This is a genomic window from Pseudomonas sp. HLMP (assembly GCF_046365545.1).
Lineage (GTDB): Bacteria > Pseudomonadota > Gammaproteobacteria > Pseudomonadales > Pseudomonadaceae > Aquipseudomonas > Aquipseudomonas guariconensis_B.
On record NZ_JBDLLR010000001.1, the window covers coordinates 1,748,829 to 1,862,536 of the forward strand.

Annotated in this window: 97 protein-coding genes, 1 tRNA gene and 1 pseudogene (2 of these 99 cut by a window edge); 46 read left to right on the top strand and 53 right to left on the bottom strand. The window is 65.5% G+C overall.

The features are described from left to right. On the top strand, window positions 1–309 hold the final stretch of the coding sequence (locus ABFA30_RS08270) for a carbon-nitrogen hydrolase family protein (RefSeq protein ID WP_253080358.1). It extends 564 nt beyond the left edge of the window; only the last 309 of its 873 coding nucleotides appear in the window; the start codon falls outside the window, past its left edge; the stop codon is at window positions 307–309. Window positions 310–387: 78 nt separating this feature from the next. On the opposite strand, the gene ABFA30_RS08275 is transcribed toward ABFA30_RS08270, so the two are convergent. Continuing rightward, window positions 388–1,911, bottom strand: coding sequence for a fumarate hydratase (locus tag ABFA30_RS08275; protein ID WP_225788011.1), 1,524 nt, complete (start codon window positions 1,909–1,911; stop codon window positions 388–390). A gap of 252 nt (window positions 1,912–2,163) precedes the next feature. Here ABFA30_RS08275 and ABFA30_RS08280 point away from each other — a divergent pair, with 252 nt between their 5' ends. Next, entirely contained in the window at window positions 2,164–3,096 is a 933-nt protein-coding gene (locus ABFA30_RS08280) for an iron-sulfur-binding ferredoxin reductase (protein WP_225788012.1), read from the top strand. A 148-nt stretch (window positions 3,097–3,244) separates the two neighbouring features. Here ABFA30_RS08280 and pyk read toward each other — a convergent pair whose 3' ends face one another. Next, window positions 3,245–4,696, bottom strand: a complete 1,452-nt coding sequence (gene pyk, locus ABFA30_RS08285) for a pyruvate kinase (protein ID WP_253091126.1) — start codon at window positions 4,694–4,696, stop codon at window positions 3,245–3,247. Between the two features lie 224 nt (window positions 4,697–4,920). On the opposite strand from pyk, the gene ABFA30_RS08290 reads away from it, so the two are divergent. From ABFA30_RS08290 to sbcB, 3 genes are all read left to right on the top strand, one after another. After that, entirely contained in the window at window positions 4,921–5,307 is a 387-nt protein-coding gene (locus tag ABFA30_RS08290; protein ID WP_225788014.1) for a tetratricopeptide repeat protein, read from the top strand. 113 nt (window positions 5,308–5,420) lie between these two features. Beyond that, on the top strand, window positions 5,421–5,780 hold the full coding sequence (locus ABFA30_RS08295; RefSeq protein ID WP_225788015.1) for a PilZ domain-containing protein: 360 nt from the start codon (window positions 5,421–5,423) through the stop codon (window positions 5,778–5,780). 46 nt (window positions 5,781–5,826) lie between these two features. Beyond that, window positions 5,827–7,257, top strand: coding sequence for an exodeoxyribonuclease I (gene sbcB, locus ABFA30_RS08300; protein WP_225788016.1), 1,431 nt, complete (start codon window positions 5,827–5,829; stop codon window positions 7,255–7,257). A gap of 75 nt (window positions 7,258–7,332) precedes the next feature. On the opposite strand, the gene mvaT is transcribed toward sbcB, so the two are convergent. Continuing rightward, on the bottom strand, window positions 7,333–7,710 hold the full coding sequence (gene mvaT, locus ABFA30_RS08305) for a histone-like nucleoid-structuring protein MvaT (protein ID WP_225788017.1): 378 nt from the start codon (window positions 7,708–7,710) through the stop codon (window positions 7,333–7,335). Window positions 7,711–8,011: 301 nt separating this feature from the next. Between mvaT and purU the strand changes: the two genes are divergently transcribed. After that, a complete protein-coding gene (gene purU / locus ABFA30_RS08310; RefSeq protein WP_225788018.1) occupies window positions 8,012–8,863 on the top strand; it encodes a formyltetrahydrofolate deformylase in 852 nt (283 codons plus the stop codon). Between the two features lie 179 nt (window positions 8,864–9,042). On the opposite strand, the gene ABFA30_RS08315 is transcribed toward purU, so the two are convergent. The 5 genes and pseudogenes from ABFA30_RS08315 to ABFA30_RS08335 form a co-directional block, all read right to left on the bottom strand. Continuing rightward, window positions 9,043–10,035 (bottom strand): lysylphosphatidylglycerol synthase transmembrane domain-containing protein, encoded by a 993-nt coding sequence (locus tag ABFA30_RS08315; RefSeq protein ID WP_225788019.1) that lies wholly within the window; start codon window positions 10,033–10,035, stop codon window positions 9,043–9,045. Then, the gene (locus tag ABFA30_RS08320; RefSeq protein ID WP_410045329.1) at window positions 10,032–10,793 is read right to left on the bottom strand and encodes a DUF2334 domain-containing protein; all 762 of its coding nucleotides are present in this window, start codon (window positions 10,791–10,793) and stop codon (window positions 10,032–10,034) included. Before ABFA30_RS08320 ends, ABFA30_RS08315 begins: the two co-directional genes overlap by 4 nt. Beyond that, entirely contained in the window at window positions 10,786–11,907 is a 1,122-nt protein-coding gene (locus tag ABFA30_RS08325; protein WP_410045330.1) for a glycosyltransferase family 4 protein, read from the bottom strand. The genes ABFA30_RS08320 and ABFA30_RS08325 overlap by 8 nt, the downstream gene beginning before the upstream one ends. A gap of 177 nt (window positions 11,908–12,084) precedes the next feature. Further along, on the bottom strand, window positions 12,085–12,849 hold the full coding sequence (locus ABFA30_RS08330) for a methyl-accepting chemotaxis protein (RefSeq protein WP_410046035.1): 765 nt from the start codon (window positions 12,847–12,849) through the stop codon (window positions 12,085–12,087). Window positions 12,850–12,942: 93 nt separating this feature from the next. Continuing rightward, a pseudogene (locus tag ABFA30_RS08335) lies at window positions 12,943–13,959 on the bottom strand (cache domain-containing protein); the annotation flags it as partial. A 168-nt stretch (window positions 13,960–14,127) separates the two neighbouring features. Between ABFA30_RS08335 and ABFA30_RS08340 the strand changes: the two are divergent. Beyond that, window positions 14,128–15,603, top strand: a complete 1,476-nt coding sequence (locus ABFA30_RS08340) for a helicase HerA-like domain-containing protein (protein ID WP_225788023.1) — start codon at window positions 14,128–14,130, stop codon at window positions 15,601–15,603. A gap of 118 nt (window positions 15,604–15,721) precedes the next feature. Here the strand turns inward: ABFA30_RS08340 and ABFA30_RS08345 are convergent, their stop codons facing one another. Both ABFA30_RS08345 and ABFA30_RS08350 read right to left on the bottom strand, forming a co-directional pair. Next, window positions 15,722–17,194: an inorganic phosphate transporter gene (locus ABFA30_RS08345; RefSeq protein ID WP_253080365.1), complete on the bottom strand. Its 1,473-nt coding sequence runs from the start codon at window positions 17,192–17,194 to the stop codon at window positions 15,722–15,724. 344 nt (window positions 17,195–17,538) lie between these two features. After that, on the bottom strand, window positions 17,539–17,739 hold the full coding sequence (locus tag ABFA30_RS08350) for a hypothetical protein (protein WP_225788025.1): 201 nt from the start codon (window positions 17,737–17,739) through the stop codon (window positions 17,539–17,541). A gap of 563 nt (window positions 17,740–18,302) precedes the next feature. Here ABFA30_RS08350 and pcaR point away from each other — a divergent pair. From pcaR to pcaC, 9 genes are all read left to right on the top strand, one after another. Further along, entirely contained in the window at window positions 18,303–19,178 is an 876-nt protein-coding gene (gene pcaR, locus ABFA30_RS08355; RefSeq protein ID WP_225788026.1) for a pca regulon transcriptional regulator PcaR, read from the top strand. A 343-nt stretch (window positions 19,179–19,521) separates the two neighbouring features. Further along, complete coding sequence (locus ABFA30_RS08360) at window positions 19,522–20,868, top strand: MFS transporter (RefSeq protein WP_225788027.1); 1,347 nt, start codon at window positions 19,522–19,524, stop codon at window positions 20,866–20,868. A 181-nt stretch (window positions 20,869–21,049) separates the two neighbouring features. Next, on the top strand, window positions 21,050–21,910 hold the full coding sequence (locus ABFA30_RS08365) for a CoA transferase subunit A (RefSeq protein ID WP_225788028.1): 861 nt from the start codon (window positions 21,050–21,052) through the stop codon (window positions 21,908–21,910). Beyond that, window positions 21,907–22,686: a CoA-transferase subunit beta gene (locus tag ABFA30_RS08370; RefSeq protein WP_253080366.1), complete on the top strand. Its 780-nt coding sequence runs from the start codon at window positions 21,907–21,909 to the stop codon at window positions 22,684–22,686. Before ABFA30_RS08365 ends, ABFA30_RS08370 begins: the two co-directional genes overlap by 4 nt. Next, window positions 22,683–23,888, top strand: coding sequence for a 3-oxoadipyl-CoA thiolase (gene pcaF / locus ABFA30_RS08375; protein WP_225788186.1), 1,206 nt, complete (start codon window positions 22,683–22,685; stop codon window positions 23,886–23,888). The genes ABFA30_RS08370 and pcaF overlap by 4 nt, the downstream gene beginning before the upstream one ends. Before the next feature lie 163 nt (window positions 23,889–24,051). Further along, window positions 24,052–25,341, top strand: coding sequence for an MFS family transporter (locus ABFA30_RS08380; protein WP_225788030.1), 1,290 nt, complete (start codon window positions 24,052–24,054; stop codon window positions 25,339–25,341). Between the two features lie 9 nt (window positions 25,342–25,350). Further along, on the top strand, window positions 25,351–26,703 hold the full coding sequence (locus tag ABFA30_RS08385) for a 3-carboxy-cis,cis-muconate cycloisomerase (protein WP_410045331.1): 1,353 nt from the start codon (window positions 25,351–25,353) through the stop codon (window positions 26,701–26,703). 11 nt (window positions 26,704–26,714) lie between these two features. Beyond that, complete coding sequence (gene pcaD / locus ABFA30_RS08390; RefSeq protein ID WP_225788032.1) at window positions 26,715–27,506, top strand: 3-oxoadipate enol-lactonase; 792 nt, start codon at window positions 26,715–26,717, stop codon at window positions 27,504–27,506. Window positions 27,507–27,516: 10 nt separating this feature from the next. Beyond that, entirely contained in the window at window positions 27,517–27,909 is a 393-nt protein-coding gene (pcaC, locus tag ABFA30_RS08395) for a 4-carboxymuconolactone decarboxylase (RefSeq protein ID WP_225788033.1), read from the top strand. A gap of 33 nt (window positions 27,910–27,942) precedes the next feature. On the opposite strand, the gene ABFA30_RS08400 is transcribed toward pcaC, so the two are convergent. The 6 genes from ABFA30_RS08400 to ABFA30_RS08425 form a co-directional block, all read right to left on the bottom strand. Next, complete coding sequence (locus ABFA30_RS08400) at window positions 27,943–28,467, bottom strand: DUF962 domain-containing protein (protein WP_225788034.1); 525 nt, start codon at window positions 28,465–28,467, stop codon at window positions 27,943–27,945. Between the two features lie 104 nt (window positions 28,468–28,571). Further along, window positions 28,572–29,540 (bottom strand): LysR family transcriptional regulator, encoded by a 969-nt coding sequence (locus ABFA30_RS08405; protein WP_410045332.1) that lies wholly within the window; start codon window positions 29,538–29,540, stop codon window positions 28,572–28,574. A gap of 207 nt (window positions 29,541–29,747) precedes the next feature. Further along, window positions 29,748–31,001, bottom strand: a complete 1,254-nt coding sequence (locus ABFA30_RS08410) for an OprD family porin (protein WP_225788036.1) — start codon at window positions 30,999–31,001, stop codon at window positions 29,748–29,750. 291 nt (window positions 31,002–31,292) lie between these two features. Further along, window positions 31,293–32,747 (bottom strand): AdeC/AdeK/OprM family multidrug efflux complex outer membrane factor, encoded by a 1,455-nt coding sequence (locus ABFA30_RS08415; RefSeq protein ID WP_253080370.1) that lies wholly within the window; start codon window positions 32,745–32,747, stop codon window positions 31,293–31,295. Then, the gene (ttgB, locus tag ABFA30_RS08420) at window positions 32,744–35,896 is read right to left on the bottom strand and encodes a multidrug efflux RND transporter permease subunit TtgB (RefSeq protein ID WP_225788038.1); all 3,153 of its coding nucleotides are present in this window, start codon (window positions 35,894–35,896) and stop codon (window positions 32,744–32,746) included. Before ttgB ends, ABFA30_RS08415 begins: the two co-directional genes overlap by 4 nt. A gap of 3 nt (window positions 35,897–35,899) precedes the next feature. Next, the gene (locus ABFA30_RS08425; RefSeq protein ID WP_225788039.1) at window positions 35,900–37,054 is read right to left on the bottom strand and encodes an efflux RND transporter periplasmic adaptor subunit; all 1,155 of its coding nucleotides are present in this window, start codon (window positions 37,052–37,054) and stop codon (window positions 35,900–35,902) included. 256 nt (window positions 37,055–37,310) lie between these two features. Between ABFA30_RS08425 and ABFA30_RS08430 the strand changes: the two genes are divergently transcribed. After that, window positions 37,311–37,943, top strand: a complete 633-nt coding sequence (locus tag ABFA30_RS08430) for a TetR family transcriptional regulator (protein WP_225788040.1) — start codon at window positions 37,311–37,313, stop codon at window positions 37,941–37,943. Between the two features lie 82 nt (window positions 37,944–38,025). Here the strand turns inward: ABFA30_RS08430 and ABFA30_RS08435 are convergent, their stop codons facing one another. Next, on the bottom strand, window positions 38,026–39,477 hold the full coding sequence (locus ABFA30_RS08435; protein ID WP_368815999.1) for an MDR family MFS transporter: 1,452 nt from the start codon (window positions 39,475–39,477) through the stop codon (window positions 38,026–38,028). Between the two features lie 397 nt (window positions 39,478–39,874). Here ABFA30_RS08435 and ABFA30_RS08440 point away from each other — a divergent pair, with 397 nt between their 5' ends. Continuing rightward, the gene (locus ABFA30_RS08440; RefSeq protein ID WP_253080371.1) at window positions 39,875–40,744 is read left to right on the top strand and encodes an oxaloacetate decarboxylase; all 870 of its coding nucleotides are present in this window, start codon (window positions 39,875–39,877) and stop codon (window positions 40,742–40,744) included. A gap of 19 nt (window positions 40,745–40,763) precedes the next feature. On the opposite strand, the gene ABFA30_RS08445 is transcribed toward ABFA30_RS08440, so the two are convergent. Beyond that, entirely contained in the window at window positions 40,764–40,937 is a 174-nt protein-coding gene (locus ABFA30_RS08445; protein ID WP_225788043.1) for a hypothetical protein, read from the bottom strand. A 58-nt stretch (window positions 40,938–40,995) separates the two neighbouring features. Further along, complete coding sequence (locus ABFA30_RS08450) at window positions 40,996–41,871, bottom strand: LysR substrate-binding domain-containing protein (RefSeq protein ID WP_225788044.1); 876 nt, start codon at window positions 41,869–41,871, stop codon at window positions 40,996–40,998. 113 nt (window positions 41,872–41,984) lie between these two features. Here ABFA30_RS08450 and ABFA30_RS08455 point away from each other — a divergent pair, with 113 nt between their 5' ends. Continuing rightward, complete coding sequence (locus ABFA30_RS08455; RefSeq protein WP_368816000.1) at window positions 41,985–43,622, top strand: 5-guanidino-2-oxopentanoate decarboxylase; 1,638 nt, start codon at window positions 41,985–41,987, stop codon at window positions 43,620–43,622. A gap of 65 nt (window positions 43,623–43,687) precedes the next feature. Here the strand turns inward: ABFA30_RS08455 and ABFA30_RS08460 are convergent, their stop codons facing one another. Beyond that, complete coding sequence (locus ABFA30_RS08460) at window positions 43,688–44,608, bottom strand: AraC family transcriptional regulator (RefSeq protein WP_225788046.1); 921 nt, start codon at window positions 44,606–44,608, stop codon at window positions 43,688–43,690. A gap of 201 nt (window positions 44,609–44,809) precedes the next feature. Here ABFA30_RS08460 and ABFA30_RS08465 point away from each other — a divergent pair, with 201 nt between their 5' ends. After that, window positions 44,810–45,103, top strand: coding sequence for a putative quinol monooxygenase (locus ABFA30_RS08465; RefSeq protein WP_225788047.1), 294 nt, complete (start codon window positions 44,810–44,812; stop codon window positions 45,101–45,103). An 89-nt stretch (window positions 45,104–45,192) separates the two neighbouring features. Continuing rightward, window positions 45,193–45,426 (top strand): hypothetical protein, encoded by a 234-nt coding sequence (locus ABFA30_RS08470; RefSeq protein WP_225788048.1) that lies wholly within the window; start codon window positions 45,193–45,195, stop codon window positions 45,424–45,426. On the opposite strand, the gene ABFA30_RS08475 is transcribed toward ABFA30_RS08470, so the two are convergent. From ABFA30_RS08475 to bglX, 7 genes are all read right to left on the bottom strand, one after another. Further along, window positions 45,427–46,032: a flavin reductase family protein gene (locus tag ABFA30_RS08475; RefSeq protein WP_253080373.1), complete on the bottom strand. Its 606-nt coding sequence runs from the start codon at window positions 46,030–46,032 to the stop codon at window positions 45,427–45,429. Window positions 46,033–46,151: 119 nt separating this feature from the next. Further along, window positions 46,152–46,478, bottom strand: coding sequence for a hypothetical protein (locus ABFA30_RS08480; protein WP_225788050.1), 327 nt, complete (start codon window positions 46,476–46,478; stop codon window positions 46,152–46,154). A gap of 250 nt (window positions 46,479–46,728) precedes the next feature. After that, window positions 46,729–47,874 (bottom strand): Fic family protein, encoded by a 1,146-nt coding sequence (locus tag ABFA30_RS08485; protein ID WP_225788051.1) that lies wholly within the window; start codon window positions 47,872–47,874, stop codon window positions 46,729–46,731. A 149-nt stretch (window positions 47,875–48,023) separates the two neighbouring features. After that, the gene (locus ABFA30_RS08490) at window positions 48,024–49,343 is read right to left on the bottom strand and encodes an MFS transporter (protein WP_225788052.1); all 1,320 of its coding nucleotides are present in this window, start codon (window positions 49,341–49,343) and stop codon (window positions 48,024–48,026) included. Window positions 49,344–49,632: 289 nt separating this feature from the next. Then, window positions 49,633–50,967, bottom strand: a complete 1,335-nt coding sequence (locus ABFA30_RS08495; protein ID WP_225788053.1) for a sigma-54-dependent transcriptional regulator — start codon at window positions 50,965–50,967, stop codon at window positions 49,633–49,635. Next, window positions 50,961–52,718, bottom strand: a complete 1,758-nt coding sequence (locus tag ABFA30_RS08500) for an ATP-binding protein (protein WP_225788054.1) — start codon at window positions 52,716–52,718, stop codon at window positions 50,961–50,963. Before ABFA30_RS08500 ends, ABFA30_RS08495 begins: the two co-directional genes overlap by 7 nt. 92 nt (window positions 52,719–52,810) lie before the next feature. Continuing rightward, a complete protein-coding gene (gene bglX / locus ABFA30_RS08505; RefSeq protein ID WP_410045333.1) occupies window positions 52,811–55,102 on the bottom strand; it encodes a beta-glucosidase BglX in 2,292 nt (763 codons plus the stop codon). Window positions 55,103–55,324: 222 nt separating this feature from the next. Here bglX and ABFA30_RS08510 point away from each other — a divergent pair, with 222 nt between their 5' ends. Together ABFA30_RS08510 and ABFA30_RS08515 are read left to right on the top strand one after the other, a co-directional pair. Further along, a complete protein-coding gene (locus ABFA30_RS08510) occupies window positions 55,325–55,942 on the top strand; it encodes a TPM domain-containing protein (RefSeq protein WP_225788056.1) in 618 nt (205 codons plus the stop codon). Between the two features lie 124 nt (window positions 55,943–56,066). After that, on the top strand, window positions 56,067–57,287 hold the full coding sequence (locus tag ABFA30_RS08515; protein WP_410045334.1) for a class I SAM-dependent methyltransferase: 1,221 nt from the start codon (window positions 56,067–56,069) through the stop codon (window positions 57,285–57,287). A gap of 188 nt (window positions 57,288–57,475) precedes the next feature. Here ABFA30_RS08515 and ABFA30_RS08520 read toward each other — a convergent pair whose 3' ends face one another. After that, window positions 57,476–58,492: a DUF4917 family protein gene (locus tag ABFA30_RS08520; RefSeq protein ID WP_410045335.1), complete on the bottom strand. Its 1,017-nt coding sequence runs from the start codon at window positions 58,490–58,492 to the stop codon at window positions 57,476–57,478. Window positions 58,493–58,660: 168 nt separating this feature from the next. On the opposite strand from ABFA30_RS08520, the gene ABFA30_RS08525 reads away from it, so the two are divergent. From ABFA30_RS08525 to ABFA30_RS08540, 4 genes are all read left to right on the top strand, one after another. Next, complete coding sequence (locus tag ABFA30_RS08525; RefSeq protein WP_410045336.1) at window positions 58,661–59,200, top strand: RNA polymerase sigma factor; 540 nt, start codon at window positions 58,661–58,663, stop codon at window positions 59,198–59,200. Next, window positions 59,193–60,155, top strand: a complete 963-nt coding sequence (locus ABFA30_RS08530) for a FecR family protein (RefSeq protein WP_410045337.1) — start codon at window positions 59,193–59,195, stop codon at window positions 60,153–60,155. Before ABFA30_RS08525 ends, ABFA30_RS08530 begins: the two co-directional genes overlap by 8 nt. Window positions 60,156–60,235: 80 nt before the next feature. Continuing rightward, window positions 60,236–62,617, top strand: a complete 2,382-nt coding sequence (locus tag ABFA30_RS08535; RefSeq protein ID WP_410045338.1) for a TonB-dependent receptor — start codon at window positions 60,236–60,238, stop codon at window positions 62,615–62,617. A gap of 43 nt (window positions 62,618–62,660) precedes the next feature. Beyond that, window positions 62,661–64,238 carry an alpha/beta hydrolase gene (locus ABFA30_RS08540; protein WP_410045339.1) on the top strand — a complete coding sequence of 526 codons (1,578 nt, stop codon included), beginning with the start codon at window positions 62,661–62,663 and terminating at the stop codon, window positions 64,236–64,238. Between the two features lie 26 nt (window positions 64,239–64,264). Here the strand turns inward: ABFA30_RS08540 and ABFA30_RS08545 are convergent, their stop codons facing one another. From ABFA30_RS08545 to ABFA30_RS08565, 5 genes are all read right to left on the bottom strand, one after another. Beyond that, window positions 64,265–65,965: a SulP family inorganic anion transporter gene (locus tag ABFA30_RS08545; RefSeq protein ID WP_410045340.1), complete on the bottom strand. Its 1,701-nt coding sequence runs from the start codon at window positions 65,963–65,965 to the stop codon at window positions 64,265–64,267. 206 nt (window positions 65,966–66,171) lie between these two features. After that, window positions 66,172–66,245 (bottom strand) — tRNA-Gly (locus ABFA30_RS08550). Window positions 66,246–66,359: 114 nt separating this feature from the next. Continuing rightward, window positions 66,360–67,244 (bottom strand): alpha/beta fold hydrolase, encoded by an 885-nt coding sequence (locus tag ABFA30_RS08555; RefSeq protein ID WP_410045341.1) that lies wholly within the window; start codon window positions 67,242–67,244, stop codon window positions 66,360–66,362. Window positions 67,245–67,630: 386 nt separating this feature from the next. Next, window positions 67,631–68,323, bottom strand: coding sequence for a pseudouridine synthase (locus ABFA30_RS08560; RefSeq protein WP_253080383.1), 693 nt, complete (start codon window positions 68,321–68,323; stop codon window positions 67,631–67,633). Between the two features lie 29 nt (window positions 68,324–68,352). After that, window positions 68,353–68,562, bottom strand: a complete 210-nt coding sequence (locus ABFA30_RS08565; protein WP_225788066.1) for a cysteine-rich CWC family protein — start codon at window positions 68,560–68,562, stop codon at window positions 68,353–68,355. Window positions 68,563–68,779: 217 nt separating this feature from the next. Here ABFA30_RS08565 and ABFA30_RS08570 point away from each other — a divergent pair, with 217 nt between their 5' ends. After that, complete coding sequence (locus ABFA30_RS08570; RefSeq protein ID WP_225788067.1) at window positions 68,780–69,217, top strand: hypothetical protein; 438 nt, start codon at window positions 68,780–68,782, stop codon at window positions 69,215–69,217. Window positions 69,218–69,304: 87 nt separating this feature from the next. On the opposite strand, the gene ABFA30_RS08575 is transcribed toward ABFA30_RS08570, so the two are convergent. Next, window positions 69,305–70,411: an enoyl-CoA hydratase/isomerase family protein gene (locus ABFA30_RS08575; RefSeq protein WP_225788068.1), complete on the bottom strand. Its 1,107-nt coding sequence runs from the start codon at window positions 70,409–70,411 to the stop codon at window positions 69,305–69,307. A 126-nt stretch (window positions 70,412–70,537) separates the two neighbouring features. Here ABFA30_RS08575 and ung point away from each other — a divergent pair, with 126 nt between their 5' ends. After that, a complete protein-coding gene (gene ung, locus ABFA30_RS08580) occupies window positions 70,538–71,230 on the top strand; it encodes a uracil-DNA glycosylase (protein WP_253091137.1) in 693 nt (230 codons plus the stop codon). Window positions 71,231–71,308: 78 nt separating this feature from the next. Here ung and ABFA30_RS08585 read toward each other — a convergent pair whose 3' ends face one another. The 5 genes from ABFA30_RS08585 to ABFA30_RS08605 all read right to left on the bottom strand — a co-directional run bounded on the left by ABFA30_RS08585 (window position 71,309) and on the right by ABFA30_RS08605 (window position 76,845). Next, on the bottom strand, window positions 71,309–72,334 hold the full coding sequence (locus ABFA30_RS08585; protein ID WP_410045342.1) for an AbrB family transcriptional regulator: 1,026 nt from the start codon (window positions 72,332–72,334) through the stop codon (window positions 71,309–71,311). Further along, window positions 72,327–73,841 (bottom strand): tripartite tricarboxylate transporter permease, encoded by a 1,515-nt coding sequence (locus ABFA30_RS08590; protein WP_225788071.1) that lies wholly within the window; start codon window positions 73,839–73,841, stop codon window positions 72,327–72,329. The genes ABFA30_RS08585 and ABFA30_RS08590 overlap by 8 nt, the downstream gene beginning before the upstream one ends. Before the next feature lie 3 nt (window positions 73,842–73,844). Further along, window positions 73,845–74,303 carry a tripartite tricarboxylate transporter TctB family protein gene (locus ABFA30_RS08595; protein ID WP_225788072.1) on the bottom strand — a complete coding sequence of 153 codons (459 nt, stop codon included), beginning with the start codon at window positions 74,301–74,303 and terminating at the stop codon, window positions 73,845–73,847. 237 nt (window positions 74,304–74,540) lie between these two features. Continuing rightward, window positions 74,541–75,521 (bottom strand): Bug family tripartite tricarboxylate transporter substrate binding protein, encoded by a 981-nt coding sequence (locus ABFA30_RS08600; RefSeq protein WP_225788073.1) that lies wholly within the window; start codon window positions 75,519–75,521, stop codon window positions 74,541–74,543. A 34-nt stretch (window positions 75,522–75,555) separates the two neighbouring features. Further along, window positions 75,556–76,845 carry an OprD family porin gene (locus ABFA30_RS08605; protein ID WP_225788074.1) on the bottom strand — a complete coding sequence of 430 codons (1,290 nt, stop codon included), beginning with the start codon at window positions 76,843–76,845 and terminating at the stop codon, window positions 75,556–75,558. Window positions 76,846–77,046: 201 nt separating this feature from the next. Here ABFA30_RS08605 and ABFA30_RS08610 point away from each other — a divergent pair, with 201 nt between their 5' ends. Together ABFA30_RS08610 and ABFA30_RS08615 are read left to right on the top strand one after the other, a co-directional pair. Further along, window positions 77,047–77,724, top strand: coding sequence for a response regulator (locus tag ABFA30_RS08610; protein ID WP_410045343.1), 678 nt, complete (start codon window positions 77,047–77,049; stop codon window positions 77,722–77,724). Then, a complete protein-coding gene (locus ABFA30_RS08615; RefSeq protein ID WP_253080388.1) occupies window positions 77,717–79,096 on the top strand; it encodes a sensor histidine kinase in 1,380 nt (459 codons plus the stop codon). The genes ABFA30_RS08610 and ABFA30_RS08615 overlap by 8 nt, the downstream gene beginning before the upstream one ends. A gap of 36 nt (window positions 79,097–79,132) precedes the next feature. Here the strand turns inward: ABFA30_RS08615 and ABFA30_RS08620 are convergent, their stop codons facing one another. Together ABFA30_RS08620 and ABFA30_RS08625 are read right to left on the bottom strand one after the other, a co-directional pair. Beyond that, window positions 79,133–79,939 carry an HDOD domain-containing protein gene (locus ABFA30_RS08620; RefSeq protein WP_253080389.1) on the bottom strand — a complete coding sequence of 269 codons (807 nt, stop codon included), beginning with the start codon at window positions 79,937–79,939 and terminating at the stop codon, window positions 79,133–79,135. 55 nt (window positions 79,940–79,994) lie between these two features. Beyond that, window positions 79,995–80,936: a YgfZ/GcvT domain-containing protein gene (locus ABFA30_RS08625; protein WP_225788078.1), complete on the bottom strand. Its 942-nt coding sequence runs from the start codon at window positions 80,934–80,936 to the stop codon at window positions 79,995–79,997. A 133-nt stretch (window positions 80,937–81,069) separates the two neighbouring features. On the opposite strand from ABFA30_RS08625, the gene ABFA30_RS08630 reads away from it, so the two are divergent. Then, window positions 81,070–81,324 carry a succinate dehydrogenase assembly factor 2 gene (locus ABFA30_RS08630; RefSeq protein ID WP_225788079.1) on the top strand — a complete coding sequence of 85 codons (255 nt, stop codon included), beginning with the start codon at window positions 81,070–81,072 and terminating at the stop codon, window positions 81,322–81,324. Next, window positions 81,308–81,766 carry a protein YgfX gene (locus ABFA30_RS08635; protein WP_225788080.1) on the top strand — a complete coding sequence of 153 codons (459 nt, stop codon included), beginning with the start codon at window positions 81,308–81,310 and terminating at the stop codon, window positions 81,764–81,766. Before ABFA30_RS08630 ends, ABFA30_RS08635 begins: the two co-directional genes overlap by 17 nt. Window positions 81,767–81,975: 209 nt before the next feature. Here the strand turns inward: ABFA30_RS08635 and nadB are convergent, their stop codons facing one another. Continuing rightward, window positions 81,976–83,580 (bottom strand): L-aspartate oxidase, encoded by a 1,605-nt coding sequence (gene nadB / locus ABFA30_RS08640; RefSeq protein WP_253081792.1) that lies wholly within the window; start codon window positions 83,578–83,580, stop codon window positions 81,976–81,978. A 435-nt stretch (window positions 83,581–84,015) separates the two neighbouring features. Here nadB and rpoE point away from each other — a divergent pair, with 435 nt between their 5' ends. The 10 genes from rpoE to pdxJ all read left to right on the top strand — a co-directional run bounded on the left by rpoE (window position 84,016) and on the right by pdxJ (window position 93,981). Then, window positions 84,016–84,597, top strand: coding sequence for an RNA polymerase sigma factor RpoE (rpoE, locus tag ABFA30_RS08645; protein ID WP_003252049.1), 582 nt, complete (start codon window positions 84,016–84,018; stop codon window positions 84,595–84,597). Between the two features lie 31 nt (window positions 84,598–84,628). Further along, window positions 84,629–85,219 carry a sigma-E factor negative regulatory protein gene (locus ABFA30_RS08650; protein ID WP_225788082.1) on the top strand — a complete coding sequence of 197 codons (591 nt, stop codon included), beginning with the start codon at window positions 84,629–84,631 and terminating at the stop codon, window positions 85,217–85,219. A 12-nt stretch (window positions 85,220–85,231) separates the two neighbouring features. Continuing rightward, complete coding sequence (locus ABFA30_RS08655) at window positions 85,232–86,197, top strand: MucB/RseB C-terminal domain-containing protein (protein WP_225788083.1); 966 nt, start codon at window positions 85,232–85,234, stop codon at window positions 86,195–86,197. Window positions 86,198–86,398: 201 nt separating this feature from the next. Further along, window positions 86,399–87,799 (top strand): DegQ family serine endoprotease, encoded by a 1,401-nt coding sequence (locus ABFA30_RS08660; protein ID WP_410046036.1) that lies wholly within the window; start codon window positions 86,399–86,401, stop codon window positions 87,797–87,799. Between the two features lie 252 nt (window positions 87,800–88,051). Then, complete coding sequence (lepA, locus tag ABFA30_RS08665; RefSeq protein WP_225788085.1) at window positions 88,052–89,851, top strand: translation elongation factor 4; 1,800 nt, start codon at window positions 88,052–88,054, stop codon at window positions 89,849–89,851. Between the two features lie 5 nt (window positions 89,852–89,856). Next, window positions 89,857–90,711 (top strand): signal peptidase I, encoded by an 855-nt coding sequence (gene lepB, locus ABFA30_RS08670; protein ID WP_225788086.1) that lies wholly within the window; start codon window positions 89,857–89,859, stop codon window positions 90,709–90,711. 163 nt (window positions 90,712–90,874) lie between these two features. Beyond that, window positions 90,875–91,564 carry a ribonuclease III gene (gene rnc, locus ABFA30_RS08675; RefSeq protein WP_225788087.1) on the top strand — a complete coding sequence of 230 codons (690 nt, stop codon included), beginning with the start codon at window positions 90,875–90,877 and terminating at the stop codon, window positions 91,562–91,564. Further along, window positions 91,557–92,459: a GTPase Era gene (gene era / locus ABFA30_RS08680; RefSeq protein WP_225788088.1), complete on the top strand. Its 903-nt coding sequence runs from the start codon at window positions 91,557–91,559 to the stop codon at window positions 92,457–92,459. The genes rnc and era overlap by 8 nt, the downstream gene beginning before the upstream one ends. A 51-nt stretch (window positions 92,460–92,510) precedes the next feature. Continuing rightward, window positions 92,511–93,194 (top strand): DNA repair protein RecO, encoded by a 684-nt coding sequence (recO, locus tag ABFA30_RS08685; RefSeq protein WP_225788089.1) that lies wholly within the window; start codon window positions 92,511–92,513, stop codon window positions 93,192–93,194. Between the two features lie 61 nt (window positions 93,195–93,255). After that, window positions 93,256–93,981, top strand: coding sequence for a pyridoxine 5'-phosphate synthase (pdxJ, locus tag ABFA30_RS08690; RefSeq protein ID WP_410046037.1), 726 nt, complete (start codon window positions 93,256–93,258; stop codon window positions 93,979–93,981). A gap of 38 nt (window positions 93,982–94,019) precedes the next feature. Here the strand turns inward: pdxJ and cmoB are convergent, their stop codons facing one another. The 7 genes from cmoB to ABFA30_RS08725 all read right to left on the bottom strand — a co-directional run bounded on the left by cmoB (window position 94,020) and on the right by ABFA30_RS08725 (window position 105,056). Then, on the bottom strand, window positions 94,020–94,976 hold the full coding sequence (gene cmoB / locus ABFA30_RS08695) for a tRNA 5-methoxyuridine(34)/uridine 5-oxyacetic acid(34) synthase CmoB (protein WP_225788091.1): 957 nt from the start codon (window positions 94,974–94,976) through the stop codon (window positions 94,020–94,022). Further along, window positions 94,973–95,716, bottom strand: a complete 744-nt coding sequence (cmoA, locus tag ABFA30_RS08700) for a carboxy-S-adenosyl-L-methionine synthase CmoA (RefSeq protein WP_225788092.1) — start codon at window positions 95,714–95,716, stop codon at window positions 94,973–94,975. Before cmoA ends, cmoB begins: the two co-directional genes overlap by 4 nt. An 89-nt stretch (window positions 95,717–95,805) precedes the next feature. Beyond that, window positions 95,806–96,198, bottom strand: coding sequence for a protease inhibitor I42 family protein (locus ABFA30_RS08705; RefSeq protein ID WP_225788093.1), 393 nt, complete (start codon window positions 96,196–96,198; stop codon window positions 95,806–95,808). Window positions 96,199–96,317: 119 nt separating this feature from the next. Beyond that, on the bottom strand, window positions 96,318–98,738 hold the full coding sequence (lon, locus tag ABFA30_RS08710) for an endopeptidase La (RefSeq protein ID WP_225788094.1): 2,421 nt from the start codon (window positions 98,736–98,738) through the stop codon (window positions 96,318–96,320). Window positions 98,739–98,895: 157 nt separating this feature from the next. Further along, window positions 98,896–101,307 (bottom strand): glucose/quinate/shikimate family membrane-bound PQQ-dependent dehydrogenase, encoded by a 2,412-nt coding sequence (locus ABFA30_RS08715; protein WP_253091437.1) that lies wholly within the window; start codon window positions 101,305–101,307, stop codon window positions 98,896–98,898. Window positions 101,308–101,337: 30 nt separating this feature from the next. Then, entirely contained in the window at window positions 101,338–102,684 is a 1,347-nt protein-coding gene (locus tag ABFA30_RS08720) for a carbohydrate porin (protein ID WP_410045344.1), read from the bottom strand. 317 nt (window positions 102,685–103,001) lie between these two features. Further along, window positions 103,002–105,056 carry a TonB-dependent receptor gene (locus ABFA30_RS08725; RefSeq protein WP_410045345.1) on the bottom strand — a complete coding sequence of 685 codons (2,055 nt, stop codon included), beginning with the start codon at window positions 105,054–105,056 and terminating at the stop codon, window positions 103,002–103,004. A 320-nt stretch (window positions 105,057–105,376) separates the two neighbouring features. Between ABFA30_RS08725 and ABFA30_RS08730 the strand changes: the two genes are divergently transcribed. Then, on the top strand, window positions 105,377–105,598 hold the full coding sequence (locus ABFA30_RS08730) for a VF530 family DNA-binding protein (RefSeq protein WP_225788098.1): 222 nt from the start codon (window positions 105,377–105,379) through the stop codon (window positions 105,596–105,598). Then, window positions 105,599–106,249: a Pr6Pr family membrane protein gene (locus tag ABFA30_RS08735; protein WP_410045346.1), complete on the top strand. Its 651-nt coding sequence runs from the start codon at window positions 105,599–105,601 to the stop codon at window positions 106,247–106,249. A 140-nt stretch (window positions 106,250–106,389) separates the two neighbouring features. Here the strand turns inward: ABFA30_RS08735 and ABFA30_RS08740 are convergent, their stop codons facing one another. The 3 genes from ABFA30_RS08740 to ABFA30_RS08750 form a co-directional block, all read right to left on the bottom strand. Then, on the bottom strand, window positions 106,390–107,151 hold the full coding sequence (locus tag ABFA30_RS08740) for a siderophore-interacting protein (protein ID WP_410045347.1): 762 nt from the start codon (window positions 107,149–107,151) through the stop codon (window positions 106,390–106,392). Beyond that, entirely contained in the window at window positions 107,148–107,681 is a 534-nt protein-coding gene (locus ABFA30_RS08745; RefSeq protein WP_225788101.1) for a PadR family transcriptional regulator, read from the bottom strand. Before ABFA30_RS08745 ends, ABFA30_RS08740 begins: the two co-directional genes overlap by 4 nt. Before the next feature lie 126 nt (window positions 107,682–107,807). Then, on the bottom strand, window positions 107,808–110,930 hold the full coding sequence (locus tag ABFA30_RS08750) for a biosynthetic peptidoglycan transglycosylase (protein WP_368816139.1): 3,123 nt from the start codon (window positions 110,928–110,930) through the stop codon (window positions 107,808–107,810). Window positions 110,931–111,357: 427 nt separating this feature from the next. Here ABFA30_RS08750 and ABFA30_RS08755 point away from each other — a divergent pair, with 427 nt between their 5' ends. Then, on the top strand, window positions 111,358–112,779 hold the full coding sequence (locus ABFA30_RS08755; protein WP_253168353.1) for an amino acid permease: 1,422 nt from the start codon (window positions 111,358–111,360) through the stop codon (window positions 112,777–112,779). Between the two features lie 48 nt (window positions 112,780–112,827). On the opposite strand, the gene ABFA30_RS08760 is transcribed toward ABFA30_RS08755, so the two are convergent. After that, window positions 112,828–113,708, bottom strand: the 3' portion of a protein-coding gene (locus ABFA30_RS08760) for an FMN-binding glutamate synthase family protein (protein ID WP_253168352.1). The gene runs 739 nt beyond the window's last position; only the last 881 of its 1,620 coding nucleotides appear in the window; the start codon falls outside the window, past its right edge; its stop codon occupies window positions 112,828–112,830.

Here is a 113,708-nt window from a genome sequence, read left to right on the forward strand (position 1 = left end):
CACCGCGTGCGTATCGGCGCCCAGGCGCGCGCCCTGGAGAACCAGATCGCCGTGTTGCAGAGCCCTACGGTGGGCATGGCGCCTTGGTCGCCGGCGCTGGATGAGAACATCGGGCGGGCAGGGCTGTTCGTGCCGCCGGACCATGGTATGCCGGCCAATGGCGTGATCGCCGAGAGCGCCGAATTGTGCCCTGGCGGTAGCCGTTGGTTGGTCTGTGAGGTGGATCTGGAGGAGGTGCGACGGGTACGGCGGGAAGGGCAGGTGTTCACCCGGCGGGACTGGCCGGAGCAGTTCGAGCGGGTTCTGTAGGGCTGGGTTGGCCGCTGCGCGGGTCTGGCAGAGCCTTGAAGCTTGGGGCTGCAAGGCAGCCCCAAACGGTCGGGCGTTTTACTTCACTTCGACCGCCAGGCTCTCGGCGATCTTGCTCTGCCACAGGGCAGGGCCGGTGATGTGCACCGACTCACCGTTGCTGTCCACCGCGACGGTGACCGGCATGTCCTTGACCTCGAACTCGTAGATCGCCTCCATGCCCAGCTCGGCGAACGCCAGGACCTGGGACTTGCGGATCGCCTGGGCTACCAGGTAGGCGGCGCCGCCGACGGCCATCAGGTACACGGCCTTGTTGTCCTTGATCGCCTCGATGGCGGTCGGGCCACGCTCGGACTTGCCGATCATGCCCAGCAGGCCGGTCTGCTCGAGGATCTGGCGGGTGAACTTGTCCATGCGGGTGGCGGTGGTCGGGCCGGCAGGACCTACCACTTCGTCACCGACCGGATCGACCGGGCCTACGTAGTAGATGAAACGGCCCTTGAGGTCCACCGGCAACGCTTCGCCACGGTTGAGCATCTCGACCATGCGCTTGTGCGCGGCGTCGCGGCCGGTGAGCATCTTGCCGTTGAGCAGCAGGGTCTCGCCCGGCTTCCAGCTGGCGACTTCTTCCGGGGTGATGCTGTCGAGGTCGACGCGGCGGGCGCTCGGGCCGGCTTCCCAGACGATTTCCGGGTAGGCGTCCAGCGACGGCGCTTCCAGCTCGGCCGGGCCCGTGCCGTCGAGCACGAAGTGGGCGTGGCGGGTGGCGGCGCAGTTGGGGATCATGCACACCGGCAGGGAGGCGGCATGGGTCGGGTAGTCCATGATCTTGACGTCGAGCACGGTGGTCAGGCCGCCCAGGCCCTGGGCGCCGATGCCCAGCTGGTTGACCTTCTCGAACAGCTCAAGGCGCAGTTCCTCGATGCGGTTCTGCGGGCCGCGGGCCTTGAGTTCATGGATGTCGATGGACTCCATCAGGACTTCCTTGGCCATCACCGCGGCCTTCTCGGCGGTACCGCCGATGCCGATGCCCAGCATGCCAGGCGGGCACCAGCCGGCGCCCATGGTCGGGACGGTCTTCAGGACCCAGTCGACGATCGAGTCGGACGGGTTGAGCATGGCCATCTTCGACTTGTTCTCCGAGCCGCCGCCCTTGGCGGCGACGTCGACCTCGACCTTGTCGCCGGGGACGATGGAGTAGTGGATCACCGCCGGAGTGTTGTCCTTGGTGTTCTTGCGGGCACCGGCCGGGTCGGCCAGGATCGAGGCGCGCAGGACGTTCTCAGGCAGGTTGTAGGCGCGGCGCACACCCTCGTTGATCATGTCGTCGACGCTCATGGTGGCGCCGTCCCAGCGTACGTCCATGCCCACGCGGACGAACACGGTGACGATGCCGGTGTCCTGGCAGATCGGGCGGTGGCCGGTGGCGCACATGCGCGAGTTGATCAGGATCTGGGCGATGGAGTCGCGCGCGGCGGGCGACTCTTCACGCAGGTAGGCTTCGTGCATCGCCTGGATGAAATCGACGGGGTGGTAGTACGAGATGAATTGCAGGGCGTCGGCAACGCTCTGAATCAGGTCGTCTTGCTTGATCACGGTCATGCAGCGCGCTCCTCTTAAAGACGGGAACATTCATAAAGGCCTTCCGACACCGCCGACCTGCGCGTCGAAATGCCTTGCAAGGCGCGCCGGCAGGCTGGCCGACGCAAAAGGGCGCGGCAGTATAGCGCGCATCCGCCCCCGGCACACCTGCGTGTGGTCTGGACCAAGGTCGGCAACCGACGGGCACCCTTTTTGCTGATTTACCCGCGAAGCCCTAGAGTGGGCGATGTGATTCGTGGAGACATACCGACCATGCCTGAACTCTGCGTCGGCGAGCGCTGCTGGACAGTGCCGGCCGCCAGCAACCTGCTCGATGCCCTCAATGCCGCAGGTTGTGGCGTGCCCTACAGCTGCCGCGCCGGCAGTTGCCATGCCTGCCTGGTGCGTTGCCTGGAGGGGCAGCCCGAGGACGCCATGCCCGAGGCGCTGGGCCTTGCGCAGCGCGAGCAGGGCTGGCGCCTGGCCTGCCAGTGCCGGGTGAGCGCCGACTTGCGGGTGGCGGTGTTCGATCCGTCGAGCGATGGCTTGCCTGCGCGCGTCTGCGCCCTGGCGTGGTTCGGCGACGTGCTGCGCTTGCGCCTTAGGCCCGAGCGGCCATTGCGCTACCAGGCAGGGCAGCACCTGGTGCTGTGGCTGGACGGCGTGGCGCGGCCGTATTCACTGGCGAGCCTGCCGGGGGAAGATGACTTCCTGGAGTTCCACCTGGATTGCCGGCGCCCTGGCGCCTTCTGCGACAAGGCCAGGCGGCTGGCCGAGGGCGATGAGCTGCGCCTGGGCGAGCTGCGGGGCGGCGCCTTGCACTACGACCCGGACTGGCAGGAGCGACCCTTGTGGCTGCTGGCCGCGGGAACTGGGCTTGCGCCGTTGTGGGGCATCCTGCGGGAAGCGTTGCGCCAGGGGCACCAGGGTGGGATCCGGGTGCTGCATGTGACCCATGACCGCGCCGGACAGTACCTGGCCGGGCCGTTGGCGGACCTGGCCGATCGATATCCCAGGGTGAGTGTCGAGTGGGGGTTGGCCGATCAGTTGGAGCAAGCGCTGGCGGGGTTGCGCCTGTCATCGCGGCAGACGGTGGCGCTGGCGTGCGGGGCGCCGGGGAGTGTCGAGCGCTTCGCACGGCGGCTGTTCATTGCCGGGTTGCCGAGGAACCAGCTGTTTGCCGATGTGTTTCTCGAGCATGCCTGATGGCTTGTGGGGCTCCTTGCGCGGGCAAGCCCGCTCCCACAGGGGCCGAGTCGATCACGAATGATGCGGTTGGCAGGGCCATGTGGGAGCGGGCTTGCCCGCGAAGGGGCGCGAAACGGCCCCAGGATTACGGCGTTGGAGAATCGACTCAGATCAGCGGATCACCCACGTGCAGGATCTTCATGCCATTGGTCCCGCCGATGGTGTGGTAGCTGTCGCCCTTGGTCAGGATCACCCAGTCACCCTGTTGCACCAGGCCGCGCTTGAGCAGTTCGTCGACCGCGGCCTGGCTGACTTTCTCCGGCGGCAGCGAGGCGGGGTCGAAGGCGATCGGGTAGACGCCACGGAACAGCGAGGTACGGGCCTGGGTGCCGCTGTGCGGCGACATGGCGAAGATCGGCACGTGCGAGCGCAGGCGTGACATGATCAGCGGGGTGTAGCCACTTTCGGTGAGGGCGATGATCGCCTTGACGCCGGGGAAGTGGTTGGCGGTGTACATCGCCGCCAGGGCGATGCTTTCGTCGCAGCGCTCGAAGGTGGTATGCAGGCGATGGCTGGACTTCTGGCTGGTCGGGTGCTTCTCGGCGCCCTGGCAGATACGCGCCATGGCCTGGACCGCTTCGATCGGGTAGGCGCCGGCGGCGCTCTCGGCCGACAGCATCACCGCGTCGGTGTTGTCCAGCACGGCGTTGGCCACGTCGGACACTTCGGCACGGGTCGGCATCGGGTTCTGGATCATCGACTCCATCATCTGGGTCGCGACGATCACCGCCTTGTTGTTGCGGCGGGCGTGCTGGATGATCTTCTTCTGGATGGCGATCAGCTCGGCGTCGCCGATTTCCACGCCCAGGTCGCCACGGGCGACCATCACGGCGTCGGAGGCGGCGATCAGGCCATCGAGGGTCTCGTCGTCGGCCACGGCTTCGGCGCGCTCGATCTTGGCCACCAGCCAGGCGGTGCCGCCGGCTTCGTCGCGCAGCTTGCGGGCGTATTCCATGTCGCTGGCGTCACGCGGGAAGGACACGGCCAGGTAGTCCAGGTCCATTTCCGCCGCCAGCTTGATGTCGGCCTTGTCCTTGTCGGTCAGGGCCGGGGCGGTCAGGCCGCCACCCTTGCGGTTGATGCCCTTGTGGTCGGACAGCGGGCCACCGACGATCACCACGCAGTGCAGGGCATCGGTAGTGGCGGTCTCGACACGCATGACCACGCGGCCGTCATCGAGCAGCAGTTCGTCGCCGACGCCGCAGTCCTTGACCAGGTCGGGGTAGTCGATGCCGACGATGTCCTGGGTGCCTTCGGTCAGCGGGTGGGCGGTGGAGAAGGTGAACGTGTCGCCGATCTTCAGTTCGATGCGCTTGTTGCTGAACTTGGCGATGCGGATCTTCGGACCCTGCAGGTCGCCCAGCAGCGCGACGTGACGCCCGTGCTTGGCGGCGATGTCGCGGATCAGGCGGGCGCGGGCCTTGTGCTCGTCCGGGGTGCCGTGGGAGAAGTTCAGGCGTGCCACGTCCAGGCCAGCGAGGATCAGTTGTTCGATCACTTCCGGCGAGTTGCTGGCGGGGCCGAGGGTGGCGACGATTTTGGTACGGCGGATGGTCATGCACAGACTCCTATAGTGAAGCGCAGCGAAAGGCTACCCCGGAATCTCGCTGTAGTCATTGTTCCATTGCACTACCTGGCAGCGCTTGGGCTTGGCGGTTGAACGGAGGTTCCAAGCTGCAAGCCTCTAGCTGATTCGCGCCGCATACCCGCTTGCAGCTTGCCGCTTGAAGCTGAAGAAATGCCAAACCAAGCCGATACACTGCGTAATAAAGGAGATCCCCCATGCGAGCCCTGATCGTTTTGGCCGTGGCGGCCAGTGTCGTCGGTTGCACCCGTTGGTCGATGGACCATCATCTGAACAATGCCTACCGTGCCTACGACCGCGGCGATTGCCAGCGGGTGATGCTGGAGCTGTCGCAGGTCGACCGTACCAGCCGTGCCCGGCCGTTCATTCACCCGGAAGTCTCGCTGCTGCGGGGCCAGTGCCTGGAGCGCCAGAAACTCTACGTCGATGCGGCGCAGACCTACCAGTACCTGATCCAGCGCTACCCGCAGAACGAGTACGCCTACCGCGCCCGGGCGCGGCTGCAGACACTCGAGCAACTCGGTCACTATCGGCCTGGCGAGGCGGCGGTGGCGACGCCGGTCACCCGTGCACCTTGGCGCTAACACCAAGGTGTTGTTGATTTCATGGAATTGGACAGGCGCCCTGGGCTAATCTGTCAGGCAGATGTAACGATCACCGCCAGTACCTTGTCTTCCTGGCATCAGGTACGGACAGCATGTTTATCGAACGCCATATAGAACGTCACCAGTTGCCTTGTGTCCTCAAGGTGTACAACCGATTCACCGACCAGCAGATCGGCTACCTCGGCAATGCCTCGGAGGACGGGTTGATGCTGATCAGCCAGTTGCCGGTGCTGGTCGGGCCGGATTTCGAGCTGCAGTTGCGCCTGCCGCTGGCAGGCGGCGGGTGGCAATACGTCAACCTGACTGCCAGTTGCCTATGGTGTCGCGAGGACCAGACGCCGGGGCACTACGATTCAGGCTTCATGCTGTTGCAGGCACCCCGCGAGTACGAGGAGTTCGTGCGTTCCTTGCGCAGCTACTTCAGTTTCCGGCCCATGAACGCTTCCGCCTGAGGCTGTCTCCGGTAGACTCTGGTCGACCTTGTTACAGGACGACCCCGTGAGCACCAGCATCTTCTGGCACGATTACGAAACCACCGGTATCGATCCGCGCCGCGACCGGCCCCTGCAGGTCGCAGGCGTGCGCACTGACCTCGAACTCAACGAAATCGAGGCACCGATCAGCCTTTATTGCCGGCCCAGCGACGATATCCTGCCGCACCCGGCGGCTTGCCTGGTGACCGGCATCACCCCCGAGCAACTGGCAGGCAACGGGCTGTGCGAAGCCGAGTTCATGACAAAAGTGCATGAGCAACTGGCGCGCCCCGGAACCTGTGGCGCGGGTTACAACACCCTGCGCTTCGACGATGAAGTCACCCGCTACAGCCTTTACCGCAACTTCTTCGATCCCTATGCCCGCGAATGGCAGGGTGGCAACAGCCGCTGGGACCTGATCGACGTGGTGCGCACCGCCTATGCCTTGCGCCCGGAAGGGATCGTCTGGCCGCAGCAGGATGGTCGTACCAGCCTGCGCCTGGAGCTGCTCAGCCAGGCCAACGGCATCGACCATGGCCAGGCCCACGAGGCACTTTCCGACGTGCGGGCGACCATCGCCCTGGCCCGCTTGATCCGCCAGCAGCAGCCTCGGTTGTACGACTGGTTGTTCCAGTTGCGCAGCAAGCACAAAGTGATGGAACAGGTACGCCTGCTGCAGCCGCTGGTACATGTTTCGGGGCGTTTTTCAGCAGAGCGTAACTATCTTGGCGTGGTGCTGCCGCTGGCCTGGCATCCGCGTAATCGCAATGCACTGATTGTGTGCGACCTGCACCTGGAAACACTGCCGTTATTGCAGGAAAGCGCAGAAACATTACGTCAGCGTTTGTACACGCGCCGCGATGAATTATCCGAGGGACAACTACCTGTACCTTTGAAGTTGGTGCAGGTCAATCGTTGCCCGGTGCTCGCGCCGTTGTCGGTATTACGCCCTGCTGACCAGCAGCGTTTGGGCCTGGATATGGCACTGCTGCAACGCCGTGGCGAACAACTGGCCAATCAACAAAACGTTTGGCAGGAAAAACTGGCGCACATTTACAACGCTGATGATTTCACCCCCAGCGAGGATCCGGAACAACAACTGTACGACGGGTTTATCGGCGATCGGGACCGGCGCCTGTGCGAACAAGTCCGTCGCCTGGAGCCTGCACAATTGGGCCAGGGGCACTGGATGTTCGATGATCCGCGGCTGCCGGAGCTGTTGTTCCGTTATCGCGCACGAAACTTCGCCGAGACCTTGAATACCGAGGAACGACAACGGTGGCAATCATTCTGCCAGCAACGCTTGAGCGATCCGTGCCTGGGGGCGCCGAATACCGTGGGTGACTTCGAACAGGCCTGGCAGAGCAGTTGGGCCACGGCGGACGAGGCCGGGCGGCGGGTGCTGGAGGCCTGGCAGGCGCATCTCCGGCAGTTGAAGGTGCAGTATCAGTTATAGAATGCGTGCCCCATGAAAAACGCCGGCAATGTGCCGGCGTTTTTCATGGGGGTATAAAAGGACAATACCCGGGGATCAGTCCAGCAGGGTGGCCCAGCTTTCGACCTCGTCGCTGCCCCACTTGGCTTTCCACTCTTTCAGCGTCTTGTGGTTGCCGCCCTTGGTTTCGATCACTTCACCATTGTGCGGGTTCTTGTATTGCTTGACCTTGCGAGCACGCTTGGTGCCGGTGGTTTTTACGGCACCACGTGGCGCCTTGCTCAGTTTGGAATCGGGATCGAGCAGGGCGATCACGTCGCGCAGGGACTTGGAATATTCGCCCATCAGTGCGCGCAGTTTGCCTTCGAACTCCAGCTCTTTCTTCAGCTTGTCATCTTGCGACAGGTTGGCCAGGCGGGCCTGAAGTTCCTTGATGGCTTCTTCGGTAGCGCGGTACTCGTTGATCAGGGACATGGAGTGTTCCTTAATGCGTGTTCAGGGAGACAGACAGTAGGGGGCAATAATAGACAGGCGATACTCTCAAGTAAACAATTAAAATAGCAATAAACTGTTAATTGTCCGACGACAACGTATCTGTTTGGTTAAGAAAAATTTACATATGCGGTGATGAAATCATCGTTTTCCTACGGACGCCGTGCATTCTCACCATCGACTCAAGCCGCTCGGCATTCGCTGCGGTTGTGCCGATCATTACTGCGTTTTTCCTGGCAGGCCGCTAGAATATGCGCCTTTGCGAAGTTCTGGAGTCTCATTCATGCGCACCTATCGACTGGTGATTGCCTGCCCCGACCGTGTCGGTATCGTGGCGAAAGTCAGTAATTTCCTGGCCTTGTACAATGGCTGGATCAACGAAGCCAGCCACCACTCCGACGAGCAGAGCGGCTGGTTCTTCATGCGCCATGAGATCCGCGCCGAATCCCTGCCGTTCGATATCGAGGCCTTCCGCGAGGCCTTCGCGCCGATCGCCGAAGAGTTCTCCATGACCTGGCGGATCACCGATTCGGCACAGAAGAAGCGCGTGGTGTTGATGGCTAGCCGCGAATCCCACTGCCTGGCCGACCTGTTGCACCGCTGGCACACCGACGAGCTGGACTGCGAGATCCCGTGCGTGATCTCCAACCACGACGACTTGCGCAGCATGGTCGAGTGGCATGGCATCCCGTTCTTCCATGTCCCGGTCGATCCGAAGGACAAGGCGCCAGCGTTCGCCGAAGTGTCGCGTCTGGTCGAGGCGCATGCGGCTGATGTCGTGGTGTTGGCGCGCTACATGCAGATCCTGCCGCCGCAGCTGTGCCAGGCCTATGCCGAGAAGGTGATCAACATCCACCACAGCTTCCTGCCGTCCTTCGTCGGCGCCAAGCCCTATCACCAGGCCGCCCTGCGTGGGGTCAAGCTGATCGGCGCGACCTGCCACTACGTCACCGAGGAGCTGGATGCCGGGCCGATCATCGAGCAGGACGTGGTCCGTGTCAGCCATGCCGACAGCATCGAGGACATGGTGCGTTTCGGTCGTGACGTGGAGAAGATGGTCCTGGCCCGTGGCCTGCGCTATCACCTGGAAGACCGCGTGCTGGTACACGGCAACAAGACCGTGGTGTTCGACTGAGCCTTGGGGCTGCAAAGCGCCCCCTGACGAGTATTGGATAATGGTCGAGCCACGCGACAGGGCGGCAGCCGAGACACCGCCGACGTTGGGCGAGGGCTGCCTGGCCCGCTTCGATCTCGACGCCCTGGGCGACGATGCCGGCACCGATTTCGCCGGTGCCGCCGAACTCTGGCGCCAGCTCAATCCGCCTGGCGACGCCAGCGCTCCAGCAGTGGACGCGCCAGCAGGCAGACGAACACCGGCCCACCGGCGATCAGGTAGAAGTAATAGGTGACGGCGCGCCAGATCAGGATCGCCGCCGCCGCCGTCGAACTGCCCACCAGCGGCGCCAGCAGGCTCGCCGAGGTCAGCTCGGCGGCCCCGGCGCCACCAGGCAGCAGGCTGAACTGGCCGGCGCTGAGCGACAGCATCTGCACCAGGAAGCTCGGTATCCACGACAGCTCTACGCCCAACCCCCTCAACACCAGGTACAGCACGCTGTAGCGCAGGCTCCAGTGCGCGCAGGTCAGGGTGAACACCAGGGCCAGGGTGCGCTTGGGCAGACGCCAGGTGTCGGCCAGGGCATGGCTGAAATGCAGCAGCTTGCGCGCCCAGCGCCGCCGCCGCAGGCGTGACATGCCCAGCCGGCGCAGTAGGCGGCCGTTGAGGCGCATCACCCGGCGCCGGTAGCGCAGCAGCCCGAGCACCCCAGCCAGCACCACGCACAGCAGCGACGCGCTGCCGAGCAGCATGCTTTCCTGGCTGTGCCCCAGGCTGTGGAACAGGGCGTAGCCGGCGATCGCCAGCATGGCGCAAAAGAAGAACACCAGGTCATTCAACTGGTCCATGGCGAAGACCGCGCCGCTGCGCGCCGGACCGATGCGTTCGCGGGCCAGCAGGGCCATGAGGGTGAGGGGCCCGCCGCTACCGCCTGGGGTGGTGCAGATGGCGAACTCGGTGGCCATGACTACACCCAGGCTGCGCACTCGCCCGAGCCGCGTACCTTGCTGGCCGAGCAGCAGGCGCAGACGCAGGGCGTTGATGACCCAGCACAGCAAGATCATGCCCAGCAGCATCAGCATCAGGCCGGGGGCGAAGGTTTTCAGCCGGGGCAGCAGGTCGCTGCCACCGAGCAGGGCCGGGACCAGCACCGCCAACAGCAGTGCCAGGCCCAGCCAGCCCAGGCGGTTCATGCCCTGGCCTGGCGGTCCAGCCAGGCGGACTTGGTCAGTGGCTCGCGGCCTTGCGCCCGTAGCGCCAGCAGGGTGTGCAGCCAGTAGTCGCGGGACGCGCGATGACGCATGTCCACCGGGTGCAGGCCCAGGCGCAGGGTGCTGGCCTGGCGCCAGCGCCGGCATTGCCAGTCGCAGAGCATCCTCGACAAGCCGCGGCGCCAGGGGCTGCGGGCACTCCACACCAGGCCCGGCGCCTCGATGGCGGTGAATGTCGGCAGGCGGTACAGGTGCTGCGGTGTGCTGGTATAGCGCAAGGGCAGGCGGCGCAGGGCCTGGCGTGTGCCTTCGCTCATCAGCCAGGCGGGCGCGACGAAGCCTTCCACCGGCCAACCCTGGCGGCCGAACAGCGCCAGGCCGGCCTCCAGGCGCTGCAAGGCCTCGCCTTCGTCGAGCCCGTAGAATTCACCTTCATGGGTGTAGATCCGGCGCATGAAGTACTCCCCGGGGCTGCGTGGCGGCGGGCCGTCGTCGGCATGGTAGTAGCCATGCAGGGCCAGTTCGTCGCCTTGTGCCAGGCGGCGTTCGAGCAGGCGGCAGAAGGTCGGCGAGCGGCCCAGGGCGTTGCGGTGGTGGAAGTCCGGGACCACCAGCCAGGTCATGGGCACATTGCCGAGGGCGTCGATGGCTTGGACGAAGGGCTGGTAGTCGGGCCAGGTCTCAGGCGCGACGTCGTGCAGCACCAGCATCAGGCTGCGTGGCGAGGTGGCCTCAGGCATGGGCGCGGACCTGCGGCAGGTGGCCAAGGACCGCCTGGTAGTGCTCCAGCAGGCCGTTGACCACGGTGTCCCAGGAGTAGTGCTGCTCCACGTGGCGGCGGGCCTGGGCGCCGAGCTGGCGCACGCCGGCCTCGAAGGTCTCGCGCACGGCCTGCGCCATGGCCTGGCCGTCGTTGGGGCGGCACAGCCGGCCGCACTGCTCGTTGACGATCTCGCCGAAGGCACCGGCGCGCACGGCCACCACGGGCGTGGCGCTGGCCATGGCTTCGAGGATCACCAGGCCGAAGGTCTCCTGGTCGCCGGCATGCACCAGCAGATCGGCGCTGGCGAACAGCCGCGCGACCTCCTCGGGCGGGCAGAACGCGTCGATCACGCTGACGTTGTCCGGCACATTGGTTGGCATGTTCGAGCCCGCCAGCAGCAGGTGGTAGTGGCGCCCCAGGTGGCGCATGCAGTCGAGCAGCACCGGCAGGTTCTTCTCTCGCGAGCCGCGGCCGGCGAACACCAGCAGGCGGGTGGTGTCGGGAATGCCCAGTTCGGTACGCAGGTGTGGGTCGCGATGCTCGGGGTTGAAGGTGGCCAGGTCGACGCCCAGGCGTTGCACGTGCACATCCCTGACCCCCAGCCGGCGCAGCTTGTCGGCCATCACCTGGCTCGGTGCCAGGACCCGGTCGAAATTGCCGTACAGCTTGCTGACGTAGGCCTCGACATTGGGCGTGAACCAGTTGCCCATGCGGTTGCTGACCAGCAGCGGCAGGTCGGAATGGTAGAAACCGATCACCGGCACGTCGAGCTTGCGCCGTGCTTCCAGGGCCGCCCAGGCGGTGAGGTAGGGGTCGCCCACTTCGATCAGGTTGGGCTGCAGGCGGCGCAGCACGTTGCACCAGGGGGCCAGGCGTACCGGGAAGCGGTAGCCGTTGCCAAAAGGCAGGGGAGGCGCCGGCACCTGGTAGATGCCATCGGCGTGGCTGGCGCTGGGGCCGGGGATCAAGAGGCTGTGGCGGACGCCGGTCTTGGCGTCGAGTCGGCGGTGTTTGGCATCAAGATAGGTACGTACGCCGCCGCTGGCCGGGGCGTAGAACATGGTGATGTCAGCGATGTGCACGATCAGCATCCCTCCGGGATCGTCTTCGGGTCTGTCATCCGGCCGCTATGGGCCGGCGATGACGCGCCTAAAGGTTGACCTTCCTGAAGGATAGTTTGTTCGATCGGGGGCGGCTGTGAGCAGCAAGCTTCAAGCGGCAAGAAAAAGCAGGAGTGCGCACACCCCTGCTTTTGCTTTTGCTTGCCGCTAGATCCTGAAGCTGCCGACCAGGTGCTTGAGGCGGGTGGCCTGCTGTTCGAGGTCGGCGCAGGCGCGCAGGGTGGCCTGCAGGTTCTCGACGCCTTCCTGGTTGAGCATGTTGATCTCGTTGATATCCATGTTGATCGAGTCGACCACGGCGGTCTGCTCCTCGGTGGCGGTGGCCACCGACTGGTTCATGCCGTCGATCTCGCCGATGCGCTGGGTCACGCTGCCCAGGCGCTCGCCGGCCTGGTTGGCGATCGCCATGCTGTCGTGGCTGTGGCGCTGGCTCTGGTCCATGGTCTCGACCGACTCGCGGGCACCGACCTGCAGCTCCTCGATCATGCTCTGCACCTGCTGCGCCGACTCCTGGGTGCGGTGGGCGAGGTTACGCACCTCGTCGGCGACCACGGCGAAACCACGGCCGGCCTCGCCGGCACGTGCCGCCTCGATCGCCGCATTGAGCGCCAGCAGGTTGGTCTGCTGGGAAATGCTGGTGATCACCTCGAGGATCTGGCCGATATTCACCGTCTTGTTGTTGAGCGTCTCGATGTGGGCGCTGGAGGTGACGATCAGGTCCGACAGGCGGTTCATCGCTTCGATGTTGCGTTCCACCACCTGCTGGCCTTCCTCGGCCAGCAGGCGCGCCGAGGTGGCGTGTTGCGAGGCCTGGGCGGCATTGCCGGCGATCTCCTGGGCCGCGGCGCCCAGCTCGTTGATGGCCGCGGCGACGCTGTTGGTGCGGTTGGACTGCTCGTCGGAATTGGCCATCGACGAGTTGGAGGCGCTGATCACCCGCAGGGCCACTTCGTTGACCTGCTCGGTGGCCGAGGACACTTCGCGGATCGAGCTGTGGATGCGTTCGACGAAGCGGTTGAAGGCACTGCCGAGGATGCCGAACTCGTCATGCTGGTGGATCTGCAGGCGCTTGGTCAGGTCGCCTTCGCCTTGGGCGATGTCTTCCATGGCCCGGGTCATGGCGTGCAGCGGTTGCATCAATACACGGATCAGCAGGCCGAGCAGGGCGATGATGATGACCACCGCGACCAGGGTAGCGATCACCGCCGAGGTGCGGAAGCTGCTGAGCATGGAGAAGGCCTTGTCCTTGTCCACCGACAGGCCGATGTACCAGTTGGCCGAAGGCAGGCCTTTGATCGGGGTGAAGGTCAGCAGGCGGTCCTGGCCGTCGGAGCGGACCTCGGTCAGGTCGTTGGAGAGTTTCGGCGTGTTCTGCGGGAACAGGTCCGACAGCGACTTCATCACCAGCGCCTTGTCCGGGTGGACCAGGATCTTGCCTTGGTCGTTGACCAGGAAGGCGTAGCCCATGCCGCCGAAGTCCAGCGAGTTGATGATCTCCACCAGGCCATCGAGGGTCAGGTCGCCGCCAACCACGCCGACGCTGCTGGACACCTTGCTGAGGATGCCGATGACCATCTTGTTGGTGGTCAGGTCGATGTAGGGTTCGGTGAGGATCGCGCCGCTGGCGTTCATGCCGTCCTTGTACCAGGGGCGTACGCGCGGGTCGTAGCCGTCGGGCATCGGCGCGTCGGGACGCACGCTGAAGCCGCCGTCGACCTTGCCCAGGTAGACCGTGAGGAAGCTTGAGATCAGGGCATTCTGGCCCATCAGGGTTTCGGCGTTGGCGGGATCCTGGGCAATGTTCTGGGCCAGGTTCTCCACCAGCTTGATACGGCCTTCGAAGAGGTTGCGGATGTTGGTCGAGGTGGACTCGCCCATTTCAGCCAGATAGTTCTCCAGGTCCTCGCGAATCGCATTACGCTGGAGGTAATCGTTGTAAAGGGTGAACAGGCTGAACGCGAGTATCACGATCAGCGAGGCCGCCAAGAGGATCTTGTGGCTGAAGCGAAGGCTTTTGTTCATGGCGTATCGGGTCCGCTAAGGTTTTATCGGGTCGTTCGCACGAAGGCAGCTTGGAAAACAGTGCAACAATCACCGGGGTCCTTTTCGGGTTGTTCCTGTCTTTCAGGGGGAAATCACGATGGGATATCGGCCGATAGGCGGCAAAGCTTGAGGAGAGGTAGAAAGAAGATGTCAGATTCTTCGCAAATAGTTGTAGGAGCAGGCCCGGACGGCCAGCCTGTGGGCCAGCCCATGCGCCTGGCCAACCGCCATGGCCTGGTGGCCGGTGCCACCGGTACAGGCAAGACGGTGACCCTGCAGCACCTGGCCGAGATCTTCAGCGATGCCGGTGTGGCGGTGTTCGCCGCCGACGTCAAGGGTGACCTGTGTGGCCTCGGTGCTGCCGGCACGCCACAGGGCAAGGTGGCCGAGCGCATCGCCGGGATGCCCTGGCTGGCGCATCGCCCGCAGGCTTATCCGGTCACCTTGTGGGATATCGCCGGCGAGTCCGGTCATCCGTTGCGCACCACGCTCAGCGAAATGGGCCCGCTGTTACTGGGCAATTTGCTCGAGTTGAGCGACAGCCAGCAGGCCGCGCTGTATGCCGCCTTCAAGGTGGCCGACCGCGAGGGCCTGCTGTTGCTGGACCTGAAGGACCTCAAGGCCTTGCTGGCGCACCTGAAGGACAACCCCCAATTGCTGGGCGAAGACAGCGCACTGATGACCAGCGCTTCCACCCAGGCCTTGCTGCGCCGCTTGGCGACCCTGGAGCAGCAGGGCGCCGAGGCGCTGTTCGGCGAGCCGGCCCTACAACTGGAAGACCTGTTGCGTCCGGACAGCGACGGCCGTGGGCGCATCCACCTGCTCGATGCCAGCCGCCTGGTGCACGAGGCGCCGAAGGTGTATGCCACGTTCCTGCTGTGGTTGCTGGCGGAGCTGTTCGAACAGTTGCCCGAGCGGGGCGATGCCGACAAGCCGGTGCTGGCGCTGTTCTTCGACGAGGCGCACCTGCTGTTCAACGACACCCCCAAGGCATTGCAAGACCGCCTCGAGCAGGTCGTGCGGCTGATTCGTTCCAAGGGGGTAGGCGTGTACTTCGTCACCCAGTCGCCGGGCGACCTGCCGGATGCGGTATTGGCGCAGTTGGGCTTGCGCATCCAGCATGGCCTGCGCGCCTTCACCGCCAAGGAGCAGAAGTCGCTCCGGGCCGTGGCCGATGGTTTCCGCCCCAATCCGGCGTTCGATACCTTGAGCGTGTTGACCGAACTCGGTATCGGCGAGGCGCTGGTGGGCACCTTGCAGGACAAGGGAACGCCGGAACAGGTCCAGCGGGTACTGGTGGCGCCGCCGCAGTCGCGGATCGGGCCATTGAGCGCGGCCGAACGCAGTGCCTTGGTCGCCGCCTCGCCGTTGGCCGGGCGTTACGACAAGCCGATCGATCGCGAGTCGGCCTATGAAATGCTCATGGCACGCAAGGGCGAACCGGTGGAGCCGGTGCCGCAGCCCAAGGCTGACGAGGACAGTTTCGCTGACAAGGCGGGAGAGTTTTTGCAAAGCGCGGCGGGGCAGGCGATCAAGTCGGCGGTGCGGCAGGCGGCCAACCAGCTGGGCAGGCAATTGGTGCGGGGGCTGATGGGGTCGCTGCTGGGGGGCAAGCGACGTTGAGCTAACCCCCCATCGCCGGCTTGCCGGCGATGGGGGGCGAAGCCGCCCCAAATGACAACTGAAAGTCTTAACTGACCGGCATTGCCCTTGGGGCGCTTTTCCTGCAACAGCGATCGGTTCAGCTGATCGACTTCGACGCCAGCCAGAACAAGCCCGCGGCCAGGCCCATGGAGGCCGGCAGGGTCAGTACCCAGGCCAGCAGGATGGTCTTCACCGTGCCGCCTTGCAGGCCGCTCTTGTTGGCTACCATGGTACCGGCCACGCCCGAGGACAGTACGTGGGTGGTCGATACCGGCAGGCTGAACACGTTGGCCATGCCGATGGCGCAAGCGGCGGTGATCTGTGCCGACATGCCCTGGGCATAGGTCATGCCCTGCTTGCCGATCTTCTCGCCGACGGTCAGTACCACGCGCTTCCAACCCACCATGGTACCCAGGCCCAGCGCCAGGGCGACGGCCACGATCACCCAGAACGGGGCATATTCGGTGGTGGCGGTCAGGTCCTTGCGCAGCTTGTCCAGGTCGGCCTTTTCACGGGCATCCAGGCCAGGCAGCTTGCCGACCTTCTTCGCCGTGTCGTCCAGGCAGAGCAGGTAGCGACGTACCTCGACACGCTTCTCCGCGCTCAGGGCACGGTAGTCGGTCACGCCTGCCAGCGACGATTGCAGGGCGGTAATGGTCGGTTCGGTCTGCTGCGGGTTGCAGCTGAACTGCTCTGGCAGGTCGCTCGGGATGGCCTTGCCCAGTGCCAGGTACTCGCCCAGGGTGGCGGCATTGCGCTGGTAGAACTGGCTCAGGTGCAGGGTGGCATCGCGGGTACGCTCGATCTGGTAGGTGGTGCTGTTCAGGTCGAGGACGAATTTCGCCGGGACGATACCGATCAGCACCAACATGATCAGGCCGATACCTTTCTGGCCGTCGTTGGAGCCGTGCACGAAGCTCACGCCCATGGCCGAGATCACCAGGACCAGGCGGTTCCAGAAGGGCGGGTGCTTCTTGTCGTCGAGCTTGCGGCGCTGCTCCGGGGTCTTGTGCATCTTCGACAGCGGGCGCCACCACTTCAGGCCGATCAGCACCAGGGCCGCCACGGCGAAGCCGGCCATGGGCGAGACCACCAGCGACAGGGCGATGTCGATCGCCTTCTGCCAGTTGACGCCGTCGCCCAGCGGGATCTCGTTGATCAGGGCGTTGGCCAGGCCCACGCCGAGGATCGAGCCGATCAGGGTATGGGAGCTGGACGCGGGGATGCCGAAATACCAGGTGCCCAGGTTCCAGGTGATGGCCGCGGCCAGCAAGGAGAAGACCATGGCCAGGCCGTGCCCGGTGTTCACATTGATCAGCAGCTCGACCGGTAGCAGGTGGACGATGGCATAGGCCACCCCGACACCGCCCAGCAGAACCCCGAGAAAGTTGAACACGCCGGAGAAGAATACGGCCAGGTGTGGTGGCATGGCTTTGGTATAGATGACGGTGGCTACCGCGTTGGCGGTGTCATGAAAGCCATTGATGAACTCGAATGCGAGCACGAAGGTCAGGGCGAGCAGCAGGCTCACCAGCACCCAGGCATCCAATCCGCTGAATAAATCGATCATGAAGGTTTTCTGGCGGTCTTAGGGGGGCGCGATTATGCCAGAAAACCTTGGCAATCGATGCACCTGCGACTGACCGATGGCGTCTTCGAAGCAGAGGGCGAAGTGGGCGAGGCGGGGCACCAACAAAGGTTAGCGGCGCTTAATGTGCTTGAAAGTCGTTGAAAATCATCGAAAAAGTGAAAATTTGGCGAGCGGGGAAAAAATCAAACGTCCGTATGAAATTTGTGTAATTCCATTTCATCCATGGCGTTACGGTAAAGATCGGCCTGCACCAGAGGCAGGAGGCCGCTGGTGCCGAGGCCGAGTGCGAGCTGGCCAATACAGGCCACTGGAACGGGAAGGGCTCAGGACTGCTCGCTGCGCAGTTCCTTTTCCATTTTTTCCAGTTCCTGGGCAAAGACCTGGTCTTGGACGGTGGCGCGCTTGCGCCACGGTTTGCGTTCCGGTTCCGGTTGCGCGGCATAGGTGGTGACTTCGCCACCGTAGACTTCTTGGTAACGTTCAGCCTGGCGCTCGAGTTCCGCGCGCAGTTCTTCTTTCGTCACAGTAATACCCGACTATGTTGACGTTTTTGCCCTGGCCACGTCATGCGAAGTTACGCATGCGGCTGCGTCGCCAGAGCGAACAGGCTGTTGCAGCGACAGTATCCATGCGGTGCATGACTCGTAAAATGGAAATAGGCCTTGAGCCTTGCACCTGGCTTGCTGGCGGTAACTCGATGGGGCGACGGGGTGGGCCGCGCCGAATGATCGGACCGGGCCAGCGGATTCGATTATAGCAATCGGCAAGTCAATGGCTACCGTTCTTTATCGATAACGGGCAAACAGTTGGAAGTTGCTCTTGTGACCGTCGGCATGTTCCGTTTCTGCCTCATGAAGTTGGAGGCGCAGGTCTGCCGAAAGTTCGTTCGAAATAGAAGGGGAATGAAAAACGGCCTCGCGGGTAGCGAGGCCGTGCCTGGGGACTTCTACGGTGGGTACCTGACCAGTCTCTCCAAAGAAGCCACATGTGGCAGGAGAAAGGTATAAGCAAAAGTGTCAGCGGTCAATTGCGATTATCGGCCGTTGGTTCGATAATCGCACGAACGACGGATTTTTTGAGGTTAGCCATGAGCGAAGACACCCAGGCCACGGATCGCGAAAACCAGGAACCTGCGCGCCCCACCGCCCCCGCGTTGGCCCCGCCGATCGTGGCGTCGCCGGCCAAGCGTATCCAGGCGTTCACTGGCGACCCGGACTTCATGACCTCCCTGGCCCGGGGCCTGGCGGTCATCCAGGCGTTCCAGGAGCGCAAGCGCCACCTGACCATCGCCCAGATCAGCCATCGCACCGAGATCCCCCGGGCGGCGGTACGTCGGTGCCTGCATACATTGATCAAGCTGGGCTATGCCACCACTGACGGGCGGACCTACTCGCTGTTGCCCAAGGTGCTGACCCTCGGCCACGCCTACCTGTCGTCCACGCCCCTGGCGGTGTCTGCGCAGCCGTACCTGGACCGTATCAGCGATCAATTGCACGAAGCGGCCAACATGGCGACCCTCGAGGGGGACGACATTCTCTACATTGCCCGTTCGGCCACGGTGGAGCGGTTGATCTCGGTCGATTTGTCGGTGGGGGGGCGCCTGCCGGCCTACTGCACGTCCATGGGACGGATCCTGCTGGCCGCGCTGGACGACGCCAGCCTGCGGGAATACCTGGAGCGTGCCGACCTCAAGGCCCGTACCAGCCGCACCCTGCATGACCCCGACTCGCTGTTCGCCTGCATCCAGCAGGTACGCGCCCAGGGCTGGTGCGTGGTCGATCAGGAACTGGAGCAGGGCTTGCGTTCGATCGCCGTACCGATCTACGACGCCTCGGGGCAGGTGCTGGCTGCGCTCAATGTCAGCACCCACGTCGGCCGGGTCAGCCGCAGTGAACTGGAGCAGCGCTTCCTGCCGATCCTGTTGGCGGCTAGCCGCGACCTGTGCCATCAGCTTTTTGGTTGATAGGCAGTGTTGAAGCATCTGGGGCTGCAGAGCAGCCCCATGGGTAACGCATTTCGAACAGATCCCCGTGTTTCCTGTTCGATAAACGCACAGTCTCGCCTCCAGCGAATTGCGCAGGCCCCAGGCGCTGATTAATGTCTCTCGCAGCGGTCGGCCCTGCCGACCGGACAATAACAACACCCGAGGCGCATCCATGACCACTGCCCCCTCGCTGCCGCGGCCGCACCCGCTTGCAGCATGGCCATCTTCCGGCTGATCGCCAGCCGTTCCACGTCCCATCGCCGTTCCCTGCGCCGTTCTCGCGTGCAGTGGACTGCCTGCGCCCATTTTCCGGACAAGAACAATGAACAACCCGCAAACCGCTGTCGGAAATTGCCTCGACGTCCAGTCGTTCATCAACGGCCAGCCACTGTCCCGCTACCAGTGGCGGGTAGTGATCCTGTGTTTCCTGATCGTTTTCCTCGATGGCCTGGACACCGCTGCCATGGGCTTCATCGCCCCGGCCCTGTCCCAGGAATGGGGGATCGACCGCGCCAGCCTGGGCCCGGTGATGAGCGCCGCGCTGATCGGCATGGTATTCGGCGCCCTGGGTTCCGGGCCGTTGGCCGACCGCTTCGGGCGCAAGGGCGTGCTGGTGGGGGCGGTACTGGTTTTCGGCGGCTTCAGCCTGGCCTCGGCCTACGCCAGCAATGTCGACCAACTGCTGGTGCTGCGCTTCCTGACCGGCCTGGGGCTGGGCGCCGGCATGCCCAATGCCACCACGCTGCTGTCCGAATACACCCCTGAGCGGCTCAAGTCGCTGCTGGTGACCAGCATGTTCTGCGGTTTCAACCTGGGGATGGCCGGTGGGGGCTTCATTTCCGCCAAGCTGATCCCAGCCTATGGGTGGCACAGCCTGCTGGTGATCGGTGGCGTGCTGCCGTTGCTGCTGGCCCTGGTGCTGATGGCCTGGCTGCCGGAGTCGGCGCGCTTTTTGGTGGTACGCAACCGGGGCAATGACCGGGTACGCAAGACCCTGGCGCCTATCGCGCCAGGCGTGGTGGCCCAGGCTGCCAGTTTCAGCGTGCCGGAGCAGAAGGTGGTGGCGGCGCGCAATGTCTTTGCGGTGATCTTCTCCGGTAGCTATGGCCTGGGCACCGTGCTGCTGTGGTTGACCTACTTCATGGGCCTGGTGATCGTCTACCTGCTGACCAGCTGGCTGCCGACCCTGATGCGCGACAGCGGCGCCAGCCTGGAGCAGGCGGCGTTCATCGGGGCGCTGTTCCAGTTCGGCGGGGTACTCAGCGCGGTGGCGGTGGGCTGGGCCATGGACCGCTTCGACCCGCACAAGGTCATCGGCATCTTCTACTTGCTGGCCGGGGTGTTCGCCTACGCGGTGGGGCAGAGCCTGGGCAACATCACCTTGCTTGCCACCCTGGTGCTGATCGCCGGTATGTGCGTGAACGGTGCGCAATCGGCCATGCCATCGCTGGCGGCGCGGTTCTACCCGACCCAAGGGCGAGCCACCGGGGTGTCCTGGATGCTCGGCATCGGCCGTTTCGGCGCGATCCTGGGGGCCTGGAGCGGTGCGACGCTGTTGGGGTTGGGATGGAATTTCGAGCAGGTGCTGACGGCGCTGCTGGTACCGGCGGCGCTGGCGACGGTGGGGGTGATCGTGAAAGGGAGGGTGAGTCACGCTGACGCGACCTGATTTCAGGGGCATCAGCCATCAGCTATCCGCGCCCTACGGGCTTCTGTCGATCGCGCGAATACTAAATAGTAGAGCAACAAATTGTTCGATAATCGAACGAAAGTGCGATTATCGGATTGTAAGCGACCCGCCAGCCTCCTTAATCTGAGCTCAACGTAGCACCCTGACCAGGAGTCTCCACATGGCTGCAATCCTCCCGCTTCACGACGCCGTGAAGCAATTCATCCAGGATGGCGATACCGTCGCCCTCGAAGGCTTCACCCACCTGATCCCGACCGCCGCCGGTCACGAGATCATTCGCCAGGGCAAGCGGGAGTTGACCCTGGTGCGCATGACCCCGGACTTGATCTACGACCAGCTGATCGGTGCCGGTTGCGCCCGCAAGTTGATCTTCTCCTGGGGCGGCAACCCAGGTGTCGGCTCGCTGCACCGCCTGCGCGATGCAGTGGAGAAACACTGGCCCCACGCGATCGAGATCGAGGAGCACAGTCACGCCGACCTGGCCAACGCCTACGTCGCCGGTGCCTCGGGCCTGCCGTTCGCAGTGCTGCGCGCCTACGCCGGCTCCGACCTGCCGAAGGTCAACCCCCTGATCAAGAGCGTCACCTGCCCGTTCACTGGCGAAGTGCTCGCCGCCGTGCCGTCGGTACGGCCAGACGTCACCGTGATCCACGCGCAGAAGGCCGACCGCAAGGGCAACGTGCTGCTGTGGGGCATCCTGGGCGTGCAGAAGGAAGCTGCTCTTGCAGCCAAGCGCTGCATCGTCACCGTCGAGGAGATCGTCGACGACCTGCAGGCGCCGATGAACGCCTGCGTCCTGCCGACCTGGGCGATCAGCGCGGTCTGCCTGGTGCCCGGTGGCGCCCATCCGTCCTACGCCCATGGCTACTACGAGCGCGACAACCGCTTCTACCAGGCCTGGGACCCGATCGCCCGCAACCGTGAGTCGTTCACCGCCTGGATCGATACCTACATCCGTGGCACCGCCGACTTCAACGAATTCAAGGCCAAGCTGGCCAGCACCGCGGAGGCTGCGCAATGAGCTATTCCACTTCCGAAATGATGACCGTCGCCGCTGCCCGTCGCCTGCGCAACGGCGCTGTCTGCTTCGTCGGCATCGGCCTGCCGTCCAAGGCCGCCAACCTGGCGCGCCTGACCTCGTCGCCGGATGTGGTGCTGATCTACGAATCCGGCCCGATCGGTGCCAAGCCCAGTGTGCTGCCGCTGTCCATCGGCGATGGCGAGCTGGCCGAGACCGCCGACACCGTGGTACCCACCGGCGAGATCTTCCGCTACTGGCTGCAGGGCGGGCGTATCGATGTCGGTTTCCTCGGCGCGGCCCAGGTCGACCGCTTCGGCAACATCAACACCACGGTGGTCGGTGACTACCACGCACCGAAGACCCGCCTGCCGGGCGCCGGCGGTGCGCCGGAGATCGCCGGTTCCGCCAAGCAGGTGCTGATCATCCTCAAGCAGTCGCAGCGGGCCTTCGTCGACAAGCTGGACTTCATCACCTCGGTCGGCCACGGCGAGGGCGGCGATTCGCGCAAGCGCCTGGGCCTGCCGGGTGACGGCCCGGTCGGCATCATCACCGACCTGTGCATCATGGAGCCGGAAGCCGGTACCCACGAGTTCGTGGTCACTTCGATCCACCCGGGTGTGACCCGCGAGCAGATCGTCGCCGCCACCGGCTGGCCGATCCGTTTCGCCGAGAACGTGCAGACCACCGCCGAACCTTCCGAGGTCGAGCTGTCGGCCCTGCGTGACCTGGAAGCCCGTACCGCCGCCGCCCACGGCCAGAAGGCAGGAGAAGCCTGATGCGCGACGTCTTCATCTGCGATGCCATTCGCACCCCCATCGGCCGCTTCGGCGGCGCCCTGGCCGGCGTGCGCGCCGACGACCTGGCCGCAGTGCCGCTCAAGGCGCTGGTCGAACGCAACCCGCAGGTCGATTGGTCGCAGCTCGACGAAGTATTCCTCGGCTGCGCCAACCAGGCCGGCGAGGACAACCGCAACGTGGCACGCATGGCCCTGCTGCTGGCCGGGCTGCCGCAGAGCGTCCCGGGCGTGACCCTCAATCGTTTGTGCGCCTCGGGCATGGATGCCGTCGGCACCGCCTTTCGCGCCATCGCCAGCGGCGAGATGGAGCTGGCCATCGCGGGCGGCGTCGAGTCGATGTCGCGGGCGCCGTTCGTCATGGGCAAGGCCGAGAATGCCTGGTCGCGCAACATGAAGCTCGAGGACACCACCATCGGCTGGCGCTTCGTCAACCCACTGATGAAGGCCCAGTACGGCGTGGATGCCATGCCCGAGACCGCCGACAACGTGGCCGATGACTACCAGGTGTCCCGTGCCGACCAGGACGCCTTCGCCCTGCGCAGCCAGCAGAAGGCCGCCGCGGCCCAGGCGGCGGGCTTCTTCGCCGAAGAGATCGTCCCGGTGCGTATCGTCCACCGCAAGGGCGAGACCGTCGTCGAGCAGGACGAGCACCTGCGCCCGGAAACCACCCTGGAAGCCCTGGCCAGGCTCAAGCCGGTCAACGGCCCGGACAAGACCGTCACCGCCGGCAATGCCTCGGGTGTCAACGACGGTGCCGCCGCGCTGATCCTGGCCTGCGCCGAGGCGGTGAAACAGCATGGGCTGACCCCGCGCGCGCGGGTGCTGGGCATGGCCAGTGGTGGCGTGGCGCCTCGGGTGATGGGCATCGGCCCGGTGCCGGCGGTGCGCAAGCTGACCGAGCGTCTTGGCCTGGCGGTGTCGGACTTCGATGTCATCGAACTCAACGAAGCCTTCGCCAGCCAGGGCCTGGCGGTGCTGCGCGAGCTGGGCGTGGCGGACGACGCGCCGCAGGTCAACCCCAATGGCGGCGCCATCGCTCTCGGCCACCCGCTGGGCATGAGCGGCGCCCGGCTGGTGCTGACGGCGCTGCATCAACTGGAGAAGAGCGGCGGGCGCAAGGGCCTGGCGACCATGTGCGTGGGCGTTGGCCAAGGGCTGGCGCTGGCCATCGAGCGGGTCTGACCGCGTGGTGTCGGGCCCGCTCCGATACCTGTCTGGGAGCTGCAAGGCAGCCCCCAGATTCAGCGCTCTGCCAGGCCCCACGGGTACTGCCTAGGTGATAGCGGAACGAGAGTGTTACTAAGTGTGTCTAGACTAGGCAGTGACCCTCCAGGAGTGAAACGCCATGACCTCAGCCTATTACACCGGCGAAGAGCGCAGTAAGCGGATCTTCGCCATCGTCGGTGCCTCTTCGGGCAACCTGGTGGAATGGTTCGACTTCTATGTCTACGCCTTCTGCGCGATCTACTTCGCCCCGGCCTTCTTCCCCTCCGACGACCCCACCGTGCAACTGCTCAATACCGCCGGCGTGTTCGCCGCCGGGTTCCTGATGCGGCCCATCGGTGGCTGGATCTTCGGCCGCCTGGCCGACCGCCACGGGCGCAAGAATTCGTTGATGATCTCGGTGCTGATGATGTGCGCCGGTTCGCTGCTCATCGCTTGCCTGCCGACCTATGCCAGCATCGGTACCTGGGCGCCGGCCCTGCTGCTGTTCGCGCGGCTGGTGCAGGGGCTGTCGGTGGGGGGCGAGTATGGCACCACCGCGACCTACATGAGCGAGGTGGCCTTGCGCGGGCAGCGCGGTTTCTTCGCCTCGTTCCAGTACGTGACCCTGATCGGTGGCCAGTTGCTGGCGGTGCTGGTGGTGGTGATCCTGCAGCAAATGCTCAGCGAGGACGAACTGCGTGCCTGGGGTTGGCGCATTCCCTTCGTGGTCGGCGCCGTCGCCGCGCTGATCTCGCTGATGCTGCGCCGTTCGCTGAAGGAAACCAGCAGCGCCGAAACCCGACAGGACAAGGACGCCGGGTCCATCGGCGGGCTGTTTCGCAACCACGCCGCGGCCTTCGTCACGGTGCTCGGCTACACGGCCGGTGGTTCGCTGATCTTCTACACCTTCACCACCTACATGCAGAAGTACCTGGTCAATACGGCCGGCATGCATGCCAAGAATGCCAGCTTCGTGATGACCGGTGCGCTGTTCCTGTACATGTGCATGCAGCCCTTCTTCGGCATGCTCTCCGACCGTATCGGCCGGCGTAATTCCATGCTGCTGTTCGGCGCCCTGGGTACGTTGTTCACCGTGCCGCTGCTGATGGCGCTGAAGACCGTGACCAGCCCGATCATGGCCTTCGTGCTGGTGACCCTGGCGTTGTGCATCGTCAGTTTCTATACCTCCATCAGCGGCCTGGTGAAGGCCGAGATGTTCCCGCCGCAGGTGCGTGCCCTGGGAGTGGGGCTGGCTTATGCCGTGGCCAACGCAGTGTTCGGCGGCTCGGCCGAATATGTGGCCCTGGGCTTGAAAACCCTGGGCATGGAGAACACCTTCTACTGGTACGTGACGGCCATGATGGCCGTGGCCTTCCTGTTCAGCCTGCGCCTGCCGAAGCAGGCGGCGTACCTGCACCACGATCATTGAGGACGCTTCATGAGCAACCAGCTGTTCGACGCCTACTTCACCGCGCCGGCCATGCGCGAGATCTTCTCCGACCGTGGCCGCCTGCAGGGCATGCTCGACTTCGAGGCAGCCCTGGCCCGCGCCGAAGCGGCCGTCGGGCTGGTGCCGCACAGCGCGGTGGCGGCCATCGAGGCCGCCTGCCAGGCGGAGCGCTACGATCCTCGTGCCCTGGCCGAGGCCATCGCCATCGCCGGCAACTCGGCGATCCCGCTGGTCAAGGCGTTGGGCAAGGTGGTCGCCAGTGGCGTGCCCGAGGCCGAGCGCTACGTGCACCTGGGGGCCACCAGCCAGGACGCCATGGACACGGGGCTGGTCCTGCAACTGCGTAACGCCCTGGCATTGATCGAAGCGGACCTGGCCAGGCTGGCCGACAGCCTGGCCCGCCAGGCCCTGCAGCACGCCGACACGCCGTTGGTGGGGCGCACCTGGTTGCAGCATGCCACGCCAGTGACCCTGGGCATGAAGCTGGCCGGCATGCTGGGGGCGGTGACCCGTCATCGCCAACGCCTGCAGGCGCTGCGCCCGCGCTTGCTGTGCCTGCAGTTCGGCGGTGCTTCCGGCACGCTCGCGGCATTGGGCAGCAAGGCCTTGCCGGTGGCCGAGGCATTGGCCGGGCAACTGGCGCTGGCCCTGCCCGAGCAGCCCTGGCACACCCAGCGTGACCGCCTGGTGGAGTTCGCCACGGTGCTGGGGATGGTCGCCGGCAGCCTGGGCAAGTTCGGCCGTGACGTCAGCCTCTTGATGCAGACCGAGGCTGGGGAGCTGTTCGAGCCGGCGGCACCGGGCAAGGGCGGTTCCTCGACCATGCCGCACAAGCGCAACCCGGTGGGGGCGGCGGTGCTGATCGGTGCCGCCACCCGTGTGCCGGGCCTCGTCGCCACCTTGCTGGCGGCCATGCCCCAGGAGCACGAGCGCAGCCTGGGCCTGTGGCATGCCGAGTGGGAAACCCTGCCGGAAATCTGCTGCCTGGTCTCTGGCGCCCTGCACCAGGCCCAGTCGATCGTCGAGGGCATGGAGGTGGATGCCGCGCGCATGCGCCGCAACCTCGACCTTACCCAGGGCCTGGTGCTGGCCGAGGCGGTTAGCATCGTCCTGGCCCAACGCCTGGGGCGCGACCATGCCCATCACTTGCTGGAACAATGCTGCCAGCGTGCCGTGGCCGAACAGCGCCACCTGCGCGCCGTGCTCGGCGACGATGCGCAGGTCACTGCGCAGTTGTCTGCCGAAGCGCTCGACCGTTTGCTCGACCCTGCCCATTACCTCGGCCAGGCCCGCGTCTGGGTGGCACGCGCCGTGGCTGAACACCAACGTTTCACTGCCTGAAGGAGACCGCTGTGGCGCATTTGCAACTGGCCGATGGCGTACTGCATTACCAACTCGACGGCCCGGCGCATGCCCCGGTGCTGGTGTTGTCCAACTCGCTGGGGACCGACCTGCACATGTGGGATACCCAGATCCCGGCCTGGAGCGAGCATTTTCGCGTGTTGCGCTACGACACCCGTGGCCATGGCGGTTCGCTGGTGACCGAGGGGCCGTACAGCATCGAGCAACTGGGGCGCGACGTGTTGGCCCTGCTCGATGCTCTGGACATCCACAAGGCGCATTTCGTCGGGCTGTCGATGGGCGGGCTGATCGGCCAGTGGCTGGGCATCAACGCCAGCAGCCGCCTGCTGAGCCTGACCCTGTGCAATACCGCCGCGAGGATCGCCAACGACGAGGTGTGGAACACCCGTATCGACACCGTGCTCAAGGGCGGGCGCCAGGCCATGGTCGACCTGCGCGATGCCTCCATCGCCCGTTGGTTCACGCCCGGTTTCGCCCAGGCCGAGCCGGAGCAGGCCCAGCGCATCTGCCACATGCTGGCGCAGACCGCCCCCGAAGGCTACGCGGCCAACTGCGCCGCGGTGCGTGATGCCGACTATCGCGAGCAACTGAACCGTATCCAGGTACCGACCCTGGTCGTTGCCGGTACCGAGGACGTGGTCACCACGCCAGAGCATGGCCGTTTCATGCAGGCGGGGATCCTCGGCGCCGAGTATGCCGAGTTCCCGGCCGCGCACCTGTCCAACGTCGAGATCGGCGCGCCGTTCAGCCGCCGTGTGCTCGACTTCCTGCTGGCTCGCTGAGGATCGCGGCATGGACGAGAAACAACGCTACGAAGCCGGCATGCAGGTGCGCCGTGCCGTGCTTGGCGATGCCCACGTGGACCGCAGCCTGGAGAAGCTCAACGACTTCAACGGCGAGTTCCAGGAGATGATCACCCGCCACGCCTGGGGCGATATCTGGACCCGCCCGGGCCTGGCGCGGCATACCCGCAGCCTGATCACCATCGCCATGCTGATCGGCATGAACCGCAACGAGGAACTCAAGTTGCACCTGCGTGCCGCGGCCAACAATGGCGTGACCCGGGACGAGATCAAGGAAGTGATCATGCAGAGCGCGATCTACTGCGGGATACCGGCGGCCAACGCGACCTTCCACCTGGCCGAGTCGGTGTGGGATGAGCTAGGGGTCGAATCGCGGGCCTGATCCAGGATCCAGGGGGCTGCCTTGCAGCCCCAGTCACACGGCGGCTTTCTTCTGACGCACCGCCACCGGCCCGGCATTGGCCTCCACGGCCCGCTTGAGTGCCGGGCACAATCCCAGCATGAACGCCAACTCCGCCACCACGAACAGCGGCCCGATGATCAGCCCGCTGACATCGTCGACGAACGCCGGCTTGCGACCTTCGTAATAGTGCCCGACGAACTGGATGATCCAGCCCACCACGAACGCGCCCAGCCCGGCGCTCAGCCACAGCCCGGTAGCCTGCACCGCCAGCGCCTGCCCGGCCCACAGGCACAGCCCTAGCAGCGCGCCCATGACCAGCCCGAAGCGCAGGTCCAGGCGCAGGTAGAACCATACCGACGCCGCGGCCACCAGCAATGCCGGGGAGAGCCAGACACCGGCCAGTGCCCAGCCGGGCCGTGACAGGAGGATCGTCACCGCCAGCACGATCAGCGGGATGCCGACGAAATGGGTGGCGATGTTGCGTGGGTCGCGGTGATAGGCCGCGTATTGGCTCAGGTGATCGACGAGGCTTTTCATTGTCGTTCCTCCTTGGCGCCCTGGCAGGAGCGCGACGAATCGTTATGCATGAGCATAGCGCGAGGCCTGGCCTCCCGGAACCGTGCAGCGTTGATGCGCAGGCATCAGCGCGGCGAATGATCGTGGCGCGGCTGCCGGTTGCCCTGGCGAGCGGAACTGCCTGTCGAGGAAGACTGGGTGTCGATCTGGAGCAGGGTCTCGATCATCGCACGTGCCGCCGGCGACAGGCGATAGCCGCTGCGGCTGACCACCCCGCAGCGCACGCTCAATACCTCCAGCCCCGGTGGCAGGTTGCGCCAGTGCAGGCGCACCAGGCGCCCAGTGGCCAGGTCTTCGGCCACCGCCTCCTCGCTGGCGCTGCCGATGGCATCGCTGGCCAGCACCACGCTGCGCAGCACCGCCAGGTGCTCGGTCTGCAGGTGCGGGGTGAAGTCGTTACGCCCGCTGAGGTTGGCCAGGCGCTTGCGCACGCCAGGCACGAGCAGGGCGCTGGCCAGCGGGTAAGCGAACAGGTCGTTGGTCGACAGGCTGTCCTTGGCCAGCAGTGGGTGCCCAGGGCGGCAGAAAAACAGGCCGGGGCGGGGCGTGAGCGGTTCGGTGTGGAAGTTCGGGTCGGCCTCGAACGGGCGGATGTCGTCGACGAAGAACTCGATCTGCTCGCGGCGCAGGGCCTGGCCCAGGCGTTCGGCGTTGTCCACCAGCAGCGCGGTGCGGATCCCGGGATGCGCCGCGATGAAGTGCTGCAGGGCCTCGGGCACCAGGCGCACGGCCAGGGCCGGGCCGCTGCCGAAGTGCAGCTCGCCGGCGTCGAGCTTGGTCATCTGCAGCACCTCGTTGCTCAACTGCGCTGCGCCCTGCACCAGGCGCCGGGCGTGCTGCAGGACCACCTGGCCTTCGGGCGTGGGCTGCAGGTTCTTGCTGCCACGGTCCACCAGTGCGCAACCCAGCACCTGCTCCAGGCCCTGGATGGCGCGGCTGAAGGCCGGCTGGGTGATGCCCATGGCATCGGCGGCACGGACGAAGCTGCGGTATTCGGTGAGGGCAATGAAGTAGCGCAGCTGGCGGAGGTCCATGGTGAGGCTCTACGGCGGGTGGTCAGGGTTCGTTTTTAGCCTTGGCTTTATATAGCGTCAACATATTGGTTGGCTGTTTATTATTCGTTTTTGTTATTTTCATAGAAACCCGTTCGCGGGCAAGCCCCACAGGGCCTTGCAGGCATACCCTCGATGCTGGTCAGCCAAGCGGATTGGGGCTGCAAAGCAGCCCTGATTGCTCCGATATCACAACAGCCCAAGCGGATAGCTGACGATCAGCCGGTTCTCGTCGAAGGCGTTGCTGCTGAAGTCGCGTCGCATGGTGGAGTTGCGCCATTTCAGCGACAGGTCCTTGAAGGGGCCGGCCTGTATGACGTAGGCCAGTTCCGTCTCCCGTGCCCATTCCTTGCCGTCGCTGATGCCGCCGATGTGTACGTTGTCGCCCTTGATGTAGCGATTCATCAAGGTCAGGCCGGGGAGACCGAGGGTGACGAAGTTGAAATCGTGGCGCAGCTGCCAGGAGCGTTCCTTGGCATTGTCGAAGCTCGAGTTGTAGCTGTCGTTGGCCAGGGTGCCGCCGCTGGTGCCGTTGACCCGCAGCCAGGCGTCATCGCCGCTGACCTTCTGCAAGCCCAGGTACAGGGTGTGCCCGCCATGGCGGGCCGAGAGCATGGCCGAGGCGGTACGGTTGTCCAGCGCACCGGCGCGTTCGGCGCCGTCTTCGCTGCCGATGAAGTAGCCGAGGTTGGCGCCCAGGGTCCAGTCACCCAGGGGCTGGCTGTGCACCAGGTTGATGTATTGCTGGCGGTAGATGTCCTTGAGCCGGGCGTCCCACAGGCCGACCAGGGTGCGCTTGTCGTTGAACGTGTACTCGCCGCCGGCGAAGTCGAAGCGGTCGGAGGTGAAGGCGGCGCGACCGTTGAGCGACATGTCTTCCATGCTGGCATCGTTGCGCGGGCTGTTGCCACGGAACTGGCCGGCGTACAGGGTCAGGCCGTCGATTTCCCGGGACGTGAGTTGGCCGCCACGGAAGGTCTGCGGCAGTGAGCGGCCGTCATCGGCACGCAGGATCGGCAGCACCGGCATCCACTCGCCGATCTTCAGTTCGGTCTGCGACAGCTTGGCCTTGAAGGCAACGCCTAGGCGGCCGAAATCGTCGGCCGGGCGGCCGTCGTCATGCACCGGCAGCAGATGGGTGCCGGCGGTGCCCCTGCCGCCATCGAGCTTGACCGAGTACAGCCCCAGCACATCGACACCGAAGCCGAGGGTGCCCTGGGTGAAGCCGGAGCGGGCGTCGAGGATGAAGCTCTGGGTCCATTCCTCGGCCTTGCCCTGGGGATTGGCCGGGTCGACGAAGTTGCGGTTGAGGTAGAAATTGCGCAGGTTGAGCGTCGCCGTGGCGTCTTCCAGGAAACCGCTTTCGGCGGCCAGGGCGGGCAGGGCGCAGGAGATAGCCAATAGGCCGGGCAACAACTGGCGTGCGGGTTGCAAAGTGCTCATCGGTGGTGGATCTCTTGTTTTTATCTGGGCGAGCCGGTGCACTGCGGTGCGGGTCGCAGGTTCGGCGCTGGTTCTTGATGAACTTGTGCAACGTTGCCTGGGCGATGGTGCGGGGCGGGGAGGGGCGAGGCAATTCGCTGCAAGCGGAAAGGGGCGATTATCGAACGAAATGTTCGGGCTGGTTAATTTTCGCCGTTCACCTTGGCCCTATCGTCGGCAAAGCAGCTCCAAGGTGTCATTTGACACAAAAAAGCCCACCGCAAGGGTGGGCTCGATGCCGCTGCTGGACGATCAGCCTTTGGGCGTATCCACCGAGGCCTGCTGGTTGGCCTGGCCGGTGCGCTCGTACCAGCCGCCGCCGAGGGCCTTGTACAGGTTGACCTCGCTGACCAGTTGCGAGAGCCGGTCGCTGATCAGCGCCTGCTGGGCGCTGAACAGGTTGCGCTGGGCGTCGAGGAAGGTCAGGTTGCTGTCGATGCCGATGCGGTAGCGGCGCTCGGCCAGGCGGTAGTAGTCCTGGTTGGCCGATACCAGGTCGCGCTGCGCCTGCAGCTGCTCCTCGAAGGTCTTGCGTGCGGCCAGGCCATCGGAGACTTCCTGGAAGGCGGTCTGGATGGTCTTTTCGTACTTGGCGACGTTGATGTCCTTCTGGATCTTCGAGTAGTCCAGGCTCGCCTTCAGGCTGCCGGCGGTGAAGATCGGCAGGTTGATCTGCGGCTGGAACAGCCAGGTGCCGGAGCCGCCCTTGAACAGCCCGTCCATGTCCGGGCTCAGGGTGCCGGCATTGGCGGTCAGGCTGATACTCGGGAAGAACGCCGCGCGGGCCGCGCCGATATTGGCGTTGGCCGCCTTGAGCAGGTGCTCGGCTTCCTGGATGTCCGGGCGGCGCTGCAGCAGGTCCGACGGCAGGCCGGCGGGGATCTTGGCCAGTTGGTCGGCGTCGAGCTTGAGCGGTGCCGGCAGGTCGGCCGGCACGCCGGTGCCCAGCAGCACGGTCAGGCTGTTGAGGTCCTGGGCGACCAGGCGTTGGTACTGCGACAGCTTGACCCGCGCGCCTTCCACGGCGGTGCGTGCCTGGCTCAGGTCGAGCGCGGAGGCCACGCCGACCTCGTTGCTGCGGCGGGTCAGGTTGTAGCTTTCCTCGTAGGTCTTGAGGGTTTCCTCGGTCAGCTTGAGCAGGGCCTGGTCGGCCTGCCAAGTGTAGTAGGCGTTGGCCACGCTGGCCACCAGGCTGATCTGCGTGGAGCGGCGTGCCTGCTCGCTGGACAGGTAGGTTTCCAGGGCCTGCTGGGTCAGGCTGCGCACCCGGCCGAACAGGTCCAGCTCATAGGCGCTGACACCGAGGGTGGCCGAATACTGGCTGGTGATGCCCGATTCGCCAGTCTGCGACATGTTCGCCGGAACCCGCTGGCGGCTGCCGCTGCCATTGGCCGAGACCGCCGGGAACAGGTCGGCCCGCTGGATGCGGTACTGCGCCCGGTAGGCGTCGATGTTCAGCGCCGCGACACGCAGGTCGCGGTTGTTCACCAGGGCGGTCTGGATCAGCTGCTGCAGCGCCGGGTCGTGGAAGAACTGGCGCCAGCCCTGTTCGGCGGCGGCCACCTCGGCCGACTCGGTCGGCGAGTACGCAGGGCCTTGCGGCCACTGCGCGGCCACCGGCGATTCCGGGGCCTGGTAGTCGGGGATCAGCGAGCAACCGCCGAGGATGAAGGCGGTTACCGCCAGGGACAGCAAGGACTTGGTCATTGCCCAGCCTCATAACGTGGAGTTTCAGGGGTGGCGTCGGCCTCCGGCTTCTTGCTGCCGAACAGCGACGACACGGCGACGAAGAACAGCGGTACCCAGAAGATGGCCAGCACGGTCGCACTGGTCATGCCGCCGATCACCCCGGTGCCGATGGCGTGCTGGCTGCCCGAGCCCGCGCCGCTGGCGATGGTCAACGGTACCACGCCGAGGATGAACGCCAGCGAGGTCATGATGATCGGGCGCAGACGCATGCGGCAGGCCTCGATGGTCGCGTCGTACAGGCTGTTGCCCTGCTCGTGCAGCTCCTTGGCGAACTCGACGATCAGGATCGCGTTCTTCGCCGCCAGGCCAATGGTGGTCAGCAGGCCGACCAGGAAGTACACGTCGTTGGACAGCCCGCGCATGCTGGTGGCGATCAGCGCACCGATGATACCCAGGGGCACCACCAGGACCACGGCGATCGGGATCGACCAGCTTTCGTACAGCGCTGCCAGGCAGAGGAACACGAACAGGACCGAGAGGGCGAACAGCGCCGGCATCTGCGAGCCGGAGAGTTTTTCCTCGTAGGACATACCGGTCCAGGAGTAGCCGATGCCCGAGGGCAGTTCGCCCGCGATGCGCTCGACCTCGGCCATGGCCTCACCGGTACTGTAGCCTGGGGCCGGGGCACCGAGGATCTCGACCGCCTCGACGCCGTTGTAGCGCGACAGCTTCGGCGAGCCGTAGGTCCATTGGCCGCTGGCGAAGGCGGAGAACGGCACCATCTCGCCATTGCCGTTGCGCACGTACCACTTCTGCAGGTCTTCCGGGCTCATCCGGGCGCTCGACTCGCCCTGGATGTACACCTTCTTGACCCGGCCGCGGTCGATGAAGTCGTTGACGTAGCTGCCGCCGAGGGCGATCGACAGGGTGTTGTTGATGTCGGCGATGGTCACGCCCAAGGCACTGGCGCGCTCGTCGTCGACGGTCAGCAGGTACTGCGGCTCGTCGTTCAGGCCGTTGGGGCGTACCGCGGTGAGGATCTTGCTCTGCGCGGCCTTGGCGAGGAACTCGTTGCGCGCTTCCATGAGCTTCTCGTGGCCGACGCCGGCGCGGTCCTGGAGGAACACGTCGAAGCCGGTGGCGTTACCCAGTTCGAGTACCGCCGGCGGGGCGAAGGCGAACACCATCGCATCGCGGAAGCTGAAGAAGTGCTGTTGGGCGCGGGTGGCCAGGTTGAACACGCTGTTTTCCGCCGAGCGCTCGTCCCAGGGCTTGAGCATGATGAACGCCATGCCCGAGCTCTGGCCACGGCCGGCGAAGTTGAAGCCGGTCACGGTGAACACCGACGACACGGTGTCGGCTTCGTCCGTGAGCAGGTATTCACGCATCTGGTCGACCACCACCTGGGTACGTTCGGCGCTGGAGCCGGCCGGGGTCTGTACCTGGGCGAACAGTACGCCCTGGTCTTCTTCCGGGAGGAACGCGGTGGGGATGCGCATGAACAACCAGATCATGCCGACGACGATCAGCGCATAGGCCAGCAGGAACGGCACCTTGTTGCGCAGGATGGTGCCCACGCTGCGTTCGTAGCCGCGCACGCTGCGGTCGAAGTTGCGGTTGAACCAGCCGAAGAAGCCGCGCTTGGCCACATGGTGCTCGCCCTTGGGGATGGCCTTGAGCATGGTGGCGCACAGCGCCGGGGTGAAGATCAGCGCCACCAGCACCGACAGGCCCATGGCCGAGACGATGGTGATGGAGAACTGCCGGTAGATCACGCCGGTGGAGCCGCCGAAGAACGCCATCGGCAGCAGTACCGCCGAGAGCACCAGGGCGATACCGACCAGCGCGCCCTGGATCTGCCCCATGGAGCGCTTGGTCGCCTCCTTCGGCGGCAGGCCTTCCTCGGCCATCACCCGCTCGACGTTCTCCACCACGACGATGGCGTCGTCCACCAGCAGGCCGATGGCCAGGATCATGGCGAACATGGTCAGGGTGTTGATGTTGAAGCCGGCCGCGGCAAGGATGCCGAAGGTGCCCAGCAATACCACCGGTACGGTCATGGTGGTGATGATGGTGGCGCGGAAGTTCTGCAGGAACAGGTACATCACCAGGAACACCAGCACCACGGCCTCGACCAGGGTGTGGATCACGCCGCTGATCGATTCGGTGACCACTGGGGTGGTGTCGTACGGGAACACGGCCTTCACCCCTGGCGGGAAGAAGGGCTCGAGGTCGCTGATGGTCTGGCGCAGCGCCTTGGCGGTTTCCAGGGCGTTGGCGCCGGTGGCCAGCTTGACCGCCAGGCCCGACGCCGGCATGCCGTTGTACTGGGCGCTGATGGCGTAGTTCTCGCCACCCAGGCCGACCTTGGCGACATCGCCCAGGCGCACCTGGGAGCCGTCGCGGTTGACCTTGAGCAGGATCTTCTCGAACTGCTCGGCGGTCTGCAGGCGGGTCTTGCCGATGATGGTGGCGTTGAGCTGGGTACCCGGCATGGCCGGCAGGCCGCCGAGCTGGCCGGAGGACACCTGCACGTTCTGCGCGGCGACGGCGGTGCGCACGTCCACCGGGGTCAGCTGGTACTTGTTCAGCTTGGCCGGGTCGAGCCAGATACGCATGGCGTACTGGGCACCGAACACCTGGAAGTCACCCACGCCGGCGGTCCGCGAGATCGGGTCCTGCATGTTGGAGACGATGTAGTTGGCCAGGTCGTCCTTGGTCATGCTGCCGTCTTCGGACACCAGGCCGATCACCAGCAGGAAGTTCTTCACTGCCTTGGTCACGCGGATACCTTGCTGCTGCACTTCCTGCGGCAGCAGTGGGGTGGCCAGGTTCAGCTTGTTCTGTACCTGGACCTGCGCGGTGTCGGGGTTGGTACCCTGCTCGAAGGTGGCGGTGATGGTCATGCTGCCGTCGGAGTTGCTCTCCGAGGACACATAACGCAAGTTGTCGATACCGTTGAGCTGCTGCTCGATCACCTGCACCACGGTGTCCTGCACGGTCTGCGCCGAGGCGCCCGGGTAGGTCACGGCGATGGCGATGGCCGGCGGCGCGATGTTGGGATACTGGCTGATCGGCAGGCGCAGGATCGACAACGCGCCCACCAGCATGATCACCAATGCGATCACCCAGGCGAAGATCGGGCGATCGATAAAGAACTTCGACATGTCTTACTCCCCTTTGCCGCCTGCGCTTGCCGCATTGGCCTGGGCTGGATTGACCGCTTTCTTGACGTTGGTGGCCTCGCTGACCTTGACCTCGACGCCCGGGCGGACGAACTGCAGGCCTTCGGTGATCAGGCGGTCGCCCGGGTTGAGGCCTTCCTCGATGAGCCAGTCGTTACCCAGGGTGCGGTTGGCCTTGAGGTTACGCAGCTCGACCTTGTTCTCCTGGTTGACCACCAGCGCGGTCGGGTTGCCCTTGAGGTCCCGGGTCACGCCCTGCTGCGGGGCCAGGATGGCGTTGGCGTTGACCCCGGCCTGCAGGCGGGCATGCACGAACATGCCGGGCAGCAGGGTGTGCTCGGGGTTGGGGAAGATCGCCCGCAGGGTCACTGAGCCGGTGGTCTCGTCGACCGCGACTTCGGAGAACTCCAGGCGGCCTTCCTGACCGAACAGGCTGCCGTCTTCCAGCACCAGCTGGACCTTGGCGGCATTCTCGCCGGCCTTCTGCAACTGGCCGCTTTCCAGGTCGCGGCGCAGCTTGAGCAGCTCGGCGGTGGACTGGGTGACGTCGACGTAGATCGGGTCGAGCTGCTGGATGGTGGCCATGGCGTTGCTCTGGCCGTTGTTCACCAGCGCGCCTTCGGTGACCGACGAGCGACCGATGCGGCCGCTGATCGGGGCCAGGACCTTGGTGTAGCGCAGGTCGATCTGGGCGCTCTTGAGCGAGGCTTCAGCCTGCAATCGTTTGGCATTGGCGTCGTCGTATTCCTGCTTGGAGACAGCCTGCTCGTCGATCAGCTGCTTGTAGCGCTCGGCCAGCGAGCGGGTGGCTTGCAGGTTGGCCTGGGCATTGGCCAGGTTGGCTTCGTAGATGGCCGGGTCGATCTGGTACAGCTGTTGGCCGGCCTTGACGTCGCTGCCTTCCTTGAACAGGCGCTTGAGAATGATGCCGTTGACCTGTGGACGAACCTCGGCGACCCGGTAGGCGCTGGTGCGTCCCGGCAGTTCGCTGGTCAGGGTGTAGGCCTGTGGCTGGAGGGTAACGACGCCGACCAGAGGAGCCTGCGCCGCGGGCGCTGCTTCTTCTTTGTTACAGCCACTTAGCAAGGTTGCCAGGGCGACGGCGGAAACCAGGGCGGTGACGGCTGGCTTGAATTGCATGAGGATCCTCGGGTCGCTAGAGCTGGGAGACGCTCAAGAATAGTGGAAGTGTCCTATCGGAAAAATACTTATCCAGTGGATAAATAGCTTACTAACGAATATACTTACATTCATGCTTGTTTGTAAATACCGCAGAGGGGTGTGAATCCCCCCGCGGACTGGACACATACACCGGGTGAGGCCCTGAAAGAGGCGACCCCGGCCTGATGACCGCACGCCATGCGAGCGTGCGGGCCGTGATAGAGGTTGAGCTGCCATGGTCCGTCGAACCAAAGAGGAAGCCCAGGAAACCCGCGCCCAGATCATCGAGGCGGCGGAAAAGGCCTTCTACAAGCGCGGGGTTGCGCGAACCACCCTGGCCGACATCGCCGAGCTGGCGGGCGTGACCCGCGGGGCGATCTACTGGCATTTCAGCAACAAGGCCGACCTGATCCAGGCATTGCTCGACAGCCTGCACGAGACCCATGACCACCTGGCCCGCGCCAGCGAGAGCGAGGACGAGGTCGACCCGCTCGGCTGCATGCGCACGCTGTTGCTGCAGGTGCTCAACGAGCTGGCGCTCGACGCGCGCACCCGGCGTATCAATGAAATCCTGCATCACAAGTGCGAGTTCACCGACGACATGTGTGAAATCCGCCAGCAGCGCCAGGGAGCGGTCCTGGATTGCCATGAGGGCATCACCCTGGCCATGACCAATGCCGTGCGCCGCGAGCAATTGCCCGCCGACCTGGACGTGCAACGTGCGGCCATCGCCCTGTTCGCCTATGTCGATGGCTTGATCGGGCGTTGGTTGCTGTTGCCGGACAGCTTCGACCTGTTGGGCGATGCTGAAAAATGGGTCGACACGGGGCTGGATATGCTGCGCTTGAGTCCCTCCCTGCGCAAATGACACTTTGTGAAGGATTGTGATGAAGTGTTTCCCCTCTGTATTAAGGGGAGGTTAATGCGGCGCCCGAGCGGCCCCAGCATCCTCAATGCCCCCGCAGTTGGCGGTCGGGCATCGCCAGTGCAGCCCCCAGCCCGATCAGCGATACCCCGGCGCTGGCCAGCAGCAGATGACGAAACGTCTCCAGCAACCGTGCCTGGGTCACCGGGTCCGCTTCACCCGCCTTCAGGCTGCCCAGCAGCGGATTGCCCAACAACTCGAAACCACCCTGGTGCAGCAGCGCCAGCAGCAGGCTGGACATGCACGCCACCCCCATGGCACCGCCGAGGGAGCGGAACAAGTTGGTGGTGCTGGTGGAAACGCCGATGTCCTTCATCTCGACCGCGCTCTGCGCGCCCACCAGCGAGGTGGGGAACTGCAGGCCGCAGGCGATGCCGGCCAGCGACATGAATACGGCGCTGAGCACGCCCGCTTGCGGCGGCGTCAGGGCCATGGCGGCGATGGCCACGGGCATCAGCACGGCGCCGGCGAGGATCTGCGGCCGGTAGCGGCCGGTGAGGCTGGTCATGCGCCCACCACAGAAGGCGCCCAAGGGCAGGCCCATGGCCAGCGGCAGCAGGTGTAGGGCGGCGCTGTCGGCGCCGGCGCCGGTGATGCCCTGGTAGCGCAGGGGCATGAGCATGGTCAGGGCGATCGACTGGAAGCTGGCGAAGAACACCGTGCACCAGCACAGGACCGCCGCGCGGTTGCCGAACAGTTGCAGGGGCAGGAGCGGCTCGGCGCAGCGCCGCTCATGCCCGACGAACAGCAGCAGCCCCAGCAGGGCCGTGGCGAACAGCGCCAGTACCGGTGGCGCCAGCCAGGCATGGCCCTGGCCGACCAGGGTGATGCCCAGCAGCAGGCTGCCCAGCCCGAGGATCAGCAGCAGCGCGCCGAGATAGTCCACCTGCGCGTCGCGCCGTTGGCCGGGCATGTTGCCCAGGGCACGGTGGATCGCCCATAGGGCGAACAGGCCCAGCGGCAGGTTGATCCAGAACACCCAGCGCCATGACAGGTATTCGGTCAGCCAGCCGCCGAGCACCGGCCCGGCCACGCTGGCCAGGGCGTACATGCTGCTGAAGTAGCCCTGGTAGCGACCGCGTTCCCGAGGCGGGACGAAGTCGCCGATGATCGCCTGGCTCACCGACACCATGCCGCCGGCCCCGATGCCCTGGACCACCCGTGCCAGCACCAGTTGCTGCATGTCCTGGGCCAGGGCGCAGGCTACCGAGGCCAGGGTGAACACGGCGGTGCCGGTGAGGATCATGCGTCGGCGTCCGTAGAGGTCGCCGAGCTTGCCATAGATCGGCACGGCCACGGTCATGGCCACCATGTAGCCGGAGATGACCCAGGCCAGCAGGCCGACATCGTTGAACTGTGCGGAGATCGCGGGCATGGACACGGCGACGATGGTCTGGTCCAGGGCGCCGAGGAAGATCGCCAGCATCAGGGCGGTGAGGACGCTGCGCAGCACGGCAGGGGGGAGGGCGGCGGTCACGGGCATACCTTGTCGGGGAATGGGGTGTATCAGGGCGGTTCGAGTCGTGGTATCTCACCAGGGTCGCTTCGCGCCCCCTGAATAGCTCACCTCGCTATCGCGCCAACCGCCGGATTGTAACCTGAGTTAGGTAGCTTCCTATGTACTACGTGCATCCCCTATGCAAGATCGGCATTGGCGCATTCATCCAGTGCTGCATGGCTGCGTGATATCGTGACCTGGCCGCAGTCGCTGAAATCCGCGGTCTGCACCAGCATGGTGCAACGCATTGCCGCAGGATTTCCCAGCGCTGTTTCCCACACCTTCTATTCCTCTGCCTGCATGTCGAGCATGACCGCCCAGATGGCGACGGTTGGAACAGGTCAGGTTCAATTTTCACCTTACAAGCGGAGTGATCATGTCCAAGGCTTCCCACCACGATCTGCGTTTTGCCTTCCGCGAACTGCTGGCTTCAGGTTCGTGCTTTCACACCGCGTCGGTGTTCGACCCCATGTCGGCCCGCATCGCCGCCGACCTGGGCTTCGAGGTCGGCATCCTCGGTGGTTCGGTGGCCTCGCTTCAGGTGCTGGCCGCGCCCGATTTCGCCCTGATCACCCTGAGCGAGTTCGTCGAGCAGGCCACTCGCATCGGCCGGGTGGCCCAGTTGCCGGTGATCGCCGATGCCGACCACGGCTACGGCAACGCCCTCAACGTGATGCGCACGGTGATCGAGCTGGAGCGCGCCGGCGTGGCCGCGCTGACCATCGAGGATACCCTGCTGCCGGCGCAGTTCGGCCGCAAGTCCACCGACCTGATCCCGGTGGAGGAAGGGGTCGGCAAGATCCGCGCGGCCCTCGAGGCGCGGGTCGACTCGGCGCTGTCGATCATCGCCCGGACCAACGCCGGCGTGCTGAGCACCGAGGAAATCATCGTCCGCACCCAGAGCTACCAGAAGGCCGGGGCCGATGGTATCTGCATGGTGGGTGTGAGGGATTTCGACCATCTGGAGCAGATCGCCGAGCACCTGACGGTGCCGCTGATGCTGGTCAGCTACGGCAACCCGAACCTGCGTGACGACGAGCGCCTGGCGCGCCTGGGCGTGCGGGTGGTGGTCGACGGCCATGCCGCCTACTTCGCCGCGATCAAGGCCACCTACGACTGCCTGCGTCTGCAACGCGGGCAGCAGAACAAGTCCGAGAGCCTCAGCGCCACCGAGCTGTCGCATACCTACACCCAGCCCGAGGACTACATTCGCTGGGCCAAGGAGTACATGAGCGTCGAGGAGTGATCGGCGCGGTGCAGTCGGTTCAGCGCACGGCGCTCAAGGTCGCGGTGTGCGGCACGCAATGCTCCTGGGCGCAGCTTGCCGCGGCGTTGGGTTGGTTGCGCAGCAATTCGACTCGCCAGCAGGCCGAACCATAGAGCCCCGCGACGGCGATCACGATGAGGGCAAGGGTCCAGCGTCTGGATCTGATGCTCATGGTGCGTACCTCCTGTTGCTGCAACAGGTGATACCTACAAGCATAGGTCAACCTGGGATCACTGCCTGGCGCGATCCTCGAGCCAATCCATCAGCTCGACCAGCCCCGGCGGCAGCGGCTTGGCAGGGCAGACCAGGTAGTAGCCCTTGCCGGTTGCCACCTTCAGCCCGAAAGGCATGCACAGCCGGCCGCTGAGCAGGTCGTCGCCAATCAGCGCCCAGTCGCCGATCGCCACGCCGGTACCCTGGGCAGCCATGGCCATCGCCATGTCCAGGGTCTGGAAATGCTGCCTGGGCCCCTGCGGCTCGAACGCCGCTCCCGCCGCCTGTAGCCACAGCCGCCAGTCATGCTCGTCCGACGAGGGGTGCAGCAGCATGTGCCGGGACAGGTCCTCCAGGCACGCCAACGACGCGGCGCCCTGCAGCAACGACGGGGCGCAGACCGGCGTCAGTTGCTCGTCGAATAGCTTGCGCACCTGCAGGCCCGGGCTCGGTGGCCCGCCATAGACTACGGCGGCATCGAAGCCTTCGCGGCGCAGGTCCACGCCGTGCTGCACGGTGGTGGTCAGCTCCACCGGCACGTCCGGGCGCAGGGCCTGCCATTCCATCAGCCGTGGCAGCAGCCAGCGCATCACGCAGGTGGGCGCCTTGAGCTGCAGGACGGCGCTGCGCCCGCCGACTTCGCGCACGCCCTGCTCGATGAGGGCGAACACCTGCTGCACCCGGGGCAACCAGTCCTGGCCCTCGCGGGTCAGTGCCAGGCCACGGGCCTGGCGCTGGAACAGGGCATAGCCCAGGTGTTCCTCGAGCCCGGCGATCTGCCGGCTGACCGCGCCCTGGGTGATGTGCAGCTGCTGCGCCGCGCGAGTGAAATTGCAATGTTGGGCGGTGACCAGAAAGGTGTGCAGGGCCGGTAGAGGAGGCAGACGTTTCATTGCGCTGAGCCATGATCACAAGACATGACTAGTATGTGTTTTTTTGCATTGTGGCGATAGCCATGCCTTGGTTCCATGGTCACTGATCTCAACAAGAATCAGGTAAAAGACAGATGGCAACCTGTGGCGAAGTACTGGTCGAACTCCTCGAAGGCTATGGCGTGGAGCATGTCTTCGGCATTCCTGGCGTGCATACCGTGGAGCTGTATCGCGGCCTGGCGGGATCGTCGATCCGGCACATCACCCCACGCCACGAGCAGGGGGCCGGGTTCATGGCCGACGGCTATGCGCGCACCCGTGGCAAGCCGGGGGTGTGTTTCATCATCACCGGCCCTGGCATGACCAACATCACCACGGCCATGGGCCAAGCCTATGCCGACTCGATCCCGATGCTGGTGATTTCCAGCGTGCAGGCCCGCGACCAACTCGGCGGCGGTCGCGGCAAGTTGCACGAGCTGCCCAGCCAGGCAGGGTTGGTCGCCGGTGTGGCGGCGTTCTCCCATACCTTGATGAGTGCCGACGACCTGCCCCAGGTGCTGGCCCGTGCCTTTGCCGTGTTCGACGGTGCCCGGCCAAGGCCGGTGCATATCGAGATCCCCCTGGATGTGCTGGTCGAGCCGGCCGGCCACCTGCTGCCGGGTCGCCCCGTGCGCACCGGCCGGGCGGGCGCGGCGCCACGGGGTGTGGCGCTCATGGCCGAACGCCTGGCCTCGGCGCGGCGGCCGTTGATCCTCGCCGGTGGCGGCGCCCTGGCGGCGGGCACGGCCCTGGCCCGCCTGGCGGAGCACTTGCAGGCACCGGTGGCCCTGACCATCAATGCCAAGGGCTTGCTGCCGTCCGGGCATCCGTTGCAGATCGGTTCGACCCAGTCGCTGCCGGCCACTCGCGCGCTGGTCGCCGAGGCCGACGTGGTGCTGGCCATCGGCACCGAGCTTGCCGAGACCGACTACGACGTGACCTTCAAAGGCGGCTTCGAGATTCCCGGCAGCCTGCTGCGCATAGACATCGACCCGGACCAGACCGTGCGCAACTACCTGCCGGAACTGGCGCTGGTGGCAGATGCCGAGCAGGCGGCCGAGGCCTTGCTCGATGCCTTGCAGACTCAGATGCAACCGGTGCGTGACCCCGCCTGGGGCGCCGTGCGTGCCGCTCGCCTGCGCCAGGACTTGTCGACCACTTGGGACCCGCCGACCCTGAGCCAGACACGCCTGCTCACCAGCGTGCTGGAAACCCTGCCCGACGCCATCCTGGTGGGCGACTCGACCCAGCCGGTGTACACCGGCAACCTGACCTTGGACATGGACCAGCCACGGCGCTGGTTCAACGCCTCGACCGGCTACGGCACCCTTGGCTACGCCCTACCGGCGGCCATGGGCGCCTGGCTCGGCAGCGGCGGGCAGGTGGACGAGCGTTCACCAGCCATCTGCCTGATCGGCGATGGCGGCTTGCAGTTCACCCTGCCTGAACTGGCCAGCGCGGTGGAGGCCCAGGTGCCGTTGATCGTGCTGCTGTGGAACAACCAGGGTTACGAGGAAATCAAGAAATACATGGTCAACCGGGCCATCGAACCGGTGGGCGTGGACATCCATACGCCGGACTTCATCGGTGTCGCCCGGGCCCTGGGCGCCGCGGCGCAGCAGGTGGAGGACGTGGGCCAGTTGCAGGCCGCGCTGCGCCAGGCTGTGGAGCGCCAGGGGCCGACCTTGATCCAGATCGACCAAGCCCAGTGGCAGACGGCGGTGGGGGGCTGACAGGTACGGCGAAGCGGCTGCATCGGGGCCGCTGCGCGCCCCATCATGGCAGCGCAACCCGGCCTTCAATCGGCAGCGGTACGCAGCCGCGCCACGTCACGGATCGGCGGTGCGCCATACAGCCTGCTGTACTCCCGGCTGAACTGAGACGGGCTTTCGTAGCCCACCCGGTACCCCGCCACCGCGGCTTCGAGCCCCTCATTGAGCATCAACCGCCGCGCTTCCTGCAGGCGCAACTGCTTCTGGTACTGCAGGGGGCTCATCGAGGTCACTGCCTTGAATCGATGGTGCAAGGTCGAGGTACTGAGGTTGACCTCGCGCGCCAGATCTTCGATGCGCAGCGGTCGCTGGAAGTGCTGGTTGAGCCAGGCGATGGCCTGGCTGACCCGGTGGGTCTGGCTGTTGGCCAGGGCGATCTCGTACAGGCGGTAGCCCTGTGGCCCGCGTAGCAGGCGATAGAGGATTTCCCGGCGGATCAGTGGCGCCAGCATGGGGATATCCCGGGGGGAGTCGAGCAGGCGCACCAGACGTAGCAAGGCATCGAGCAACTGCGGATCGGTCTTTTCCACATACAGGCCACGGCCAGAAGGAAGGTTGGGCACCAGCATCGGCCCGCTTTCGGCGATCAGTTGGCTGATATGTGCCGGGTCGATGTCCAGGCGCAGGCCCAGGCTGGGCGTCTCGGGGCTGGCGTCCAGGCGCACCCGGCTGATCGGCAGGGTTACCGACACCACCATGTAGTGCAATGGGTCGTAGGTGTATTGCTCGTCGCCCAGGAACAGGCTCTTGCTGCCCTGGGCCAGGACACACAGGGCAGGTTGCGCCAGGCTCGGCACCGAACGCACGTTTTCCCGGTAGGCCACCAGGTAAAGGTCGTCGACCGCTGAGGCCGTGCCGTAGGGCTCGCCGGCATGGCGCAGGATCAGGTCGGCCAGCTCCTGGCGTTGTAGCTCCAGGGACGGGGCGGGGGGCGTGGGCGTGGTCATGGCGGGTTTCCTCTACTGACCGACGCAGGATAGGTTCGGGCAAGGGTGGGCGCTAGTCGAAAGCTGCTCCTCGCTTGCCTGATCCTGCACGGTTGCAGGATCAGGCAAGCGGCCGGCAGTAATGGCCTAACGGCGCGCGCGGGCGAGGGCCTAACCTTGCCAGCCTGGCCTTTCCGTCCGTCTGCTTCAAGGAGAACGTTCATGACCCAGCCTCAACCGGTCACTCACCTGGCTTTCATCCGGGCCAGCAGCGGTCGTTCGGCGGAGTTGGGCGCGCGCCTGCGTGACCTGCTCGAACCCTCGTTGCAGACGCCCGGCTGCCTGAGTTTCACCGTGCAGCGCTCCCAGGCCGATACGGACCTCTGGCTGCTCAGTGGCAGCTGGCGCGACCAGCAGGCCATGAGCGGCTACTTCGCCTCGCCGACCCTGGACCTGTTCGGCGAGCTGGTGCAGGCGCAGGTGGTCGCGAGCCTCGACCTGCATACCTTTGCATGATGCCTGGGCCCGAATAGGCAGCACCGATGGTGCCCGGCACTCGCCAGGTTAGAATGCCGCCCTTCGATCAACACGTGGATACAGGCACGATGGCACGTAGAGAATTCCCCCGCTTCGAAGCGGTTTCGGCAATGGTTCCGGCAGAGGGCGGCGGCTACCACGCCGCGATCGCCGTGAAGGCCCTGGGCATGGGCGGCGCGCCGCGTTTCCACAAGGTGCTGGACGGGCAACTGTTCAAGACGGCGATGGCCGCCGACGAAGCCGCCTGCGCCGAGCTCGGGCGCCTGCAAGGCGTCAGCGAAGACGGCGAGCTGGTCTGGTGATCAGGCCCGTGGCCGGGGCATCTTGAAGCAGTTGCCCAGCTCGAAGTAATCCGCAGGCCCGCCGCCGCGCAGGATGGGCTCGGCGGCGGCAGTGTCGTAGATGCCGTCCTTGAGCAGATGCTCGGCGATATGCACGGCCACCACTTCGCCAAGGATCAGCCAACTGGGCACCAGCGCCTGGTCGGCGCGCTGGAGCTGGACGATCTGGCTCACCTTGCACTCGAAGGCCACCGGGCTTTCCCCCACGCGCGGTACCCTGACGATGCGCGATGCCGTGGGCGTCAGTTCGCTCAACTGGAATTCATCCACCTCGGCCGCCACCGCCACGCAGCTCTGGTTCATCTGCTCGGCCAGCGGGCGGGTGGCCAGGTTCCAGACGAATTCACCGGTCTGTTCGATGTTGTTCAGGCTGTCTTTGCGGCCGATGCTGCAGAAACCGATGATCGGCGGCACGTAGTTGAAGGCGTTGAAAAAACTGTAGGGCGCCAGGTTCAGGCGACCTTCGCGGTCCTGGGTGGAGATCCAGCCGATGGGCCGGGGGCCGACGATGGCGTTGAACGGGTCATGAGGCAGGCCGTGGCCTTTGGCGGGTTCGTAGTAGTACATCTGCGCAGGGCCTGTGGCCCTTCCTCTTGGCGGGACGAGGCGCCTAGTGTGCCAAGGCTGGGCCCGGCTGGAAACGATCAAGCCCGGCCGAAGCCGGGCTGGGCGCTCGCATCGCGGGATCAGCCGATGCGGTGGGCGTGGGTGCGGTCGAAGCCGTCTTCGGCGAAGCGTTGTGCGCCAGTGCGGTCGAAGCCATCTTCGGCGAAGCGTTGTGCGCCAGTGCGGTCGAAGCCATCTTCGGCGAAGCGTTGTGCGCCAGTGCGGTCGAAGCCATCTTCAGCGAAGCGTTGTGCGCCGGTACGGTCGAAACCATCTTCTGCATAAGTCGCCGATTGGGTCTGGACGGCGGTGAAGTTGTGGGCGTTGGTACGGTCGAAGCCGTCTTCGGCGAAGGCGCCGGTCGCCAGTACCGACAGGGCCAGGGTCAGGATCAGTTTGTTTTTCATGGTCGTTGCTCCAGTGGAATCGATGGGTTGCTCTGCTCTATGGGTTTCATGTTACGCCGGTTAATTAGATTAAAAAGCGCAAAAAGTAGCGCTAATAAATCTACTTTTTCGATTTTTTGATGTGCAGATACCTGCGAAGCATCACGTCAGGTGTCCCTTTCCGGGAGCGGCGAAAGACACTTCGCCACCCTTCGAAGGATGCCTCTGCTGAATTAATTCGGGGTTAAGTGCGAAGGGTCAGGTTGAAGTTCTATCGTTCAACCTGATCATCAACGGGCGTATTGACCCGGTAGCGGGTACTGCGACCACCGCCCGGCAGGCGAACCAGGCAGCCCTTGTCGAGCAGGTCGGTGAGATGGCGGGTGGCGGTGGCCTTGGACACCTTGGCCACCGCTTGATACTGACTGGCGTTGATACCCGCCTCGAAGCCGCGTTGGCCGCCATCGAGCAATCGGTTGAGCACCTTCACCTGCTCGGGCAGCAGCCCATCACTGCGGTGCGCATGCCAGAAGCGCGCCTTGGCCAACACCCGGTCGATCCGCACCAGCGCCTGCTCCAGGCTGCGCAGCAAGGTCGTCAAGAACCAGGCTAGCCAGCGTGTAATGTCCAGGTCGCCTTTCTGGCTGCTTTCCAGCACCGCGTAATAGCCTGACCGATCCTCGAGGATGCTGGCGGACATCGCATGGAAACGGATGGCCTGTCGTTCGCCCTGGGCCAGGGCCAGGTCAGTGAGGGCGCGGGTCAGGCGACCATTGCCATCATCGAACGGATGCAGGGTCACGAACCAGAAGTGGGCGATGCCGGCGCGTAGGAACGGGTCCAACTGCGTGAAGTGGCGACTGTCCTCGAACCATTCGAGAAACGCCTGGAGCTGCTCTTGCAGCCCGGCTCGCGGGGGCGCTTCGAAATGTACACTGGGTTTGTCGAGGCGGCCGGAAACCACCTGCATGGGCGCCTCGTCCCGCAGTTGGCCGACGAGGATGGGTTTACCCAGGGCCTCGTCGCTTGCCGGGAACAACCATCGATGCCAGGTGAACAGGCGTTGCAGGGTCAAGGGCTGGTCATATCCCTGCGTCGCGTCCAGCATCAGTTCGGCAAGCCCCTCGCTGCGGGCTGTAGTCGAACCATGCCCCTCGAGACCCAGGCGACGGGCCAGGGAGGAACGCACGGAGCCGACATTGAGCTGCTCGCCCTCGATGGCGGAGGACGTAATGATGTTCTGCAGCAAGGTATCCAGGATATTGTGGCTTTCGCTGAGTTCGTCCACGGCACCGATCCTGCCCAGCAAACGTCCCTGCGTTTCGACACAGCTTCGCAGCAGCGTGGCAAGCTGCTCTGTATCCCAGCGCAAATGAGGCCAGGCTGGCCGCTGCCAGATCCACATTGGATCGCTCATGGTTTCCCCTTGTTGTGCCATGAGCCCAATAGTAGCCCTATTCGGCTCATTTGGTGAGCCGAATAGGGGGGGTTATTCGGCTCACGATAGCCATGAAAAAGGGGCGCCCCGTCAGACGGAGCGCCCCTTTTGCAGGCTTGCAAGCAGGATCAGTCAGTGGTGATCCGCGAGTGCTTGCGGGTGTCCTTCATGGTGGCATACACCAGCAGCGAGCAAGCGATGCAGCCGGTGACGTACCAGTAGAAGCCGGTTTCCATGCCTGCGCTCTTGAACCACAGGGCCACGTACTCGGCGGTGCCGCCGAAGATCGACACGGTCAGGGCGTAGGGCAGGCCCACGCCCAGGGCGCGGATCTCGGTGGGGAACAGCTCGGCCTTGACCACCGCGTTGATCGAGGTGTAGCCGCTGACGATGATCAGCGCCGCCATGATCAGGAAGAAGGCGCCCCACCAGGTCTGCACGGTGTGCAGGGTGCTGAGGATCGGCACGGTGAACAGGGTACCGAGCACGCCGAAGGCGATCAGGATCGGGCGGCGGCCGATCTTGTCGGAGAGGCTGCCGATCACCGGTTGCAGGCACATGAACAGGAACAGCGTGGCCGCCGAGATGGTGGTCGAGTCGCTGATGCTCATGCCCACGGTGTTGACCAGGTACTTCTGCATGTAGGTGGTGTAGGTGTAGAACGCCAGGGTGCCGCCCATGGTCAGGCCGACCACGGTCATCAGCTCCTTGGGATGGCGCAGCAGGGTGCGCATCAGGCTTTCCTTGGCCTTCTCCTTCTTGGTGAAGGAGGCGGTTTCTTCCATGCCACGGCGCAGGTACAGGGCGACCACCGCGCACAGCGCGCCGATCACGAAGGGCACGCGCCAGCCCCAGGCGTACAACTGCTCGGTGGTGAGCGTCTGTTGCAGGATGATCAGCACCGCCAGGGCGATGAGCTGGCCGGAGATCAGGGTCACGTACTGGAAGCTGGAGAAGAAGCCACGGCGGTCCTTGGTGGCCATCTCGCTGAGGTAGGTCGCCGAGGTGCCGTATTCACCGCCCACCGATAGGCCCTGCATCAGGCGCGCCAGCACCAGCAGGACCGGCGCGGCGACGCCGATGCTTTCGTAGCCCGGAGTCAGGGCGATGATCAAGGAGCCTGCGCACATCAGCAGTACCGAGGCCATCAGCGCGGCCTTGCGGCCCTTGCGGTCGGCGTACAGGCCCATCAGCCAGCCACCGATCGGGCGCATGAGGAATCCCACGGCGAAGATCGCGGCGGTATTGAGCAGTTGTGCGGTGGTGTCGCCAGCCGGGAAGAAGGCCTTGGCGAAGTACAGCGAGAATGCGGCGTAGACGTACCAGTCGTACCATTCGACCATGTTGCCGATGGATCCGCTGAAGATCGACTTGAGACGGCTGGAGGTGGTTTTTTCCGCGGCGGGCGCGAGGGCCGCCCCGGCGGGCAGGGTGGTGGCGTTATCCATCAGGGATACCTTCTCGTTGTTTTTGTGGAGCGCGCCGTGGCGCGGCTTGCCGGGACAAGTGCAGAAGGTGTGCCAAATGGATGCAGGGTGATCCAAATGAGGGCGCCGCGTGCCCTGTCGTGGGCCGGTCAGCCCCCACGCAAGCCCTGTAAACCGCACTTCTTGAGGTATACGGCACCCCCTCACGGGGGGCGGGGTTGCCCGCGATGGGCTGCAACGCCGCCCCTACGAAAGCGGCTGAATGAGCGGATTTCCGCTTATCGAAAAGCGCGAGCGAGCAAGAATCCGCTCATTCGCGCTCGAGGAAATCCTCGCGTACCAACCCGTGCCGCTGCATCTTCTCGTTCAGCGTGCGCCGTGGCAGTTGCAGGGTTTCCATGACCGCCTTGATCTCGCCCTTGTGCTGGCGCAGCGCAGCACGCAGGCACTGGGCCTCGAACGCTTCCATCTGTTCGGCGAGGGAATGGCTCGCGCTGGTTGCTTCCAGGCCCGGCGAGTCCAGGCCCAGGGCGTGGCGTTCGGCGGCATTGGCCAGTTCGCGCACGTTGCCCGGCCAGTCGTGGGCCAGCAGCTGCGCCAGTTGCGCACCGGCCAGCGGTGGTGCAGCGCGGCCCAGGCGCTCGGCGGCCGCGCGGGCGAAGTGCTCGAACAGCAACGGGATGTCCTCGCGCCGCTCGCGCAAGGGTGCCAGGCGCAGTTCGGCGACATTCAGGCGGTAGGCCAGGTCTTCGCGGAAGCGTCCGGCACGGGCTTCTTCGAGCAGGTCGGGCTTGGTCGCGGCGATGATCCGCAGGTCTACGCTGATGCTCTGGTTGGCCCCCAGGCGCTCGAGTTTCTGCTCCTGGATCACGCGCAGCAGCTTGGCCTGTTGGGCCAGGGGCATGCTCTCGATCTCGTCGAGGAACACCGTGCCGCCATTGGCGTATTCCAGCTTGCCGATGCGCTTGCCCTGGGCGCCGGTGAAGGCGCCGCTCTCATGACCGAACAGCTCGGCCTCGAACAGCGACTCGGGGATCGCCGCACAGTTGAGGGCGACGAAGGGTTTGTCGGCGCGTGGCCCGAAGTCGTGCAGGCAGCGGGCGACACGCTCCTTGCCGCTGCCGGTCTCGCCACGGATCAGCACGTTGACCGGCAGGTTCGCCAGGTCCAGGACCTGCCGGCGCAATTGCTGCAGGCCCTGGGACATGCCCAGCAGGGTGCCTTCCAGGCGTGCCTTGAGGTCGGCCTGCTGGTGCAGGCGGCGGTTCTCCAGCACCAGTTGGCGTTTTTCCAGGGCCCGGCGCAGGCTGCCGAGCAGGGTCTGCGGCGTGAAGGGTTTTTCCAGGAAGTCATAGGCGCCGCTGCGCATGGCCTCCACCGCCATGGGCACGTCGCCGTGGCCGGTGAGCAGGATCACCGGCAGGTCGGGGTCCTGGCCCTGCAGCCGCTCGAGCAGTTGCAGGCCATCCATGCCCGGCATGCGCACGTCGCTGACGATCACCCCGGGGTAGTGGGGCGGCAATTGCGCCAGGCAATCCTCGGCACGGGCGAACAGTTGCACGCTGAAGCCCGACAGGCTCAGCCACTGTTCCACCGCGGTGCGGATACTGGCTTCATCGTCGACGACGATCACCGAATTCAACATACAGGCTCCAGGTCACGTGGCAGGGTAAGGCTCAGGCGGGCGCCGCCGGGCAGGTTCTCGGCCTGCAGTTGGCCGCCGGCCTCGTGGACGATGCCGTAGGAGATCGCCAGGCCCAGGCCGAGCCCTTCGCCCACCGGCTTGGTGGTGAAGAAGGGGTCGAAGACCTTGGCCAGGTCGGCCTCGGGGATGCCGCCACCGGAGTCGAGCACGCTCAGGCGCCAGTGGCCGTCATCGGCCTCGATACGGATCTCCAGGCGTTTGTAGCGCTTGTCGGCCATGGCATCGAGGGCGTTGCGCAACAGGTTGATCAGCACCTGCTCGAGGCGGATGGCATCGCCGCGTACCCAGGCCGGGCGTGCCAGGTACAGGGCCACTTCGACGCCTTCGCCGCGGATACGCGCCTCCAGCAGGTGCAGGGCCTGGTCGACCACGGTGGCCAGGTCCAGGCGCTCGCGCAGGCCGCCGGGACTGTTGCGGGCGAAGGTCTTGAGGTGGCCGGTCAGCGCGGCCATGCGCGTGAGCATCTGCTCCAGCGGCTCCAGGGCCTGGCGTGCCTCTTCGTGGCGGCCGTGGTCGAGCAGCAGGCGCAGGGTTTCCAGTTGCATGCGTTGGGTGGTCAGCGGCTGGTTGATCTCATGGGCCAGTGCCGCCGACATCTGCCCCAGGGCCGCCAGCTTGGCCGACTGCACCAACCCTTCCTGGGCGGTGCGCAGTTCGCGGGTGCGTTCCTCGACCAGACGCTTGAGCTCGTCGCGGCTGCGCTGGCGCAGGCGAGCCAGGCGCAGGCGCTGGCTGGCGAACAGGGCGGCGAACACCAGGCTCAGCCATACCGCGGCGGCGGCCAGGGCGGCGTTGCGGCCATCCTTGCTGACCTGCGGCTTGCGCAGCAGGTGCAAGGTCCAGCCCTCGGTTTCCAGCGGCAGGCTCTCCCACAGGTATTCGCCGGTGCCCTCGGGGCCTTGCACGCGGGTGAGGTGGCTGTTGTCGCCGAAGCGGGTCAGCACCTGGTGCTGCAGCGGCACCAGTGGCTGCTTGTCGTACTGGCGGGTCGCGGCCAGCTCGGCACGATCGGCGCTGGAGATCGGCAGCAGTTCGCGGTAGCGCCAGCCGTCCTGGTTGGCGATGAAGATGATGCCGCGGGCGTCGCTGACCAGCAGGATGTCGCTGCCCTGGCGCCATTCGCGCTCCAGCTCGGGAAACTCCAGCTTGACCACCATGGCGCCGAGGAAGCGCCCCTGTTCGTCGTGCACCGCGCTGGACAGGAAGTACCCCGGCACGCCACTGGTCACGCCGACGGCGTAGAAACTGCCGCTGCCCTGGCTGCGGGTCTGCTTGAAGTAGGGGCGAAAGCCGTAGTTGGAGCCGACGTAGCTGGTCGGCAGGCGCCAGTTGCTGGCGGCCACGGCCAGGCCGGTGCGGTCGAGCAGTTCCAGGGTGGAGGAGTTGGCGGCGCCGTTGATGCGTTCGAGCTTGCGGTTCAGGGCGTCCTGGCGCTGTTCGGTGAGTGGGCCGCGCAGGGCGTCGATCAATTCCGGGTCCAGGGCCAGCACGGCCGGCAGGGCGCGGTAGCGCTCGATCAGCGTATGCAGGGAGTTGGCGTACAGGGTCAACTGCTGGCTGGCCCGACGGGCGTCGGTCTCCATCGCCTGGCGCTTGGCCTGGTGCATGGCCCAGCCGGCGCTGAGCGCGGTACCGAGGAGGATCAGCAGGACGATCAGGGTCAGGCGCAGGGCTCGAAAAGAAAAAAGCATGAGGCGGATCCTTGGCCTGTGCGGGTGTGTGTTCTGGGGGCCAGTGTCGACCCCTTCGCGGGCGTGCCTGCGAAGAGGCCGAGCAGACCGACCTACAGCAGCTCGAAGCTCTGTTGCTGCACCGCCTGGGAGTCCAGGCCGACCTGGACATTGAACTGCCCGGGCTCGGCGACCCGTTGCAGTTGGCTATTGTAGAACCTAAGGTCCTGCTCGCCGATGCGGAAGGTCAAGGTCCGCGACTCGCCTGCCTTGAGCATCAGCTTCTGGAAGTTCTTCAGCTCCTTGACCGGGCGGCTCATGGACGCAGTGACATCCTGCAGGTACAGCTGCACCACGGTCTCGCCGTCGCGCTTGCCGGTGTTCTTCACCGTGACCTTGGCTTGCAGGCTGGCGCCGCGCTCGAGTGTCTTGTGCGAGAGCGTCAGGTTCGACAACTCGAAGGTGCTGTAGCTCAGGCCATAGCCGAACGGGTACAGCGGCCCATTGGGCTCCTCGAAGTACTGCGAGGTGTAGTTGCCCGGCTTGCCCGGCGTGTAGGGGCGGCCGATACGCAGGTGGTTGTAGTGCATCGGGATCTGCCCGACCGAGCGCGGGAAGGTGATCGCCAGCTTGCCGGACGGGTTGTAGTCGCCGAACAGAACGTCGGCGATGGCATTGCCGCCCTCGGTGCCGCTGAACCAGGTCTCGAGGATGGCATCGGCCTGTTCGCGCTCCCACGCGATCGACAGCGGCCGGCCATTCATCAGCACCAGCACCAGTGGCTTGCCGGTGGTCTTGAGGGCCTTGATCAGCTCACGCTGTACGGCAGGGATCTGCAGGCTGGTGCGGCTCGACGACTCGTGGGACATGCCGCGTGACTCGCCAACCACGGCCACCACCACGTCGGACTGCCGTGCCGCCTTGACCGCTTCGTCGATCAGTACCGCGGCCGGGCGCGGGTCGTCGATGATCTCCGGAGCATCGAAGTTGAGGAAGTTCAGGTAATCGACGATTGCCTTGTCGCCGGTGACGTTGGAGCCTTTGGCGTAGAGCAGGGTCGCCTTGTCGCCCAGGGCGCGACGCAGGCCTTCGCGCACGGTGACCGAGTGTTCCGGGCGGCCAGCGGCGGCCCAACTGCCCATCATGTCGATCGGCGCGTCGGCCAGCGGGCCGACCAGGGCGATGGTGCCGGCCTTCTTCAGTGGCAGGGTCTGGTTGCGGTTCTCCAGCAGCACCAGGCTGCGTCGTGCCACGTCGCGCGCGGTGTCGCGGTGCAGGCGGTCGTCGCTGTAGTAGTCCTTGAGGTCGTTCTCGGCCTTGCCAATGCGCAGGTACGGGTCCTTGAACAGGCCCATGTCGTACTTGGCGCCGAGGACTTCACGCACGGCCTGGTCCAGCTCGGCCTGGGTCACTTCACCTGACTCGAGCAGGCCCGGCAGTTCTTCGCCATAGAGGGTATCGTTCATGCTCATGTCGATGCCGGCCTTGATCGCCAGCTTCGCCGCCTCGCGGCCATCCTGGGCGACACCATGGCGGATCAGCTCCTGGATCGCGCCATGGTCGCTGATGGTCACGCCCTTGAAGCCCCATTCCTTGCGCAGCAGGTCGTTCATCAGCCAGGTATTGGCGGTGGCGGGCACGCCGTTGATCGAGTTGAGCGCGACCATCACGCCACCGGCACCCGCGTCGAGCGCGGCGCGGTAGGGCGGCAGGTAGTCGTTGTACATCTTCGGCAGGCTCATATCGACCGTGTTGTAGTCGCGCCCACCCTCCACCGCGCCATACAGGGCGAAATGCTTGACGATGGTCATGACGCTGTCGGGATTGGCCGGGCTCTTGCCCTGGAACGACTCGACCATCACCTTGGCGATCCGCGAGGTGAGGTAGGTGTCCTCGCCGAAGCCTTCGCTGGTGCGGCCCCAGCGCGGGTCGCGGGCGATATCGACCATGGGCGCGAAGGTCATGTCCAAGGCGTCGGCGGCGGCTTCGATGGCTGCGGTGCGGCCGACCTTGGCGATGGCATGCATGTCCCAGGTCGCGGCCAGGCCCAGGCCAATCGGGAAGAGGGTACGTTCACCGTGGATCGTGTCGTAGGCGAAGAACATCGGGATCTTCAGGCGGCTGCGCATGGCGGCATCCTGCATCGGCCGGTTCTCCGGGGCGGTGAGCGAGTTGAAGGTGCCACCGATGCGACCGGCGGCGATTTCCTCGCGGATCTTTTCGCGGGGCATTTCCGGGCCGATGCTGATCAGGCGCAACTGGCCGATCTTCTCCTCGACGGTCATTTGCTGGATCAAGTGGTCGATGAAGGCCTGCTTGTTTTGCAGGGGCGGTGCGGCGGTGGCGGCCAGGGCCGCCTGACTGGCAAGGCCCATGGCCAGGCCCAGCAAAGACAGTTTCATCATGGGTTCCGTTGTCGTGGCCTGTGCCGTATCCGGGGGATGCGTGCGGTCGGAGTTTTTCAGGCGGCTATCGAAGTTGTACAGTTCGCCGGGCTTGTTTTAGCCGATCAGCCCTGCATGATCCAGTGCGGCGGCGGATTATGCCTTATATGGCGCGCGTCATGAGATACACTCCCGCCGGCTGGATGCCGGGACAACTATAAGAACGATCGAGAGACCGAAGGCATGACTGACCTCAACGAATACGAGCAGCGGCTGATCGCCGAGGCCATCGCCCGGGCCGAACGGCGCACCGACGCGGAACTGGTGACGGTGCTGGCGCGTCGCGCCGACGACTACGCCTACTTGCCGTTGCTCTGGGCCGCGCTGCTGGCCCTGGCATTGCCCGGCCTGCTGCATGTGGCCCTGGGCTGGCCCGGTATCCGCGGCCTGCTGGTGGCCCAGGTGCTGCTGTTCATCGCCCTGTGCCTGCTGCTGCGCAACCCGCGCCTGGCCAGCCTCCTGGTACCGCGCGTGCTGCGCCATCGGCGCGCCTCGGGGCTGGCGCGCCAGCAGTTCCTCGAACTGAACCTGCAACGCACCGCCGGTGCCACCGGGGTGCTGATCTTCGTCAGCGAGGCCGAGCACCACGTGGAGATCCTCGTCGACGAAGGCATCGCCCGGCACCTGCCGGAGCAGGCCCGGGCCGACATCGTGGCGCGCTTCACCGAGCAGGTGCGTCAGGGCCAGACCCTGCAGGGCTTCGTCGAGTGCATCGAGGCCTGTGGCGAGCTGCTCAGCGAGCATGTGCCGCCGACCCATGCGTGCAACGAACTGCCCAACCGCCTGGTGATCCTCGACTGAACCGCTTCTCCCCTGTGGGAGCAGGAGGGCTTCCATCGAGAAAACCTTCGCGCTGGCCGGGCATCGACGTAGAATGCCCGCCATTGCGCGTTGCGCTCCCCGCATACCGAGGCACCCATTTCCCATGTCCGCCAACCCTTCCGCTCCCACCGCGCCGGATGCGCGTGCCCAGTTCCTGAGCCTGCTGGCCGACGCCCTGGACAACGGCACCCTGGCCAGGCTGGTGCTGGCCCGCCATGTCGGTGACGACCCGACCCTGCAGCGGATCATCGCCAAGCCTGTGGTGGTCAAGGGCCAGCCCTGCCTGTCGCTGGTCTATCGCCACCAGACCCGCGACATCACCCGCAACCTGCCGCTGGAGCAGGCCAAGGCGCTGGTCGCCGAACTGCTGCCGCAGAGCTTTCGCAATGCCCACCTGTTCACCCGCGAGGGTGAGGTGCAACTGGGCTTCAGCAAGAAGGGCAAGCCGCAGCTCCTGCACCATGGCACGCAACCCCCGCGCGAAGCGCAGCCGGCGGCCGGGCACGACCGGGAGAAGAAGCGCTACCTGGCGTTGTCGCGGCCGTTCCTGCGTGACCTGGGCGTGACCGATGCCCAGGGCGCGTTGATCCCGTCCATGTCGCGCAAGTGGAAGCAGATCAACAAGTTCATCGAGGTCTTCGACCATGCCCTGGCCAGCGCGCCACTGGCGGCAGGCCAGCCGCTGCGTGTGGCCGACTTCGGTTCGGGCAAGGGCTACCTGACCTTCGCCATGCATGACTACCTGCGTAACAGCCTGGCGCGTGACGCCCAGGTCACCGGTGTCGAGCTGCGCCAGGACATGGTCGACCTGTGCAACGCCGCCGCCGCGCGCCTGCAGCATCCCGGGCTGGAGTTCCAGTGCGGCGACGTGCGCAGCGTGGTACCCGAGGCCATCGAGGTGATGATCGCCCTGCATGCCTGCGACATCGCCACCGACTACGCCATCCACACCGGTATTCGCTGCAAGGCCGCGATCATCATGTGCTCGCCCTGCTGCCACAAGCAGATCCGCCCGCAGTTGCACAGCCCCGGCCTGCTCCAGCCGATGCTGCAGTACGGCCTGCACCTGGGGCAGCAGGCCGAGATGCTCACCGACAGCCTGCGCGCGCTGTACCTGGAGGCCTGTGGCTACGAGACCAAGGTGTTCGAGTTCATCTCGTTGGAGCACACCAACAAGAACAAGATGATCCTCGCGGTGAAGCGCCGGCAGGCGGCGGACAACACCGCGCTGCTCGAGAAGATCGGCCAGCTCAAGGCGTTCTATGGCGTCAAGGAGCATTGCCTGGAGACATTGCTGCGGGCTGATGGGTTGATTCCGGCTTGAGGCTTCTGCGCTGCCACGCTTCGTAAAGCCCTGCTCTAGGGAATGGTCCTGAGGTCATGTAGGGCCATTCCCTCCCGGGTATGTGACGTCAGGAGCTGCTGTGGATCTGACACGTGTCGCCAGCTTGGTTTGTCAACGCAGCACCAGCCGTCCCGTGCTCTGACAGGGCAGTTTTGCCCCCGGTCTGCTCATCGCCGCCGGGCATGTTCGGCAGGCACCGCGATCGCCAACGCGGGGTTACCCAGCGGATGGCTGCTGGCATCGAAGAAATGCAGTGCGATCTGCGGCGTATCAGCGAAGCGTTGAGCGAAATGCTGTTTCTGGTTGATCACCGACGCCTCGCTCAACGGCCGGATGGCAATCGACAGGTGTTTCGGCCGGGCCTGGCGGATGGCGTCGAGCAGGTGCTGGTCGCTGGCGTCCAGGTGCTGGCCGAACAGGCACAGGCCCTGGTTTTCGCCGGCCAGCTGGCCCAACCCCCAGGACAGATAGTCCGAGGCGCGGATGGCGCGCAGTTTTTCCTCGCTGCGGCTCTCGTTGACGAACAGCGGCACCTCGCCAGGAATGTTCACGGCAAAGCCATCGAGCAGTTCGCCGCCTTCGGCGCTGCGCTGGCGGGTGCTGCCGTCGGGCAGCTTGAGCAGGTGCAGGCCGCCGTGCAGGTGAACGACGCGGGTGCCTTCGGTGACGGTACGGCGCACGTCGAAGAAACCCTGCTCGTCGAACAGCGTGGCGAAGCCCTCCGGCGCCTGCCCTACGGCCCAGGGCAGCAGCAGGTCGTAGTTGCTGGTATAGACGTTGCGATAGCCGCGCAGGGCCTGGTTGATCGTCGCCAGGATGGCGCCTGACACCTGCGCCCAGGGCAGGTGCACGACGCGCATGGCGTGGATCAGCGCTTCCTTGATCGAGTAGTAGCGGTTGAGCGGGGCGGTGGAGTTGATGGCCAGCGCGGCGTTGGCCCGCACCGCGGTGTTCAGGGTGCTGAGCACCGGCTCGAACAGCTCCGTGCCGAGGGCCTTGAACAAGGCCTGGTCGCTGACCCCCAGCGCCTTGTGCCGGACCCGCTGCGCCTCCTCGAACAGCGAGAAGTAGCCGAACGGCTTCCACAGTGCGCGGCTGGCGCCGTTGCCCAGCAGCAGGGTATCGCAGGGATGGCGGTCGTTCAGGTCCGCCCAGGCGGGCAGGTGGGCGTCGAGAGCAGGCATCGCAGGTCCGTTGGGTAGGGCGAAGAACGTGGCGACTTTAGCATGTCGTGGATCTCGCGTGGCTGGCCACTGAAGCGGCGCACAAGACCGATAGGCTGGCGACGGTTGGAAGACATGTGTGAGAATGATACGAATTCCTATTGACGATCCAGCCCACTCCTACGCGCAATGACATCCTTCACCACGCCCTGGACCGGCGCCGCGCCGGCCTTCCAGGCGGTCGTCGACGACCTGCTCGCCCACTACAGCGACCTGCGCCGCTACCTGTGCGCCCGCCTGCGCAACCCTGACGATGCCGCCGACATCGCCCAGTCCAGCTTCGCCCAGGCCTACGCCCATGCCCTCAATGCGCCGGTGATCAATGCCCGCGCGCTGTTGTTCCAGGCCGCGCGCAACCTGTGCATCGACCAGTACCGCCGGCGCAGCACCGAACTGGCAGCGCTGGAGGACTGGTTGGCCCGCGCCGATGCGCTCAGCCCCAGTGTCGAGGAGATCATGATCGCCCGCGAGCAGTTGCAGCAGCTGATCGCCCGCATCGAGCGCATGCCGCGCCTGCGCCGCGAAGTCTTCGTCCGTGTGCGTCTGCATGGGCAGAGCCACCGCGAGGTGTGCCAGGCGCTGGGCCTGTCGGCCAAGTCGGTGGAGCTGCATATTGCCCGCGCGGTGTTCGACCTGTCCGAACTGCGCCTGGCCGTGCGTCATGGTTGAGTCGGTGTCACCGCGCAAGGTGCAGCAGGCGCTGATGTATCTGGCGGCCTTGCACGGCGATGACCCGGAGCGGGTGCGCCAGGTCGGTGGCCAGGTGCAGCGCTGGCGCGGCAGGAGCGACGAGCACGAACGCGCCTGGCAGGAGGCCGAACAGCGCTGGCAGATGGTTCATCGCCTGGCACCACAGCTGCGGGGGGCGGTGCAGCCGCAGCCCTACGACCCGGCCCGTCGGCGCTTGCTGCGCCAGGGGAGTGCCCTGGCCGTGGTGCTGGCGGCCGGTGGCTGGCTGGGGTGGATGTTCAAGCGTACCTCACCCTTCCAGCACGACCTGCAGACCGCCCACGCCGAAGCGCCGCGCGCCGTCGCGCTGCCTGACGGCAGCCAGTTGCTGGCGGCTGCCGAGACCAACCTGCGGGTGCGCTTCGACCATGGCCAGCGCCAGGTGCTGTTGTTGCACGGCAATGTGTTCTTCGACGTCGCCCACGAGCTGTGGCGGCCGTTTCTGGTCAGCACCCGCCTGGGCAGGGTAGAGGTGCTCGGCACCGCCTTCAGCGTCAGCGACCGTGGCGGTCGGGTGCAGGTGGCAGTTGCCCGGGGGCGGGTCCAGGTGCGCGACCTGCAAGGCGGCGAGCAGATTCTGGTGGCCGGTGAGCGTATCTGCCTGGACGAGCGGGGCCGGCTGGGTCCGCTGCGCTCCGGCGGTCGCTTCGGCCCCGAGCTGGGCCACTGGCAGCGCGGCTGGTGGTCGTTCACCGACCAGGCGCTGGCGGATGTCATCGGCGAACTCAATGCCTACCTGGTGCAGCCGCTACGGGTCGATCCTGGCGTGGCAGGGTTGCGCCTGACCGGTAGCTTCCCCAGCGACCGACCCGAGGTGCTGCTCGAAGCACTGCCACGGATCCTCCCGGTACGCCTGGTGGAGGAGGGCGGTCGACGCCTGGTGCAGCGACGTTGAAACAGGCCGGCAGATTTTTGAGGGGTAACGCAAAGGTGCTGCGTCATCACAGGTGAATCCACCTTCTGCAAGGACCGATCATGTCGCTTTACCCCACCCGCTTCCCCGGCACCCTGCGCCGTTTGGCCCTGGCCTGCGCCCTGGGTGGCGCGAGCCTGGCGCCCGCCGTCGCACTGGCCGACAGCCAGCCGCTGGCGCTGGACCTGCCAAGCCAGTCCCTGGAGGCCACCGTGCATGCCCTGGCCCATGAGTCAGGTGTGGCCATCGCGGCCGACAGCCGTGTGCTCGCCGGCCGCAGCGCACCGGCCCTGCGGGGGCGCTACACGGTGTTGCAAGCCTTGCAGCAGTTGCTGCAGGGCAGTGACCTGGTGGCGGTCGAGGAAAACGGTGTGGTGATCCTGCGCAGCAGCAGCGAGGCGGGCGCCCTGACCCTGGGGGCGACCACGGTCAACGCCAGCGGCTTCGCCAGTGACCTGCCCGACGCCTACAGCGGCGGCCAGGTCGCCCGCGGTGCGCGGGTTGGCCTGTTGGGCAACCGCGACATCATGGACACGCCGTTCAACATCACCGCGTATACCGCGCAGGCCATCGAGAACCAGCAGAGCGGCACGGTCGGCGCGGTGTTGCGCAACGATCCGTCGATCCGCTTCAGCACTGGCGAAGGCCATGCCTACGAGAACTTCATGATCCGCGGTTACTCCCTGGACTCCACTGAGCTTGCGGTGAACGGCCTGTACGGCCTGGCGCCGGATGGCCATGTGCCGACCGAGTTCCTCGAGCGGGTCGAGGTGCTCAAGGGGCCGGGGGCACTGCTTTCCGGCATGGCGCCCAATGGCGGTGTGGGCGGCGTGATCAACCTGGTGCCCAAGCGCGCTGGCGATGCGCCGCTGACGCGCCTGACCACCAGCTACGTGTCCGATGGTTTCGTCGCCGAGCACATTGACCTGAGCCGGCGCTTCGCCGACGGTCGCTTCGGCATCCGCTTCAACGGCGTCTACGGTAGCGGCGACACCGGTGTGGACCAGCAATCCAAGGATCGCACCCTCGCGTCCCTGGCGCTCGATTATCGGGGCGACGACTTCAAGCTCGAGCTCGATGCCTACGAGACCCATGAGAAACTTGACAACGGCAGCCCGATGATGGCCGGCTTCAGCAAGCTGGGCCAGGTGACCAAGGCCCCCAAGCCCGACACCAACATCCTCGAAGGCATCCATGCCAAGCAGATCAGTAAAGCCGTGGTGCTGCACGGTGAATATGAGCTGGACGAGCACTGGACCGCCTTCGCCAGCGTCGGTGGCGCGCGGACCCGCTACGACGGCTTTCTCAACGGTACCCGGGTCATCGTCACCAAGGCCGACGGCACGGCCACTGGCGAAACCTACAACCAGGCCGGCTACACCCACAGCCTGTCCACCGAGGCTGGCCTGCGCGGCAACTTCATGACCGGTGACGTGAGCCACCAACTGGTGCTCAGTGCCACCCTGCTGCACCAGGACATCGGCCGTGCGCCGACCGTCACCGGGCCGAAGTACACCACCAGCATCTACCACCCGGGCAAGGCGGTGATCGCCGGCGACCATGGCAGCAGCGACAAGACCGGCGACAACACCTTGTCCAGCTTCGCCCTGGCCGACACCCTGGGTTTCGTCGATGACCGCGTGCTGCTGACCCTGGGGGTACGGGCCCAGCGGGTACGCCAGAAAATGAGCAACCCCGCCTACGACGAGCGCAAGCTGACCCCGGCCCTGGGGATCGTGGTCAAGCCCTGGGATGCGCCGGTATCGCTGTATGCCAACTACATCGAAGGGCTGACCCAGGGCGGCATGGTCACTGACCTCAAGGCGGCCAACTATGGCGAGCAGTTCGCACCGTACGTGGCCAGGCAGATGGAAACCGGCGTGAAGTGGGACTTGGGCGATTTCAGTCATACCCTGGCGGTGTTCCAGATCGAGAAGCCGAGCATGATCAAGGACGGCGGGGCCGACGAGTACCGCTACACCGACGATGGCGAGCAGCGCAACCGCGGCGTGGAATGGAACATGTTCGGCGAGGTCGTGCCCGGCGTACGTCTGCTCGGTGGCGTGACCTATACCCGTGCCAGGCTGACCAAGACCGCCAACGGCCAGCTCGACGGCAATACCGCCCGTGGCGTGCCGCAGTGGTCGGCCAACCTTGGCGCCGAGTGGGACCTGCCGTGGGTAGAGGGCCTGACCCTGACCGCCCTGGGCATCCACAGCAGTTCCCAGTACCTGGACGACGAGAACACGCTGAAGATCCCCCAGTGGACTCGCTATGACCTGGGCGCACGCTATGCCACCAAGGTGTTGAGCAAGGACGTGACCCTGCGTGCCAGCCTGGAAAACGTCGAGAACCGCGCCTATTGGGCCGGGGTGTTCAACCCTGGCTACGCCACGGTGAGCGAGCCGCGAACCCTGAAACTCTCCGCCAGTGTCGACTTCTGAGGTGAACATGCATCGATTCGCGTGCTGTGGGTGTGCGGTGCTCATGGCTGCCGCTTGTGCGGGTGGGGCCCAGGCCGCGCCGGACCAAGGGCTGCGGGTAGGCCAGGTCGTCAGCGGCCGGGCCCTCGAGGCCTCCCAGTCCGTCTGGCCACTGTCGCTCAAGGCCGGGGACCTGGTTCGTGGCCGGGTCGATGGCGATGTCAGCCTGCGCTTGCTCGATGAGCGCGGGCAATCGCTGCGCCTGCTGCTCGATGGCCTCGACCAGCCCCGCGAGTTCCTGTTCGTGGCCGGGCGCGACGGCCGCTTCGGCCTGCGCGCCGAGCCCCTGCCGATCCGCCCGGGGGCCCACTTCAGCTTGCGCCTGGAGCAGGTGCTGGCGGCCAGCGAGCAGCGCCGTGCTCCGGTGCCGCTGGCCAGCCCGACCCTGCGCGAGCTGGCCGGGCAACTCGCTAACGGTGGCGACACGGCAGCGTTCTGGCAGGCGCGTGCCGAACAGGGCACGCCCTTGGTCGAGGCGGTTCCCGGCAAGCCCGGGCAGCGCCTGGTCACCTTCCTCTGGCGCGGTGCCAGGGACAACGTGCGTATGTTCGGCGCCCCGAGTGGCAGCCACGAGGCGTTGCAGCGCCTGGGCGAAAGCGATGTCTGGTACCGCAGTTTCGAGGTGCCCGCCGCTACGCGGCTGAGCTACCAGATGGCCCCGGATGTACCCCCCTCGGACGACCGCCGGGTGATCCTCGCCAGCACGCGCCGCGACCCGCTCAACCCCAACACCTTCGCCGACGCCAGCGGTGACCCCTGGTTGTCACGTTCCCGCCTGGAGCTGCCCGACGCTGCGCCGCAGCCGTGGAGTGCCGAGCGGTCGGGCGTGGCCCGTGGCAGCGTCGAGCGCAAGCGCCTGGCCAGCCGGTCGCTGGGCAACGAGCGTGACATCTACCTGTACCGTCCGGCTGGCTGGCGCCCGGGCCAGGCCGACCAAGGCCTGCTGGTGCTGTTCGACGCCCACGCCTACACCCGCCAGGTACCGACCCCGACGATCCTCGACAACCTGATCGCCGAAGGTCGGATACCGCCCACGGCTGCGATCATCATCGCCAATCCCAGTGACCTCAGCCGTCAACAGGAACTGCCGCCCAACCCAGCCTTCGCGCGCTTCATGGCCGAGGAACTGATGCCCTGGGCGCATCGGCAAGGGATCTCGGCGCAGGCCTCGCACACCGTGGTCGCCGGCTCCAGCTACGGCGGCCTGGCCGCAGCTTACATGGGGCTCAGGCATCCGGAGCTGTTCGGTAACGTGCTGAGCCTGTCGGGTTCCTACTGGTGGGCCAGGGAGGGCGAGGAGCCTGGCTGGCTGACCCGTGAGTACGTCAAGGTGCCCCGCCTGCCGCTGCGTTTCTACCTGCAGGCCGGGCTGTTCGAAGGGCCCAGGATCCTCGACAGCAATCGCCACCTGCGTGATGTGCTGCTGGACAAGGGGTATGAGGTCGAGCAAGTCGAATATCCGGCGGGGCACGACTACCTGCAATGGCGGGGGAGCCTGCCGTGCGGGTTGGTCAGCCTGCTCGGCAAAGGGACGCAAACCGTAGCCGAGGCGTGCAGGTATCCTCAAGGCATCGATCCTTGAAACAGGCATGCCAGCGGTAAGCGGCGTCACTCCTCCCGTACGGCTTGCCGCTGCCTGTTGCGCCACACCCGGTACGCCCGGATCCCCGCCCGCACCGAGCCGAACAGTAGTTTGTCCTCCATCTCCCGCGCCATCCCCGAGCGCACCAGCATGCGCAGGAAGGGGCCACGGGCGCGGGCGATGCTGAAGTGGATGCCCTGGGCGGCGAGGGTGTCGCGCACTTCGCGCAGGGCGGCGATGCCGCTGACGTCGATGCGGGTCACCGCCTCGGCGTCGAACAGTACGGCCTGGGGCTTGCTCTCCTGCTGCACGGCGTCGAGCAGGCGCATCTTGAAGTAGTCGGCGTTGAAGAACAGGATCGCGTCGTCGAAGCGGTACACCACCAGGCCTGGGACGGTGCGGGCGTCGGGGTGGTGGCGGATGTCGACCTGGCCTTCGATACCGGGCGCCCAGCCGAGCACGGCGTCGGTGGGCTGGTAGATGCTGTACAGCAGGCGCAGGATCGCCAGGGTCACGGCGAAGATGATGCCCGGCAACACGCCCAGGCCGAGCACGCCCACGGTGGTCAGCAGGCACAGGCAGAACTCGAAGCGGCTGAGCCTGTAGATCTTGCCCAGGGACTTCACATCGATCAGCCCCCAGCCGGCCATCAGCAGCACGGCGCCCAGGGCGGCCTGGGGAATCCAGGCCATGGGCGCGGTGAAGAACAGCAGGATCAAGGCGATCACCAGCGCGGCGATGATGCCCACCAATTGGCTCTTGCCGCCGACCATGTCGTTGACCGCGGTCCGCGAATCGGCGCCGCTGATGGCGAAGCCCTGGGAGATCCCGGCGGCCAGGTTGCTGACGCCAAGGGCGACGAACTCATGGTTGGCGTTGAGCGCGTAGCCGTGGCGGGCGGCGAAGCTGCGGGCGGTGAGCATGGCGCTGCAGAAGCTCACCGTGGCGATACCCAGGGCATCGCGCAGCAGGCTCTTGGTTTCCGCCAGGTTGCTCTGCGGCCAGGCCAGCTCCGGGATACCCGCCGGCACCGGGCCGAGGATGGCCACGCCGAAACGGTCCAGGCCGAACAGCCCCGCCAGCAGGGTGAACAGCGCCACCGTCAGTAGCGCCGCGGGCAGGCGCGGATAACGGCGCGGCAGCCAGATCAGCAGGCCCAGGCCGGCCAGGCCGATGGCCAGGGTCAGCCAGTGGATCTCACTCAGACGCTGGAGGAAGTCGAGCAAGCTGAGGATGAAACCGTCGCCTTCGATCCTGAACCCCACCACCTTGCTCAATTGCCCGGCGATCAGGCTCAGGCCGATGCCGTTGAGGTAGCCGATCAGGATCGGCCGCGAGAAGAAACTGGCGATGAACCCGGCCCGGGCCACCCCGGCGGCGATCAGCATCAGCCCCACCAGCACGGTGACGATCACCGCCAGCTCGGCGGTGCGCTGCGTATCGCCCATGGCCAGCGGCGCCACGGCGCCGGCGATCATGGCGCAGGTCGCCGCGTCCGGGCCGACCATCAATTGCCGCGAACTGCCGATCAGGGCGTAGACCATCATCGGCAGCACGCAGGCATACAGCCCGTATTGTGGCGGCAGACCGACGATCTGGGCGTAGGCGATGGCGATGGGAATCTGGATCGCGGCCACGGACAGGCCTGCCTGCAGGTCGGCATGGAACCACTCGCGGCGGTAGTGGAGGAGGTTGGCCAGGCCGGGTAGCCAGCGGGAGAGAAACATGCGCAGTCCTTTCGAAATGTTTCGCAGTGCTTCGAGCATATGCGCCCGAAGCCGTTTCGCTTGCAAGTGGAATCCAGAGGGCATTCAAGCCGATCGGCGAAGAGATGGCCAGAGGCCATATAACGAAAGGAGGGCACGAAAAAAGGAGCAGAAGCTCCTTTATGACAGGCGATGACGCTGCTGGAACGTCATGCGGGAAAGCGATATGGAGCGGGTGATGGGAATCGAACCCACGCTAGCAGCTTGGGAAGCTGCAGTTCTGCCATTGAACTACACCCGCTTCGGAGCCCGACTTTTTACCAGAACCCTCGCGCCATGAGAAGCCCGAGTTGTAAAAAGACCTGTCGACGCCCCGTAGCCTGCGGGTGCTGGAGGCTACGGGACGCCGAGACGGTCAGATGGCCAATGCATGCTGCCCCTGTACGTACGTGTGGCGTTGACGGGGCGCACGCACGGTTGGCTTGAGGAAGCCGAGCATGGCGGTGCGGGTATCTTCACAGGCGCTCTTGTGCTCCATGTCGAGGAAGTGGCCGGCGTCGCGGATCACGCTGAAGTGGCTTTGCTGCACATGCTGGCCGAACTGCCGGGCATCCTCGACGGTGGTGTACTCGTCACGCTCGCCATTGATGAACAGCACCGGGATGTCGATGTTGTGCGCGGCCTTCAGTGCCCGCTGCAGGTCATGCTGCAGCACCTGGTTGATGTGGAAGTGCATCTGCGCGTACTCGTGGCTGTCGAGGCTGCTGACGTGGCGGTAGTTGAAGCGCTTGAACAGCGACGGCAGGTACTTGCCGATGGTGTCGTTGACCAGGTTGCCCACCTGGTAGCGGTCGCAGGCGGCCAGGTACTGGCAACCGCGCTCCAGGTAGTCGCGCATGGGTTCGTTGATCACCGGCGAAAACGAACTGACGATGGCCTTGCGTACCCGTCGCGGCTGGTACGCAAGGGCCAGCAGTGCGCAGGCGCCGCCCCAGGAAAAGGACATCACGTGGTCGGCCTGGAAGTGCTCGATCAGCTCGAGGAGGATATGCGCCTCGGTCTCCTTGGTGATCAGCCGTTCCTGGCGGTTGTGCGGCTTGGACTTGCCAGCGTAGGGCTGGTCGTACAGCACGACATTGAACTGCGGGTGCAGGCTGCGCACCGTCTGGGCAAAGGAGGCCGTGGTGGCCAGGGAGCCGTTGATCAGGATGATCGTCTTCTCGGCGGCTTCGGCGCGATGGAACTCCGTGTAAACCCGGTACTGACCTTGGATATCAAGCACAGCGATTTCTGGCCTCATGTCATCGACTCCTGGCGCAAAAAGGGTATTCGCGTCACCTAGGGTGCACGTTCTTCATGACAGGTAGGCATACGCCTCGAAGAGAAACCGGAGCCCTTGTGTCGATCCTTGGCACGCGTGTCGACGGTATTGTTTTAGGTGGGCAATCTGCCGTGCCCCAGGGCATCGAGGCCCCGGGTGGCCGGCAAAAAGGTGTCTTGGACTGCGGTTGTGACCGATAAGTCACATGCAGACCGACGAGTTAGGATTCAAGCAGCAGGGGCGGGATCCTGCAAGTGCCGTTCGGGGAATCCTGCGGGGAAAACCGCTGGGCGGTCGTTTGGGGAATGCCGGTCAATCCAGGGGCTTTGTAGTCCGAGGGCTGCAGCAGCCCCATCCCCATCCGTTCAGACCGAAGCGATCTCCTGCTCGGTGAGTTCGCGGAACTCACCCGGCGCCAGGGCAGGGTCGAGCTGGATAGGCCCCATGCATTCGCGGTGCAGCCCGACCACCTTGTTCTGGAAGTGGCCGAACATGCGCTTGACCTGGTGATAACGCCCCTCGACGATCGCCAGGCGTGCCTGGCGCGGCCCGAGGATGTCCAGCCGGGCGGGCTGGGTGGTGAGGTTTTCGAAGGCGAAGTAGAAGCCTTCGTGGAACTTGGCGACATAGTGCTCGCCGATCTCGTCCTCGGTCTGGACGTGGTAGACCTTGGGCAGCTTGGTACCAGGCTGGGTCAGGCGGCGCGACCATTGTCCGTCGTTGGTCAGGATCATCAGCCCGGTGGTGTTGTAGTCCAGGCGCCCGGCGATGTGCAGGTCGCCGCGCAGCCCAGCGGGCAGCAGGTCGAGCACCGTGCGGTGCCGTGGGTCCTGGGTCGCGCTGACGTAACCGGCGGGCTTGTGCAGCATCAGGTAGCGCGCCGGGTGGCCGGCCTGGAGCACTTGGCCGTCCACCTCGATGCGGTCGAACGCACGGACCTCATGACGGGGGTCGCTCACCACCGCATCGCCCACGCGGACACGCCGCTGGACCAGCAGCAGGCGGACCTGCTGGCGGTTGTAGCAGGGGTGGTTGGCGAGGAAACGGTCTAGGCGCATGGCGGCAGGTCGGGTGAAAAGAGCGCAGTCTAGCGCCGCGTTGCTTCGGCGTGCTCGCTGAGCGACGCGCAGCGAGGGCACAGGCAGGCCTTGTCGCGCAGTTCGGCGGGCACGGCCTGGAGCGCGGCTGGGTCGATGGTCACCGCGAAGCACCAGCAGTTCTGCGTAGCGCTACGAGGGTCGGCCAGGCTGCACTGGTTGAGGGCGCCACAGGCGGGGCAGTGCTGTTGGTCATTCATGTTGCGATCATCGGGCTGGTACATCTTGCGCCGGAGTATATCCGAAGGGGAGGGAGGAGGAGGCGTCGCTTGGGCGGGACGGACAAGCTGTTTCAAGTTATTGCAAAAATGGCACTGTACCTGGGCGCGACGGTCTTATTCGATGTCGATGAACGCTTATCCGTCGACGCTCGCCAGCGCCGCTGGGTCGGGCACTCCAGCGGTCCAGGAGGCCGCCATGTACCGTCGAATGCTGCTGATCGCCCTGCTGGGCCTGTTGACCACCGCCTGCGCACCCTACCATGGGGGCGGGGGGTATTACCGCACGGACTACTACACCAGCGATCGCTATGCTTATCCGGGCCATTACCGCTACGACCGCTATTACGTCGCGCCGCAACCGCGCTACTACTACCAGCCCGCGCCACGTTACTACCGGCCGGCGCCCGCACCGCACTACAAGCCCTATCCACCGCCTGTCGTGAAGCAATGGCACGGTAACCCGCGTCATGACTACGGCAACCGCCATCGCTACGATTACGGCAGGGATCGGGACCGGCATGATTACCGCAACGACAACCGGCGCTACCAGAACGAGCGCTGGCACTCCAATGGCCGGGGCGAAGACAAGCGCCGACCTGATGGCCGGCAGGGGGACCGTAACTGGCGGCGTTGAGGCCAATGCCCGGCAGTCAGGTAGCGGCCTACCTGGATGTCAAAAACCACGGAATCCCCCACAGGCCATGGCCTGGAGGAAACTTGCTCACCCTAGGTCGGCCAACGGATGCCGCCCCTCCCACACCTTGGCGAAATGCGCCTCGACCACCGCGGCCGGGACCTGGGCGATGTCCGGCCAGTGCCAGCGCGGCTGGTTGTCCTTGTCCAGCAGGCGCGCACGCACGCCTTCGCTGAACTCTGGATGACGGCAGCAGTTCAGGCTCATGGTGTATTCCATCTGGAACACCTGGGCCAGGGACAGGTAGCGCGCCCGGCGGATCTGCTCCCATACCAGGTGCGCCGTCAGCGGGCAGCCCTCGTGCAGCCGCTGCCCGGCCTCGGCCAGCAGCGGGTCGGCATGCTGGCTCAAGCCGCACAGGGCGCGCCAGGCCGCCACCGGGTCGGCCACATCGAGCAAGGCATCGATCTGCTCCCGGCGCGGGAGCCACTGGGCCTCGGGCAATTCGGCGCAGGCCCGATGCTGCTCGGCCTTGAGCAGGCTGTTCAGTTGCAGGACGGTCTGCTCCTGCCAGTTCAGTTGCAGCAGTTCCTCGATCAACGCCTCCTGCTGGTATTCGCCGAGCAAGCGGTCGGCCAGGCCCAGGTCGAGGGCATCACGGGCATTGATCGGCGCGCCGGTCAGGCCGAGGAACAGGCCGAGCTTGCCCGGCAGGCGGGCGAGGAACCAACTGGCGCCGACATCCGGGTACAGGCCGATGCTGATCTCCGGCATGGCCAGCCGGCTGCTGGGGGTGACGATACGCACGCCGGCTCCCTGCAACAGGCCCATGCCGCCGCCCAGCACGTGGCCATGCCCCCAGCACAGCAGGGGCTTGGGGTAGGTGTGCAGGCGGTAGTCGAGCCGGTATTCGGCGGCGAAGAAGGTCGCGGCCAGCGCAGGCACGCTGCCAGGATGGTCACGGCAGGCATTGACCAGCGCCCGCACATCGCCGCCGGCGCAGAACGCCCTGGGGCCATTGCCGCGCACCAGTACGCAGACGATGCCAGGGTCGCTGGCCCAGGCCCGCAGGTGCTCGTCGAGAACCTCGATCATCGGCAGGCTCAGGGCATTGAGCGTCTTGGGCGCGTCCAGTGTGGCGATGCCGATGCGCGCGCCTTCGGCACCGGTGAGTACTTCGCAATGAATGGACATGGGCTACCTCACGCAAGTCATCGCACAAGTATGGTTCGCCAGTGGGATCGTGCCCGTCGTCGGTCGGATCGATTGACAAGGCCGGACGGCTTACCTAGTGTCGCGCCATTGTTTACGGATGGCCCCATGACTGACGACGATCGCATCAAACTCGAACCCAGCTGGAAAGCCGCGCTGCGCGCCGAGTTCGACCAGCCTTACATGAAGCAGCTGCGTGAGTTCCTGCGCCAGGAATACGCTGCCGGCAAGGAGATCTACCCGCCGGGGCCGCTGATCTTCAATGCCCTGAATTCCACGCCACTGGACAAGGTGAAGGTGGTCATCCTCGGCCAGGACCCCTACCACGGCCCAGGCCAGGCCCATGGCCTGTGCTTCTCGGTGCAGCCGGGCGTGCCCACGCCGCCGTCGCTGGTGAACATCTACAAGGAACTGCAGCGCGACCTCAACCTGCCCATCCCCAACCATGGCTATCTGCAGAGCTGGGCCGACCAGGGCGTGTTGTTGCTCAACACCACCATGACCGTGCAGCGCGGCAATGCCGCCTCGCACGCCAACGCCGGCTGGCAGCCGTTCACCGACCGCATCATCCAGGTGGTCAGCGAGCAGTGCGAGAACGTGGTGTTCCTGCTGTGGGGGGCCCATGCCCAGAGCAAGCAGAAGCTGATCGATGGCACCAAGCACCTGGTGCTCAAGTCGGTGCACCCGTCGCCGCTGTCGGCCTATCGCGGGTTCTTCGGTTGCGGGCATTTCAGCCGGGCCAACGGCTTCCTCGAACAGCGCGGGCTGGCGCCGATCGACTGGGCGTTGCCGCCGCTCTGATCCTGGATCCAGGGAGCTTTGTCAGTTGGGGCACGAAGCGCCCCAAATGGCATTGGGCAAGCCCGCCGGCCTGGCGAATCAGCCGTCGTTCCAGCGCCGGAACAACGGCTCGGCGAGAAACAGCACGAACAACAAGCGCATCACCTGCAGCGCCGTCACCAGTGGCACCGACAACTGCAAGGTCTCCGCCGTCAGGCTCATCTCGGCAATGCCGCCGGGCATCATGCCCAGGGTCAGCGAGCGCAGGTCCAGGTGGGTCAGCAGGCTCAAGGCCCAGGCCGCCGCAGCGGCGATGAGCATGCTCAGCGCCGTGGCCAGCAGGGTGCGGCCGAGGAAGGACGGTGCGCGGCGGAAGAAGGCACGGTTGAAGTGGCAGGCCAGGCCGCTGCCGATCAGCCATTGGCCGACCTGGCTGGCGCCCGGCGGCAGGGCGATCTGCAGGTTGCCCGCCAGGCTCGCGCAGGCGGCCACCAGCAGTGGACCGAACAGCCAGGGGTTGGGCTGGCGCAGGCGTTGCCAGCCCAGTGCGGCCAGTACCCCGAGCGGCGCGATCAGTGCCAGCCACCCCCAACTGACGCTGGCGGAATGGTTCAGCGGCATGCCATCGCCGAGCAAGAACTTGAACAGCGCCGGCACGCACAACACTACCGCCAGCACCCGCAGGCTCTGGGCCGCGGCCACCTGGCTGAGCACCGCGCCGTTGCGCGCGCCAAGGTTGACCATCTCTCCCGAGCCGCCCGGCATGCTGGCGAAGAACGCCGTGGCACGGTCTTCGCCGGTGCGTCGTAGCAGCCATACGCCGATCACCGCCGACAGGGTGGTGAACAGCGCACCGAAGAAGATCAGGGCGAAGTGCCCGGCCACCTGCTCGATCACCACTGGGGTGAAGTGCAGGCCAATGCCGATGCCGATGATCCACTGGCCGCATTTGCGGCCATTGGGGATTTCCGTCAACTGCCAGGGCGTCAGGCAGCGCACCAGGATGATCGCCAGCAGCGAGCCGACCATCCACGGCAAGGGCCAGCCGGCCTTGCTGGCGAGAAACCCGCCAGCAAGGCCGACCAGCCCGGTGGCCCAGAACAGCGGCAACGACCGGTCAGGCATCGGCCATGGCCCGGCGTTGCAGGCTGCGCTTGCGCCAGATGCGCAGCAGCGGCAGGGTCAGCATGAAGACGGTCAGTACCCATACCACCAGGCTGATCGGGCTCGACCAGAGGATGCCCAGCTCGCCGTTGGAGATCGACAGGGCACGGCGCAGGTTCTGCTCCATCAGGCCGCCGAGGATGAAGCCGAGCAGGATCGGCGACAGCGGGAAGTCCAGCTTGCGCAAGATGTAGCCCATGATGCCGATGCCGACCATCAGGAACAGGTCGAAGGTGGTGGCATGCACGGCATATACGCCGATCGCGGTGATGATCGCGATCACTGGCACCAGCGCCCAGTTCGGTACCGCGAGGATGCGGGTGAAGATGCGGATCATCGGGATGTTCAGGATCACCAGCATGATGTTGGCGATGAACAGCGAGGCGATCAGGCCCCAGACGATGTCTGGCTGCTGTTCGAACAGCAGCGGGCCCGGGGTGATGTTGTACAGGGTCAGCGCGCCGATCATCACCGCGGTGGTGCCCGAGCCCGGTACGCCGAGGGTCAGCATCGGCACCAGGGCGCCGCAGCAGGAGGCTCCGATGGCGGTTTCCGGGGCGGCCAGGCCGCGCGCATCGCCCTTGCCGAACTTGCCCTTGGCACCGGCGATGCGCTTCTCGGTCATGTAGGCCACGGCACTGGCCAGGGTCGCACCGGCGCCGGGCAGCACGCCCATGATGAAGCCCAGCAGGCCGCAGCGGATGTTGACGACGAACACCGAGGCCGCTTCCTTGAGGTTGAACAGCATGCGCCCGGTGGCCTTGACCGCCGCGTGGCCATGGTGGGTCTTTTCCAGCAGCAGGAGGATCTCGCTGATCGAGAACAGGCCCAGTACCAGCACGACGAACTGGATACCGTCGGCCAGGTGCACGCTGTCGCCGGTGAAGCGGTACACGCCGCTGTTGGCATCGATGCCGACGCTGGAGAGGAACAGGCCGATCAGCGCGGCGATGAAGGTCTTGAGTGGCTTGTCGCCGGCCATGCCGCCAAGACAGACGATGGCGAACACCATCAGCACGAAGTATTCCGCCGGGCCGAAGGCGATCGCCCATTTGGCCAGCAGCGGGGCGAACAGCACCATGCCGCAGGTGGCGATGAAGGCGCCGATGAACGAACTCCAGGCCGACAGCGACAGGGCCACGCCAGCCAGGCCCTGGCGGGCCATGGGGTAGCCGTCGAGGGTGGTCATCACGGTGGAGGCTTCACCGGGGATGTTCAGCAGGATCGAGCTGATCCGCCCGCCATACTCGCAGCCCAGGTACACCGCGGCCAGCAGGATCAGCGCCGACTCTGGGGGCAGGCCCAGGGCGAAGGCGATGGGGATCAGCAGGGCGACGCCGTTGATCGGGCCCAGGCCCGGCAGCAGGCCGACCACGGTGCCGATCAGGGTGCCGATCAGGGCGGTGATCAGGTTGTACGGGCTCAGGGCGACGCCGAAGCCCTGGCCCAGGTAGCTCAAGGTATCCATGTGTCAGTTCTCCAGTACGTCCAGCAGGCCAAGGGGCAGGGGCACGTCCATCACGTGGTCGAACAGCCAGTAGAGCAGTGCGCTCATGGCCGCGACCACGATGACGCTGGACAACCAGCGCCCGCCGTACAGCCGGGCCATCGGCACGCCGACGAGGATGGCGCTGAGGATGAAACCCAGGGACTCGAAGGTGCTGGCGAAGACGATCAACAGGCCGACACAGGTCGTGATCTTGATCAGGGTGGGGCGGTCCAGCTCCGGCTCGTCGTCCTTGCGCACGATGGGCGTAGGACGAAAGGCAAGGTAGAGCAGCGCCACGCCCATCAGGCCGAGCATCAGCAGCGGGTAGGCGCGGGGGCCCACCGGTTCGTAGGAAAACGCGGCCTGGTAAGGCCAGGCCATCACGGCCAGGGCGGCGCACACCGCCAGCAGGGCCAGGGCGAAGATGCGTTGCAGGATCATCGAAGAATCCTCGGTAGTCTCGACTGTGGGCGCGGCCTGGTGTCGTGAAAGGCCGCCCCCGCATGGCTCTAGTGTCCTGTCTTGGAAATACGTTCTCTTTTGGCGAGTGGCTTGGGTGTTCGGCCAAGGCGCCGCGACGAGTCATAGCAGGGCTATGGCGAGGAGTGGCAACGCCGGCCGGGCGCCCAAGACGCCGCCAAAAGCGAACAGCTTATTTCCGAGACAGGACACTAACTGTTACTGGATCAGCCCGAATTCCCGGGCCAGCGCCTTGTAGTCGGCAACCTGTTTCTTCACGTAGCCGTCGAGTTCTTCGCCGGTCATGGCGAACGGGAACATCTCGCGCTGGTCGCGCAGCTTGGCGAAGTCCTCCGAGGCCAGCAGCTTGTCGAACGAGGCTTTCCACCAGGCGTAGTCCTCGTCGCTGACCTTCGGCCCCAGGTAGAAGCCGCGCACCACCGGCCAGACGATGTCGTAGCCCTGCTCCTTGGCGGTGGGGATGTCCTTCATCTCAGGCTCGTCCAGGCGGTTTTCGGAGAACACCGCCAGGATGCGCATGTCGCCGCTCTGGATGTGCGGCATGGAGTCGGAGATGTCGGTGGAGCCGACCTGGATGTGCCCGCCGAGCAGCGCGGTGGCGATCTCGCCGCCGCCTTCCAGGGCTACGTAGCGCAGGTCACGCGGGTCGATGCCGGCGGCCTTGGCGATCAGTGCGGTCTGCATCCAGTCCTGGCTGCCGACGGTGCCGCCGGAGCCGATCACCACCTTGCCCGGGTCCTTCTTCAGCGCTGCGACCAGGTCGTCGAGGTTCTTGTAGGGTGAGTCCTTCTTCACCGCGATGGCGCCGTAGCTGGTGCCGACCGCCGCCAGCCACTTCACGGCGTTCTCGTCGAAGCGGCCGAACTTGCCCTGGGCCAGGTTGAGCAGCGAGCCGCTGGACCAGGCCACCAGGGTCCCGCCATCGGCCGGACGCTGCGCGACAACGGCGTTGTAGGCCACCGCGCCGACGCCGCCGGGCATGTAGGTCACGCGCATGGGCTTGCTGAGGATCTTCTCGTTGACCAGGGCGCTCTGCACCAGCTTGCAGGTCAGGTCGAAGCCGCCGCCGGGCGAGGCGGGGGCGATGCATTCTGGGCGTTTCGGCTCGGCGGCCAGGGCGTTGCCGGCCAGCAGCAGGCAGCCGGTGGCGAGGACGAGGCGGCGCAGTGAAAAGGTCATCGTCTATCTCCGTGAGGCATTGTTGTTGTAGGGATTACCACAGGGCCACGCTGTAGCTCACCAGCAGCCGCACTTCGTCGGCGTCGCGGGCAAAATTCGAGCGGAAGGTGGCATTACGCAGGCGCACGGCGACGTCCTTCAACGGGCCGCTTTGTACCACGTACTTGAACTCGGTGTTGCGCTCCCACTCCTTGCCCTCGCTGCCGTCGGCACGGCTGACGTTGTCGCCGCTGATGTAGCGGGTCATGAAGGTCAGGCCGGGGATACCGAGGGCGGCGAAGTTGTAGTCGTAGCGCAGCTGCCAGGAGCGCTCGTCGGCGCCGGCGAAGTCGTTGATCTGGACGAAGTTGACCAGGTACGGGTCGGCGCCATCGACGTAGGGGAAGGCGCTGTCGCCGGACAGGTGCTGGTAGGCGGCGCTGAGCTTGTGCCCGTCCAGGGCATAGCTGAGCATGCCATTGACGGTGGTGTTGTCGATGCTGCCGGCCTTGGCCTGCCCCTGGTCGTCGCTGACCGCCAGGCGCAGGTCGGCGCCGAAGGTGCCCGGGCCCCAGGGCTGGGTGGCGACCATGCCGAGGAAGTGCTGGCGGTAGATATCGTCGAGCTGGGCGAAGTGGTAGCTGCCGGTGATGCGGTCGGTGAACTGGTAGTCCAGGCCGGCGAGGTCGTAGTGGTCGGCGGAGAAGGTACCGCCGAAGCGGCCGTTCTTGTTGTTGAGGGCGATGTCTTCCCAGTTGGTGTCGTTGCGGTCCTTGGCCTTTTCCAGGCGGCCGCCGGTGAAGGTCAGGTCCTTGATCTCCTGCGAGGTGACCAGGCCGCCTTCGAAGGTCTGCGGCAGGATGCGGCCATCGTTGGGCTGCAGGGTCGGCAGTTCCGGGATCAGCGTGCCGATCTTCAGCTCGGTCTTGGAAACCTTGACCTTGCCGGTCAGGCCGAGCTTGGAGTATTCGTCGGCCGCCTTGCCATCGTCATGGGTCGGCAGCAGGCCGCTGTCGGTGCGGTCGGGGCTGGAATCGAGCTTGATGCCGAGCATGCCCAGCGCATCCAGGCCGAACCCCACGGTGCCTTCGGTATAGCCGGACTCGAAGTTGAGCATGAACCCCTGGGCCCACTCGTCGCGCTTGGATTGCTGCGCGCTGGTGCCGTCGCGGAAGTCGCGGTTGAAATACATGTTGCGGGTTTCGAAGGTGGCCGTGCTGTCTTCGAAGAAGGCGGCCTGGCTCATCGGGGCGACACCGGCGAGCGCGAGGGCGCTGGCGAGGGTGCAGGGACGTGCGGACAGGGAACGGATAGGCGCGAACGCCCGGGGCTGCGTGGACAGCATCGTCGGAAACTCCGTTTATTGTTCTTATTTCGGTGCACCTTGCTGGTGCTTTCTTGCGGCGCATGGGGCGACCGTGGTGCGATGCTAGGGAATGAACCTTTCGCTAACCTTTCAGCGTGAAAGGTTTGCCACAAGGGCTTCACAGGCCCCTCGACAGCGGTACACTCCGCGCCAACGCCCCACCCGAGCCGGGAGAATCCGATGCGTGTGTTGCTGGTCGAAGACCACCTGCCACTGGCCGAAAGCGTGGCCCAGGCCCTCAAGAGCCAGGGCCTGACCGTGGATGTGCTGCACGATGGCGTGGCCGCCGACCTGGCCCTGGCCAGCGAGGACTATGCCGTGGCCGTGCTCGATGTCGGCCTGCCGCGCATGGACGGGTTCGAGGTGCTGGCGCGCCTGCGTGGGCGGGGCAAGACCTTGCCGGTGCTGATGCTGACTGCGCGCAGCGACGTCAAGGACCGGGTCCATGGCCTGAACCTGGGCGCCGACGACTACCTGGCCAAGCCCTTCGAGCTGACCGAGCTGGAGGCGCGGGTCAAGGCCCTGCTGCGTCGCAGCGTGCTCGGTGGCGAGCGCCAGCAACGCTGCGGCCCGCTGGTCTACGACCTGGACACCCGGCGCTTCACCCTGCAGGACGAGGCCCTGACCCTGACCCTGACCCAGCGCGAGCAGAGCGTGCTCGAGGCGCTGATCGCCCGCCCTGGGCGGGTGATGAGCAAGGAGCAACTGGCCGCCCAGGTGTTCGGCCTGGACGAGGAGGCCAGCCCCGATGCCATCGAGATCTACATCCACCGCCTGCGCAAGAAACTCGACGGCCACCCGGTGGCCATCGTTACCTTCAGGGGGCTCGGCTACCTGCTCGAGCACCGCGATGCGTGACGACGGCAGCCTGCGCTGGCGCCTGCTGGGCAACCTGGCCCTGCTGCTGGTGGTGTTGATGCTGGCCAGTGGCTTGAGTGCCTACTGGAACGGCCGCGAGGCCGCCGACACCGCCTACGACCGCACCTTGCTGGCGTCGGCGCGGACCATCGCCGCCGGCCTGTCGCAGCGCGACGGTACCCTCAGCGCCGACGTGCCCTACGTGGCCCTGGATACCTTCGCCTACGACAGCGCCGGGCGCATCTACTACCAGGTGCTGGATATCCACCAGCGGCTGATCTCCGGCTACGAGAACCTGCCAGCGCCCCCGCCGGGCACGCCACGTACCGACGACTACCCGGCCCTGGCACGCTTCTACGATGCCACCTACCTGGGCCAGGACGTGCGGGTGGTCAGCCTGCTCAAGGCGGTCAGCGAGCCGAACATGAATGGCATGGCCGAGATCCGCGTGGCCGAGACGGAGGAAGCACGGGTGCGCATGGCCCGTGGCCTGATGGCCGATACCTTGCTGCGCCTGGGCATGCTGGCCCTGGCCGCGCTGGTGGTGGTGTGGTTCGCCGTCAGCGCCGCGCTGCGTCCGCTGGAGCGGCTGCGCACGGCGGTGGAAGAGCGCCAGCCCGACGACCTGCGCGCCCTGCCGGTGGTGCAGGTGCAGCGCGAACTCGGCCCCCTGGTGCGGGCCTTGAACCACTTCACCGAACGCTTGCGTGGCCAGTTCGAGCGCCAGGCCCAGTTCATCGCCGATGCCGCCCATGAGCTGCGCACCCCCCTGGCGGCGCTCAAGGCACGGGTCGAGCTGGGCTTGCGCTCGCACGAGCCGGAGCAATGGCGGCAGACCCTGGAGGCTGCTGCCCAGGGCACCGATCGGCTGACCCATCTGGCCAACCAGCTGCTGTCGCTGGCGCGGGTGGAAAACGGTGCGCGGGCGATCGCCGAAGGCGGTGCGCAGCGCCTGGACCTCAGCCAGCTGGCCCGTGAACTGGGCCTGGCCATGGCGCCGCTGGCCCATGCCCGGGGCGTGGCCCTGGCCCTGGAGGCGCAGGCGCCGGTGTGGCTCAAGGGCGAGCCGACCTTGCTCAACGAACTGCTCAGCAACCTGGTGGACAATGCCCTGGCCCATACGCCGGTCGGCGGCAACGTGATCCTGCGGGTACTGGCGCCGGCCATCCTCGAAGTGGAGGACGACGGGCCGGGGATTCCCGAGGAGGAGCGCGAGCGGGTGTTCGAGCGTTTCTACCGGCGTAGCGCCCAGGGCACCGGGCTGGGGTTGGCGATCGTCGGCGAGATCTGCCGGGCGCACCTGGCGCAGATCAGCCTGCACGATGGCGAGCAGGGTGGGTTGCGGGTGCGGGTCAGTTTCATCGCCGATTGAGCGCTGGGGGCCGTGCCCCAGATCGGCGCGTTACCCTCAGCGCAACATGCTGCGCGCGTCGAGCAGGTCCATGACATCCAGTTCGGTACCCTGGGGCAGGCCGAGGTGGTGGTAGGCGGGCAGGGCGGCCAGCGGGCGGCTGCGGGTCCGCTGGCTGATGCAGCGGGCGACCTGCACGATGTCGATGTAGTCGATCTTGTCGGTACGCCGGTCCAGGTCCTGGACCTGACTGGGCAGGTTGGCCAACTGCTCGGGAAACTCCCAGGCACTGAGGATCTTGTCACCCAGCACCGGATGGATCTGCTCGATCACGTAGTGCAGGCACACTGGATCGGAGAGCAGCTCGTTGTGTTCCTCGGCATAGATCAGCACCGGCAATGCGCCGATCTGGTGGACCAGGCCACCGAGGGTTGCCTGGTCGGGCTTGAGCTGGGTATGGCGGCGGCACAGTTCATAGCTGATGCCTGCAACTTCCAGGCTGTTGGCCCAGATATCCCGTAGTTTTTGTTCCACAGCCGGTGAGCGGGCATGGAAGATCTGCTCGATCACCAGGCCGATCGCCAGGTTGCAGCTGTAGTTGATACCCAGGCGGGTGATGGCGGTGTGCAGGTCGGTGACCTCCACCGTGGCCCGCAGCAGGGGGCTGTTGACCACCTTGATCAGGCGTGCCGACAGCGCGGCGTCGCGGCCGATCACCCTGCTCAGGGCGGCGACGCTGATCTCGCTGTTCTCGGCGGCCTCGCGGATGCTCAGGGCAACCTCCGGCAAGGTCGGCAACACCAGGTCGTCGTTGTCGATGGCAGCGAGCAATTGCGCTTGGACCATCTCGGCCAGCTTGTTCATGGGTTTCTCTACCGCAGTGGTGGTGCGGCCCCGCCGGTACGGCGGGGCAGGCTGGTCAGCGCTGGATTTCCCGGTCGCGGTCCAGTTCGTAGGGCAGGCTCAGCAGCTCCAGGCGCGGGCCTTCGAGGCTGCCCAGGTGCAGGTTGTCATCCTCCACCGCTTCGGCGCTGAGCACCGCGAGCAATTCGCAGCCCTGGCCACTGCTGGCCGCGATGACCACTTCGCCGACCGACGAGCCGTGGGTCGGCGAGAAGATCGCGGTGCCAGGGGCCGGTACCTCGGCCTGGTCCAGGGCCAGGCGATACTGGCGGCGCTTGAGCTTGCCCAGGTACTGCATGCGCGCGACGATTTCCTGGCCGGTGTAGCAGCCTTTCTTGAAGCTCACGCCGCCGACGGCCTGCAGGTTGATCATCTGTGGGATGAACAGCTCGCGGGTCGGGCCCATGACTTGGCCGATACCGGCGCGCACCTGGCCCAGCAGCCAGTCGTCGAGGCTGCCTTGCGCCAGGCTGGCGGCCAGTTTCGCGCGCACGTCGCCGGCCTGCGGGGCGGGCACCCAGAGCTCCACACGGCCTGCGCTGACGTTGATGGCGATCAGGTCGTCATGGCGTACGGTGGCGCCAGCCTCGCCGGGTACGGCCAGGCCCAGGGCCTGCAGGGCGGCCTCGCCGTGTTGCAGGCCGAAGCGGGCCCAGGCGCTGCTTTCGTCGGTGAGGGTGGCCTTGGAGAACACCGCGTATTTCTTCAGGTCGGCCAATTGCGGTTCGAGCAGTTCGCTGGCCATGGCCAGCAGGTAGCCGTTGCCTTCCGGCAGGATGCGGAAGCTCGATTGCATGCGGCCCTTGACCATGCAACGGGCGCCGAGGCTGGCGTGTTCCTGGCTGAGGTAGTTGATGTTGCAGGTCAGCTGGCCTTGCAGGAACTTGCCGGCATCGGAGCCGCGGACAGCGAGGATGCCCTCGTGGGACAGGGGACAGAAGAAAGCGGAATCGGCCATGGGTCATCGCGGTTGCTGGAGACTGGCGGCCATCATAGAACGCCGGTAACAAAATAGGTAGGTGACTAGACCAACGCCTTGTGCCGCGGTGTTCGCGGCACGGTATACTGGCCGGCCATTCGAGGAGGGCCCCATGGTCGAACAAACTGAACTCAACCGGCTTTTCTGGCACAGCCGCCGTGGCATGCTGGAACTGGACGTACTGCTGGTGCCATTCACCCAGGAGGTCTACCCCAGCCTGAGCGAAGCGGACCGCGAGCTGTACCGTCGCCTGCTGACCTGTGAGGACCAGGACCTGTTCGGCTGGTTCATGGAGCGCAACGAGTCCGAGGACCCTGAGTTGCAGCGCATGGTCCGCATCATCCTGGACCGTGTCCAGCCCAAGTGAGCATTTCGAGTGCCGTTGGCAGGGCTCGCGCCTGCTGCTGACGGCCTACCTGGCCTGCCAGGTGCTGGCGTTCGCGGCCCTTGGCCTGGGGGCGCAGCCCTGGTGGGTGACCCTGCCCCTGGCGGTCGCCTGCGTTGCCCACGCCTGCTGGGCCATTCCCCGCCGTATCCTGCTGACGCATCCCGAGGCGATCACCGGCCTGCGCCGTGACCCGTCGGGCTGGCGGCTGTTCAGTCGCGCCCGGGGCTGGCAGCCGGTGCGCCTGTGCCGCGACAGCGTGGCGCTGCCTGGGCTGGTGGTGTTGCGGTACGTGCGTCCGGGGCGGCGCTTCGGGGAGGCCCAGTGCATTCCCAAGGATGCACTGGGCCGGGATATGCATCGGCGCTTGCGTGTGCGGTTGAAGTTCAGCCGCCGCAGGTGGTCGGTAGTGGGCTCTCTGTAGGGCAGGGTAAGCCCCTAATGCTGTTCACTTAAGCCATTGGGGCCGCCTTGCGGCCCTTCGCGGGCAAGCCCGCTCCCAGAAGTATGCTGCAAGCCTCAAGGAATGCACGATCCTGTGGGAGCGGGCTTGCCCGCGAAGGGCTGCAAGGCAGCCCCAATCGATGTCACATCAGACTAAGTCCCCCGTTTAGACCCATCGCCGCGACGACCTCAGAGCGGGTTCAGGATGGTATCCCGCGCCTCGGGCAGCATGCCTGGGTAGTCGAGGGTGTAGTGCAGCCCGCGGCTTTCCTTGCGCTGCATGGCCGAGCGGATCATCAGTTCCGCCACCTGGGCCAGGTTGCGCAACTCGATCAGGTCGCGGCTGACCTTGTAGTTGCTGTAGAACTCGTCGATCTCGTCCAGCAGCAGGCGCACCCGGTGCTCGGCACGCTGCAGGCGCTTGCTGGTGCGCACGATGCCCACGTAGTCCCACATGAATCGCCGCAGTTCGTCCCAGTTGTGCGCGATGATCACGTCCTCGTCCGAGTCGGTGACCTGGCTTGCGTCCCAGCAGGGCAGGGCGGCGGGCATGCCCACCTGGTCCAGGTGCGCCGCGATGTCGGCGGCGGCGGCGCGGCCATAGACGAAGCACTCCAGCAGCGAATTGCTGGCCATGCGGTTGGCGCCATGCAAGCCGGTGAAGCTGGTTTCTCCGATGGCGTACAGGCCTGGCACGTCGGTGTGGCCGCGATCGTCGACCATCACACCGCCGCAGGTGTAGTGGGCGGCCGGAACCACCGGGATCGGTTGTCGGGTGATGTCGATGCCGAAGGCCAGGCAGCGCTCGTAGACGGTGGGGAAGTGGCTCTTGATGAAATCGGCCGGCTTGTGGGTGATGTCCAGGTATACGCAGTCCACGCCCAGGCGCTTCATCTCATGGTCGATGGCCCGGGCCACGATGTCGCGGGGCGCCAGCTCCTCGCGCGGGTCGAAGCGCGGCATGAAGCGCTCGCCGTTGGGCAGGCGCAGCAGGGCGCCCTCGCCGCGCAGGGCCTCGGTGATCAGGAAGCTCTTGGCCTGCGGGTGGTAGAGGCAGGTGGGATGGAACTGGTTGAATTCGAGGTTGGCCACCCGGCAGCCGGCGCGCCAGGCCATGGCGATACCGTCGCCGCAGGCACCGTCGGGGTTGCTGGTGTAGAGGTAGACCTTGGCCGCGCCACCAGTGGCCAGCACGGTGAAGCGCGCGCCGAAGGTGTCGACTTCGCCGCTGTTGCGGTCCAGCACGTAGGCGCCCAGGCAGCGCTCGCCGGGCAGGCCCAGGCGGCGTTCGGTGATCAGGTCGACCGCCACGCGCTGTTCCAGCAGCTCGATGTTCGGCCGTTGCCGGGCCTGGGCCAGCAGGGTGGTGAAGATCGCCGCACCGGTGGCGTCGGCGGCATGGATGATGCGTCGGTGGCTGTGCCCGCCCTCGCGGGTCAAGTGGAATTCGAAGCCGCCATCGTCGACGCTGTAGTGCTCGTCGCGGGTAAATGGCACGCCTTGCTCGATCAGCCACTGGATGGCCTCGCGGCTGTGCTCGACGGTAAAGCGCACGGCGTCTTCATGGCACAGGCCGCCACCGGCGTTGAGCGTGTCCTCGACATGGGATTGCACGGTGTCGGTATCGTCGAGCACAGCCGCGACGCCGCCCTGGGCCCAGAAGGTCGAACCGTTGGCCAGGTCGCCCTTGCTCAGCACGGCGATGCGCAGATGGCTGGGAAGGTTCAGTGCCAGGCTGAGGCCGGCGGCGCCGCTGCCGATCACCAGGACATCATGTTGGAATTGTTGGCTCATGTCGGGACACTAGTATTCTTGAGTGAGGGAGCGGCACAATAGTCATGCGCAGATGGCATTGTGAAACTATCGTGAAACGTGACCGGGCTGCCTTTATAGCAGTCACAGGTGCCTGATTTCCAATGGCGTCTACGCCGTTGCGCAGATCTTCGTGGGAACTTTCCATCATCGGCGGAAATCCTAAGAAGGCTGCCCGCACGCCACAAATGCCGCGGCGACGCATGGCGGCAGCTCTATCCGGGCTGACACCTGCGTATTCGAAACCTGATTATCGACGCAGCCGGCCACGACCGCGCTGCGTCTTTCGTGCGAGCCGACCAAGGGCCGCAGGAAACTTGCTTGGAGGGGAGAACTTTTGCGCAAAGCCCGAGTCTATGGTTGCAAGCCTGAACGATGGCTGTTGCAACGCTCCTTCGAGTCCACTGAGGAGTGTTCATGCTAACCCAGGAAGAGGATCAGCAGCTTGTCGAGCGCGTGCAGCGCGGCGACAGGCGAGCGTTCGATCTGTTGGTGCTGAAGTATCAGCACAAGATTCTCGGGTTGATCGTGCGGTTCGTCCACGACACCCATGAAGCCCAGGATGTGGCTCAGGAGGCTTTCATCAAGGCCTACCGGGCGCTGGGAAATTTTCGCGGTGACAGCGCGTTCTATACCTGGCTGTACCGCATCGCCATCAACACGGCGAAGAACTACCTGGTGTCCCGTGGAAGACGGCCGCCAGACAGCGATGTGAGCTCCGAGGATGCGGAGTTTTACGACGGCGATCATGGTCTCAAGGATCTCGAGTCCCCAGAGCGCTCGTTGTTGCGGGATGAAATCGAAGGCACTGTCCATCGCACCATCCAGCAACTGCCCGAGGACCTGCGTACGGCCTTGACCCTGCGTGAGTTCGACGGACTGAGTTACGAAGACATTGCCAGTGTCATGCAATGTCCGGTGGGTACCGTGCGCTCTCGAATCTTCCGCGCTCGGGAGGCCATAGACAAAGCCCTGCAGCCTCTATTGCAGGAAACCTGAGACAGCGGCGACAGCCAAGAGAGGAACCGCCATGAGTCGTGAAGCTTTGCAGGAATCGCTGTCCGCGGTGATGGATAACGAAGCGGACGAACTTGAACTGCGTCGGGTGTTGAACGCCGTCGACGATCCTGAAACCCGTGCCACCTGGTCGCGCTACCAGATCGCCCGTGCAGCCATGCACAAGGAACTGCTGCTGCCGAAACTGGACATCGCCTCGGCGGTTTCCGCGGCGCTGGCCGACGAAGCCGTGCCGGCGAAGGTCAAGCAGGGCCCGTGGCGCACCATCGGTCGCCTGGCTGTCGCCGCCTCGGTGACCGTTGCCGTGCTGGCTGGCGTACGCATGTACAACCAGGACGAGATCACCGGCGCCGAGCTCGCTGCCCAGCAGCCAGCCCAGCAGGGCCTGAGCATGCCACAGGCACAGGGCCCCGCCGTACTGGCAGGCTATAGTGAAAGCAGTGAGCAACCGACCGGGCCGATGGCCAACGGCGTGCTGCAGAACCAGGCCGGCTGGGATCAGCGTCTGCCGGGGTACCTGCGCCAGCATGCCCAGGAGTCCGCGCTCAAGGGCACCGAGACCGCTCTGCCCTATGCCCGCGCCGCCAGCCTGGAAAACCGCTAAGTAAGGAGGATCATGCGCGCGCTACCTCTCCTGTCGCTGCTGCTCGGCAGCTGCATGGCGGTGCCGGCGTTGGCGGCCAACTCCTCGCCCGAGGCGAGCGAGTGGCTGGGCAGGCTGGCACGGGCCGAGCAAGAACAGAGTTACCAGGGTTCCTTCGTCTACGAACGTAATGGCAGCTTTTCTTCCCACGATATCTGGCACCGCGTCCAGGACGGTCAGGTCAGCGAGCGGTTGTTGCAGCTCGATGGCGCGGCCCAGGAAATCGTGCGCGTCGATGGCAAGGTCCAGTGCGTCAGCGGCTCCCTGGTCAGTGGCGTGGGTACCCCGCCAGACTCCGCACCGCGTGTGCTCGATCCCCTGAAACTGATGAGCTGGTACGACCTGGCCGTGGCTGGCCGGTCACGGGTCGCCGGGCGTGACGCGGTGATCGTCACGCTCAGCCCGCGGGACCAGCACCGCTACGCGTTCGAATTGCACTTGGACCGCCGGTCCGGCCTGCCCCTGCGCTCGTTGATGCTCAACGACAAGGGCCAGTTGCTCGAGCGCTTCCAGATGACCCGCCTGGACACCGACGATCAGCCGAGCGACGACGACCTGCGGGCCAGTGCAGCGTGCAAGCCGATCGAACGGATTGCCGCGACCTCCAGCGAAGCCGCTGCCGGCTGGCGTTCGGACTGGCTGCCGCCGGGCTTCGAGTTGATCAACAGCTCGGTGCGCCGCGACCCGGCACGCAACAGCACCGTCAGCAGCCTGATGTACGACGATGGCCTGGCGCGTTTCTCGGTATTCCTGGAGCCGGTCAAGGACGATGCCGGGACTGATACCCGTGCCCAGTTGGGGCCGACCGTGGCCGTGTCGCGCCACCTCAACACGCCCAAGGGCAAGGTGATGGTCACCGTGGTCGGGGAGATTCCCCTGGGGACCGCCGAGCGTGTCGCGCTGTCGATGCGGGCCCAGGATGCCCAGGCAAGTCAATGACGGCGTGCTGTCCGGCAGCCTGGAAGTCACTGGGCTGAAATGAAATTAAAGCATTGTCATTTGCAATCCCTTCGTAAATTTTCTATAGGTCAGGCTTTTCGGGGTCTGGCCTTTCCTGCTTGTGCAGGGGCCTTACTTGCTAACTACGCTCGTTGTGACGGGAGCCGTATGTCAATACCACGCTTGAAATCCTATCTCTCGATGTTCGCCGCCGTGCTCATGCTCGGCCAGGTGCTCACGGCCCAGGCCGAGGAGTCCCTGCCGGACTTCACCACCCTGGTCGAGCAGGCTTCGCCGGCGGTGGTGAACATCAGCACCAAGCAGAAGCTGCCAGAGCGCCGCATCGCCGCCGGGCAGATGCCGGACCTCGAAGGCCTGCCGCCGATGTTCCGCGAGTTCTTCGAGCGCAACATGCCGCAGGTGCCGCGTTCGCCCCGTGGCGACCGCCAGCGCGAGGCGCAGTCGCTGGGCTCGGGCTTCATCATTTCCAGCGACGGCTACGTGCTGACCAACAACCACGTGGTCGCCGATGCCGACGAGATCATCGTCCGCCTGTCCGACCGCAGCGAGTTGCAGGCCAAGCTGGTCGGCACCGACCCGCGTACCGACGTGGCCTTGCTCAAGGTCGACGGCAAGAACCTGCCGACCGTCAAGCTGGGTGACTCCAGCAAGCTCAAGGTCGGCGAATGGGTGCTGGCCATCGGCTCGCCATTCGGTTTCGACCACTCGGTGACCAAGGGTATCGTCAGTGCCAAGGGCCGTACCCTGCCCAACGACACCTACGTACCGTTCATCCAGACCGACGTGGCGATCAACCCGGGCAACTCGGGTGGTCCGCTGTTCAACATGAACGGCGAGGTGGTGGGGATCAACTCGCAGATCTTCACCCGTTCCGGCGGTTTCATGGGCCTGTCGTTCGCCATCCCGATCGACGTGGCGCTGGATGTCTCCAACCAGCTGAAGAAAGACGGCAAGGTCAGCCGCGGCTGGCTCGGCGTGGTGATCCAGGAGGTCAACAAGGACCTGGCCGAATCCTTCGGCCTGGACAAACCGGCCGGCGCCCTGGTGGCCCAGGTACTGGAAGACGGCCCGGCAGCCAAGGGCGGCCTGCAGGTGGGCGACGTGATCCTGAGCATGAACGGCCAGCCGATCATCATGTCGGCCGACCTGCCGCACCTGGTGGGTAGCCTCAAGGATGGCGACAAGGCCCGCCTGGAGATCATTCGCAACGGCAAGCGGCAGAACCTGGACGTCACCATCGGCGCGCTGCCGGAGGACGACGTGCAGATCGGTAGCGGTGGCCAGGGCGGCGCCGAGCGCAGCAGCAACCGCCTGGGGGTTTCCGTGACCGACCTGAGCGCCGAGCAGAAGAAATCCCTGGAGCTCAAGGGCGGCGTCGTCATCAAGGAGGTCCAGGATGGCCCGGCGGCGATGATCGGCCTGCGTCCGGGCGATGTCATCAGCCACCTGAACAACCAGGCGATCACCTCAGCCAAGCAGTTCACCGAGATCGCCAAGGACCTGCCGAAGAACCGTTCGGTGTCCATGCGCGTGCTGCGCCAGGGGCGCGCCAGCTTCATTACCTTCAAGCTGGCGGAATAAGCGCTGGGTGTGAGGTAGGAAAAGGGCAGCTTCTTCGGCTGCCCTTTTTCATGAAGGTGTCCTAGGCGCGAAGTGGCCCTGGAGGTGGCTGAATGCCCCACCTGGCCGGCATGGAGCCGCGCCTGCTGTCAGGAAGCGTATTCGTACACATGTCGTCCGATGAGGAATCTCCCATATCCCTGCGGCTTGAGTTACAATTCACGGCTATTTTTCGGCGGGCGTCCGGCTCGCAGCCTTTTCGAGTGTTGACCCGTGAGTGATTTGAGTCATATCCGCAATTTCTCCATCATCGCCCACATCGACCATGGCAAGTCGACGCTGGCCGACCGTTTCATCCAGATGTGCGGTGGCCTGACGGCACGCGAGATGGAAGCCCAGGTCCTCGACTCCATGGATCTGGAGCGCGAGCGCGGGATCACCATCAAGGCCCACAGCGTCACGCTGCACTACAAGGCCCAGGACGGCAAGACCTACCAGCTGAACTTCATCGACACCCCCGGCCACGTCGACTTCACCTACGAGGTCAGCCGTTCGCTGGCCGCGTGCGAAGGCGCGCTGCTGGTGGTGGACGCAGGGCAGGGCGTCGAGGCCCAGTCCGTGGCCAACTGCTATACCGCCATCGAGCAGGGCCTGGAGGTCATGCCGGTGCTGAACAAGATGGACCTGCCCCAGGCCGACCCGGACCGCGTCAAGGACGAGATCGAGAAGATCATCGGCATCGACGCCACCGACGCCGTGGCCTGCAGCGCCAAGAGCGGCATGGGCGTGGACGAGGTGCTCGAACGCCTGGTACACACCATCCCCGCGCCCGAAGGCGAGATCGACGCGCCCCTGCAGGCACTGATCATCGACTCCTGGTTCGACAACTACCTGGGCGTCGTCTCCCTGGTGCGTGTACGCCACGGCCGGGTCAAGAAGGGCGACAAGATCCTGGTCAAGTCCACCGGCAAGGTGCACCTGGTCGACAGCGTCGGCGTCTTCACCCCGAAACACACCCAGACCGCCGACCTCAAGGCCGGCGAGGTGGGCTTCATCATCGCCAGCATCAAGGACATCCACGGTGCCCCGGTCGGTGATACCCTGACCCTGTCCTCGACGCCCGAGGTCGAGGTCCTGCCCGGCTTCAAGAAGATCCAGCCGCAGGTCTATGCCGGCCTGTTCCCGGTCAGTTCCGACGATTTCGAGGACTTTCGCGAAGCGCTGCAGAAGCTGACCCTGAACGACTCCTCGCTGCAATACCTGCCGGAGAGCTCCGACGCCCTCGGCTTCGGCTTCCGCTGCGGCTTCCTCGGCATGCTGCACATGGAGATCATCCAGGAGCGCCTGGAGCGCGAATACGACCTGGACCTGATCACCACCGCGCCGAGCGTGATCTACGAACTCGAGCTCAAGACCGGCGAGACCATCTACGTCGACAACCCGTCCAAACTGCCGGACGTCTCGGCGGTCGCCGACTTCCGCGAGCCGATCGTCCAGGCCACCATCCTGGTGCCCCAGGAGCACCTGGGCAACGTCATCACCCTGTGCATCGAGAAGCGTGGCGTTCAGCGCGACATGCAGTTCCTCGGCTCCCAGGTGCAGGTGCGCTACGACCTGCCGATGAACGAGGTGGTGCTCGACTTCTTCGACCGTCTGAAGTCCACCAGCCGCGGCTATGCCTCGCTGGATTATCATTTCGATCGCTACCAGTCGGCCAACCTGGTCAAGCTGGACGTGCTGATCAACGGCGACAAGGTAGACGCCCTGGCGCTGATCGTTCACCGCGACAATGCCCACTACAAGGGCCGTGCGTTGACGGAGAAAATGAAGGAACTGATCCCTCGGCAGATGTTCGACGTGGCGATCCAGGCAGCCATCGGCGGCCAGATCATCGCGCGCACCACTGTCAAGGCGCTCAGAAAGAACGTACTGGCCAAGTGCTATGGCGGTGACGTCAGCCGTAAGAAGAAGCTGCTGGAGAAGCAGAAGGCCGGTAAGAAACGCATGAAACAGGTGGGCAACGTGGAAATTCCACAGGAGGCCTTCCTCGCCGTGCTCAGGTTGGATAGCTAGGTCCTATGTCGCTAAATTTCCCGCTGTTGCTAGTCATCGCCGTTGCCGTCTGCGGCCTGTTGGGCTTGATCGACCTGCTGTTCCTGGCTCCGCGCCGGCGGGCGGCGGTCGCCAACTACCAGGGCAGCGTCAGCCAGCCCGAGATGGCGGTGGTCGAGCGTCTGAGCAAGGAACCGCTGCTGGTCGAGTACGGCAAGTCGTTCTTCCCGGTGCTGTTCATCGTGCTGGTGCTGCGCTCGTTCCTGGTCGAGCCGTTCCAGATCCCTTCGGGGTCGATGAAACCGACCCTGGAAGTGGGCGACTTCATCCTGGTGAACAAGTTCTCCTACGGCATTCGCCTGCCGGTGATCGACAAGAAGGTCATCGAGGTGGGTGACCCGCAGCGCGGCGACGTGATGGTGTTCCGTTACCCCAGCGACCCGAACGTCAACTACATCAAGCGCGTGGTCGGCCTGCCGGGCGATCAGGTCCGCTATACCAGCGACAAGCGCCTGTACGTCAATGGCCAGCCGGTCGCCGAGCAGCTGGTCGGCGCCGAGCCGGGTACCTTGGGCAGCGCCCAGCTGTACAAGGAGAAACTGGGCGAGGCCGAGCACCTGATCCGCAAGGAAATGAGCCGTTACCGTATGCCGCCGGACCAGCAATGGACCGTGCCGGCCGGTCACTACTTCATGATGGGCGACAACCGCGACAACTCCAACGACAGCCGCTACTGGGACGATCCGAACATTCCGAAGGAACTGCACGGCATGGTTCCGGATCGGAACATCGTCGGCAAGGCCTTCGCGGTGTGGATGAGCTGGCCGGAGCCCAAGCTCAGCCACTTCCCCAACCTGTCGCGGGTCGGCCTGATCCATTGATACCAACGGCGCTGTCCTGATAGACAGCGCCGAATGCTTTTCTGACATAGGCTGTGTTCTCAGGGATCGGGAGATTCCACCGCCCCGGGGTGGTGGGCCACAGCCAAACAGTCTTTCAGGATGTTGATTTGAACAACGCGTTGAACAACCCACGGGTGGCCCCATGAGTGCTTCCCTTGCCCGCCTGGAGCGCAAGCTCGGCTATACCTTCAAGAACCAGGAGCAGATGCTCCTGGCCCTGACCCATCGCAGCTATGCCGGGCGCAACAACGAGCGCCTGGAGTTCCTGGGCGATGCGATCCTCAACTTCGTGGTCGGCGAGGCGCTGTTCGAGCGCTTTCCGCAGGCCCGCGAAGGCCAGTTGTCGCGCCTGCGCGCGCGTCTGGTCAAGGGCGAGACGCTGGCCCGCCTGGCTCGCGGCTTCGACCTGGGCGAGTACCTGCGCCTGGGGTCTGGCGAGCTCAAGAGCGGCGGCTTTCGCCGTGAGTCGATCCTCGCCGACGCCCTCGAGGCGCTGATCGGGGCGATCTATCTGGACGCCGACATGGCGACCGCCCGCGAACGCATCCTGGCCTGGCTGGCTGGCGAGTTCGACGGCTTGACCCTGGTCGACACCAACAAGGACCCCAAGACCCGCCTGCAGGAGTTCCTGCAGTCGCGTGCCTGCGAGCTGCCGCGCTATGAAGTGGTGGACATCCAGGGCGAACCTCACTGCCGGACCTTCTTCGTCGAGTGCGAAGTGGTGCTGCTGAACAACAAGAGCCGCGGCCAGGGCGTGAGCCGGCGTATCGCCGAGCAGGTCGCCGCCGCCGCTGCACTGATCGCCCTGGGCGTGGAGAATGGCAATGACTGATAGCAACCCGACCCGCTGCGGCTACGTGGCCATCGTCGGCCGCCCCAACGTGGGCAAGTCGACCCTGCTCAACCACATCCTCGGCCAGAAGCTGGCGATCACCTCGCGCAAGCCGCAGACCACCCGTCACACCATGCTCGGCATCAAGACCGAAGGCGACGTGCAGGCGATCTACGTCGACACGCCCGGCATGCACAAGGCCAACGACAAGGCCCTGAACCGCTACATGAACCGCACCGCCTCGGCCGCCCTGAAGGACGTGGACGTGGTGATCTTCGTGGTCGACCGCACCCGCTGGACCGACGAGGACCAACTGGTGCTCGAGCGCGTGCAGTACGTCAAGGGCCCGGTGATCCTGGCGGTCAACAAGACCGACCGCATGGACGAGAAGGCCGAGCTGATCCCGCACCTGCAATGGCTCCAGGAGCAACTGCCGAACGCCGAGATCGTGCCGATCTCCGCCCAGCAGGGGCACAACCTGCAGGCGCTGGAAGAACTGATCGGCCAGCACCTGCCGGAGAACGAGCATTTCTTCCCGGAAGACCAGATCACCGACCGCAGCAGCCGCTTTCTCGCCGCCGAGCTGGTACGCGAGAAGATCATGCGCCAGCTCGGCGCGGAGCTGCCGTACCAGATCACCGTGGAGATCGAGGAGTTCAAGCAGCAGGGCCATGTGCTGCACATCCATGCGCTGATCCTGGTCGAGCGTGACGGGCAGAAGAAGATCATCATCGGCGACAAGGGCGAGCGCATCAAACGCATCGGCTCCGACGCGCGCAAGGACATGGAGCTGCTGTTCGACGCCAAGGTCATGCTCAACCTCTGGGTCAAGGTCAAGGGCGGCTGGTCCGACGACGAGCGCGCCCTGCGCTCGCTGGGCTACGGCGACCTGTAATCTCCGGCGGCCCGGCGCTTCACGGGCCGCCCACCCTCCGGGCCCTTCCCCATGGAACAACCAGTCGGCCAACCGGCTTACGTGCTGCACAGCCGCGCCTACCGGGAAACCAGCGCGCTGGTGGATTTCCTCACGCCCCAGGGGCGCGTGCGCGCGGTGCTGCGCCGGGCCCGGGGCAAGGGCGGCAGCCTGGTGCGGCCGTTCGTGCCGTTGGAGGTAGAACTGCGCGGGCGTGGCGAGCTGAAGAACGTCGGCCGCCTGGACAGCGTTGGCGTGGCCGCCTGGCTGCATGGCGACGCGCTGTTCAGCGGGCTCTACCTCAACGAGCTGCTGATGCGCCTGCTGCCGGCGGAAGTGGCCCATCCGCTGTTGTTCGAGCATTACACCTTGACCCTCCAGGCCCTGGCCGCCGGCCGGCCGCTGGAGCCGTTGCTGCGCGCCTTCGAATGGCGCCTGCTGGATGAGCTGGGCTATGCCTTCGCCCTGGACCGCGACATCAACGACGATCCGGTCCAGGCCGACGGCCTGTATCGTCTGCAGGTGGATGCCGGGCTGGAGCGGGTGTACCTGGTCCAGCCTGGGCTGTTCAACGGTGCCGAGCTGCTGGCCCTGGCCGAGGCCGACTGGGATGCACCGGGTGCCTTGCTGGCGGCCAAGCGCCTGATGCGCCAGGCCCTGGCCGTGCACCTGGGGCCCAAGCCACTGGTCAGCCGGGAACTGTTTCGCAAGCGCTGAGCACGTCGTATGCTGTGAGGCCCGATTTTCAGGAGAGCCTTTCGTGACTCACAGCAACCGCATGCTTCTCGGCGTCAACATCGACCACGTGGCGACGCTCCGCCAGGCCAGGAGCACGCGTTACCCGGATCCGGTCAAGGCCGCGCTGGACGCCGAGGAAGCGGGCGCCGACGGCATCACCGTGCACCTGCGCGAAGACCGCCGGCACATCCAGGAGCGCGACGTGCTGCTGCTCAAGGACGTGCTGCAGACCCGCATGAACTTCGAGATGGGCGTCACCGAAGAGATGATGGCCTTCGCCGAGAAGATCCGTCCGGCGCATATCTGCCTGGTCCCCGAGACGCGCCAGGAACTGACCACCGAAGGTGGCCTTGACGTCGCCGGCCAGGAAGCGCGGATCAAGGCGGCGGTGGAGCGCCTGGCGCGTACCGGTGCGGAGGTTTCGCTGTTCATCGATGCCGACGAACGGCAGATCGAAGCCTCTCGTCGGGTCGGTGCCCCGGCCATCGAACTGCATACCGGGCGCTATGCCGATGCTCAGTCGCCGACCGAGGTGGCCGAGGAACTCAAGCGTATCGTCGACGGTGTCGCCTTCGGCGTTGGCCAGGGCCTGATCGTCAACGCAGGCCATGGTCTACATTACCACAACGTCGAGGCGGTGGCGGCGATCAAGGGCATCAATGAGCTGAACATCGGCCATGCGCTGGTGGCGCATGCGTTGTTCGTCGGTTTCAAGGCGGCGGTGGCCGAGATGAAGGCCTTGATCGTCGCGGCCAGCGCGCGCTGACCCAGGTGGGGCCGCCTTGCGGCCCTTTCGCGAATGGCTTACTTGCGCGCCAGCAGCGTCGCCCGACGCGGGGCTGGCAGGCCTTCGATGGTCAGGCTGTGGTCGTGCGGGTCGAGGAAGTCGCCGAGCGACTGGTAGCGCATCCACTCGGTGCTGCGCTGCTCCTGCACGCTGGTGACGCTCAGGTCGACACAGCGCACGTCACGGAACCCGGCCCGGCGCAGCCAGCGCTCCAGCGCCGGTACCGACGGCAGGAACCAGACGTTGCGCATCTGTGCGTAGCGGTCCTCGGGCACCAGCACCTGGTGTTCGTCGCCTTCGATCACCAGGGTTTCCAACACCAGCTCGCCCTCCTTGACCAGGCAGTCCTTGAGCGCCAGCAGGTGCTCGATGGGCGAGCGGCGATGGTAGAACACGCCCATGGAAAAGACCGTGTCGAAACCTTCCAGGTTGGCGGGCAGGTCTTCCAGGGCGAACGGCAGGTGCCAGGCCGGCAGGTCGGGCAGGTATTTCTGCACGGCCTGGAACTGGCAGAAGAACAGCCAGTTGGGGTCGACGCCGATGACCATGTCGGCCCCGGCGCCGAGCATGCGCCACTGGTAGTAGCCATTGCCGCAGCCCACGTCGAGCACGCGTTTGCCCTTGAGGTCCAGGTGCGGGGAGACTCGCGACCATTTCCAGTCCGAGCGCCATTCGGTGTCCACGTGCACGCCGAACAGGTCGAACGGCCCCTTGCGCCAGGGCGAGAGCCCCATCAGTGCCTGGTGTAGCACGGCGCGGGTAGCGTCGTCGCACGCACAGTCCAGGCGCAGGCCGTCGGCCAGGTCGATTTCGCTCGCCTGTAAATCAGGCAGGGCCTCCAGGGCGCCACGCCAGCGGTCGAGATCGCCATGGCCTTTTTCCAGCTTGGCTTCCAGTTGTGCCTGCAGGCCTTGGGACCAGGTGGCGAGAGGCGTACCCGCCAGGCGGCGGACGAGAGGGGACAGATCGATCATGGTAGGGCAATCAGCGAGGCGAAGTTGAGGCATTGGAACCAGGGCACGACCTTGGAGAAGCCGGCGTCGCGCAGGCGTTGCTTGTGGCTCTCCAGGCTGTCGGGCTTCATCACGTTCTCGATGGCGCTGCGCTTCTGGGCGATTTCCAGTTCGCTGTAGCCATTGGCACGCTTGAAGTCCAGGTGCAGTTCGTTGAGCAGCGCCTGTTCCTGGTCATCCTCGAACCGCAGTTTCTCGGAGAGGATCAGCGCACCGCCGGGCAGCAGGGCCTGGTGGATGCGGCCAAGCAGTGCCAGGCGTTGCTCCGGGGCGATGAACTGCAGGGTGAAATTCATCGCCACCACCGAGGCCGGTTCGAACGGCAGGGCGAGGATGTCGGCTTCCAGCACCTGCACCGGCAGCAGTTCCTGGAACATCGAGTCCTGGGCAGTGAGGTACTGGCGGCAGCGCTCGACCATGGCGACGGAGTTGTCCACCGCGATCACCCGGCAGCCGTCGGTACGTACATGGCGGCGCAGGGCCTGGGTCACCGCGCCGAGCGAGGCGCCCAGGTCATAGAGGGCCGTGTGCGGCTGGGCGAAGCGGGCCGCCAGCACGCCAAGGTTCTCGACGATGGTCGGGTAACCGGGCACCGAGCGCTTGATCATGTCCGGGAACACCCGCACCACATCCTCGTTGAAGACGAAGTCGGGCACCTGCTCCAAGGGCTGGGCGAATAGGCGGTCGGGTTCTTTGCTCACGGTGGATCCAGGCGGCTGGCAAACTAGAGGGCCGGCATTCTAGCCAAACCGCGGCAAGCTTGCATGGTTGGCTGACCGGCGCCGTGTGCTCATTGCACTCGAATCGTGCAGTCGAAGGTCTGCACGGGGCGGACTTCCGGTGCCCAAGGTTGCTGGTAGACCAGGATCAGGTGGCCCTCGCCGGCGGCCTGGGCCTGGAAGCGCCAGGTGGAAACACCGGCGCTGCCGACGATGCCGGCCTCTTCAGGGGCGCTGTAGACCTCGGGGCCGAGGCTGCGCAGTATGTTCGCAGCGGGGTCTTGCAGCAGCCAGCGATAGCCGGTGGAGGGATTGCTGGGCAGGGTCAGGGTCAGCGTCTGGCCGACCTGCAGGTGCCTGGGGCATTCGCTCTCGGCGTCCAGGTCGACATTCTGGCGTGGCTGCTGGGCGCAGGCGGCGAGCAGGGCGAGGCTCAGGGGAACGAGCAGGCGAAGGACGGTCATGTTGGCTCCGGAGGCTGGCGATGGCCTGAGGATACCGAAGGTGTCGGATCAATGTGTAGCCTGTGCCGGCCCATTCGCCTCGAACCGCTGCGAATGGGCCGCACTGCGGCCGCCGGCCTTCAGAACAGCACTTTCGCCACATCGGCGAAGCGCTTGGCGAAGTGCACCGTCAACCCGTCGCGCAGGTAGTCCGGCAACTCCTCGAAATCCCCCCGGTTGGCTTCCGGCAGGATCAGCTCGAAGATCTTCTGGCGCCTTGCGGCGATCACTTTCTCGCGCACTCCGCCAATGGGCAGGACCTGGCCGGTGAGGGTCAGCTCGCCGGTCATGGCCACGCCTTTCTTCGGCGACTGGTCGCGGGCCAGGGACAGCAGGGCGCTGGCCATGGTGATGCCGGCGCTGGGGCCGTCCTTGGGCGTGGCGCCCTCCGGCACGTGCAGGTGGATGAAGGCCTCGTTGAAGAAACCAGGGTCGCCCCCGTACTGCTTGAGGTTGGCACTGACATAGCTGTAGGCGATCTCAGCGGACTCCTTCATCACATCACCCAGCTTGCCGGTCAGCTTGAAACCACGGTTGAGGGTATGGATACGCGTGGCCTCGATCGGCAAGGTGGCGCCGCCCATGCTGGTCCAGGCAAGGCCGGTGATCACGCCCTTGCCGGCCAGCACCTGTTCGCTGCGGAACACCGGCATGCCCAGCGCCGGCTCCAGGTCCTTGGGGCCGATCCTGAGCTTGGCGTCCGGGTCTTCCAGCAGCTTGACCACGGCCTTGCGCACCAGCTTGCCCAGTTGTTTCTCCAACTGGCGCACACCGGCTTCGCGGGCATAGCCTTCGATCACCAGGCGCAGGGCGCTGTCGCTGATGCCCAGGCTGCTCTTGGCCACGCCGGCCTTGGCCAACTGCTTGGGCCACAGGTGGCGCTTGGCGATGGCCAGTTTTTCCTCGGTGATATAGCCAGACAGGCGGATCACCTCCATGCGGTCGAGCAGGGGGCCGGGGATCGAGTCCAGGGTGTTGGCGGTACACACGAACAGCACCTTGGAGAGGTCCAGGCGCAGGTCCAGGTAATGGTCGAGGAAGTCGACGTTCTGCTCCGGGTCCAGGGTTTCCAGCAGCGCCGAGGCTGGGTCGCCCTGGTAGCTCTGGCCCATCTTGTCGATCTCGTCGAGCATGATCACCGGGTTCATCACCTCGACCTCCTTGAGCGCCTGCACCAGCTTGCCTGGCTGGGCGCCGATGTAGGTGCGCCGGTGGCCCTTGATCTCGGCTTCATCGCGCATGCCGCCGACGCTGAAGCGGTAGAACGGCCGGCCGAGGGATTCGGCGATCGACTTGCCGATGCTGGTCTTGCCGACCCCGGGCGGGCCGACCAACAGGACGATCGAGCCGCTGATCTCGCCCTTCCAGGCGCCCACGGCGAGGAATTCGAGGATGCGTTCCTTGATGTCGTCCAGCCCTGCATGGTGCTGGTCGAGGACCTTGCGGGCGTGCTTGAGGTCGAGCTTGTCCGCACCGTACACGCCCCAGGGCAGGGCGGTGGCCCATTCCAGGTAGTTGCGGGTAACGGCGTATTCCGGCGAACCGGTCTCGAGGATCGCCAGCTTGCTCATTTCCTCGTCGATGCGCTTTTTCGCCGACTCGGGCAGGGTCTTGCCCTCCAGGCGTTGCTGGAACTGCTCCAGGTCGGCGCTGCGGTCGTCCTTGGTCAGGCCCAGTTCCTGCTGGATGACCTTGAGCTGCTCCTTGAGGAAGAATTCGCGCTGGTGCTCGCCGATCTGCCGGTTGACCTCGGCGGAGATCTCGTTCTGCAGGCGCGCGACCTCGACCTCCTTGCGCAGCATCGGCAGGACCTTTTCCATGCGCTTGAGCATCGGCACGCAGTCGAGCACTTCCTGCAGTTGGGCGCCGGTGGCGGAGGTGAGTGCCGCGGCGAAGTCGGTCAGCGGCGACGGGTCGTTGGGGCTGAAGCGGTTGAGGTAGTTCTTCAGCTCCTCGCTGTACAGCGGGTTCAGCGGCAGCAGCTCCTTGATCGCGTTGATCAGGGCCATGCCGTAGGCCTTGACCTCGTCGGTCGGCTCGGCCGGCTGGCGGGGGTAGTCGACCTCTACCAGGTAGGGTGGACGATGGTGCTTGAGCCAGGTACGGATGCGTACCCGGGTCAGGCCCTGGGCGACGAACTGCAGCTTGCCGTTCTCGCGGCTGGCGTGGTGGACCTTGACCAGGGTGCCGTACTGCGGCAGGGCCGAGGTATCGAAATGGCGATGGTCTTCTGGCGGGGTGTCCATGAAGAACAGGGCCAGGGAGTGGTGGGGCGTCTTGGCCACCAGGTCGAGGGTTTCCGCCCAGGGCTCTTCATTGACGATCACCGGCAGCACCTGGGCCGGGAAGAACGGGCGGTTGTGGATCGGGATCACATAGACCTTGTCCGGCAGTTGCTGGCCGGGCAGGGCGAGGTGGTGGCCGGTGGTGGCCTTGGCTTCGAGATGCTCGACTTCGCTGTGTTCGTCGGGATGTTCCGGGAAATCCTGCTGGTCGCTCATGGGGCACCTGCGTGAATGGCTATGGTGCTTAGATGGGGCGGGGGAGGACGGGTTTCAACCCGTCCCAGGGGCAAGGCGCTTCACTTCAAGCTGCAAGAAGAAGCAGATCGTGCATGCTCCACTTTCTTCTTGCAGCTTGCAGCTTGCAGCTTGCAGCTTACTCGGCGAGCTTGTAGGCGATGATGTAGTCGCCCATCTTCGTGCCCAGCGAGCCGTGGCCTCCGGCGGTGACCAGCACGTACTGCTTGCCATCCTTGCCGGTGTAGGTCATCGGCGTGGCCTGGCCGCCTGCCGGCAGGCGGGCTTTCCACAGCTCCTTGCCGTTGTTCACGTCATAGGCACGCAGGTACTGGTCCAGGGTGCCGCTGAGGAAGCCCACGCCGCCGGCGGTGACGATCGAGCCGCCCATGCTCGGCACACCTACCGGCAGGCCGATCGGCACCGGGGTGCTGTCGCGGGTGGTGCCGTTCTTGCGCTTCCACACCACCTTGTTGGTGAACAGGTCGATGGCTGCCACGTAGCCCCAGGCCGGTGCCTGGCAAGGTACGCCCAGCGGCGACATGAACGGGTGCATGATCACCGCGTAGGGGGCGCCGGTGTTCGGTTGCACGCCGCTGGTCTCGCTCTCGCGCTTGCTGCCGGCGGCGACTTTCTCGCGAGGTACCATCTTCGACACGAAGGCCATGTAGTTCGGGGTGGTGAACAGCAGTTGGCGCACCGGATCGACCGATACGCTGCCCCAGTTGAACACGCCGACGTTGCCCGGGTAGACCAGGGTGCCCTGCTCGGAGGGCGGGGTGTACTGGCCTTCGTAGCGCAGCTCGCGGAACTGGATGCGGCAGAGCATCTGGTCGAACGGCGTGGCGCCCCACATGGCCTGTTCGGTCAGCTCAGGGCCGAGCAGGTTGAGGTCGGAGCGGGCCTGGGTCGGCGCGGTACGGTCGCCCTTGACGGCACCTTGCGGCACCGGGATCTCGCGGATCGGCACGATCGGCGTGCCGTCGCGGCGATCGAGCACGTACAGGCTGCCCTGCTTGGTCGGCACGATGACCGCTGGCTTGATGCCGTCGTCGGTCTTCAGGTGGACCAGGGTCGGCTGGCTGCCCACGTCCATGTCCCACAGGTCGTGGTGGGTGAACTGGTAGTTCCAGCGCACCTTGCCGCTGGCCAGGTCCAGGGCGACGATGCCGGCGCTGTACTTCTCGGCGCCTGGGGTGCGGTCGGCGCCCCACTGGTCCGGGGTCTGGTTGCCCAGGGGCAGGTAGATCATGCCAAGGTCTTCGTCGACGCTGGCGATCGACCACATGTTGGCCGAGTTGCGGCTGTACATCTGGCCGGCGGCCAGGGGCTTGGTGTCGTCCGGGTTGTTGCTGTCCCAGTTCCACACCAGGCGGCCGTCGTGCACGTCGTAGGCGCGGATCACCCCGGACGGCTCGTTGGTCGACTCGTTGTCGGTGACGTGGCCGCCGATGATCACCAGGTCACGGGTGATCGCCGCGGGCGAGGTGGAGTAGTAGCCGCCGGCGGTGAACGGGCCGATGCCGGTGGTCAGGTCGATCACGCCCTGGTTGGCGAAGCCTTCGCAGACCTTGCCGGTGTCGGCGTTGATGGCGATCAGGCGGGCGTCGGCGGTAGGCAGGTAGAGCCGGCGCGGGCAGGCCTGGGCGACTGCCAGGCCCGCGTCGGAGATCTTCGGCGCCGGGCTGCCGTCGCGGCTGACGTAGCGGTTCTCGTCATAGTAGGAGACGCCACGGCAGGTCATGTGGGCGAAGCCCTTGAAGGTGCCCACTGGGCTTTTGATCTGCGGGTCGTAGCGCCAGATCTCGGCACCGGTGTCCGGGTCCAGGGCCAGCAGCCTGCTGTGGGCGGTGCAGGCATAGAGCATGCCGTTGACCTTCAGCGGGGTGTTCTGGTTGGTCAGCTCCACCGGGTCGTTTTCGGTCGGCAGGTCGCCGGTGCGGATGCGCCAGGCTTCCTCCAGGCGGTAGACGTTCTGTGGGGTGATCTGGCGCAGCGGCGAGTAGCGATCGCCATGCTCGGTACGGCCGTAGGCCTGCCATTCGCCGTCGGGCATCGCCGGGGCGGCGCTGGCCATTTCGCTGCTGTCACGGCCCAGTTCGCCATGGATCTCGCCCGGGTGGGTGAACTGGCTGGCCACGGCGGTAGCACCGGAGGCGACGACCGCAAGGCTCAGCACGGCGGTGTTGACCTTGGAGGAAGGGCCCACCAGCGAGCGACGCGCCCAGGGCAGCAGCAGGAGCACGCCGATGGCGAACCAGATGGCCAGGCGCGGCACCAGTTGCCACCAGTCCAGGCCCACTTCCCACAGGGCCCAGAGCGTGCTGCCCAGCAGCACCAGGCCGTACAGGCCCAGGGCGATGCGGCGCATGGCCAGCAGCAGGATGCCGGACAGGGCGAAGCCGATACCGGCGATCAGGTAGTACAGGGAACCTCCCAACTGGCTCAGCTTGATGCCGCCGGCCAGCAGGGCCAGGCCCATCAGCAACAGCAGCACGCCCAGAAGGCGCGGTAGCCAGCGGGTTCCATTCTTGGCACCGTCAGTGCTCATCGTATGTTCTCCGTAGGTCGAAGGGTGGGTTTAGAAACTGCTCTGGATCTTCAGGCCGCCGATCAGGGCGGCGTCGACCTGCGACACACCGCCCGGATGGCGGATGTACTGCAGGTTGGGGCGTACGGTGAGCCAGTCGGCCAGGTGGATGCCGTAGTAGAGCTCGGCGCTGTACTCGGTGTCCTGGACGGGCAGGTAGCCTGGGTTGTCGTAGTCGTCGAGGCCCGCAGCCTGGTTGATGAGGCGCGCGTTCTTGCGGTAGGCGGGATTGACGTGCACGCGAGCGAGGGCGAAACCGATGTCGTCCTTGGCGCGGGCATCGAAGGGCCCTTTGTACACCACACCTGCCTGAACATAGTTGTCGATGGCATTGGTCTTCTTGTCGTGCAACGTGGCATTGGCGAACAGGCTCAGGCCACGCGACTGGTCAGAGGCCAGGGACGTCAACTGCTGCTGGCCGCCGAGCCAGAAGCCGTGCTTGCTGGACCTGCTGCGGTAGGCTTGGCCACTGAGGGCCGCGGCCTGGCCGTTGTCGTCCCGGTAAACATCTTGTGCCTTGGCATTACTGTAGTAGTAGCCGGCGCGATATTCCCCTTTCAGGCCATTGACCCGTGGGCTCCAGACCAGTTCGACCGGCATCACGGCGCCTTGCGTGCCGCTGCCGCTGAGCTTGAAGCCGTTGCCGGACTCGAGGTTGGAGGGATTCTGTTCGAAGAGGCCGACCTGGGCATAGAGGTCGTCGCGCAGGTTGTAGCGCACGCGCAGGGCCCACTGGCTGACCGGCCAGTTGTACCAGATGTCGCCGACCCAGTTGCCCACCTGGGAGCCGCAGAACGCCAGGTTCTGGAAGTCGCAGGGGAAGCTGTTGAAGTCCTCGCCTTCGCCGAAGCGGCCGAATTTCACGTCCAGGGCGCCGTCGAGGTACTTCTGCTTGATCCACAGTTGGGTCAGCCGCCAGGTCTGGCCACGGCCCCAGACTTCCTGGGCCGAGGTGAAGCCACCGACCCGTGGGTCGTTGATCCGGTCATTGCTGATGTTCTGGCCATGGCGCTCGGTGATCGTCAGTTGGAACTCGGCGTCGTGCCAGCCGAGGATCTTCTCCAGGTCCAGGTGGCTGGCGAAGGTGAACTGGTCGCTGTAGCGCGCGGTGCGGTCATGGTCGTAGCCACCCTGCAGGTTGCTGCCCATCTCGCCGGTATAGCCAAGGGTGAAGTCGTAGCCTTTTTCCAGCAGTTCGCTGCGGGTGCCGCCCCAGTCGCCGAGCATCCATGGCGAGTCGCTGGCGAACATTTCACTGGCGCCGACGAGGGGTGACAGGCTGCCGAGCAGGGTGGCAAGGGCAAGGCCCGGGTATCGGGATCGAGGCAGTTGGAGCATGAGATAGCGCTATCTTTTGATTATTGAAAAAACGGCGAACGCATCGAAGAGACGGGCCCGTCGATGAGATTGCGTGCAAGGTTCGTGGGTGAAGCGTTTCAGCGTGTGGCGAGGAGGATATAGGGGAAGTTGTAAGAAAAAAAGACAAAATGTCGCAGGGGATTGTTGTCGCTGGGGTAACAGTCGGGCGCGTCGGGGGCTGCTTCGCAGCCTATCGCCGGCAAGCTGCGCGCACAGGGACCGCGCCGTTCTTGAGGTCGGCGCCGGACCTGAGAGCCGGCTTGCCGGCGAATGGGGCGCACAGCGCCCCCTTGCGATCAGAAGGACGTACGCAACCCCACCTGGACGCTACGCCCCGGCGCCGGGGCGATATCCCGCAGGATCGAGCTGGCGTAGCGCACGGTCTGGTCGGTCAGGTTCTCGCCCCGCACGAACGCCAGCCACTGGCTCTGGCCGATGTCGAAGCGATAACCGAGGCTGGCACCGAGGGTGGTGTAGCCATCGGTGCTGGTCTCGTTCGACGGCTTGCGGTGCTGGGAGGCGGCATGCTGGACGTCGACGCGCGCCTGCCAGCGATCGCGCTCCCAGAGCAGGGCACTGTTCAGGCGCAACGGCGCGATGCGCGGCAGCGGCTCGCCGCTGTCGAGGTTCTTGGCCCGGGTGTAATCGCCAGACAGCTCCAGGGCGAAGCTGCCATAGCGGTTCTCGGCCAGTTGCCAGCGGTCCTGGGCCTCGATGCCGTAGAAGCGAGCGCGCACGCCCTGGTACAGGTACTCGGGAATGTCGCCGTGCTCATGTTCGTGGTCATGGTCGTGATCGTCGTCATGGTCATGATCGTGATCGTGACCTTCGCGCAGGTTGCCGCTGCCGATCAGGCCGATGTAGTTGCGAAAGTGGCTGTAGAACACTCCGACGCTGCCCTTGTGGGTGCCATTGTCGAAGCGCAGTGCCAGGTCGCCGGAGATGGCCTTTTCCTTGTTCAGGCCTGGGTCGCCCACTTCGTAGGCGCCGGTGGCCACGTGTGCGCCGTTGGCGTACAGCTCATAGAAGGTCGGTGCGCGTTCGGTGTAGGCGAGGCTGGCGGCCAGCGACCAGACCGGGTCGAACTGGTACACCGCGCCGGACGACAGGCTGGCGGCGGTGAAACTGCTGGCGTCGTCGGCGCCGATGAAGTGCTCGTTGCCCTTGGCGTCCGGGTCGACCCGGGTGTGTTCCAGGCGCGCACCCAGGCTCAGGTTCAGGCGTTCGCTGGCCTGCCACTGTTCGAGCATGAACAGCGCCAGGCTGTCGGTGTCGGTGTGCGGGACGAAGGCTTCCTCACCCAGGGCGGAGAACTCGTTGCGGCTGACCTGGGCGCCGATCACGCCCTCGACCGGGCCGAGTGGCTGGTGGCGCGCTTCGATGCGGGCTTCGTAGCCCTTGTTCTTGAAGGTGGTATGCACTTCGCCGCTTTCGATCTCGCGGTGTTCGTAGTCGGTGTAGCCGGCATCGACCTTGACCGAGCTGAACGGGCCTTGCAGGTCGCGCAGCTCCGAGGCGAAGCCGTAGTGGTCCTGCTGCATGTCCAGGCGTACGCCGGGCTCGGCCACCGAGCCATAGTTGCTGTCGTAGCGGCTGTAGGACAGGCCGGCATAGCCGTGGTCCCAGTGGTAGGCCCCCCCGAGCGCACCGCCGTCCTGGCGTCCGTCGCTGTTCTCCAGGCGGTGGCGGCTGCCCGGTTCGTCGGCATCGCGGACCTTGGAGCTGCGGGCGTAGCCTGGGATGCGCAGGTCGTTGAACTGGCGGCTGTTGGCATCCAGGTGCAGGGCGAAGGCGCCGTTGCCGGCTTCCAGCTTGCCGGCGCTGCTGCGGGTGGTGTCGGCGCCGCCATAGCGCAGTTCGCCGGCACCGTGGATGCCGTCGATGGGCGAGTCGGGAATGCGGTTGTCGAAGGTATTGACCACGCCACCGATGGCATTGCCGCCGTAGAGCAGGGCGGCCGGGCCCCGGACGATTTCGATGCGCTCGACATTGATCGGGTCCAGGGGCACGGCATGGTCATAGGACAGGGACGAGGCGTCCAGGGCGCCCACGCCGTTGCGCAGGATGCGGATACGGTCGCCGTCCAGGCCACGGATCACCGGGCGGCTGGCGCCGGGCCCGAACCAGGTGGAGGCGACACCGGGCTGTTTGTTGAGGGTTTCGCCGAGGCTGCCCTGCTGCTGTTGCAGCAGGTCGTCGCCTTCGAGGACGGTGCTCGGCGTGGCCAGTTGGCGGCTGCCCAGCGGGTTGGCGGTGATCACCTGGGGTTCCAGTTCCACCGCCTGGCTGGGCGTCGAGGCCAGCCAGAGCGCGACGGCGAGTGGGGAGAGACGCAAGGGCATGTGAAGCATGGGGCTGTGACGTTCCTTGGCAGAATAGTTGTGCTGTTACAATATAACATCACTATTTCAGCACAAGGGTATGGCCTCTGGCCAGGGGTTTTGTGTCGTCGATGCCGGCCCTTTCGCGGGCAAGCCGCGCCCAGGGTCTTGGGCGAACCGCATCATCATGGGGTGATCGACTCGAACCCTGTGGGCGCCGGCTTGCCGGCGATGGACCGCAAAATGGCAACCGGCAGCTGCCGGACCCATCTGCCTGGAACCGCTCCGCCAGCCCCACCGGCCGCTAGACTCGTGTAAGGTGCGCATCTTTTCACCGCTGGAGCACTGGCATGAGCACGGCCCAACACAACGCACTGCACGGCAAGACGCTGGAGCAGATCCTCACCGAGCTGGTGGCCCACTACCAGTGGCAGGGCCTGGCCGAGCGCATCGACATCCGCTGTTTCAAGAGCAACCCGAGCATCAAGTCGAGCCTGACCTTCCTGCGCAAGACACCCTGGGCCCGAGAGCGGGTCGAGCAGCTCTACGTGAAGCTGCAGCGGGCCGGCTGAATGCCGCGTCATCCCTGGCTGCTCCTGGCCGCGCTGCTTGGCTGGAGCGGCCTGGCGATACAGGTCTGGCTGGTGCTGCTGGCGCGTTGGCAGGAGCAGGCCAGCCTGGTCGGCGGCCTGATCAATGTGTTCGGCTATTTCACGGTATTGACCAATACCCTGGTGGCCACGGTGCTGAGCTACCGGGCCTTTGGCAGGGCGTCGCGGGCGAGGGGGATCTTTCTTTCACCCATGGTGAGTTCGGGGATTGCCACGAGCATCGTCCTGGTCGCCGTGGCCTACAACCTGTTGCTGCGGCACCTCTGGCAGCCGCAGGGGTGGCAATGGCTGGCGAATGCACTGCTGCACGACGTGATGCCGTTGGTGTTCGTCCTGTACTGGTGGCTCGAGGTACCCAAGGGCAGTCTGCGGCTCTGGCACTTGCCGGCCTGGAGCCTGTACCCGGCGCTGTACTTCGCCTTTGCCCTGTGGCGTGGGCACGAGATCGGGGTGTATGCCTATCCGTTCATCGATGTGGCCAGCCTGGGGTACGGGCAGGTGATGCTCAATGCCCTGGGGGTACTGGTGGGGTTCTGGGGCATCGGCCTGGTGCTGCTGGGGGTGGATCGTTGGCGGGGCAGGCGGTTGCCGGGGATGGCGCAGTCGCGGTGAATCGCTGGGGCCCCATTCGTGGGCAACTCCCACAGGGGCCGAGTCGACCACAAATGATGCGCTTTGCAGGGGCCCTCTAGGGGAGGGCTTGCCGGCGATGGGGCGCGAAGCGGCCCCAAACGGCATCGGGGCTGCAAACCTCATTCGTCGTCAGCGCTACCGTCCACACGCCAGTAGGCCGCAGCCTTCAAGGCATCCTCGGGCACACCTTTCTCCAGCAGCAACGCCTTGGCCTGGCGGGTCAGGGTTCTTTCCAGGGCGATCCAGCCGTACAGCCGGCCCGCTGGCAGTGCCAGGTGTCGCACCCGGTCGAGCAGGTCTTCCTCGTGGCGACGCACCCAGATCACTTCCACCTGGGCCTTGCTCGGTAGTGGCTGGCGTTCCTGTTCATCCTCGACCTGGATCACCGCCAGTACCTGGCGGCCGGTCGGCAGTTCCTCCAGGCGCCGGGCGATGGCGGGAATGGCGGTCTCGTCGCCGACCAGCAGGTAGCTGTCGAAGATGTCCGGCACCACCATCGAGGCGCGCGGGCCGGCGATGTCCAGGGTCTGGCCTGGCGTGGCCTGGGCCGCCCAGGTGGAGGCGGGGCCGTCGCCATGCAGGACGAAGTCGATGTCCAGCTCGTTGGCCTGCAGGTCGATACGCCGTGGCGTGTATTCGCGCATGGTCGGGCGAGCGCCGCCGTCGCGGCCCAGGTCGCGGGCATCGATGGCTTGTTGCTGCTCGGGCGTGAGGGCGAACAACAGCTTGATGTGGTCGTCGCTGCCGAGGCTGGTGAAGCCGGCGAGCTCAGGGCTGCCGAGGGTGATGCGGCGCATGCGCGGGGTCAGCTCGGTGACCCGCAGTACCTGCAGGCGGCGTTGCTTGATCGTGTGGTTGACGCGGTGGATGGTATCGCTCATGGGGTGTTCTCCTGAACGGAATCGGCCGGCCCGGAGGCGATGGCCTTGGCAGTGTCGTTGAGCAGCGTGCGCACCCGCTCGATCTCTTCGGGCGACCAGCGTCCGCTGTGCATGTGCAGCGCGTGGCGCAGGTTGCCGACGGCTTCGTGGATTTGTGGGGGGCGGTCATGGCCACGCAAGGCGCGCTTGCTCACCTCGATACGCATGCGCACGCCGTCCAGCGCCACAGCCTGGGCGAGCAGGGCGTCGCGGCCGCTGTCGGTGATGGCGTAGAGACGTTTGCTGCCCTGCACCTGGCCGCTGATGAGTTCGGCCTCCTCGAGGAAATTGAGGGTCGGGTAGATCACCCCTGGGCTGGGGCTGTAGCTACCATCGAAGAGGCTTTCGATCTGGCGGATCAGGTCGTAGCCGTGGCCGGGTTGTTCGGCGAGCATCGACAGCAGCAGGAGCTTGAGATCGCCCGGGGCGAACACTCGAGGGCCGCGCTCGCCGCGACCAGGGCGGCGTTCGAATGGGTCATGGTCACGCATGCAAGGCTCCGTCTTTGACGATATATCGCTAGATATTACTCAAGATATATCTTTAGACAAGCCTTGAATGATGATGATTATCATCTGGATATTCGATGCATTTCCCAGGGCTCGGGTAATGCCCATTCAAGGGGCCGCGTGCGCGACCTCCGGCGCCTTGCATTGGGTGGCGCTGCCCGGTTCCAGGTACGGCATGAGGATCGGCGCCATGCCCTTGAGCACCTGCACCGGCAGGGCCGAGGTGAACTTGAACGCTTCGGCCGCGCGCCCTGGGACGAAGGCGGTGAGGGTGCCGAAGTGGTTGTCGCCGAGGAAGAACACGAAGGTGGCAGTACGGTTGAGCGAGCGCGAAGCGATCAGCCGGCCGCCGGCGCCGAAGCTTTCGATGCGGTTGTCGCCGGTGCCGGTCTTGCCGCCCATCACCAGCGAGGTGCCGTCGTGCAGCTTGAAGCTGCCGGAGATGCGCCGCGCGGTACCGGCATCGACCACCTGCGACAGGGCGCCCTTCAGGGCCCGGGCGACTTCCACCGGGAGGATCCGCTGGCCACGGTCCGGGTCGCTGATCAGCTTGGTCTCGTAGGGTGTATCGGCGGCGAAGTGCAGGGTGTCGATGCGCAGGGTAGGCAGGCGCACGCCATCGTTCTGGATGATGCCGACCAGCTCGGACAACGCCGCGGGGCGGTCGCCGGAGCTGCCGATGGCCGTGGCCAGGGACGGCACCAGGTGGTCGAACGGATAGCCCACGCGCTTCCAGCGCTGGTGGATATCCAGGAAGGCCTCGATCTCGACCATGGTGCGGATGCGGCTGTCGCGGGCCCCCTGGTGGCGGCTCTTGAACAACCAGCTGTAGACCTCCTGGCGCTCGAAGCGGCTGGCGTTGATGGTCTCGGTGAGCGAGGCGCCGGGGTTCTTCAGCAGGTAGCCGAGCAGCCATAGGTCCAGCGGGTGGACCTTGGCGATGTAGCCCTGGTCGGGCAGGTCGTACTTGCCGGGGCCATAGGCATCGTACATCTGCGACAGGCGCCCGTCGGTGAGCTTGGCCAGGGCTTGCTTGTCCTTCTGGCTATGGGCGCGGACGAAGGCGTTGAAGGTTTCCTGGCCGGCCTCGGGAAACAGGTAGCGGTGCACCGCGGCCAGGCGCTGCGGAGTGACGCGCATGCTGTCGAGGAAGGTGTCCAGGCGCTGCTGGGAGGTCTTGCGCTGGTACTTGCGCCAGAAGCGCATCAGGTAGCTGGTGCCTTCGCGATCGGCGAAGCGGGCCAGGTACTCCTGGCGGCGCGGGTCGGCATCGTCCTTGAGCAGCGGCTCGCGGTTGTAGGGCTGCTGGTAGGTGACGTAGCGGACCAGGTCGCGCATCAGGCGGATGAACGGCAGGTTGATCGACTCGCGCAGGGCCACCTTGAGGGTCGGGTTGCGGCTGTTGTCTTCCTTGCGGAAGTTGTTGAACACATGCATGCCGCCGCCGGTGAAGAAGGCTTCGCCGGTGTTGGCCGAATACTTGCGCTCCAGGGCGGCATCGAGCATGGCGTCGAGGTTCTGGTCCTTGCTGTTCTGCATCAGCCAGTCCAGCGACCAGCGGGTGATGCGGTCAAGGGCTGCCACCTCGACCTGCTTCAGCTCGGCCACCGGCTTGCCGGCGTACTTGTCGTGCAGTTCGGCGATGATTTCCAGGTAGGTGGTCAGGACCCGCAGCTTGGCCGTCGAACCGAGCTCCAGCTTGCTGCCTTCGTTGATGTCGAACGGCTGGTCGGTGCTGTCGGTCTGCACCCGTACCCGCGAGCCGTCGGCCGTACGCTCGAACAGGGTGAAGCTGTAGCGCACCTGATCGGTGGTCTTGGGCGTGAGCAGGCGCTCGCCGATCAGCCCGATCTGGGCGGCGAACTCGGGGTCGGAGAGGTTCCTCAGGTACTGGCTGACCTGCATCTGCAGGTCGGCCTGCAGGGTACTGGTGGCTGACAGGTCCAGGCGATCGAGGTCGTACAGCGGGCGATTGAGCATGGCCGCCAGGCGGTTGCGGGCCAGGCTGATGCCCTTGTTGGTGATGATCGGCACGATGGTCGGCTGGGCCACCCAGTCACGGTACACCGCCTTGCTGGCCAGTGCCGCATCGGCCAGCGCCTGGTCGATCACGCCATTGGCGCTCAACACGCGGATGTGCGCATCGGTGAGCCGCGCCAGGTCTACCCGGCCCTTGGTCAGGTAGTGGGATGGCCGGCGCTGGGCAATCATCAGCGACAGCACCTGACGCAGGGCCAGGCCGCGCTCGGCCATGCTCTGGGCATCCGTGGCGGTGGAGGCCAGGGCCCGGTTGACCTGGGCGAAGTCGGCGCCATACCAGACCCGCAGCCCTTCGGCCATGCCATGCACTTCGCCATGGCCGGGCACGGCCGACAGCGGCACGCTGTTGAGGTAGTCGCGCACGATGCGTTGGCGCGCCACCGTGGTATCCGGCCCGCCCTGGTAGGCGCGTACGCTGGCGGAAATCATCTGGCGGATCTTCTCGGCGCCGGAAACGGTCAGCCCGTCGGGCGAGTGGCGGTATTTCTCCAGCTGGGTGGCCAGGGTGCTGCCGCCAGCGGACTGGCCGGGCAAGGCCAGGTACTTGGCCACCTGGCTGTACGCCGCCTTGGCGAAGCGCGGCCAGTCCACGGCCGGGTTGTTGCGTGGATCGTTCGGGTCGAGCAGTTCGCGGTTCTCGATGAACAGCAGGCTGTTGACGATCACCGGCGGGATCGAGGCGAAGTCCGGGTACAGGTGTTGTGGGTATTTGTATTGATAGAGGGTGTCGCCGCGGCAGTCGGTGATCGACAGGCCGGTCTGGATCTTCTCCACGTAGGGCGCGAACAGGCCGTGCTCGACATAGTTCATCAGCGCCGGCGAAAAACGCACCTGTTCGCTGATCAGATAGTCACGCTTGAGCAGGCGTGGCAGGAACTCGCCCAGTGAACTGTAGCCCAGGCGTTTGTCGAACGGGCCGTCGCCTGGGTAGATGATGGCATCGCTGGGGCCCGGCTCCAGGGAGTAGGTGAGGGTGCTGGCCAGGCGGCTGAACTCCCGCGACTGCAGCTTCGAAGTCTGCACTTCGTCATAGACGGCGAAGCCGATGGCGATGATCGCCAGCAGCAGGACCAGGACGATCAGCCTCCACCACAGGCGGCGTTGGCGTGGGGTCTTTGGCAATGGGGCTTCAGCCAGATGTGTTTCGGGTGCTTCCATTCTGGTTGGTTCCGATTGCCACAGTGCGCCCATAGTCTTCAATCCGGCCGGGTATTTTCGTCTTGCTTGTCTGAAGCTTAGACGTTGGCCGGATTTGGTGAAAAATTTGTAAGAAGCGTCGAAAACCGAGGTGGGAATATGCGGCTTTGGTGCTGCTTCCATTCTTCGGCAATGTTGCTATGGTAGCCGCCCCGATCCGTGGAGAGGGGCTGGAAGGGCTTGAATGCCCTCCGCGAAAGGCTTTTTGACCGAGAATTCTCGCCAAATTTCCTTGTTTATATAGTGAAAAGCCCTACTGGCGGATTCCTATACTGCTCGACCCCTTCGCCCTGCCGGCTGCCTTGCGCAGCGGTGGACGGGCTGGCCCACAAGGCTCGCCCGGCAAGACGACACCCGGCCCATCGGCAGGGTCGGCTCTGCACGAAGGTCATATCCAATAACAAAATGAGGTTGTATTGCTATGCCAGTCGGCAACCACCCTGCCCATGGTGAGACCGCCCAGGGCGGCCCACTCAAGCGAGAACTGGGCGAACGGCACATCCGTCTGATGGCGCTGGGCGCCTGTATCGGTGTCGGCCTGTTCCTCGGTTCGGCCAAGGCCATCGAAATGGCCGGCCCCGCGATCATGCTTTCCTACATCATTGGCGGCCTGGCGATCCTGGTGATCATGCGCGCCCTCGGCGAGATGGCCGTGCACAACCCGGTCGCCGGTTCCTTCAGCCGCTACGCCCAGGATTACCTCGGCCCGCTGGCGGGCTTCCTCACCGGCTGGAACTACTGGTTCCTGTGGCTGGTCACCTGCGTCGCGGAAATCACCGCCGTGGCCATCTACATGGGCATCTGGTTCCCTGACGTACCGCGCTGGATCTGGGCCCTGGCGGCCCTGGGCAGCATGGGGGCGATCAACCTGATCGCGGTCAAGGCGTTCGGCGAGTTCGAGTTCTGGTTCGCCCTGATCAAGATCGTCACCATCATCGCCATGGTCCTGGGTGGCATCGGCATCATCGCCTTCGGTTTCGGCAACGACGGCGTGGCCGTAGGCATTTCCAACCTGTGGAGCAATGGCGGCTTCATGCCCAACGGCGTGACCGGCGTGCTGATGTCGCTGCAGATGGTGATGTTCGCTTACCTGGGCGTGGAAATGATCGGCCTGACCGCCGGTGAAGCGCGCAACCCACAGAAGACCATTCCCCAGGCCATCGGCTCGGTGTTCTGGCGCATCCTGCTGTTCTATGTCGGCGCGCTGTTCGTGATCCTGTCGATCTACCCGTGGAACGAGATCGGCAGCCAGGGCAGCCCGTTCGTGATGACCTTCGAGCGCCTGGGGATCAAGACCGCTGCCGGCATCATCAACTTCGTGGTGATCACCGCCGCGCTGTCGTCCTGCAACGGCGGTATCTTCAGCACTGGGCGCATGCTCTATAGCCTGGCGCAGAACGGCCAGGCACCGTCCATCTTCGCCCGCACCTCGAACAACGGCGTACCGCGCAATGCCCTGCTGCTGTCGATCGGTGCGCTGTTGCTGGGCGTGCTGGCCAACTACCTGGTCCCGGAGAAGGTGTTCGTCTGGGTGACCTCGATCGCCACCTTCGGTGCGATCTGGACCTGGGTGATGATCCTGCTGGCCCAGCTCAAGTTCCGTGCCGGGCTTTCCACTGCCGAGCGCCAGGGCCTGAAGTACCGCATGTGGCTGTGGCCACTGAGTTCCTACCTGGCGCTGGCCTTCCTGGTGCTGGTGGTGGGGCTGATGGCGTACTTCGAGGACACCCGCGTGGCGCTGTACATCGGCCCGGCGTTCCTGGTGCTGCTGACGGTGCTGTACCACGTGTTCCGCCTGGCGCCCAAGGGCCAAGCGCAAGGGGTGGCGAACACCGCCTCCTGACCCAGTGGGCCTGGGGCTGCAAAGCAGCCCCAGGCCACGATGAATGCTTCAGGCCGCCACCTCGCTGTGCGGCTCGAAGCTGTCGGCCCGGGCCAGTTGCCACATGCGTGAGTAGAACTGGCCATTGACCTCGCCGGTGAGCAATTCACCGGGCTTGAGGAACACGTGCATCTGCGAGAACAGCTTGATCTCGGTGGCGCTGATGCGTCGCACCAGGTGCTTGGCCTCCAGCTGCGACGGATGCTCAAGGCCCGCCGCGGCGAGCATCTCGGCCAGGGCGCGCAGGGTGTTGTGGTGGAAGTTGAGCACCCGCTGGGCCTTGTCCGGGACTACCAGCGCACGCTGGCGCAAGGCATCCTGGGTCGCCACGCCGGTCGGGCACTTGTTGGTGTGGCAGCTCTGCGACTGGATGCAGCCGATGGCGAACATGAAGCCGCGTGCCGAGTTGGCCCAGTCGGCACCGATGGCCAGCACGCTGGCGATGTCGAAGGCGCTGACGATCTTGCCGCTGGCACCGAGCTTGATCTTGTCACGCAGGTTCAGGCCGACCAGGGTGTTATGCACGAACAGCAAGCCTTCGCGCAGCGGCACGCCGATATGGTCGGTGAACTCCACAGGGGCCGCACCGGTGCCACCCTCCTTGCCGTCGACGACGATGAAGTCCGGCAGGATGCCGGTTTCCAGCATGGCCTTGGCGATGCCCATGAACTCCCAGGGGTGGCCCAGGCAGAACTTGAAACCCACTGGCTTGCCGCCGGACAACTCGCGCAGGCGGGCGATGAACTGCATCATCTCGATCGGCGTGGAGAACGCGGTGTGGCGTGACGGCGAGATGCAGTCCTCGCCCATGAGGATGCCGCGGGTCTCGGCGATTTCCTTGGTCACCTTGTGCTTGGGCAGGATGCCGCCATGGCCCGGCTTGGCGCCTT

Excerpts from the sequence above, each read along its gene's own strand:
- ABFA30_RS08275 (WP_225788011.1), bottom strand. The coding sequence starts at position 1,911 with ATGACCGTGATCAAGCAAGACGACCTGATTCAGAGCGTTGCCGACGCC.
- ABFA30_RS08280 (WP_225788012.1), top strand. The coding sequence starts at position 2,164 with ATGCCTGAACTCTGCGTCGGCGAGCGCTGCTGGACAGTGCCGGCCGCC.
- pyk (WP_253091126.1), bottom strand. The coding sequence starts at position 4,696 with ATGACCATCCGCCGTACCAAAATCGTCGCCACCCTCGGCCCCGCCAGC.
- ABFA30_RS08290 (WP_225788014.1), top strand. The coding sequence starts at position 4,921 with ATGCGAGCCCTGATCGTTTTGGCCGTGGCGGCCAGTGTCGTCGGTTGC.
- ABFA30_RS08295 (WP_225788015.1), top strand. The coding sequence starts at position 5,421 with ATGTTTATCGAACGCCATATAGAACGTCACCAGTTGCCTTGTGTCCTC.
- mvaT (WP_225788017.1), bottom strand. The coding sequence starts at position 7,710 with ATGTCCCTGATCAACGAGTACCGCGCTACCGAAGAAGCCATCAAGGAA.
- purU (WP_225788018.1), top strand. The coding sequence starts at position 8,012 with ATGCGCACCTATCGACTGGTGATTGCCTGCCCCGACCGTGTCGGTATC.
- ABFA30_RS08315 (WP_225788019.1), bottom strand. The coding sequence starts at position 10,035 with ATGAACCGCCTGGGCTGGCTGGGCCTGGCACTGCTGTTGGCGGTGCTG.
- ABFA30_RS08320 (WP_410045329.1), bottom strand. The coding sequence starts at position 10,793 with ATGCCTGAGGCCACCTCGCCACGCAGCCTGATGCTGGTGCTGCACGAC.
- ABFA30_RS08325 (WP_410045330.1), bottom strand. The coding sequence starts at position 11,907 with ATGCTGATCGTGCACATCGCTGACATCACCATGTTCTACGCCCCGGCC.
- ABFA30_RS08330 (WP_410046035.1), bottom strand. The coding sequence starts at position 12,849 with ATGGCCAATTCCGACGAGCAGTCCAACCGCACCAACAGCGTCGCCGCG.
- ABFA30_RS08340 (WP_225788023.1), top strand. The coding sequence starts at position 14,128 with ATGTCAGATTCTTCGCAAATAGTTGTAGGAGCAGGCCCGGACGGCCAG.
- ABFA30_RS08345 (WP_253080365.1), bottom strand. The coding sequence starts at position 17,194 with ATGATCGATTTATTCAGCGGATTGGATGCCTGGGTGCTGGTGAGCCTG.
- pcaR (WP_225788026.1), top strand. The coding sequence starts at position 18,303 with ATGAGCGAAGACACCCAGGCCACGGATCGCGAAAACCAGGAACCTGCG.
- ABFA30_RS08360 (WP_225788027.1), top strand. The coding sequence starts at position 19,522 with ATGAACAACCCGCAAACCGCTGTCGGAAATTGCCTCGACGTCCAGTCG.
- ABFA30_RS08365 (WP_225788028.1), top strand. The coding sequence starts at position 21,050 with ATGGCTGCAATCCTCCCGCTTCACGACGCCGTGAAGCAATTCATCCAG.
- ABFA30_RS08370 (WP_253080366.1), top strand. The coding sequence starts at position 21,907 with ATGAGCTATTCCACTTCCGAAATGATGACCGTCGCCGCTGCCCGTCGC.
- ABFA30_RS08380 (WP_225788030.1), top strand. The coding sequence starts at position 24,052 with ATGACCTCAGCCTATTACACCGGCGAAGAGCGCAGTAAGCGGATCTTC.
- ABFA30_RS08385 (WP_410045331.1), top strand. The coding sequence starts at position 25,351 with ATGAGCAACCAGCTGTTCGACGCCTACTTCACCGCGCCGGCCATGCGC.
- pcaC (WP_225788033.1), top strand. The coding sequence starts at position 27,517 with ATGGACGAGAAACAACGCTACGAAGCCGGCATGCAGGTGCGCCGTGCC.
- ABFA30_RS08400 (WP_225788034.1), bottom strand. The coding sequence starts at position 28,467 with ATGAAAAGCCTCGTCGATCACCTGAGCCAATACGCGGCCTATCACCGC.
- ABFA30_RS08405 (WP_410045332.1), bottom strand. The coding sequence starts at position 29,540 with ATGGACCTCCGCCAGCTGCGCTACTTCATTGCCCTCACCGAATACCGC.
- ABFA30_RS08410 (WP_225788036.1), bottom strand. The coding sequence starts at position 31,001 with ATGAGCACTTTGCAACCCGCACGCCAGTTGTTGCCCGGCCTATTGGCT.
- ABFA30_RS08415 (WP_253080370.1), bottom strand. The coding sequence starts at position 32,747 with ATGACCAAGTCCTTGCTGTCCCTGGCGGTAACCGCCTTCATCCTCGGC.
- ttgB (WP_225788038.1), bottom strand. The coding sequence starts at position 35,896 with ATGTCGAAGTTCTTTATCGATCGCCCGATCTTCGCCTGGGTGATCGCA.
- ABFA30_RS08425 (WP_225788039.1), bottom strand. The coding sequence starts at position 37,054 with ATGCAATTCAAGCCAGCCGTCACCGCCCTGGTTTCCGCCGTCGCCCTG.
- ABFA30_RS08430 (WP_225788040.1), top strand. The coding sequence starts at position 37,311 with ATGGTCCGTCGAACCAAAGAGGAAGCCCAGGAAACCCGCGCCCAGATC.
- ABFA30_RS08440 (WP_253080371.1), top strand. The coding sequence starts at position 39,875 with ATGTCCAAGGCTTCCCACCACGATCTGCGTTTTGCCTTCCGCGAACTG.
- ABFA30_RS08445 (WP_225788043.1), bottom strand. The coding sequence starts at position 40,937 with ATGAGCATCAGATCCAGACGCTGGACCCTTGCCCTCATCGTGATCGCC.
- ABFA30_RS08450 (WP_225788044.1), bottom strand. The coding sequence starts at position 41,871 with ATGAAACGTCTGCCTCCTCTACCGGCCCTGCACACCTTTCTGGTCACC.
- ABFA30_RS08455 (WP_368816000.1), top strand. The coding sequence starts at position 41,985 with ATGGCAACCTGTGGCGAAGTACTGGTCGAACTCCTCGAAGGCTATGGC.
- ABFA30_RS08460 (WP_225788046.1), bottom strand. The coding sequence starts at position 44,608 with ATGACCACGCCCACGCCCCCCGCCCCGTCCCTGGAGCTACAACGCCAG.
- ABFA30_RS08465 (WP_225788047.1), top strand. The coding sequence starts at position 44,810 with ATGACCCAGCCTCAACCGGTCACTCACCTGGCTTTCATCCGGGCCAGC.
- ABFA30_RS08470 (WP_225788048.1), top strand. The coding sequence starts at position 45,193 with ATGGCACGTAGAGAATTCCCCCGCTTCGAAGCGGTTTCGGCAATGGTT.
- ABFA30_RS08475 (WP_253080373.1), bottom strand. The coding sequence starts at position 46,032 with ATGTACTACTACGAACCCGCCAAAGGCCACGGCCTGCCTCATGACCCG.
- ABFA30_RS08480 (WP_225788050.1), bottom strand. The coding sequence starts at position 46,478 with ATGAAAAACAAACTGATCCTGACCCTGGCCCTGTCGGTACTGGCGACC.
- ABFA30_RS08485 (WP_225788051.1), bottom strand. The coding sequence starts at position 47,874 with ATGAGCGATCCAATGTGGATCTGGCAGCGGCCAGCCTGGCCTCATTTG.
- ABFA30_RS08490 (WP_225788052.1), bottom strand. The coding sequence starts at position 49,343 with ATGGATAACGCCACCACCCTGCCCGCCGGGGCGGCCCTCGCGCCCGCC.
- ABFA30_RS08495 (WP_225788053.1), bottom strand. The coding sequence starts at position 50,967 with ATGTTGAATTCGGTGATCGTCGTCGACGATGAAGCCAGTATCCGCACC.
- ABFA30_RS08500 (WP_225788054.1), bottom strand. The coding sequence starts at position 52,718 with ATGCTTTTTTCTTTTCGAGCCCTGCGCCTGACCCTGATCGTCCTGCTG.
- bglX (WP_410045333.1), bottom strand. The coding sequence starts at position 55,102 with ATGATGAAACTGTCTTTGCTGGGCCTGGCCATGGGCCTTGCCAGTCAG.
- ABFA30_RS08510 (WP_225788056.1), top strand. The coding sequence starts at position 55,325 with ATGACTGACCTCAACGAATACGAGCAGCGGCTGATCGCCGAGGCCATC.
- ABFA30_RS08515 (WP_410045334.1), top strand. The coding sequence starts at position 56,067 with ATGTCCGCCAACCCTTCCGCTCCCACCGCGCCGGATGCGCGTGCCCAG.
- ABFA30_RS08520 (WP_410045335.1), bottom strand. The coding sequence starts at position 58,492 with ATGCCTGCTCTCGACGCCCACCTGCCCGCCTGGGCGGACCTGAACGAC.
- ABFA30_RS08525 (WP_410045336.1), top strand. The coding sequence starts at position 58,661 with ATGACATCCTTCACCACGCCCTGGACCGGCGCCGCGCCGGCCTTCCAG.
- ABFA30_RS08530 (WP_410045337.1), top strand. The coding sequence starts at position 59,193 with ATGGTTGAGTCGGTGTCACCGCGCAAGGTGCAGCAGGCGCTGATGTAT.
- ABFA30_RS08535 (WP_410045338.1), top strand. The coding sequence starts at position 60,236 with ATGTCGCTTTACCCCACCCGCTTCCCCGGCACCCTGCGCCGTTTGGCC.
- ABFA30_RS08540 (WP_410045339.1), top strand. The coding sequence starts at position 62,661 with ATGGCTGCCGCTTGTGCGGGTGGGGCCCAGGCCGCGCCGGACCAAGGG.
- ABFA30_RS08545 (WP_410045340.1), bottom strand. The coding sequence starts at position 65,965 with ATGTTTCTCTCCCGCTGGCTACCCGGCCTGGCCAACCTCCTCCACTAC.
- ABFA30_RS08555 (WP_410045341.1), bottom strand. The coding sequence starts at position 67,244 with ATGAGGCCAGAAATCGCTGTGCTTGATATCCAAGGTCAGTACCGGGTT.
- ABFA30_RS08560 (WP_253080383.1), bottom strand. The coding sequence starts at position 68,323 with ATGCGCCTAGACCGTTTCCTCGCCAACCACCCCTGCTACAACCGCCAG.
- ABFA30_RS08565 (WP_225788066.1), bottom strand. The coding sequence starts at position 68,562 with ATGAATGACCAACAGCACTGCCCCGCCTGTGGCGCCCTCAACCAGTGC.
- ABFA30_RS08570 (WP_225788067.1), top strand. The coding sequence starts at position 68,780 with ATGTACCGTCGAATGCTGCTGATCGCCCTGCTGGGCCTGTTGACCACC.
- ABFA30_RS08575 (WP_225788068.1), bottom strand. The coding sequence starts at position 70,411 with ATGTCCATTCATTGCGAAGTACTCACCGGTGCCGAAGGCGCGCGCATC.
- ung (WP_253091137.1), top strand. The coding sequence starts at position 70,538 with ATGACTGACGACGATCGCATCAAACTCGAACCCAGCTGGAAAGCCGCG.
- ABFA30_RS08585 (WP_410045342.1), bottom strand. The coding sequence starts at position 72,334 with ATGCCTGACCGGTCGTTGCCGCTGTTCTGGGCCACCGGGCTGGTCGGC.
- ABFA30_RS08590 (WP_225788071.1), bottom strand. The coding sequence starts at position 73,841 with ATGGATACCTTGAGCTACCTGGGCCAGGGCTTCGGCGTCGCCCTGAGC.
- ABFA30_RS08595 (WP_225788072.1), bottom strand. The coding sequence starts at position 74,303 with ATGATCCTGCAACGCATCTTCGCCCTGGCCCTGCTGGCGGTGTGCGCC.
- ABFA30_RS08600 (WP_225788073.1), bottom strand. The coding sequence starts at position 75,521 with ATGACCTTTTCACTGCGCCGCCTCGTCCTCGCCACCGGCTGCCTGCTG.
- ABFA30_RS08605 (WP_225788074.1), bottom strand. The coding sequence starts at position 76,845 with ATGCTGTCCACGCAGCCCCGGGCGTTCGCGCCTATCCGTTCCCTGTCC.
- ABFA30_RS08610 (WP_410045343.1), top strand. The coding sequence starts at position 77,047 with ATGCGTGTGTTGCTGGTCGAAGACCACCTGCCACTGGCCGAAAGCGTG.
- ABFA30_RS08615 (WP_253080388.1), top strand. The coding sequence starts at position 77,717 with ATGCGTGACGACGGCAGCCTGCGCTGGCGCCTGCTGGGCAACCTGGCC.
- ABFA30_RS08620 (WP_253080389.1), bottom strand. The coding sequence starts at position 79,939 with ATGAACAAGCTGGCCGAGATGGTCCAAGCGCAATTGCTCGCTGCCATC.
- ABFA30_RS08625 (WP_225788078.1), bottom strand. The coding sequence starts at position 80,936 with ATGGCCGATTCCGCTTTCTTCTGTCCCCTGTCCCACGAGGGCATCCTC.
- ABFA30_RS08630 (WP_225788079.1), top strand. The coding sequence starts at position 81,070 with ATGGTCGAACAAACTGAACTCAACCGGCTTTTCTGGCACAGCCGCCGT.
- nadB (WP_253081792.1), bottom strand. The coding sequence starts at position 83,580 with ATGAGCCAACAATTCCAACATGATGTCCTGGTGATCGGCAGCGGCGCC.
- rpoE (WP_003252049.1), top strand. The coding sequence starts at position 84,016 with ATGCTAACCCAGGAAGAGGATCAGCAGCTTGTCGAGCGCGTGCAGCGC.
- ABFA30_RS08650 (WP_225788082.1), top strand. The coding sequence starts at position 84,629 with ATGAGTCGTGAAGCTTTGCAGGAATCGCTGTCCGCGGTGATGGATAAC.
- ABFA30_RS08655 (WP_225788083.1), top strand. The coding sequence starts at position 85,232 with ATGCGCGCGCTACCTCTCCTGTCGCTGCTGCTCGGCAGCTGCATGGCG.
- ABFA30_RS08660 (WP_410046036.1), top strand. The coding sequence starts at position 86,399 with ATGTTCGCCGCCGTGCTCATGCTCGGCCAGGTGCTCACGGCCCAGGCC.
- lepB (WP_225788086.1), top strand. The coding sequence starts at position 89,857 with ATGTCGCTAAATTTCCCGCTGTTGCTAGTCATCGCCGTTGCCGTCTGC.
- rnc (WP_225788087.1), top strand. The coding sequence starts at position 90,875 with ATGAGTGCTTCCCTTGCCCGCCTGGAGCGCAAGCTCGGCTATACCTTC.
- era (WP_225788088.1), top strand. The coding sequence starts at position 91,557 with ATGACTGATAGCAACCCGACCCGCTGCGGCTACGTGGCCATCGTCGGC.
- recO (WP_225788089.1), top strand. The coding sequence starts at position 92,511 with ATGGAACAACCAGTCGGCCAACCGGCTTACGTGCTGCACAGCCGCGCC.
- pdxJ (WP_410046037.1), top strand. The coding sequence starts at position 93,256 with ATGCTTCTCGGCGTCAACATCGACCACGTGGCGACGCTCCGCCAGGCC.
- cmoB (WP_225788091.1), bottom strand. The coding sequence starts at position 94,976 with ATGATCGATCTGTCCCCTCTCGTCCGCCGCCTGGCGGGTACGCCTCTC.
- ABFA30_RS08705 (WP_225788093.1), bottom strand. The coding sequence starts at position 96,198 with ATGACCGTCCTTCGCCTGCTCGTTCCCCTGAGCCTCGCCCTGCTCGCC.
- lon (WP_225788094.1), bottom strand. The coding sequence starts at position 98,738 with ATGAGCGACCAGCAGGATTTCCCGGAACATCCCGACGAACACAGCGAA.
- ABFA30_RS08715 (WP_253091437.1), bottom strand. The coding sequence starts at position 101,307 with ATGAGCACTGACGGTGCCAAGAATGGAACCCGCTGGCTACCGCGCCTT.
- ABFA30_RS08720 (WP_410045344.1), bottom strand. The coding sequence starts at position 102,684 with ATGCTCCAACTGCCTCGATCCCGATACCCGGGCCTTGCCCTTGCCACC.
- ABFA30_RS08725 (WP_410045345.1), bottom strand. The coding sequence starts at position 105,056 with ATGCTTCACATGCCCTTGCGTCTCTCCCCACTCGCCGTCGCGCTCTGG.
- ABFA30_RS08730 (WP_225788098.1), top strand. The coding sequence starts at position 105,377 with ATGAGCACGGCCCAACACAACGCACTGCACGGCAAGACGCTGGAGCAG.
- ABFA30_RS08735 (WP_410045346.1), top strand. The coding sequence starts at position 105,599 with ATGCCGCGTCATCCCTGGCTGCTCCTGGCCGCGCTGCTTGGCTGGAGC.
- ABFA30_RS08740 (WP_410045347.1), bottom strand. The coding sequence starts at position 107,151 with ATGAGCGATACCATCCACCGCGTCAACCACACGATCAAGCAACGCCGC.
- ABFA30_RS08745 (WP_225788101.1), bottom strand. The coding sequence starts at position 107,681 with ATGCGTGACCATGACCCATTCGAACGCCGCCCTGGTCGCGGCGAGCGC.
- ABFA30_RS08750 (WP_368816139.1), bottom strand. The coding sequence starts at position 110,930 with ATGGGCGCACTGTGGCAATCGGAACCAACCAGAATGGAAGCACCCGAA.
- ABFA30_RS08755 (WP_253168353.1), top strand. The coding sequence starts at position 111,358 with ATGCCAGTCGGCAACCACCCTGCCCATGGTGAGACCGCCCAGGGCGGC.